General features: G+C 63.2%; 97 protein-coding genes, 4 tRNA genes, 1 other RNA gene and 2 pseudogenes (1 of these 104 running past the window's edge). 24 read left to right on the top strand and 80 right to left on the bottom strand.

What is annotated here, in order from left to right:
- The 14 genes from A7D17_RS05045 to uvrB all read right to left on the bottom strand — a co-directional run.
- On the bottom strand, positions 1-549 hold the 5' portion of the coding sequence (locus A7D17_RS05045; protein WP_153041898.1) for a hypothetical protein. The gene continues 276 nt to the left of window position 1, outside the view; the window shows 549 of its 825 coding nt (coding positions 1-549); the start codon lies at positions 547-549; its stop codon lies off the left edge, out of view.
- Between the two features lie 53 nt (positions 550-602).
- Positions 603-3,044 (bottom strand): VirB4 family type IV secretion/conjugal transfer ATPase, encoded by a 2,442-nt coding sequence (locus tag A7D17_RS05040; RefSeq protein ID WP_064508093.1) that lies wholly within the window; start codon positions 3,042-3,044, stop codon positions 603-605.
- 80 nt (positions 3,045-3,124) lie between these two features.
- On the bottom strand, positions 3,125-3,433 hold the full coding sequence (locus A7D17_RS05035) for a VirB3 family type IV secretion system protein (RefSeq protein ID WP_064508092.1): 309 nt from the start codon (positions 3,431-3,433) through the stop codon (positions 3,125-3,127).
- Positions 3,426-3,815, bottom strand: a complete 390-nt coding sequence (locus A7D17_RS05030; RefSeq protein ID WP_064508091.1) for a TrbC/VirB2 family protein — start codon at positions 3,813-3,815, stop codon at positions 3,426-3,428. Before A7D17_RS05030 ends, A7D17_RS05035 begins: the two co-directional genes overlap by 8 nt.
- Positions 3,816-3,885: 70 nt before the next feature.
- Entirely contained in the window at positions 3,886-4,812 is a 927-nt protein-coding gene (locus A7D17_RS22530; RefSeq protein ID WP_082861749.1) for a lytic transglycosylase domain-containing protein, read from the bottom strand.
- Between the two features lie 41 nt (positions 4,813-4,853).
- The gene (gene virB11, locus A7D17_RS05020; protein WP_064508089.1) at positions 4,854-5,885 is read right to left on the bottom strand and encodes a P-type DNA transfer ATPase VirB11; all 1,032 of its coding nucleotides are present in this window, start codon (positions 5,883-5,885) and stop codon (positions 4,854-4,856) included.
- Positions 5,886-5,897: 12 nt separating this feature from the next.
- Positions 5,898-7,160 carry a TrbI/VirB10 family protein gene (locus tag A7D17_RS05015; RefSeq protein ID WP_064508088.1) on the bottom strand — a complete coding sequence of 421 codons (1,263 nt, stop codon included), beginning with the start codon at positions 7,158-7,160 and terminating at the stop codon, positions 5,898-5,900.
- Positions 7,157-7,930, bottom strand: a complete 774-nt coding sequence (locus A7D17_RS05010; protein WP_064508087.1) for a TrbG/VirB9 family P-type conjugative transfer protein — start codon at positions 7,928-7,930, stop codon at positions 7,157-7,159. Before A7D17_RS05010 ends, A7D17_RS05015 begins: the two co-directional genes overlap by 4 nt.
- A complete protein-coding gene (locus A7D17_RS05005; RefSeq protein WP_064508086.1) occupies positions 7,927-8,850 on the bottom strand; it encodes a VirB8 family type IV secretion system protein in 924 nt (307 codons plus the stop codon). Before A7D17_RS05005 ends, A7D17_RS05010 begins: the two co-directional genes overlap by 4 nt.
- A gap of 67 nt (positions 8,851-8,917) precedes the next feature.
- Positions 8,918-9,313 (bottom strand): hypothetical protein, encoded by a 396-nt coding sequence (locus A7D17_RS05000; protein WP_064508085.1) that lies wholly within the window; start codon positions 9,311-9,313, stop codon positions 8,918-8,920.
- A 372-nt stretch (positions 9,314-9,685) separates the two neighbouring features.
- Positions 9,686-11,353, bottom strand: coding sequence for a type IV secretory system conjugative DNA transfer family protein (locus A7D17_RS04995; protein WP_064508084.1), 1,668 nt, complete (start codon positions 11,351-11,353; stop codon positions 9,686-9,688).
- A 36-nt stretch (positions 11,354-11,389) separates the two neighbouring features.
- Positions 11,390-11,632, bottom strand: coding sequence for a hypothetical protein (locus tag A7D17_RS04990; RefSeq protein WP_064508083.1), 243 nt, complete (start codon positions 11,630-11,632; stop codon positions 11,390-11,392).
- 598 nt (positions 11,633-12,230) lie between these two features.
- Positions 12,231-12,305, bottom strand: a tRNA-Val gene (locus tag A7D17_RS04985).
- A gap of 96 nt (positions 12,306-12,401) precedes the next feature.
- Complete coding sequence (gene uvrB, locus A7D17_RS04980; RefSeq protein ID WP_064508082.1) at positions 12,402-14,423, bottom strand: excinuclease ABC subunit UvrB; 2,022 nt, start codon at positions 14,421-14,423, stop codon at positions 12,402-12,404.
- Between the two features lie 141 nt (positions 14,424-14,564).
- Here uvrB and A7D17_RS04975 point away from each other — a divergent pair, with 141 nt between their 5' ends.
- Positions 14,565-15,107 carry a GspH/FimT family pseudopilin gene (locus tag A7D17_RS04975; protein ID WP_064508081.1) on the top strand — a complete coding sequence of 181 codons (543 nt, stop codon included), beginning with the start codon at positions 14,565-14,567 and terminating at the stop codon, positions 15,105-15,107.
- Between the two features lie 53 nt (positions 15,108-15,160).
- On the opposite strand, the gene A7D17_RS04970 is transcribed toward A7D17_RS04975, so the two are convergent.
- The 12 genes from A7D17_RS04970 to grxD form a co-directional block, all read right to left on the bottom strand.
- A tRNA-Asn gene (locus tag A7D17_RS04970) sits at positions 15,161-15,237 on the bottom strand.
- A 54-nt stretch (positions 15,238-15,291) separates the two neighbouring features.
- Positions 15,292-15,741, bottom strand: coding sequence for a type IV pilin protein (locus A7D17_RS04965; RefSeq protein WP_064508080.1), 450 nt, complete (start codon positions 15,739-15,741; stop codon positions 15,292-15,294).
- A gap of 12 nt (positions 15,742-15,753) precedes the next feature.
- A complete protein-coding gene (locus A7D17_RS04960) occupies positions 15,754-19,677 on the bottom strand; it encodes a pilus assembly protein (protein WP_193395312.1) in 3,924 nt (1,307 codons plus the stop codon).
- Positions 19,678-19,687: 10 nt separating this feature from the next.
- Positions 19,688-20,197: a pilus assembly PilX family protein gene (locus A7D17_RS04955; protein ID WP_064508078.1), complete on the bottom strand. Its 510-nt coding sequence runs from the start codon at positions 20,195-20,197 to the stop codon at positions 19,688-19,690.
- A 3-nt stretch (positions 20,198-20,200) separates the two neighbouring features.
- On the bottom strand, positions 20,201-21,367 hold the full coding sequence (locus A7D17_RS22525; protein WP_082861747.1) for a PilW family protein: 1,167 nt from the start codon (positions 21,365-21,367) through the stop codon (positions 20,201-20,203).
- Positions 21,364-21,840, bottom strand: a complete 477-nt coding sequence (gene pilV, locus A7D17_RS04950) for a type IV pilus modification protein PilV (protein ID WP_064508108.1) — start codon at positions 21,838-21,840, stop codon at positions 21,364-21,366. Before pilV ends, A7D17_RS22525 begins: the two co-directional genes overlap by 4 nt.
- A complete protein-coding gene (locus A7D17_RS04945) occupies positions 21,840-22,355 on the bottom strand; it encodes a GspH/FimT family pseudopilin (RefSeq protein ID WP_064508077.1) in 516 nt (171 codons plus the stop codon). The genes pilV and A7D17_RS04945 overlap by 1 nt, the downstream gene beginning before the upstream one ends.
- 176 nt (positions 22,356-22,531) lie before the next feature.
- Complete coding sequence (ppnN, locus tag A7D17_RS04940) at positions 22,532-23,917, bottom strand: nucleotide 5'-monophosphate nucleosidase PpnN (RefSeq protein ID WP_064508076.1); 1,386 nt, start codon at positions 23,915-23,917, stop codon at positions 22,532-22,534.
- A 106-nt stretch (positions 23,918-24,023) separates the two neighbouring features.
- Complete coding sequence (locus tag A7D17_RS04935) at positions 24,024-27,269, bottom strand: TonB-dependent receptor (protein WP_064508075.1); 3,246 nt, start codon at positions 27,267-27,269, stop codon at positions 24,024-24,026.
- A gap of 646 nt (positions 27,270-27,915) precedes the next feature.
- Entirely contained in the window at positions 27,916-28,515 is a 600-nt protein-coding gene (locus tag A7D17_RS04930; protein WP_064508074.1) for a YhgN family NAAT transporter, read from the bottom strand.
- Entirely contained in the window at positions 28,512-29,252 is a 741-nt protein-coding gene (locus A7D17_RS04925) for an SDR family NAD(P)-dependent oxidoreductase (protein WP_064508073.1), read from the bottom strand. Before A7D17_RS04925 ends, A7D17_RS04930 begins: the two co-directional genes overlap by 4 nt.
- The gene (gene grxD, locus A7D17_RS04920) at positions 29,249-29,569 is read right to left on the bottom strand and encodes a Grx4 family monothiol glutaredoxin (RefSeq protein ID WP_064508072.1); all 321 of its coding nucleotides are present in this window, start codon (positions 29,567-29,569) and stop codon (positions 29,249-29,251) included. The genes A7D17_RS04925 and grxD overlap by 4 nt, the downstream gene beginning before the upstream one ends.
- Positions 29,570-29,689: 120 nt before the next feature.
- On the opposite strand from grxD, the gene A7D17_RS04915 reads away from it, so the two are divergent.
- A complete protein-coding gene (locus tag A7D17_RS04915) occupies positions 29,690-30,268 on the top strand; it encodes a superoxide dismutase (protein WP_064508071.1) in 579 nt (192 codons plus the stop codon).
- Positions 30,269-30,415: 147 nt separating this feature from the next.
- On the opposite strand, the gene A7D17_RS04910 is transcribed toward A7D17_RS04915, so the two are convergent.
- Both A7D17_RS04910 and purE read right to left on the bottom strand, forming a co-directional pair.
- Positions 30,416-31,561 (bottom strand): 5-(carboxyamino)imidazole ribonucleotide synthase, encoded by a 1,146-nt coding sequence (locus tag A7D17_RS04910; protein ID WP_064508070.1) that lies wholly within the window; start codon positions 31,559-31,561, stop codon positions 30,416-30,418.
- Entirely contained in the window at positions 31,558-32,061 is a 504-nt protein-coding gene (gene purE / locus A7D17_RS04905; RefSeq protein ID WP_064508069.1) for a 5-(carboxyamino)imidazole ribonucleotide mutase, read from the bottom strand. The genes A7D17_RS04910 and purE overlap by 4 nt, the downstream gene beginning before the upstream one ends.
- Before the next feature lie 58 nt (positions 32,062-32,119).
- On the opposite strand from purE, the gene A7D17_RS04900 reads away from it, so the two are divergent.
- The 3 genes from A7D17_RS04900 to A7D17_RS04890 all read left to right on the top strand — a co-directional run bounded on the left by A7D17_RS04900 (position 32,120) and on the right by A7D17_RS04890 (position 34,383).
- On the top strand, positions 32,120-32,389 hold the full coding sequence (locus tag A7D17_RS04900; protein WP_029221568.1) for a Trm112 family protein: 270 nt from the start codon (positions 32,120-32,122) through the stop codon (positions 32,387-32,389).
- An 8-nt stretch (positions 32,390-32,397) separates the two neighbouring features.
- Positions 32,398-33,267: a carboxylating nicotinate-nucleotide diphosphorylase gene (gene nadC, locus A7D17_RS04895; protein WP_425479567.1), complete on the top strand. Its 870-nt coding sequence runs from the start codon at positions 32,398-32,400 to the stop codon at positions 33,265-33,267.
- A 63-nt stretch (positions 33,268-33,330) separates the two neighbouring features.
- Positions 33,331-34,383 carry a DUF2272 domain-containing protein gene (locus A7D17_RS04890; RefSeq protein WP_064508067.1) on the top strand — a complete coding sequence of 351 codons (1,053 nt, stop codon included), beginning with the start codon at positions 33,331-33,333 and terminating at the stop codon, positions 34,381-34,383.
- A gap of 413 nt (positions 34,384-34,796) precedes the next feature.
- On the opposite strand, the gene pnp is transcribed toward A7D17_RS04890, so the two are convergent.
- The 25 genes from pnp to tpiA form a co-directional block, all read right to left on the bottom strand.
- On the bottom strand, positions 34,797-36,911 hold the full coding sequence (gene pnp, locus A7D17_RS04885; RefSeq protein ID WP_064508066.1) for a polyribonucleotide nucleotidyltransferase: 2,115 nt from the start codon (positions 36,909-36,911) through the stop codon (positions 34,797-34,799).
- Between the two features lie 167 nt (positions 36,912-37,078).
- Positions 37,079-37,339 carry a 30S ribosomal protein S15 gene (rpsO, locus tag A7D17_RS04880; protein WP_005991399.1) on the bottom strand — a complete coding sequence of 87 codons (261 nt, stop codon included), beginning with the start codon at positions 37,337-37,339 and terminating at the stop codon, positions 37,079-37,081.
- 156 nt (positions 37,340-37,495) lie between these two features.
- Positions 37,496-38,422, bottom strand: coding sequence for a tRNA pseudouridine(55) synthase TruB (gene truB / locus A7D17_RS04875; RefSeq protein WP_064508065.1), 927 nt, complete (start codon positions 38,420-38,422; stop codon positions 37,496-37,498).
- A gap of 80 nt (positions 38,423-38,502) precedes the next feature.
- The gene (rbfA, locus tag A7D17_RS04870) at positions 38,503-38,895 is read right to left on the bottom strand and encodes a 30S ribosome-binding factor RbfA (RefSeq protein WP_005991395.1); all 393 of its coding nucleotides are present in this window, start codon (positions 38,893-38,895) and stop codon (positions 38,503-38,505) included.
- A gap of 144 nt (positions 38,896-39,039) precedes the next feature.
- Entirely contained in the window at positions 39,040-41,748 is a 2,709-nt protein-coding gene (gene infB / locus A7D17_RS04865) for a translation initiation factor IF-2 (protein ID WP_064508064.1), read from the bottom strand.
- A gap of 95 nt (positions 41,749-41,843) precedes the next feature.
- A complete protein-coding gene (gene nusA, locus A7D17_RS04860) occupies positions 41,844-43,355 on the bottom strand; it encodes a transcription termination factor NusA (RefSeq protein ID WP_064508063.1) in 1,512 nt (503 codons plus the stop codon).
- A gap of 4 nt (positions 43,356-43,359) precedes the next feature.
- Complete coding sequence (rimP, locus tag A7D17_RS04855) at positions 43,360-43,950, bottom strand: ribosome maturation factor RimP (protein ID WP_064508062.1); 591 nt, start codon at positions 43,948-43,950, stop codon at positions 43,360-43,362.
- 197 nt (positions 43,951-44,147) lie between these two features.
- Positions 44,148-44,224, bottom strand: a tRNA-Met gene (locus A7D17_RS04850).
- Between the two features lie 341 nt (positions 44,225-44,565).
- Entirely contained in the window at positions 44,566-46,026 is a 1,461-nt protein-coding gene (nuoN, locus tag A7D17_RS04845; RefSeq protein ID WP_064508107.1) for an NADH-quinone oxidoreductase subunit NuoN, read from the bottom strand.
- Positions 46,027-46,062: 36 nt separating this feature from the next.
- Complete coding sequence (locus A7D17_RS04840) at positions 46,063-47,565, bottom strand: NADH-quinone oxidoreductase subunit M (protein ID WP_064508061.1); 1,503 nt, start codon at positions 47,563-47,565, stop codon at positions 46,063-46,065.
- A gap of 20 nt (positions 47,566-47,585) precedes the next feature.
- Positions 47,586-49,760, bottom strand: a complete 2,175-nt coding sequence (nuoL, locus tag A7D17_RS04835) for an NADH-quinone oxidoreductase subunit L (RefSeq protein WP_064508060.1) — start codon at positions 49,758-49,760, stop codon at positions 47,586-47,588.
- Positions 49,761-49,767: 7 nt separating this feature from the next.
- Positions 49,768-50,073: an NADH-quinone oxidoreductase subunit NuoK gene (nuoK, locus tag A7D17_RS04830; RefSeq protein WP_005914274.1), complete on the bottom strand. Its 306-nt coding sequence runs from the start codon at positions 50,071-50,073 to the stop codon at positions 49,768-49,770.
- Complete coding sequence (locus A7D17_RS04825; protein ID WP_193395313.1) at positions 50,070-50,732, bottom strand: NADH-quinone oxidoreductase subunit J; 663 nt, start codon at positions 50,730-50,732, stop codon at positions 50,070-50,072. Before A7D17_RS04825 ends, nuoK begins: the two co-directional genes overlap by 4 nt.
- A 4-nt stretch (positions 50,733-50,736) precedes the next feature.
- Positions 50,737-51,225, bottom strand: a complete 489-nt coding sequence (gene nuoI / locus A7D17_RS04820; RefSeq protein ID WP_039407442.1) for an NADH-quinone oxidoreductase subunit NuoI — start codon at positions 51,223-51,225, stop codon at positions 50,737-50,739.
- Between the two features lie 3 nt (positions 51,226-51,228).
- Entirely contained in the window at positions 51,229-52,320 is a 1,092-nt protein-coding gene (gene nuoH, locus A7D17_RS04815; protein WP_064508059.1) for an NADH-quinone oxidoreductase subunit NuoH, read from the bottom strand.
- A complete protein-coding gene (nuoG, locus tag A7D17_RS04810) occupies positions 52,317-54,551 on the bottom strand; it encodes an NADH-quinone oxidoreductase subunit NuoG (RefSeq protein WP_064508058.1) in 2,235 nt (744 codons plus the stop codon). Before nuoG ends, nuoH begins: the two co-directional genes overlap by 4 nt.
- Positions 54,548-55,882 carry an NADH-quinone oxidoreductase subunit NuoF gene (gene nuoF / locus A7D17_RS04805; protein WP_039563617.1) on the bottom strand — a complete coding sequence of 445 codons (1,335 nt, stop codon included), beginning with the start codon at positions 55,880-55,882 and terminating at the stop codon, positions 54,548-54,550. The genes nuoG and nuoF overlap by 4 nt, the downstream gene beginning before the upstream one ends.
- 3 nt (positions 55,883-55,885) lie before the next feature.
- Positions 55,886-56,413, bottom strand: coding sequence for an NADH-quinone oxidoreductase subunit NuoE (nuoE, locus tag A7D17_RS04800; protein WP_005991372.1), 528 nt, complete (start codon positions 56,411-56,413; stop codon positions 55,886-55,888).
- Positions 56,410-57,717 (bottom strand): NADH-quinone oxidoreductase subunit D, encoded by a 1,308-nt coding sequence (locus A7D17_RS04795; RefSeq protein WP_064508057.1) that lies wholly within the window; start codon positions 57,715-57,717, stop codon positions 56,410-56,412. Before A7D17_RS04795 ends, nuoE begins: the two co-directional genes overlap by 4 nt.
- Positions 57,714-58,466 carry an NADH-quinone oxidoreductase subunit C gene (locus A7D17_RS04790; protein WP_064508056.1) on the bottom strand — a complete coding sequence of 251 codons (753 nt, stop codon included), beginning with the start codon at positions 58,464-58,466 and terminating at the stop codon, positions 57,714-57,716. Before A7D17_RS04790 ends, A7D17_RS04795 begins: the two co-directional genes overlap by 4 nt.
- Positions 58,467-58,502: 36 nt before the next feature.
- On the bottom strand, positions 58,503-59,057 hold the full coding sequence (locus tag A7D17_RS04785; RefSeq protein WP_010371165.1) for a NuoB/complex I 20 kDa subunit family protein: 555 nt from the start codon (positions 59,055-59,057) through the stop codon (positions 58,503-58,505).
- Entirely contained in the window at positions 59,048-59,404 is a 357-nt protein-coding gene (locus A7D17_RS04780) for an NADH-quinone oxidoreductase subunit A (RefSeq protein ID WP_011037659.1), read from the bottom strand. The genes A7D17_RS04785 and A7D17_RS04780 overlap by 10 nt, the downstream gene beginning before the upstream one ends.
- A 105-nt stretch (positions 59,405-59,509) precedes the next feature.
- Positions 59,510-59,594, bottom strand: a tRNA-Leu gene (locus A7D17_RS04775).
- Between the two features lie 49 nt (positions 59,595-59,643).
- Positions 59,644-60,120: a preprotein translocase subunit SecG gene (secG, locus tag A7D17_RS04770; protein ID WP_064508055.1), complete on the bottom strand. Its 477-nt coding sequence runs from the start codon at positions 60,118-60,120 to the stop codon at positions 59,644-59,646.
- Positions 60,121-60,153: 33 nt separating this feature from the next.
- Positions 60,154-60,909, bottom strand: coding sequence for a triose-phosphate isomerase (gene tpiA / locus A7D17_RS04765; protein WP_064508054.1), 756 nt, complete (start codon positions 60,907-60,909; stop codon positions 60,154-60,156).
- Positions 60,910-61,021: 112 nt separating this feature from the next.
- On the opposite strand from tpiA, the gene A7D17_RS04760 reads away from it, so the two are divergent.
- Positions 61,022-61,822, top strand: coding sequence for an SDR family NAD(P)-dependent oxidoreductase (locus tag A7D17_RS04760; protein WP_064508053.1), 801 nt, complete (start codon positions 61,022-61,024; stop codon positions 61,820-61,822).
- Positions 61,823-61,901: 79 nt separating this feature from the next.
- Here A7D17_RS04760 and A7D17_RS04755 read toward each other — a convergent pair whose 3' ends face one another.
- From A7D17_RS04755 to trpB, 10 genes are all read right to left on the bottom strand, one after another.
- Positions 61,902-62,330: a group I truncated hemoglobin gene (locus tag A7D17_RS04755; protein WP_064508052.1), complete on the bottom strand. Its 429-nt coding sequence runs from the start codon at positions 62,328-62,330 to the stop codon at positions 61,902-61,904.
- A complete protein-coding gene (locus A7D17_RS04750) occupies positions 62,330-63,202 on the bottom strand; it encodes a DUF3034 family protein (protein ID WP_064508051.1) in 873 nt (290 codons plus the stop codon). Before A7D17_RS04750 ends, A7D17_RS04755 begins: the two co-directional genes overlap by 1 nt.
- On the bottom strand, positions 63,202-65,565 hold the full coding sequence (locus A7D17_RS04745) for a putative bifunctional diguanylate cyclase/phosphodiesterase (RefSeq protein WP_064508050.1): 2,364 nt from the start codon (positions 65,563-65,565) through the stop codon (positions 63,202-63,204). The genes A7D17_RS04750 and A7D17_RS04745 overlap by 1 nt, the downstream gene beginning before the upstream one ends.
- The gene (locus A7D17_RS04740) at positions 65,562-66,245 is read right to left on the bottom strand and encodes a methylamine utilization protein (protein ID WP_064508049.1); all 684 of its coding nucleotides are present in this window, start codon (positions 66,243-66,245) and stop codon (positions 65,562-65,564) included. Before A7D17_RS04740 ends, A7D17_RS04745 begins: the two co-directional genes overlap by 4 nt.
- A 242-nt stretch (positions 66,246-66,487) precedes the next feature.
- On the bottom strand, positions 66,488-67,426 hold the full coding sequence (locus A7D17_RS04735; protein ID WP_064508048.1) for an isopenicillin N synthase family dioxygenase: 939 nt from the start codon (positions 67,424-67,426) through the stop codon (positions 66,488-66,490).
- Between the two features lie 119 nt (positions 67,427-67,545).
- Entirely contained in the window at positions 67,546-68,895 is a 1,350-nt protein-coding gene (glmM, locus tag A7D17_RS04725) for a phosphoglucosamine mutase (RefSeq protein ID WP_064508047.1), read from the bottom strand.
- An 82-nt stretch (positions 68,896-68,977) separates the two neighbouring features.
- Complete coding sequence (accD, locus tag A7D17_RS04720; RefSeq protein ID WP_064508046.1) at positions 68,978-69,862, bottom strand: acetyl-CoA carboxylase, carboxyltransferase subunit beta; 885 nt, start codon at positions 69,860-69,862, stop codon at positions 68,978-68,980.
- 406 nt (positions 69,863-70,268) lie between these two features.
- On the bottom strand, positions 70,269-71,087 hold the full coding sequence (trpA, locus tag A7D17_RS04715) for a tryptophan synthase subunit alpha (RefSeq protein WP_064508045.1): 819 nt from the start codon (positions 71,085-71,087) through the stop codon (positions 70,269-70,271).
- Entirely contained in the window at positions 71,084-71,602 is a 519-nt protein-coding gene (locus tag A7D17_RS04710) for a hypothetical protein (protein WP_064508044.1), read from the bottom strand. Before A7D17_RS04710 ends, trpA begins: the two co-directional genes overlap by 4 nt.
- On the bottom strand, positions 71,599-72,816 hold the full coding sequence (trpB, locus tag A7D17_RS04705) for a tryptophan synthase subunit beta (protein ID WP_064508043.1): 1,218 nt from the start codon (positions 72,814-72,816) through the stop codon (positions 71,599-71,601). Before trpB ends, A7D17_RS04710 begins: the two co-directional genes overlap by 4 nt.
- 107 nt (positions 72,817-72,923) lie before the next feature.
- On the opposite strand from trpB, the gene A7D17_RS04700 reads away from it, so the two are divergent.
- Positions 72,924-73,835, top strand: a complete 912-nt coding sequence (locus tag A7D17_RS04700; protein ID WP_064508042.1) for a LysR family transcriptional regulator — start codon at positions 72,924-72,926, stop codon at positions 73,833-73,835.
- A 133-nt stretch (positions 73,836-73,968) separates the two neighbouring features.
- On the opposite strand, the gene A7D17_RS04695 is transcribed toward A7D17_RS04700, so the two are convergent.
- The 8 genes from A7D17_RS04695 to prmB all read right to left on the bottom strand — a co-directional run bounded on the left by A7D17_RS04695 (position 73,969) and on the right by prmB (position 82,984).
- Positions 73,969-74,637 carry a phosphoribosylanthranilate isomerase gene (locus tag A7D17_RS04695; RefSeq protein ID WP_064508041.1) on the bottom strand — a complete coding sequence of 223 codons (669 nt, stop codon included), beginning with the start codon at positions 74,635-74,637 and terminating at the stop codon, positions 73,969-73,971.
- Positions 74,634-75,407, bottom strand: a complete 774-nt coding sequence (truA, locus tag A7D17_RS04690; RefSeq protein ID WP_064508040.1) for a tRNA pseudouridine(38-40) synthase TruA — start codon at positions 75,405-75,407, stop codon at positions 74,634-74,636. The genes A7D17_RS04695 and truA overlap by 4 nt, the downstream gene beginning before the upstream one ends.
- A 197-nt stretch (positions 75,408-75,604) precedes the next feature.
- A complete protein-coding gene (locus A7D17_RS04685; protein WP_064508039.1) occupies positions 75,605-75,988 on the bottom strand; it encodes a VOC family protein in 384 nt (127 codons plus the stop codon).
- Positions 75,985-77,961, bottom strand: a complete 1,977-nt coding sequence (locus tag A7D17_RS04680; RefSeq protein ID WP_484606953.1) for a motility hub landmark protein FimV — start codon at positions 77,959-77,961, stop codon at positions 75,985-75,987. Before A7D17_RS04680 ends, A7D17_RS04685 begins: the two co-directional genes overlap by 4 nt.
- Before the next feature lie 820 nt (positions 77,962-78,781).
- Complete coding sequence (locus A7D17_RS04675; RefSeq protein WP_064508037.1) at positions 78,782-79,807, bottom strand: aspartate-semialdehyde dehydrogenase; 1,026 nt, start codon at positions 79,805-79,807, stop codon at positions 78,782-78,784.
- Between the two features lie 85 nt (positions 79,808-79,892).
- Positions 79,893-80,951, bottom strand: coding sequence for a 2-hydroxyacid dehydrogenase (locus A7D17_RS04670; protein WP_064508036.1), 1,059 nt, complete (start codon positions 80,949-80,951; stop codon positions 79,893-79,895).
- Entirely contained in the window at positions 80,944-82,047 is a 1,104-nt protein-coding gene (aroC, locus tag A7D17_RS04665) for a chorismate synthase (protein WP_064508035.1), read from the bottom strand. Before aroC ends, A7D17_RS04670 begins: the two co-directional genes overlap by 8 nt.
- 10 nt (positions 82,048-82,057) lie before the next feature.
- Positions 82,058-82,984: a 50S ribosomal protein L3 N(5)-glutamine methyltransferase gene (gene prmB / locus A7D17_RS04660; RefSeq protein ID WP_064508034.1), complete on the bottom strand. Its 927-nt coding sequence runs from the start codon at positions 82,982-82,984 to the stop codon at positions 82,058-82,060.
- Positions 82,985-83,064: 80 nt separating this feature from the next.
- Here prmB and A7D17_RS04655 point away from each other — a divergent pair, with 80 nt between their 5' ends.
- The 3 genes and pseudogenes from A7D17_RS04655 to A7D17_RS23935 all read left to right on the top strand — a co-directional run.
- Positions 83,065-83,715, top strand: coding sequence for an SCO family protein (locus A7D17_RS04655; RefSeq protein ID WP_064508033.1), 651 nt, complete (start codon positions 83,065-83,067; stop codon positions 83,713-83,715).
- Positions 83,712-84,560 carry an archaetidylserine decarboxylase gene (gene asd / locus A7D17_RS04650; RefSeq protein WP_064508032.1) on the top strand — a complete coding sequence of 283 codons (849 nt, stop codon included), beginning with the start codon at positions 83,712-83,714 and terminating at the stop codon, positions 84,558-84,560. Before A7D17_RS04655 ends, asd begins: the two co-directional genes overlap by 4 nt.
- Positions 84,561-84,609: 49 nt before the next feature.
- Positions 84,610-84,708, top strand: a pseudogene (locus A7D17_RS23935) (archaetidylserine decarboxylase); the annotation flags it as partial.
- A gap of 375 nt (positions 84,709-85,083) precedes the next feature.
- On the opposite strand, the gene A7D17_RS04645 reads toward A7D17_RS23935, so the two are convergent.
- Positions 85,084-86,667, bottom strand: coding sequence for a transglycosylase SLT domain-containing protein (locus A7D17_RS04645; protein ID WP_064508031.1), 1,584 nt, complete (start codon positions 86,665-86,667; stop codon positions 85,084-85,086).
- Positions 86,668-86,949: 282 nt separating this feature from the next.
- Between A7D17_RS04645 and A7D17_RS04640 the strand changes: the two genes are divergently transcribed.
- Positions 86,950-88,455 (top strand): helicase HerA-like domain-containing protein, encoded by a 1,506-nt coding sequence (locus A7D17_RS04640; RefSeq protein WP_064508030.1) that lies wholly within the window; start codon positions 86,950-86,952, stop codon positions 88,453-88,455.
- Positions 88,456-88,481: 26 nt separating this feature from the next.
- Positions 88,482-89,003, top strand: coding sequence for a hypothetical protein (locus tag A7D17_RS04635; protein WP_064508029.1), 522 nt, complete (start codon positions 88,482-88,484; stop codon positions 89,001-89,003).
- Between the two features lie 200 nt (positions 89,004-89,203).
- Here A7D17_RS04635 and nudK read toward each other — a convergent pair whose 3' ends face one another.
- Complete coding sequence (gene nudK / locus A7D17_RS04630) at positions 89,204-89,803, bottom strand: GDP-mannose pyrophosphatase NudK (RefSeq protein ID WP_064508028.1); 600 nt, start codon at positions 89,801-89,803, stop codon at positions 89,204-89,206.
- A 433-nt stretch (positions 89,804-90,236) separates the two neighbouring features.
- Here nudK and A7D17_RS24420 point away from each other — a divergent pair, with 433 nt between their 5' ends.
- Complete coding sequence (locus A7D17_RS24420) at positions 90,237-91,511, top strand: tetratricopeptide repeat protein (protein WP_064508027.1); 1,275 nt, start codon at positions 90,237-90,239, stop codon at positions 91,509-91,511.
- A gap of 370 nt (positions 91,512-91,881) precedes the next feature.
- Positions 91,882-92,003: non-coding RNA, sX9 sRNA (locus A7D17_RS04620), on the top strand.
- A 34-nt stretch (positions 92,004-92,037) separates the two neighbouring features.
- Here A7D17_RS04620 and A7D17_RS04615 read toward each other — a convergent pair.
- Positions 92,038-93,504: a rhomboid family intramembrane serine protease gene (locus A7D17_RS04615; protein ID WP_064508026.1), complete on the bottom strand. Its 1,467-nt coding sequence runs from the start codon at positions 93,502-93,504 to the stop codon at positions 92,038-92,040.
- Between the two features lie 111 nt (positions 93,505-93,615).
- On the opposite strand from A7D17_RS04615, the gene greB reads away from it, so the two are divergent.
- A complete protein-coding gene (gene greB, locus A7D17_RS04610) occupies positions 93,616-94,122 on the top strand; it encodes a transcription elongation factor GreB (RefSeq protein WP_064508025.1) in 507 nt (168 codons plus the stop codon).
- A gap of 732 nt (positions 94,123-94,854) precedes the next feature.
- On the opposite strand, the gene rimO is transcribed toward greB, so the two are convergent.
- The gene (rimO, locus tag A7D17_RS04605) at positions 94,855-96,228 is read right to left on the bottom strand and encodes a 30S ribosomal protein S12 methylthiotransferase RimO (protein WP_064508024.1); all 1,374 of its coding nucleotides are present in this window, start codon (positions 96,226-96,228) and stop codon (positions 94,855-94,857) included.
- A gap of 183 nt (positions 96,229-96,411) precedes the next feature.
- On the opposite strand from rimO, the gene A7D17_RS04600 reads away from it, so the two are divergent.
- The 4 genes from A7D17_RS04600 (at position 96,412) to A7D17_RS04585 (ending at position 98,281) form a co-directional block, all read left to right on the top strand.
- Entirely contained in the window at positions 96,412-97,074 is a 663-nt protein-coding gene (locus A7D17_RS04600; RefSeq protein ID WP_064508023.1) for a dienelactone hydrolase family protein, read from the top strand.
- Positions 97,071-97,508 carry an HIT domain-containing protein gene (locus A7D17_RS04595; RefSeq protein ID WP_064508022.1) on the top strand — a complete coding sequence of 146 codons (438 nt, stop codon included), beginning with the start codon at positions 97,071-97,073 and terminating at the stop codon, positions 97,506-97,508. Before A7D17_RS04600 ends, A7D17_RS04595 begins: the two co-directional genes overlap by 4 nt.
- 28 nt (positions 97,509-97,536) lie before the next feature.
- Complete coding sequence (locus A7D17_RS24575; RefSeq protein WP_003486900.1) at positions 97,537-97,704, top strand: LiaI-LiaF-like domain-containing protein; 168 nt, start codon at positions 97,537-97,539, stop codon at positions 97,702-97,704.
- A 391-nt stretch (positions 97,705-98,095) separates the two neighbouring features.
- The gene (locus A7D17_RS04585) at positions 98,096-98,281 is read left to right on the top strand and encodes a LiaI-LiaF-like domain-containing protein (RefSeq protein ID WP_029819764.1); all 186 of its coding nucleotides are present in this window, start codon (positions 98,096-98,098) and stop codon (positions 98,279-98,281) included.
- Positions 98,282-98,303: 22 nt separating this feature from the next.
- On the opposite strand, the gene dcd is transcribed toward A7D17_RS04585, so the two are convergent.
- Together dcd and apbC are read right to left on the bottom strand one after the other, a co-directional pair.
- Positions 98,304-98,873 (bottom strand): dCTP deaminase, encoded by a 570-nt coding sequence (gene dcd, locus A7D17_RS04580; RefSeq protein WP_010366727.1) that lies wholly within the window; start codon positions 98,871-98,873, stop codon positions 98,304-98,306.
- Between the two features lie 96 nt (positions 98,874-98,969).
- Positions 98,970-99,821 carry an iron-sulfur cluster carrier protein ApbC gene (gene apbC, locus A7D17_RS04575; RefSeq protein WP_064508021.1) on the bottom strand — a complete coding sequence of 284 codons (852 nt, stop codon included), beginning with the start codon at positions 99,819-99,821 and terminating at the stop codon, positions 98,970-98,972.
- 324 nt (positions 99,822-100,145) lie between these two features.
- Here apbC and A7D17_RS04570 point away from each other — a divergent pair, with 324 nt between their 5' ends.
- The 5 genes from A7D17_RS04570 to A7D17_RS04550 all read left to right on the top strand — a co-directional run bounded on the left by A7D17_RS04570 (position 100,146) and on the right by A7D17_RS04550 (position 113,509).
- The gene (locus A7D17_RS04570; RefSeq protein WP_064508020.1) at positions 100,146-103,136 is read left to right on the top strand and encodes a TonB-dependent receptor plug domain-containing protein; all 2,991 of its coding nucleotides are present in this window, start codon (positions 100,146-100,148) and stop codon (positions 103,134-103,136) included.
- A 363-nt stretch (positions 103,137-103,499) separates the two neighbouring features.
- Positions 103,500-106,550: a TonB-dependent receptor gene (locus A7D17_RS04565; protein WP_064508019.1), complete on the top strand. Its 3,051-nt coding sequence runs from the start codon at positions 103,500-103,502 to the stop codon at positions 106,548-106,550.
- Between the two features lie 254 nt (positions 106,551-106,804).
- Positions 106,805-108,907: a M13 family metallopeptidase gene (locus A7D17_RS04560; protein WP_064508018.1), complete on the top strand. Its 2,103-nt coding sequence runs from the start codon at positions 106,805-106,807 to the stop codon at positions 108,905-108,907.
- 305 nt (positions 108,908-109,212) lie between these two features.
- Positions 109,213-111,312: a M13 family metallopeptidase gene (locus A7D17_RS04555; protein ID WP_064508017.1), complete on the top strand. Its 2,100-nt coding sequence runs from the start codon at positions 109,213-109,215 to the stop codon at positions 111,310-111,312.
- 184 nt (positions 111,313-111,496) lie between these two features.
- Positions 111,497-113,509, top strand: coding sequence for a M13 family metallopeptidase (locus A7D17_RS04550; RefSeq protein ID WP_064508016.1), 2,013 nt, complete (start codon positions 111,497-111,499; stop codon positions 113,507-113,509).
- A 425-nt stretch (positions 113,510-113,934) separates the two neighbouring features.
- Here A7D17_RS04550 and A7D17_RS04545 read toward each other — a convergent pair whose 3' ends face one another.
- From A7D17_RS04545 to A7D17_RS23585, 3 genes and pseudogenes are all read right to left on the bottom strand, one after another.
- A complete protein-coding gene (locus tag A7D17_RS04545; RefSeq protein ID WP_064508104.1) occupies positions 113,935-114,624 on the bottom strand; it encodes a rhomboid family intramembrane serine protease in 690 nt (229 codons plus the stop codon).
- A gap of 40 nt (positions 114,625-114,664) precedes the next feature.
- Positions 114,665-115,072, bottom strand: coding sequence for an MGMT family protein (locus A7D17_RS04540; protein WP_064508105.1), 408 nt, complete (start codon positions 115,070-115,072; stop codon positions 114,665-114,667).
- A gap of 125 nt (positions 115,073-115,197) precedes the next feature.
- A pseudogene (locus A7D17_RS23585) lies at positions 115,198-115,343 on the bottom strand (IS110 family transposase); the annotation flags it as partial.

The raw sequence follows: 115,343 nt of genomic DNA, 5'->3' as shown, positions 1-115,343 counted from the left end.
GTCCTGAAAGGCCGGCATCGTGCTATAAAGGAAATCCATTGATTCATTGTACTGCTTGTTTTTTAACATCTGGATATAAGCACAAGTTTTTTTCTGCTGCTTATCGATATCCTCGCTATTCATAGCCTCCTGGACTGTGTTCTTGATAATCTCTTTCAGTCCGGAAACACTAAATACGCTAGGGGCATCGCCACCACACCGCTCTTTCACCATGTATTCTTCATCAACCTTTTCCAGCTTTACGCCGTCGGGCAGCAACGAACGAAAGGCTCGCAAATTAATAAAGGCCATCGCCGCATCGTACTGTCGCTTCCACCGCTGTGCCTGGTCGATGAAGTATTGCGCCTCTTTCGCATATTGCGAATTATCTTTGGCAAACTGCCACGCGGACTGAACCCGCTGCGTGAAATTTTCAACCAGGTTCGCAGGATCGATGAATGTAACAGCCTGGCCATTCAAGCATACCGTGCAGCCAGCGACCAATACCAGCGTTCGTAGCTTGGACCGGACAGAATGGGTTTTTTTAGCGCGTTCAGTCTGTACATTCATTTTTATTCTCCAGCTTCCCTTTCAATCGATCGAAGTACGCAACTTCCCTGAACTCAGGCGGCAATGACCTGCTGTTTTTTACTGCGCGAGCCTTTACGCTTCTCATAAAACGTGTCGAGCCATTCTTCAGGTGAAAGTTCACTGATATGGACGCCACGCTTGAGCGCTGCGTCCTGAATCACCCGATGCATGATCTCGATATTATCGGTCGATGCGGAAATCACCGACAGTGCATCATCCATGCCGCGCAGATTGAGCTGACATACACTCGACGCGTGCCCCTGTTTTACCAGGAAGCAGCGTGACCGTTCGTCCAAGGCCGTAACGACCTGGAATTCTGCATCAGTCAGCTTCAGGCCTTCGATGTAGTCTTCCCTGCTCGCGTTCGGATTGGGCAGCAGGATCAGCGTGGCAGTCTGCTCGATCAGGGCCGCGGCGATGTCGCTCTTCAAAGCGTCTTCAGGGCTTTGCGTGGCGAAGATACCCATACCGTTTTGCTTACGAATGGTCTTCTGCTTGTTCTTGGCAAATTCCTTCAGGCCACCCTCGCCGTCCAGAATCTTCCAGAACTCATCCATTACGTAAATGAGAGGGCGCCCATCGATCAGCGATTCAAGCTTATGCAGCAGATAATTGATGACCGGCACGCGAACTTCAGGGTTATCGATCACGTCGGTGTAATCGAAGCCGATGATGTTCGCGCGACTCAGGTCGATCGTGTCAACCGGATTGTCGAACACCCAACCAAGCGAATTGCCCGACGTCCAGCGCCGCATACGCGCGTACAAACCGTCGTCCCCCATGTTGGGGAGGCTCTTCTGAAAATTGCTCATGCTGCGCAGGTGCATCGGGGTATCGAGCATGTTCTCGACCGCCCGATAGATATCCTCTTCCTCGCGCGAGGTGTACTCACGCTTGCCAGCCAGCACCTTGATCAGGTCCGCAAGGAACTGGACATTCTCTTCCGAGCGCTCGCACTGGAACGGATTGAAGCCGGTAGGTTGACCGTTTTCGAGCACAAGATAGTTTCCACCACAGGCACGCACGAAGATTTCCGCACCTCGGTCCTTGTCGAAGAAGAAGATCGTCGGCGACGGCTCGTATTTCTGCACCTGACTCAACAGGAAGTTGATCAGCGCAGTCTTACCGGTACCGGACTTGCCGATCACCATCGTATTGGCGATTGCCTTTTCCCCCAACGAGTTCTCCGAAGGATGGGTCGCGTGGAAATTGAAATAGTAGGGCTGGCCGTTGGTGGTCTGCAGCGTCGTGACGCAGTCCCCCCAGGGATTATTATGTTGCTTGCCGGTAGCAAAGTTATGCAGCGGCGACAAGCCAAGGAAGTTCAGCGAACTGATATTGGCCAGCCGCGTCCTGTAGCGCCAGTTTCCGGGCAGCTGAGAATAGAAGGACGATGCGATTGCAATATCTTCCTTGGCAGAAACGAAACTTGCGTTCGACAACTCCGCGCGTGTTGCCGCAATATTCTGAGAAAGACGCTCCTGGCTATCGGCATAGATGGCTACCAGGAAGTGGTATTCACCCAACACAAAATTGCCCGACGACAGCTGATCCATCGCCTGGTCCAGTTCCACGATCTGACTGACGGCCTTGTCGCCAGAGGAAATCATCATGCCCTTGGTGCGATCCAGTACCTTCAAGGCATCCTGCCGCCCCATCGGGCTGAAGGAATGGGTGATCACATACTCGAAATCAAGGTATTTGAGGCCATTGAGGATGCCTGGGAAGGTCGCCTCAGCGTATTCCTTGATATTCAGGATTGCCCCGAAGTGGTTGCCTCCGTTCGGTGTCGTCACCAGGAAATCGCCCGTCTTCGGCGAAAACGTGTGCCGGCTGACCGGCAGATAGTCCTTGATCGGCGCAGAAAGCACCGGAACCGGCTCGTCGATGCGGTTGATGAGATAACCAAAGAACTCGAGCGCCTCGGAAAAGACGACCCCATTCTTTGCCTCGTACATGCCAAGACGATACGGAGAATAGTCGCGAATCACGGCTTCAACATTGCCCGCCATTTCCATCAGCTTGGCAATCGCCTGATTTTGCTCAGCCTGCAACTTCTCGACGTTGGTTGATTTTTCCACGAAACGCTTGCCCGCCACCACGGGGCGGTAAATCATGGTCAGGTACAGCTCGTTCTGCATGATCCGCTGCGCCGAGAGCATTTCAAAATACTCGTCAGACAGATCCTGGTTGAAGCGTTGCCGAAACGAGCTCTTGCTCTTGAGGCGACGTTTGCGGCGCACATCGTGAACCCAGAATGCAACGTTCACGAAATCAGGGGCACGCAGGGTCTGCAGCAGACGGTTGAAGGTGTTGTGCTTGTGTTCCAGATCCCAGTCTTCACGGCCGACGAAAGGCAACCCTTCCAAATGCCATGTAATCAGGAAATCGCCGCCCGTGGTCTTGATGACCGCAGGTGCAACATGGGATGACAGCGTAATGAAGTCACCAATTGGCGCATCTGGACTGAACATGCTTTATTCCATTGAAAACACGTAACCAAGGATCTTCCATGCAGCGAACCGGCAGACCAGCTGCCGGTTCGTTGCCTGCTTCAATCTTTCGGCGCGGGTGTTCGACGATAGTTGTTAGGCGAAAACACCCAGTTCCCTGCGTGATTGCCAACATTCCTGACCTTCAACTGAAACTGGACCTTCAGCCCAAGCATCCGGAAAATCATCTCATCACGGCGCGCCATCTGCCGCAGGACAAAGATCTCAAGAGGAATTGCCGCCATGACCCACATCCTGGTGTACAGGGACAGCAGGAATGTCCCGCCCACGATGATGAAGAACGGCAAGTACGGGACACCCATGAACATTGCCGGGCGGGTGCAACCTCTGAAGACGACGTTCTTATGCATTCATGTACTGGCTGAGCTGCGTCACCATTGCGGTGCACTTCTCGCCGTCCTCGCCGATCAGCATCGTCGCAATCTGCCCGGCAGCACCGATGAAAACGCCGCCGATCAGGATGGGAGCAACATCGCCAATACGCTTGTGGGCAAATGCGATCTGGTAACCCGAGAAGATCACGGCGATGGTCACAACTGCAATCGACGCCATGCTGAGCAAGCCATTGATGTCTTCGAAAAAGCCACAGACTCTCTTGTCCGTGCCGCCGTACGTGGTACCACCTGTCGCCAGTGCAGCACCCGAAGCAAACAGGGCAACCGACGCGACGGCATAAGCAATGGTCTTGAGCGTACGACGTGCATTTGCGATGTCTTGGTTATTCAACTTCACTGTCAATCTCCTTGATGATGGTCTAGCGACAACTACTGGCTGGCACTGCCGGCCGTTGGGGTTGCAATCGTCAAAAAACGAATGCGGTATCTACATTTGATGCGGTAGGCAACGCTGGAGGGTTTGCCTGCCCGGTCGGGCGCGCGACGGTCGACTTTTCTCCCCAGGGACGCAGCATCACCGGGCCCGATGGACCGGTCGCACTACCTGCTGACTCGCGCTGCATTTCGGCCATTGGTTCAGCGGCAGCATCGCCCTGGCTTGGACCGCCACGCTTGGTCAGCGCACCGGTAACAACATTCGCAAGCGCCGCATCGGCTGTCCTGACCAACGCTCCCCGGGCGTATTCGGAGACGCTCGCAGGCGCGATCACAAGTGCCGAATCGCCGTTACGCTGGGGTACGAATTGTGCCCTTTGTGCCATTCCCTGCACCCTCTCGCCTGTGTCCTGATCTACGATTCTACGCTCTATTTGCACGTTCTGAAGGGCCGGCGCCTGACGGGGTGCCGGCGACCGCCCCGTGCTCACAACGGGGATGGGTACTGCGGCTTCCGCGCCCCGTTGGCCTTGAATGGACGCGTAGATTTTTTGCACATAGCCATGTCGATAACCGGTGACGAAGTTCCCCGAGTAGTAACAGCTGAACGATTTACCCCAGTCATTGCCGGACCGTGAATAGCATTCCGCCAGAATTTTCGAGCCTGCCTGGAGGTTGGAGCACTGGTGAAATGCTTTCTCGTAGGACCCGAGACCGTACTTGGCCAAGTTATAGCGATTGACCTGGGCCAGGCCCACGGAAAAGTTGTAGCCCTTGTCCTCCAGCATCTTGACCGTTGCCAGTGCCTCCCCCATTGTCTTCGGCTGACGCACGAGCCTCCCACCCACAACGCCAATCGCGTAGGGGTTGCTGGAAGACTCAACGTTCACCACGTGTTGCATGACCGACATGGGGACTGCCATGTCCGCACACGCAGCCATTTCAATTCCAGGAAGCATGATTCACCTCATCAGCTCAAAGTTACAGCCATCACCTGACATCAACTGAAGGCGCGCTCAGGATTGAAGTCGATACCCGTGATGTAACGCCGGCCAGCATGTGCCTTGATGTGCACCACCACGTCAATCGTCATCATCAGCAAGCGCTTGATGATCGCAAACTCCAGACCTGAGCCTTCGTTGGAAGCCTTGACCATCAGCGCCAACTGGTCCCACGTCTGTTCCGGGCTGCCGGCATGGCAACTCGTGATCGAACCAGGGTGACCAGATGCGCAATTTCGGATGAAATAAAACGCCTCATCGCCCCGCAACTCGGCCAGAATGATTCGGTCTGGCTTCATGCGCAGACACGCCTCCATGCAGCTCTTGGCCGACACGTTGCTTGCACTTTGCCCACCCTTCGAATAGAGGAGATGGACGGTGTTTTGCTGCGTCAGGAACAGTTCCCTGGCGTCTTCGATCGTGACGAGGCGCTCGTTCTCGGGAATATGATGCACCAGCGACTTCATGAACGTGGTCTTGCCACTACCGGTTGCACCCGAGACGACAATGTTCTTCTTGTAAAGGACGGCGCGCCTGAAGAATTCAGCGTAATTGCGGGTGTGTCGCAGCTCCAGCAGCTCGCGATCCTGCTCAGTCAGGCTATGACCGGTCTCAAGGATCTGATCAAAGAAGCCATCCTCCTGATACTGGGCGAGCGTCTTCATGTGCTTGGACGGAAGGCGGATGGTGATCGACACCTTGCCCGCATCGCATGCCGGTGGAATCACAAATTGAGCGCGCTGACCTGTGGGAAACGTCAGTGAAACCACGGGGTCAGCATCGGTGATTCGCTGCCCCGTGTTGCTTTCATTGACCACGGCAGTGCAGAACTGCCGTGCGCGTTCGAAGGTCAGGCTCGGCACCTCAACCCGCTGCCAGCCAGACGCCGTTTCAAGATAGAGCTCTCCAGGACGGTTGATACAGATTTCCGTCACGTCCTTGGAGGTCATGTACTCATGAATTCCCAGCACTTCGTACTGGTAGCGTAGGAACTCACTCGATACGTCGGCAATCTTGGACTCGGCGTCCATCACATCTATCCGTCAGCGGCGCCGCGCAAGCACGGCAGTAAAATCAACATCCTTTGCAACGTACACGTTCACCACGACACCCTGATTAATGGTAACCGTCGGCGGCCGACGCATGTTTTCATTGAGCGCCTCACCTGCCAGGCGCTCCATGGTTCGTGCAGTGGAACTTTCGTAGGGCTGCTGAATCGCCAAACCATTGCCCGTAATCGTCGTCGTCTCGGGGCCGTTCTCAGCAGCCGCGTACTTGAAGATATCAGCAAGCATACTGATCATCAGCGCGGACGTGATGCGACTGCCCCAGTGCGCACTGTACTGCCCGGGATGTCCTGCACCGCCCAACTGGTCGACACCGGGGCTGGACATCGCAACATCGATTCCATTCGGCGTGGTGATGCGATCCCAGATGACAGACACGCGCTTACCAGTCGGACCGCCACCATAGCTGCCGTAAATCTTGGAACCCTTCGGCAGCAGAAGACTGCGTCCGTTGATGGAATAGACGGGCTCGGTCAATAGGCAGGACGTAAATCCCGGTACATCCGTGATGATCCGCGTCTCAAGCACGCAGCGCAGGTACGTACCCCTGACCAGCAGGGCGTCTGGGTGATTGATGAAACTAGCGCTGGAAACATCATCGACATCCGGACCCCGCCTGGACTGGCTGCTTTCAGGCTGCGGTTCGCCGCCCGACGCGCGTGACATCAACTGGCGGTACATTTCATCGGAAGGTTGCGGTGGCTGATCAGCCCCGCCGTCACTACCAGTATTCTGACCACCCGAACCCATCCCGGTGGACGCCATCCGGCGTTCAAGCAGCGTAGGCCCACGGTCACGCTCTGGCGCCTCCGGCATCGGCTGATAATTGACCTGCTGGGGAGCAGAACTGGGGAGCGCAGGCAGCACATCGATCGCATCCGGCTCGCGGGTCTGCTGCACCGGCTCCGGGTCGCTCTGCAGACTAGGAATCGTCGGAGTGGCGGTACGCGCCACCTGCGTCTCCTTCTTGGGAGGCTGCTCGTCGTCGCGAGACTTCCGAAGCACCAGAAACCCCATCAAGATAAGCAAAGCCACGATGCCCGCCAAGAACACCAACGCCTTCCTGTTCAGGCGCTGGTCTTCAGCGCTTCGTAACGTCGGCGCGGCGGCATCCAGATTAGGCGCATCGCCCTGCGCACGATTGTAGTAGGGATTAGAACCCAGTGCTTCCTCGTGAGTACCGGAGGCCGGATCGACCTGCTCACGACCTTGGTCATTGTTAGAAGTATTTGGACTCATTTCTTCGCATTCCTTCGCAGCCCGACCACGTTATCACCGTGACGGATGACCAGATAAGGGTAGGTCCCATGCACGACCAACGTATTCCCTTCGACGGTAGTGTTCACCACGAAGTCTTCACCATGCTCCTGCTCACGGCCGAACACTGCGGGGAAGCTACCAGTCTGGAACTCAGGAGACGGATTCAACTTCAAGTAGGTGAAGCGACCATCATCGTATGCACTAACTGGTATCAACCAGGCTTTTTTCTTGTTTCGCGTTGAGTAGGAGTAGTCGAAATAATACTGACGATCCTTTGCGAGCTCGCTACTCAGCAGCGGCTTGACCTCTTCTTCCACCGCCTTCTGCGCGACTGCGAACTGCGTATCGCCAGGATAGGTGAATGCAATTTTATACTGCACGCCTTCTCGACGCGCCTGCTCGAGCTGGCGCCAGTCGGTCGCAACAACTTTCAACTCGAAGATATAGGAATTCATCTCCGTGCGAATCATCAGATTCGTATCCACGTCGACATTCTTCGGCTTCAAATAGAAGACATTACCCCGGCGAGTCAATTCCCAGCCACTGCTGAATCCAGTGCTGTAGTCAAGAATCTTTTCGTTCGGACTTAATTCAATCTGCGTCGTGATACCCAAACCGGTCCGGACCTGATAGATCTGATCTGGTTTATAGTCGTAATAATCGACCGCCTGCGCCTGCACGGCGACCGGCGACGCGGCAAATGCAACAAGGAGGGCCACTGCAAGCCCATATTTACGTCCACTACTCATCGGTTGCTTGCTCCCTCAGCAGTTCCAATGGAAATCGGCTCGGCCATCTCTGGCTGCACTGTTTGAGTTGCACCAGATCCGATCGCTGGCATTTGCTCTGCCGCGTCGGCCGGAAGCTCAGCAGGGTCCATTGGCGCTGCCTGGTCTGCCGGCGCTCCAAGTGCTTGGGCGTCATCTGTCGGCACAGGCACACCCTTCGAATAATCGGTATCGGCCCGATAATCAGACACCTGGAAGCCCAACGGATTCAGCACCCTGTCCTGCTCGGAGAACGCCACATCATTGCGATAGGTGAAACGCATGGTGATGATTCGGCTGTCCAGGTACTTGCTTGTGCCTGTCCGTTTGTCGAAAAGATTCCTTTGGATACGCACCGATGCACCGCTAAATCCGCCGTCCGGCCGCGCATCCAAGGGTGTCAAGCTAAGAATCTTGACCCTGATTGCCTTCTCTCGGCCGTACATGACGAAAGGATTAGCAGGGTTCGCCCTCGCATAGAGTTGGCGATACGATGCAGCGACGGGATCGGAGGACATCAAGAAGACGAGATCCCAATCCCTCAAACCCATCAACTGTGAATCATAAGACTCACGTGCCAATACATACTGAGCGACGTTACTTCGATTGACGGCTTCATTAGTGGTGATTTTTTCACCCTGAAAAGTGCCAGTCAGTCGCGCAACAGTGGCAGTGCCGGTGTAAGCATCTGCCATCACCAGGAAAGGAATCTTCTCTTTCAGCGGGAGGATGTAAAAGTACCCGCCTGCCAGCACGATTGACAATGCAACCGAGCAACCAGCGACCATCCAGGCACGTCGCTCACTCTTGCGAGCCATGTCGGCCACAGTGATCTCATAACTGACGGCCTTGGCGACGGATTGCTCCACCTTGGCCCCCGCAGTTTCCTTCTTACGGAACATGGGTTATCCGTTGATTACCAAATGCTATCGTCAGGCCAGCCCCTAACAGAGAGGCGACGGAATAAATTTATTGATTCAATGCAGGTCCGGACACAGAGGAGGCGGCCGGCTGTACGACAATCTTGTTGCCCGCAACCGACACGGAAACTCCTTGCGCTGCATACACCGTGCTCAGACTAGACGCAGCCTCGCTCACGTTTGTACTGGCGATCTCGGACACTGCGCCGTATAGGGTGTAGTCCGAAAGGATCTTGTAATCCAGCTCCATGCTTGAGTCCTTGGCCCACCGCTCAAGCATTGCCTTCAATGTTCCATCCATCGGCGTTGCTTGATAGACGTAGGACTTATAGAGCGGGATCTCCATAGTTGTCTTGGCAAACCGATTGACCGGCTTCCATCGTCCACCGAAATCAGGAGCAGCCTTGGTCGCGCAGGCGCTGAGCAAGATGACTGCACCCGACATCACACATATTTTTAGGAATTGCGCTTGCCTCACGCTACATCTCCATGGCGGGAGTGAAGGCTTTCGCCAAAAGGATTCACATCTGCCATTGGCTCGACATGAACCCAGAACTGCCTTCCGCAGCCCAACGCTTGTGGCCCGACACAAACAGTCGAAGCCCCCAAAAGACGGTGGCGGCGGAAGATGCTGGTTTCATTGAAAATCATCGAAAACGTTCCATGTTGTACCCCGAAGGCGCCGTTCCCGACGCCGTCCCGACTGCACATCACGTGCGCCTTGCAAATCTGCACTGACTGCGAAGCCACGTCAAGCATTAGTTAAAATTTCGGCAAAATATGCTCAGTACAGCACAAAATTGGGGCCTGCGTCACATCAAAACTGAATAGGCTGCACAACTGCCTTAGGTAGCAGACGCGATGTGAAATATTTGTCCTCATAGTATTTGATTTTTTCGCATTTCACGGGATGCGGAATGCCTTCATACAGAAAGACTTCCTTCTCGTTCCCCATCGCCTTGAGCTCCTGGGGAAGCATCAGTGCACGCCGCTCTTCGGACACGCTGTGGGTAGTCTCCCTGCCGCGGGTGATGTTCTTCTTCTTGATGGTGGTGTAGCCCAACATCTCCGAGTAGTCGTTCGCGTCCTGCTGTTCGCGCGGTGCGTACAGGATCTGCAGGGCGTGGTTGGTGATGATGGTGCGCGACAGGTCCTTGCCATAGGTCGCGTCCAGCTGCGCCATGCTCTGGATGATGGGCAACAGACGGATGTTGTAGCCGGCCATGTAGGCTACTGCCGTCGCAATGATATCGACTTTGCCGATCGAGGTGAATTCGTCCATGAGCAGCAAGCACTGGTACTTGAGCTCGGGGTTGGACTTGGGCAGCTCGCGGGTGTTGAGGTTGATGATCTGGCTGAAAAGCAGGTTGATGATCAGGCGGCTCTCGGCGAGCTTGTTCGGTTGGATGCCGATGTAGACCGTCATCTTCTTCTTGCGCAGATCCGTCAACATGAAGTCGTCAGCACTGGTGGCCGCATCCAGCACGGGGTTGATCCACGCGTTGAGCGGCTCCTTCAGGGTGCCCATGATTGACGCGAAGGTCTCATCCGCCTGTGACAGCATGTTGGAAAAAGCCGACTTGGCATTGCCGCTCAAGAACCTGCGCTCGGACAGCGACTTCAGGTACTTCTTGAGATCGGTACCGTCACCCGACGACAGGCGGTAAATTCCTCCAAGCGTGGGCGCCCCTGCTCCGCCCGGGAAACCGAGCGACAGCTCCTCATCCCAGTTCTCGAACAGATACAGGGCAAAGGCCAAGAACGCATTGCGCGCCTGGCTGACCCAGAATTTTTGATCGTCCGACCCATCCGGATACAGCATGGCCGCGATACTCATCAGGTCCGAAACCCGGAATGCGGGATCGTTCGACACGTAAGTCAGGGGATTCCAGCGATGGGTACGCCGATCTTCCGCAAACGGATTGAAGAGAAAGACCTCGTGGCCCTGGCTGGCGCGCCAGCCGCTGGTCAGATCGAAGTTTTCCTGTTTGATGTCCAGGACAACGATCGACTCCTGGTACTCAAGCAGGTTGGGGATGACGACGCCGACGCCCTTGCCTGAGCGCGTCGGCGCGGCGAGGATCACAAATTGCTGTCCGCTCAGACGCACCAACTTGCCGTTGAACTTACCGACGACGATGCCGTTACCGCTTGGCTTGAATAGGCCGTGTTTGGAGAGATCGGCAGCCCCGGCAAAGCGCGCGTCGCCGTGCAGCGCGGGCGCCCTGGGCTTAAGCGCGAGAGCAATACCGATGATCCAGACGAGCGCCGAAACGCCGAAGCCGATGGCACCGGCCATCTTGATCTTGGTCGCATAGGGAGCAACTTGCGGCAAGCCCAGCGCGCTGAAGTAGCGGTAATAGGTGTCCCAGCTATACAGGCCTGTATCGAGCCGCAGCAGCAGCAGGGTCACATAGCCGGACAACAGATATCCGGCGAGCACTGCCACCGCAGTGGCAATCGCAATAATTTTGGCTTTGGACATGTGCCCTTCTCCTTAGGCTTGCATCTGGACGGCGATCTATCGACGGACGACGGGTCTGTGGTCAATCAGGTCCGTCTTGCGCCCTCCGCTCTCGCTTTCGACGAGCGAATCGATCCACACCTTGGCTTGATCCAAGGAAAGATCCGGCGTGATTCGCGTCCCCGCATCGGTCACGACCGCATACGCGACCACCGCGTCGGGAGCATAAACCTCGTCGCGCGTGATCGCCACGATGCGATACCCCCCTCTGGTCAGCACAGTGTGCTGATACTCGTCCATCGCCAGCCTTCCTTTCCGTCAGCGCGGAGGCGATGCTAAAGCAAGACGTGTGACGGAGAAAGCGGTTTCGGCGGCCCGATGACTTCACACGTCGAGCGACCCTACTTCGAGCGCTCAGTTGGAACTTTTGTGGCCCTTCGCCGATGCGGCGGCAGACGAACATGCGCTGGCGAACGGCTCCGCTGTTGCCAGCATTGCATGCCCTTATCACATACTCCGAGCCATTGCGCGGTATCGCACGCCAACAGACTTCGGCCAGGCATCAGGCGATGGCGTCACGCAAATTAGGTTGCGCCACCACTGGCCAATCCGCGCCAGGGGACACTCCACATGCCAGCGCCACCGGCTCGCGCTACGCAGGACATCTGCATGTAATGCCCCCCCCTGGCTCATTGCGCAGCCGGCACGACCGGCGGCGGCACGACTCTCTGTCAACTGCATTTCGGTAAGGCAAAGCGAGCGGAATTACTTGCCGGTGACCTGACTACGCGCGCGCCGAGGCTGCCAAGTCTTCTGAGGAAATCACTTTAACGTCAGTGGGCAGGCGTCGCTGCTGATCCTGTAACCACTCAAGTCGCCGTACCATCTGGACTTGGAGTGGTGGGCGGTACAGGGTTCGAACCTGTGACCCCTACCATGTCAAGGTAGTGCTCTACCGCTGAGCTAACCGCCCGAATCCTGCGTCAGCATTGCGCTGTGCAGGGCGCGCATTCTAGCGCAGGGTTTTACCGACCACAAGCCCTCCCAGCGCTTTGTGCGCCACTTCGCCCTACCCCAGGCTGGCGGCCTTCAACTTCTGGATCTGGTCGCGAATCTGCGCCGCTGCCTCGAACTCCAGATCCTTGGCATGCTGGTACATCTTCTGCTCCAGGCTCTTGAGCTTGCCGGCAATCTCCGCAGGCTTCATCGCGCGATAGTCGGGGGTCTCTTCGGCAATCTGGCGCGATTTCGAGCGCCCTTTGCCGGCCTTCTTCTCGGCCGCATCCTCGCGCGCGCCCTCCATGATGTCGGAGATCGGGCGTGCCACGGACTTGGGCGTGATGCCGTGCTCAAGGTTGTACTCGACTTGCTTCTCGCGACGGCGATCTGTCTCGTCGATCGCGGCCTGCATCGAACGGGTGATCTTGTCGGCATACAGGATCGCCTTGCCGCGCAGATTGCGTGCGGCGCGGCCGATGGTCTGGATCAGCGAGCCGGTCGAGCGCAGGAAGCCCTCCTTGTCCGCATCCAGGATCGCCACCAGCGACACCTCCGGCATGTCCAGACCTTCGCGGAGCAGGTTGATGCCAACCAGCACGTCGAACTTGCCCAGGCGCAGGTCGCGGATGATTTCCACACGCTCGACCGTGTCGATATCCGAGTGCAGGTAGCGCACGCGGATGCCGTGCTCGCCCAGGTATTCGGTGAGATTTTCGGCCATGCGTTTGGTCAGTGTGGTGACCAGCACACGATCACCGAGCTTGATGCGCTCGTGCACCTCGGACATCAGGTCATCGACCTGGGTACCGACCGGGCGGATCTCGACCACCGGATCGATCAGGCCGGTCGGCCGCACTACCAGCTCGGTGATCTCGCCGGCAGACTCGCGCAATTCATAAGGCCCCGGCGTTGCGGAGACATAGATGCTACGCGGCGAACGCGCCTCCCACTCCTCGAAGCGCAGCGGCCGGTTGTCCAGCGCCGACGGAAGCCGGAAGCCAAATTCCACCAGCGTCTCCTTGCGCGAGCGGTCGCCTTTGTACATCGCGCCGATCTGCGGAATGGTGACGTGGGACTCGTCGATGACCAGCAACGCGTCCGGCGGCAGGTAGTCGAACAGGGTCGGCGGCGGCTCGCCCGGCGCCTTGCCGGTGAGGTGCCGCGAGTAGTTCTCGATGCCGTTGCAGAAGCCTACTTCAGCCATCATCTCGAGATCGAACTGGGTGCGCTGCGCCAGGCGCTGCGCTTCCACCAGCTTGTTCTGGGAGTACAGCTGCTCCAGGCGCTCCTTCAACTCCTCCTTGATGGTATCGACGGCGCTGAGCGTGCGCTCGCGCGTGGTGGCGTAGTGCGTCTTTGGGTACACGGTATAGCGCTGCAGCTTGCGCAGGGTTTCGCCGGTCAACGGATCGAACAGGGTCAGCTGCTCGACGTCGCCATCGAACAACTCGATCCGCAAGGCCTCGGTATCCGACTCGGCCGGAAACACGTCCACCACCTCCCCGCGCACGCGGAACGCGCCGCGGCTGAGCTCGAATTCGTTGCGGGTGTACTGCAGGTCGGTGAGATGCCGGATCAACTGACGCTGGTCGATATGCTCGCCGATCGACAGGATCAGGCGCAGCGACAGGTAATCTTCGGGCGCGCCCAGGCCGTAGATGGCTGACACCGTCGCAACCACCAGCGAGTCGCGACGCGATAGCAGCGTCTTCGTCGCCGACAGGCGCATCTGCTCGATGTGCTCGTTGATCGAACTGTCCTTCTCGATGAAGGTATCAGACGACGGCACGTAGGCCTCAGGCTGGTAATAATCGTAATAGCTGACGAAGTACTCGACCGCATTGTTCGGAAAGAACGACTTGAATTCGCCGTACAACTGCGCCGCCAGCGTCTTGTTCGGCGCCATCACCAAGGTGGGTTTTTGCACCTGCTGCACGACATTGGCGATGGTGTAGGTCTTGCCCGAGCCGGTCACCCCCAACAAGGTCTGCTTGGCCAGGCCAGCCTCGAAGTTGGCCACCAGCTTGTCAATGGCCGCCGGCTGGTCGCCGGCTGGGGAATACGGGGATACGAGCTCAAAACGATCGGTCATGGAGCGGATCTCGGGGGAAGGCTGCACGAAAAAACGGAGGTCACCTTTGGTAAAAATCTGACATCCCGCCACGTAGGGACAGACGTTACCTGAGATGTGATCACCTTAGAGACTGCTTGCTCCAATGCAGGAGCAGGACGAATGCAAGCAGCGACTCGTTCGTGCCAAAAAGGGTACACCGCGCTTCAGTCACTGATCGTGATGGCGATCATCGGGATCCTGACGACCATCGGCCTGCCCAGCTTCAGGGCGCTGATCGAATGGCAGCGCGCACAGGCGCGGGTCCACCTGCTCACCGCGCATCTGGCGACCGCCAGGAGTCTGGCGGTCACGCAGCGGCTGCCTGTCAGCATCTGCCCATCGGCCGATGGGGCGAGTTGCCGATCGGACAAGAACTGGAGCCAAGGATGGATCCTTTTCCAGGATCCCCTACGCAATGGGCACCCCGCAGGCGCAGACTCCATCTTGCGAGTCGAGCGCTATGCAGCAAGCGACAACATCAGCATCACCGGAACGATTGGCAGACCTGTGGTGCGCTTCCTTCCAAACGGCCGCAACAGCGGCTCCAACATCACGATCAGCCTGTGTGCCGGCGCGCATCGTCTTGCGGACGTAATCGTCAACAACTCAGGACGAACGCGATCCGTCCGCTACAAGCAGCCAACCAATTGCCCGATGCACTGAGCCTCCGCCAGAAAACGAAGAGGCCGCGACTAGTCGCGGCCTCTTCAACATCTTGGCGCCCGAAGTTGGACTCGAACCAACGACCCCCTGATTAACAGTCAAGTGCTCTAACCGGCTGAGCTATTCGGGCGGGGAGGCGTATTCTAGATGCAAGCTTTCGATAGTGCAACACCCCAAGCTTAAGCTACCAACAGCCTTGGGTAGTGGTCGCACTCGGCGTCTTCACGCCCGCTTGGTTCAACGTCATCGTGCCGCACGCATCCCTGGCCTGGCCGCCCTGCGGCGTGGCAGTTATCGTGAAAGTGGACTGGTTACCAACGAACCTGATGGTGTAATGGGCAGTACCACCCTCACGCGGCGACTGGATGGTCGTCGAGCCGTTGCCGAAAAGAAAACTCGCATAGGTGTTGTTCGTCGTGTGCGAGCGCTCGGCCAGTTGCGCGTATTCAACCAGATCCGCCTTGGCCTGCGCGCGGCGCGATTTGCGGATATGTTCAGCGTAGGAAGGATAAGCCACTGCCGCCAGAATCCCGACGATAGCGACGACCACCATCAACTCGATCAAGGTGAATCCATTGCCCTCGGCACGCCGAGATAACCGATGAAGGAAGGAACGAGACAGGCTTAGCGACATTGGATATCTCCGTCACTGGATCTGGCGCCAGGATTGGCGGCCACATGGATAAGGAACGTACATGGGTGCGGCACCCGCCACGTTGACGACCATCCAGCAACCGGCACCTGCCGGGACCGCTGGCGCGGCCGAGCCATCTTTTGGATTGACTTTGGGTTCAAGACGGGGCACGACCGATACACCCACATCCTTGACAGGGGCGTTTCCGCCAGTGTTTAGCGAAATACCGGCAGAACCAGTGGCAAGGGTAGAACCACTGACCCCCCCCATTCGAACGCCCGACAATGCACCTACACCGGTACGCGGGTTCAAACCAAACAACCAGTTCACACCATCGGTGCTGCAGCCGCTACTTGCAGCAAGTGGCGCATAGGTGGGCATGAAGAGAATTCCCGAAACGAGTTCCGGATAACCCACGAACCGCTCACCGGCAGGCAAATCCACATACCAACCAAGCGTTGTTGTCGGCGCAGCACCTACCTGTAAGCTGCGCGTCGTGCCGCTCGCAGCAGTCGCGACCGAATAGGGTGTGAGGTTCGCCCTCGTCAGCGCCGTAGTGATCACGCCATCAACCTGATCTGTAAAACCGTACAGGCTTTGGATGTGTTGGGTAGAACTTGACAGGCTGTCGTCGTTGAACGAAAAGCTACCTGTGCCAAACAGCACGAGAACCCCCCCATTTTCACCGGAAGCGGCCTGCAGTCCACCAGTAATGGGCTGACGGTAGGTCCGCCCACCTTCGGTGTACGTACCCGTGGTGAATACAGGCACGGTCACCGAGGCTGCGGTCGAGTTAAGATCGAACTTCCAGACAGCGCCACGAAGATCGGCCGCATAAACCGTGTCGGCATAGCCATCCCGTGTCCGAGCCGGCATACCCGTGGCCTGATCGATCGTTAGATTGTCCACGCGGTCCAGGACAATGATATTGCCCAGCCCGTTCCGACCACTGATCGCGTTCCCCGGCTCCGTTGCCTCAATCATACGGACGACCGGGGTTGAAGACGTCCCGATATCAACCACGAACAATACCGCCTTGCCGCCAGCGCTGTCATAGCCGTTACCGAAGATCGCCTTCCAACTCACCGAGCCATTGGCAGCGCGTACCGGAACAATGACGGGCTTGCCGAGCACGTGTCCGATATTGGAACGCACGGTTGCATCACCACTGAGATCGTTAATCTCCCACAAGCGGCTCCCAACACCGAAGGCGCCCGGGCTGCTCACATCCAGCGCAAACGCGCCACGGCCGCCGGCACCAGTCGTACCAACCAATGTCGTCTTCCAGCTGTTGTTGTAGTAGGTATCTCCCACCGCAAGCGGACCATCGACAAAATAGCGATGATCGAACGGTTGAGCAGATCCTTTGTTGGATTGATAAGGCAGCAGCAGATTACCCATGTGGCCATAGGAGGTCGCCGGAATATATCCAAAGCGCTCACGTCCGCCACCACCGGTGACGGTACCACTCCCATTCATACCCCCGTCGAAGGCATGCAGCATGCCGTCATTTGCGCCCGCGTATACCATGTAGCCTTGATTGGTACGCTTGGCATTCAAGTAATTGGTATAGCTTGTTCCCAGTGTTCCACCCAAAGCACGGTATCCGTAGTCATCGACAGGCGCGCTGATCAACGGCGCGGAGTTGATGATGTCGCCGAGTACCGTGCTGCGATCGCGCAATTTGCCCTTCTGCTGGATCTCACCGCTTCGATCACCCAGTAAATAACTGGCCGCGGTTGCAGCGGTCGCCCCAAGATCGGTCAGGTCCTGCGTTGAGCAAAGCGCTTGACCGGGATACAGTGTTTGAGAGAGCCCACAAAGACCGCTGAGACTGACGGTCGTGTCGTCGAACTTACGCACAGTACTGCCATCGTTAAAGAAGACATTGCGAGCAGCAGGCGCCGGCATCTGTTCAGAAGCTTCCCAGAATGGCGTAAAGCGTGCCTCTCGCGTCACTGGATCAACCGAGGCCTGACTAGCTTTCAGCTTACTGGACCAATCGGTTCCATTGTTCTTGATCTCGTATTCTGGCGAAACCGTCAATGAACCAGCCCCAATGCGCGCGCCCGTCAATGCCAAGGTTCCGGAAGGCGAATTGGCGGCGCTAGCAGCCGAAAGCACACGTCGCATAGCACCAGTTACTTCCGCAGGACTCTTGGCATTGATGAACTGGCCACGGCTGTTAACGGTCGCATGCCAAAGCTCGTCAATGACACGACCATCATCATCGGAACTCGGATTACCATTGGAATTCCAGTCAGGAGCATTTGCGTAGGGATCGGTAGTGGCTGCCTGATTGACCTCATATATATTGCCCTGAGCCCCCAGCGTGATCGCATAGAAATTCATATGCAGATCCTTCTGGCAGTCCAGTCGCTTCCAATCAGCGGACGTTTTAGAGAGCGTTGCGCACTTATCGTCCACGGGCACCAGGCCTGCGGGAAAACTTGGACCAGTCACCAGTGGAGTAGAAGTACCCGAGTAATAGGTCGCAGCGATATCGGCAATCGTATTGCTGTAAGCATCAGCGAATGGCGCATTAGGAAAATCCACCGTACCAGCAGAGTCGGCGTTACCATACCCACTGACGGTATTACTAGTATTTGTATAGCCATCGGTGAATAGCATGCCGCCATTCTTCTGACATGCACGCAACACAGGTGCACCATCCCCGGTTCGTGAAAATTGCTTCCCAAGATAATCGACGGCACTACGATTTGGCGTACCACCGCTGGGCTCGAGACGATAAATCTGCTCGAACAATGAAGTTCGTGAAGCATCGTCGTCGATGTTGAACATGGTTACCGGGGACAGATTGTTGATGGTAAAGTAACCAACCCGCATTTTATCAACGGCAGCCAATGCTCGTGATTCAGACCCGATAATGGAAAGAATCCGATTTCGATGATACTGGAACCAGTTCGCAAAATTTTTCTTCGCGTCATCATACGCAGTTGTGGCCGGGTCGTAATTTGCCTGCAATATCTGATAACGGCGCAAATTGCAGCCAGGACCACAAGCATTCGCGATGATCGGGCGATTCACATCGCTAGCCAGGTATCCAGGAGGCGCAGGCGCCGCTGCTGGCAGATAGAACGTTGCAGGGATATAGGAAATCTGTACAGAGCAATCGGCAACCACTGAAACGCTAGAATTAAGCGTTATCCAAAACCCATTTGTCCCAGCGAGCCCATTATTGTTACTGGTATTACACACCCTGGTATTTGCTGATGTGCGATACCGTGTCTGAGCAGGAATCGTCATTCCAGCCATAAACCTAAACGGGCTGTCGTCTGCACTCTCTCTGCGAGTGCCAAGACTCACAATAGTGTTGTACTTACTCATCTTTATGTCGCTATCACTCCCTCCGTAAACTTGGGGATCGCGCGAATCTGCTCTTGCTCTATCAAAATCAGCGGCCGGCCACAAACCCTTGTTGGTAGAATTGCCTACGGCTAGGCTCCACGGATCGTAAGTGATACTTGGATCATAATAACCTGAATTATATGCTGACGACCTCGCAAAACCGAATTGATCAAGCGGCGGGATAGCCACGCCAGGGTCATATGAAGAGTTATAATCAGGAAATGGAAAGAGATAAAGATAGCAGTCGTTGTAATTAAACGTATTCCTGCCAACTTGATACTGACAACTCCCACCCACTTCAGAGAATACACCAGCAGAGCTAAAGAAACTCGTACCATTCCAGCGTAACCGCCCATCTCCACCCTTGAAGATGCGCTCAAACGTCATCGAGTTTGAGTCATCGACCGCCATGATGAAAGCCGGTGGAATGGATGTCGCGTTATTCAGCGGAGACTGCGCCAAGGCACCTTGCCCTTGCGCAGCAATTAGACTGTAGACGAAGTAGCCGCCAGCTGCGGCAAGCACGATCGCGGAGACGACAGCGGTTCGAAAAATGCGACGGGACATGTCGGCAGCCTCAGAGCTTGAAAATTGTGTCGATCGATGCGGATGACGAGGCATCCGTCGCGGCATCGTTGGCGAACGTGGTGATTTGATAGACCGGTGTTACGGGGTCCAGTGGCTCCCCCATCGCAAGCGATCCCCCACCAATGATGCAGGAGTCAATTCGACGCACATTGACCGCCTGGTTGACGGTTGTCGCCTTGCTGCGACCCCAAGCGACCGGATCGAAGGCAACATCACAGTTTTGCTGAATATCGGTATCGACCAATGGTGCGCCAGCTGGCGCATCCGTGCGATTGGCGATTGCCTCGATGGCACGCTCGCTTCGTCGCGTCACACCTTCCGCATTCTGGAAAGCGATGTTGGTTGCCAGATAATTGGATGCCATCTTTTCCTGCATTCCCGCCACCTGCATTCCCGCGATGCCGATCAATGCCAACAAGATCAACATGATCAGGGCGACATACAGCACTGCACCACGCTGGCGGAACGATATAGGACGCAAACGAATGGTTGCATTCATGAGTTAGTTTCCGAACAGTCGATTACGCAATGCGATCGTAGACTCGTAAGTCATTCTGTACCGCCCGTCGGCCTGTGCCGCCGGCGCAAACGACACTCCTAGTGCACTAGGATTACGCAAGGCGCTTGCGGGTCTTTCCGCCGTTGAAGGTGATGGACTGCGTGCCAGTATGCCAACCTGAACCTGTCCGACCCGCCTCCATTGAGCAGCTGCCGCAGCATCAGCTCCGACAGAGACATCGCTCGCTATTGCCTGAGTATTGATATTTCCCAGAGGCGGCGCAGTAGTAGACATGTTTTGAGTTTGATCAAGACCAAACAGCAACTGCAGATTCTCGATACCTTCGACTAGCTCCTCCGGCGAAGCATAATCGTCTACACCATTGGAGCGCGCACGCATCAGAGCAGGTTCGCCTGATGTTGCAGATGTTCCAACGTAGTAAACCAGCGACTCGGCCCGATAAATCAATGCCTGACCACTAGGCCTGGTGGAATAACTGGATAGATTCGTACCACTGGCGGTGACTTTGCCACTGGCATAGACACCCTTGAATACAGTTGCATGGCTGCAATCTGCGATGCCGAACAGGTTTGGCGCTGTCTGCCCACCTTCGGTCAAACGTGCGCCTGCGTTGGCGTCAAAGCCAACGACGCTGTTACTACCAGAGGTCAATGCTGTGATCGGCACGCTTTCTGGCGCCAGATAGCGCAAGACGAGGATATCGCTTCCACCACGAGGATTGAGTTTGGAGATCGCTGTCGGCAGGTTCGCCGGCACGGCCCAGCTGGCCCCGAGCGTCAATGTGCCTGGCGGCTTTGTGTTGGGAGCCTCATAGCCTTGGATGCTTACAGTGAAGTCCAGTGGATGGCCCGACCCGGTTGCAGCGCCGGTGGTGACAACCGGATCGCCTTCGCCTCGGACGAAGTGTGCCTGATCATTGACGCAACCGAAATGCCCTGCCATTCGAATATCGCGTTGCAGGAATTCCAGGGCAAACCGCCCATTCTCCTGGGCCCGAGCATTACCTTCGGCGAGCATGGATGCAGTACGGGATGCCGAGAAGACCTGGATCACTCCCAGCATCAACACTAGGCCGATCACCATGGCGATCATCATTTCAATCAGGCTGATGCCGGCGGTGGCGTGCCTTGATGAGAAGCGGCCGGTCATAATTGAGATACCAAGGTGAAGGTGGTGAGTGCATTAGGATTGCTTGCATCCCAACGCTGGTCGCCCCAACTGATGCCTACAGTCACTTGGCCATTGGCATTGAGCACGGTGGCACTAGCACCCTCGCCCAATGCCTGCACAACTTGGCATTTCCAGCGTGTGATATTGCTGGAAATGGCGAGGTCGGCTCCAAGCGGACGGCTGCAACCTGCGACTGTCACCGTGTTGGCAGAAAAGGTCGCGTCGGTGTACCAAGCCGACTGAAAACGATTGCTGCGCATCTGGTCGAGCAAGTCGTAAGCGAGATTGGTTGCCTGGGTACGGTAGTTGGCGCTCTGCACAAACCGGACGTTGGCCGTCTGCAACAGTGCAAACCCCAGCAAACCAAATGCAAGAACGACAATGGCAATCAACACCTCAAGAAGGCTGAAGCCATGGGACCGCGAGCGTAAAGCAAGCTTTCGGCGATACATCATTGGCAGGCACCTTTCTGAGAAGTGATCTGGCCGGCACCGTTAACTGTCAACGTGCGGCGCAATGCTTGCCCATCACACATGGTTGGCTGCAATGTAATTTGCTGGTTGATGGCAGCGAGCCTGCGGCCGCGCCCATCGAAAGCTATGGCAGCACCAGAGGGACCGGAACTCGCCAGTGACCTGTCTATCGAGACGAAACGCAAGACCGTGTCGCCGTTCTTGAAGGCTCCATCACCGTCGGTGTCCGCCCACGCGAGCATCCCCGCCCCCCAGTTGTTATCGCAGGCTGCTCCGGACGCGCTTCCACACACCCCGCCGCCCCGGCGATTCCTGATTGCCTCGCTGCGAGCAAGCGATAACAACCCGATGGTTTCGTTGGTGCTGCTCGCTACGCGATTGGAACGAATGACCCCGCGAAAACTCGGAAACGCAATCGTGAGCAAGATTGCCAGCACGACAATTGCGATCATCAATTCAACAAGTGTAAAGCCGGCAGATCGGCGAAAAGACATTGGAACGCTCCCCAGCGTGACCCCCGCAAGATGCGTCGGACGCCCCCCCAACAGCAAGCGTTGGGGGGACGAACGGTCATTTTGGGCGTGTCGACGTAGCGACGAGAATCGGTTATGCCCTGATTCCAGGGCTGAGCAGGCCATTTCCTTCCAACCAGGAGCTGGCCTACCAGCGCCTAAGTCACCACCCAATAACAAGGCCGGTAATCCCCCGAGATCTTCATCCGGCGCTGCTCGACGAAGCCGCGCAGCAGTTCGTCCAGGGCCTGCATGATGTCCGGGTCACCATGGATCTCGAACGGACCGAACTCCTCGATGCGGCGCATGCCGTCTTCCTTGACGTTGCCGGCGACGATGCCGGAGAAGGCGCGGCGCAGGTCGGCGGCCAGTGCAGGTGCCGGGCGGCCGTGGTGCAGGTCCAGGGCGGCCATGGCTTCGTGGCTGGGCACGAACGGCTGCTGGTACTCGAGCGGGATATGCACCGACCAGTTGAAGTAGTAGGAATCCTTCTGGTCCTTGCGGTGCGCGCGCACCTCGTGGATGCCCTCGGCCATGCGGCGTGCCACGGCGACCGGGTCGCCGACGATGATCTCGTAACGGGAGGCGGCCGCCTCGCCTAGAGTGAGGCGGATGAAGCGGTCGATCTGCTCGAAGTACGGTGCGGCGATGGTCGGGCCGGTCAGGATCAACGGGAACGGCAGGCTGGCATTTTCCTCGCGCAGCAGGATGCCGAGCAGGTACAGGATCTCCTCGGCCGTGCCGACGCCGCCCGGGAACACCAGGATGCCGTGACCGATGCGGACAAACGCCTCCAGGCGCTTTTCGATGTCCGGCATGATCACCAGATGGTTGACGATCGGGTTAGGCGACTCAGCCGCGATGATGCCGGGCTCGGTCACGCCGATGTAGCGCGTGTGGTGCTTGCGCTGCTTGGCATGCGCAATGGTGGCGCCCTTCATCGGGCCCTTCATCGCGCCCGGGCCGCAGCCCGTGCAGATGTCCAGGCCACGCAGGCCGAGCTCATAGCCCACCTGCTTGGTGTACAGATATTCGTCGCGCGAGATGGAATGCCCACCCCAGCACACGACCAGGTTCGGGTCCGACGGCTGCAGGATGCGCGCATTGCGCAGCTGCCCGAACACCGCGTTGGTGATGCCTTCACTGGTATCCAGATCGCCGCGCTGCGCTTCCAGTTCGATGGCCATGTAGGCCAGGTCGCGCACCACAGCGAACAGTAGCTCGGCCACGCCACGAATGATCTCGCCATCCACGAACGCCATCGCCGGAGCATTGATCAGATCGATGCGGATGCCGCGGTCCTGCTGGTTCACCTGGATGTCGAAATCCGGATACAGGTCGCGCGCAGCACGCGGGTCGTCCGAGGCGCTGCCGCTGGTCAGTACCGCCAGCGCGCAGCGACGCAACAACTCGTGCATACCGCCACTGGAGGCGTCACGTAGCCGGGCCACTTCCGCCTTGGACAGCACGTCCAGGCCACCACGCGGATAGATCCGCGCATCCACTACCGGCAGCGCCCGTGCTGCCGTACTGCTGAGTTCCATAGCTTGCTCCTGTCGTCTGTCGAAGACTTTAGCGTACTCACCCGCACAAAAGAAAACGGCCGGGAGACCCCGGCCGTTTTTTACTACTTCGACACGCTAGCCCGTTTTAGAACTGGTAGCGGAAGCCCAGCTGCAGCGCCCAGCGGGAGATGCCGCGATCGTCATAGACCGTGGATTGGTCCGGCGTATTGAAGCGGTACACGTACTTGCCAGTAGCTGCATCGACACCGCCGTATTCCACTACGCCACGCATGCCCGGGAAGCCGTACTCTTCGACACGACCCCATTTCTTGTTGAGCAGGTTGCCCACGTTCATGACGTCAAGCCAGAGGGAGGCCTTGTTGTCCTTGAAGAAGCCCGGAATTTCCTGCTCGATGTGCAGATCGAACTGGTTGATCCAGGAGTTACGTGCGCCATTGCGTTCGGCGACCTGACCACGACGGGCAGCCAGATACTCGTTGCCTTCGATGTAGTTCCAGAACGCCTGCTCTTCCCGAGCGGTACCGAACAGCACATCGCCACGGCCGGCCGGGATATACAACAGGTCGTTCAAGCGGCCATCGCCATTGGCGTCGTTGTCGAAGGTATAGCTATACGGACGACCATTGCGGCCCTGGTAGATCAGGCCCAACTTGGTCTCGTAATCGCCGAAGAACGCATGCTTCCAGTTCAACGTACCGAGGATGCTGTTTTTGACTTCATACGCAGCGGTCGAGGCGACGTTTTCATTGGCCTGGAAGACTGCGGTGTTGCCCAGCTGCGAGCCCGAAGTTGAACTGGTCAGGCCACTGACTTCATCTGCATCGGTATAGGTGTAGTACAGACCCCACGACCAGTCACCGCCATTGAAGGGCTTGTTCAGGCCGACGGTGAAGCTCTCGCTGCCTCCCTTGTCGGTCGAACGCGCGATGATCGCATCGTTGAAGCGCCCATCGCGCGAGCCGCGCGCATCGACCACCGAAGCGGTGCCACGCACACAAGCCGCCGGAGCGCTGGCACCGGTCGGGTTACGGCCGTCATCCAGCCAGCAAGCCGGATTCAAGCCTGCAGTATTCCAGTACAGATTACGGCCGTCCTGGCCCACGCGGCTGGTGGTGCCCAGATTGAGCTGCTGGTAATAAATCGCCTCATTGACTTGAGTGACCACCGCTTCGGCAGACGCCACAATGCCGTACCACGGCAGTTCGGTATCGAATGCCAAGTTGGCCTTCCACACCGATGGCTGACCCAGCTTGCTGTCGACGAAATCGACAGACTGCGTGGCGCCATTCACCGAGCCATTACCGGTCGGCTGGTTGTTGATGTCAGGCGTAAAGCGGATTCCATTGGAGTTCACCAGCGTCTGGCTGGAGAAGTTGTAATCGGTGTACGCAAGGCCGGTATTGGAGTACGGATTGGACAGCCACACCGTTGCCGCAGCGCCCTGGAACAAGCCCACGCCGCCACGCAATTGAGTGGGGCGATCGCTGTCGAAGGTGTAATTGAAACCGAAGCGCGGCTCGAATAGGCCGTTTCCGTCGATGGTCTGGTCGTTACGGAAGCCGAACAGCGTCGAGGCGGTTGCGTTGTAGGCCGGGCTGTTCTTGACCATCGGCTCGTCATAACGCACACCGAACGTCAGCGTCAGGTTGTTGTTGACGGCCCAGGTATCCTGCAAAAACACGCCAACGTTGCGCATGCCCCAATCTGCGGCGATGTCGTCAATGTTGCCGCTATTGGAGCGCGAGTAACGGTAGTTCAGCGGGCGGTTGGCCGCATAATCGGCAATCGAGTTGAAGGTGTAAGAACCGAAGACACGTTGACCGAACAGATTGAACAGGTCGTTGTCTTCGTAATCGAAGCCAAACTTGACGGTGTGGTCATTCAAGAACAGCGTGCCGGCGAAGAAGGCGTTCCACGTTTCAGTACGCAGTTCGTTGGCCTGGGTGCTCTGCTCGGTCCCTAGATTGACGGTGTTGTTACCGATGCGTACTGCAATCGCCGGCAACTGGGATGCGGCAGTGCGCACGGCCGAATAATCGCGGTAGGACACCTTGGCTTCAGTCGAGAAGGTATCAGTCCAATCGCTGAAGAGCTGGGCCGTATAGGTCTTGAGGCTGAAGTCGCGGACGTAGTGGTACGAATTCAGCGACAGCGCCTGATTGCCGAAGCCGTTGAGGTTGGCAGTGCTCTGCTCGCTCTCGCCGTAACGCAACGAGGCACGGTGCTTGTCGGAGATGTTCCAGTCAAGCTTGATGCCCTTCTCCTCGGAATCGGAGTCCAGCGCAGGCAGCGCAAGCGTTCCCGGATCGAAACCGTAGACATTACGTGAGATGTCGATGATCCGATCAATGTCCGACTGCGGGATCTGGACGATATTGCTCTCGCCAGAACCAATCGGACCGTAGCCGGACGCACCGGTGAACACGCCCTTGCCCTTGTACTTTTCGTAGTTGGCGAAGAAGAACAGCTTGTCCTTGACGATCGGGCCGCCCAGGGTCAGGCCGTAGGTGGTCTCGTTGTCGAACAGCTGCGGGCGGATGTCGTTCTGGTTCTTGCCCGACCAATCGTTCTCGCGGTAGGTGCCGTAGACCGACCCGTGGAATTCGTTGGTACCGGACTTGGTGACCGCGTTGATCACGCCACCGGTCGCACCGGTGATGGTGACGTCGTAGTTAGCGACGTCCACGGAAATTTCGTCGATGACATCCATCGAGAATGGCTGACGCGGCGTCGGCAACCCATTGGATTCCAGACCGAACGCATCGTTGGTGCTGATGCCGTCCACGCGGATCAGGTTGAAGCGCGGGTTCTGGCCACCGACCGAGATCTCGTTGCGCGCCTTGTCGGTCTGCGCCACGCGCGGATCCAGACGTACGTAGTCCTGCAGGTTACGGTTGATCGAGGGTAGCGATTCGATCTGCTCGCGGGTCACGTTGGTGCCGGTGCCCATCTTGTTGGCGCTGAACAGTGCCGAGCCGTAATCGCCACCAATGGCCTGCACCGCGCCCAGCGTGGTCACATCGCCGCCCAGCGAAGCATCGACGCTGTTGACCTGATTGAGGTTCAGGTACACGCCCTCTTCGGTCTTGGTGCCTTCGCCGGACTTGGTGATGGTGATGGTATACGGCCCACCCACACGCAGGCCGCGCGCGTTGTAGCGTCCGCTGGCATCGGTGGTGGCACGGCTGACGGTGCCCGATTCGACGTGGGTGATCGTGACTTCGGCATTCGGCACCGGCTGACCGCCGCTGCTGGTGACCAGGCCAGCGACGCCGGCGGAGGTGCTCTGCGCAAATACGGGAGCGGCGGCGAGCGCGGCGACAAGGCCAAGCGTGAGCTTGGACATGCGGAGACAACGGGGGTGGGTCATTTCGGTGGCCTCGATACAGGTTGGGCAGTGACAAAAAGCGCAGTCAGCCCAACCGTTCCCGGGGTTGGGCTGCCGATGATCTGGGGTCCCTCGCCGCGCGGCTGGTTGCTGCCGCAACGGTTAACAACAGATTAACACGCTAAAGCTTGATTGTGACGGCGGCGTGACAAAGTTCGCGCAGTGCAACATGAACTGCACATGCGGCTTCGCAGACGCCAGATTGCGCAAGGTCGCAACGAGAACGCGATGCAGGTCTCGACTTCCACCGATTTACCGGGCAGACGTGGGAGAGGGTCTTTCGTGTGTCCCGGTGCGCGCAGACCTAGTAGCCGGGAAGTGGTGCCAAGTGTGACAAGTCGCCTAGACCTGGCTTGGCAACCTTCTGCGTGCATGGAGCTCGCAGTGCTCGACAATGGTCTGGGGGACGCCTTGTCGATGCGTGCACCCCTTATTGCCCCGCCCTGCCACGGCTGGTTGGGTCAGGCAGGCCGCTATTGCTCTTTCCAGATAGGCTCGCCATCTGGACGCTCGCGGCGAACAAGGCAAGGCGATCGACTGCATCCAGATGCGCCGCTGCTCCCGCAGCACATCCGCATCCCCGGAGCGCCCGCATCCAGACGTGCGACGCCCCTACTCCATCAGCACCCTAAATCGACACCGGCAACTTGAAATACGTCCCCAGGCCATCCAGGAACATCTGCACCGAGATCGCCACCAGCAACATGCCCATCAGGCGTTCGATGGCGGTCAGTGCGCGGTGACCCAGCAGCTTGTACAGCAGCGGTGCGGAGGCCAGGATCGACGAGGCGCCGATCCAGGCGATCATCAGCGCCAGGCTCCAGTCCCAGAGCCGGGTGGGCTCGTTGCTGCCCATCAGCATCACCGCTGCCATGCCCGAGGGGCCGGCCACCAGCGGGATGGCCAGCGGCACGATGAAGGGCTCGCCGTCTGGGATCTCGCCCATCAGGCCTTCCGGGCGCGGGAAGATCATGCGGATGCCGATCAGGAACAGCACGATGCCGCCGGCGATCGCCACCGACTCCTGGCGCAGGTGCATCAGCTCCAACGCGTACTTGCCGCCCCACAGGAAGGCCATCAGCACGCACAGGGCGATCAGCAGTTCGCGCGCCAGCACGAAGCGTTGCCGCTTGGGCGGCAGCGGCTTGAGCACGCTGAGGAACACCGGGATATTGCCCAGCGGGTCGAGAATCAAGAACAGCAGCAGGGCTGCCGACAGAATGGTCATACCGAAGGGCTCCAGATCGCACCGCGGTGCGGAGCACCTGCCATGGACAACAGGGTGACGCAGGCAGCGGCATAGCGCGCGGGGTCCGCTGCGTCGGCGTCTTCCTGATGGGTGAAGGCACGCGCGCGCAGCGCGGTGCGCATCGGGCCGGGCTGCAGGGCGTGGAGACGCACCGGGCCAGCGGCGGTTTCGTGATGCAGGCTGGCCAGCAGACCACGCTGCGCATGCTGGGCAGCGCCATAGGCACCCCAGTAGGCCTGGCCGACGCGCGCCGGGTCGTCGACGACGAAGACCACCGCCGCGTCGTCCTGCTGGCGCAGCAGCGGCAGGCAAGCCTGCGTCAGCCAGGCACGCGCGATGAGGTTGACATGGATGGTGCGTGCAAAGGCATCGGGCGCTGCCAGCTCGGCCGGCGTCAGCCCGGCGAAGTCGGCCGCGCAGTGCAGCACGCCGGACACGCCGCCCAGCTCGGACTGCAGGCGCTGCGCGAGCGCGGCATAGTCGTCCGGAGTGGCGCCGGCCAGGTCCAGCGGATACAGCAATGGTTCGGCGCCCAGCGCCGCAACGGTGTCGTACACACGTTCGAGCGGACGCAACTTGCGCCCCAACAGCACCACGGTGGCACCGGCCTGCGCGCACGCCCGCGCCGCGGCGCTGCCCAAGCCACCGGCCGCGCCCGTGATCAGCACCACACGCCCGGTCAGGCCGGCCGAAGGGGCGGACTGCGCTGCACTCACGGCTGGTAGGCCTCGCTGACGATGCGCCTGAGTTCGCCGGCCTCGAACAGCTCCAGCGTGATGTCGCAGCCACCGATCAGCTCGCCATGGATGAACAGCTGCGGGAATGTGGGCCAGTTCGAATACCGCGGCAGGTTGGCGCGTATTTCCGGTTCTTCCAGCACGTTGACGGTGCGCAGCTGGTCGGCGCCGGCGGCCACCAGGGCCTGCACTGCGCGACTGGAAAAACCGCACATCGGGTAGTGCGGGGTGCCTTTCATGAACAGCACGATCGGGTGCTGCTCGACTTCGGCCTGGATCCGTTCCATCACCGGCATTGAACTCTCCTGACTGGGAGCGGCAGGCCCGACCGCCGGGTCGGATAGACTTCCGCAAAGGCGCGCATTGTAAGCCTTCACGCGACCTGCCGCCGGACTCCCTTCGCTGCCCTGCACACCATGCCGATCGAACACCTTGCCCTGCCCTACTCCCGCGCGGCCCTGGAGCCGCATCTATCGGCCGCGACACTGCAAGCCCACCATGATGTGTGCCACCGCAGCGAAGTCGAGCAACTCAACGCCTGCATCGAAGGCAGTGAGTTCGCAGAGCTGACCCTGGACGAGATCATCGGGCAGGCGCAGGGCAGCGTGTTCCATCTTGCAGCGCAAGTGTGGAACCACAATTTCTATTGGCAATGCCTACGCCCTCGCGGCGGCGGCGAACCGCTGGGCAGGCTGGCCGACAGCATCGGCAAGTCGTTCGGCGATTTCGCGCATTTCAAGCAGGAATTCAATCGGGTGGCCTTGCGCACCTTCGGCTCGGGCTGGGTCTGGCTGGTGCAACGCCCGGACGGCACCCTGGCCATCGTTGCCACGCCCAACGCCTCCACCCCGCTCACCGGACCGGACACGCCGCTGTTGGCCTGCGACATCTGGGAGCACGCGTATTACCTGGATTACCAGCAGGACCGCGCGCACTATCTGGACGCGTTCTGGAAACTGATCAACTGGGATTTCGTAGCCAGCCGATTGGGTTGACCTGAGCTGGCCATCGAAGCGGTTGCCGAATCAACGGCCGCTTGTGGCGCAGCCGACACGCTGCAACAGCGCACGCACGTCCTTGCGGGGCCTGCCGGCGCCGCTGGACGAGGGCATTGCAGCGCAAGCAGCCAGTCACGCGTTGACTCAGCCCTCCTGCAGACGCCCGACAACCGGCGCGACCTGCGCCTCGCGCTGCAATGCCTTGCCTGCCTGCACCAGCGCAGTCACCAGCGCCTGCGGCGTATCGGCACGCATGGTGGCATGCCCTACCTTGCGCCCTTCGCGTGCCTGCTTGCCGTAATCGTGCCAGTGCCCACCCGGCACAGCCAGGAATGCGCCCGCATCGGGCATGCTGCCCAGCCAGTTCAACATGCAGGCATGCCCCCGCATCGCGGTGCTGCCCAATGGCAGGCCAAGGACCGCACGCACATGATTTTCGAACTGGGAGGTCTCGGCGCCCTCGATGGTCCAGTGGCCGGAGTTGTGCACGCGCGGGGCGATCTCGTTGGCAAGCAGTTCGCCATCGCGCACGAACAGCTCCAGCGCGAATACGCCCACGTAGTCCAGCGCTTGCGCGATTGCGCGCGCATGCGTTTCGGCCAGCGCCCGCGTGGCGGCATCCACGCTGGCCGGCGCCAGACTCGCCGACAGCACGCCATCCACATGCCAGTTCTCGGTCAGCGGCCAGGCGCGGAATTCGCCATCGCGACCACGCACCGCCACCACGCTGACTTCGCGCTGAAACGGCACGAAGGCCTCCAGGATCAACCCGACCCGCTCGGCCTGCGCACCCAGCGCGTCCCAGGCGGCATCGGCATCGGCAAGCGTCCTGATGCGGAACTGGCCCTTGCCGTCGTAGCCGAAGCGGCGGGTCTTGAGCACGCAGGGCGCGCCGATGCGCGCCAGCGCGGCATCCAGGCCGCCGCGGTCATCGATTGCGGCAAATTCGGGCACCGGAATGCCGAGCTCGCGAAACAGGGTCTTTTCACTGAGCCGGTCCTGCGCCACCGCCAGCGCCTGTGGACGTGGGAACACCGGCCGCTGCGCGGCCAGGTGCTGCGCGCTGGCCGACGGCACGTTCTCGAAATCGAAGGTGATCACGTCCAGCGGTGCGGCGAATGCGGCAAGCGCGGCGGCATCGTCGAAGGCCCCCACCTGCAGCGGCGCCAGTTGCCCCGCGCAGGCGTCGTCGGCCTGGTCGAACACTGCAAAGCGCAAGCCTAGTGGAGCACCCGCCAGGACCAGCATGCGCGCCAGCTGGCCGCCACCCAGAATGCCGACCGTGCTCATTGGCGCGGGTCGTCGCTGGCCATGACGTCGTCGGTCTGTTTGGCGCGGAACTGCGCCAGCGCCCGACCGATCTGCGCCTGCTCGGGCGCCAGCATGGCCGCCGCAAACAAGGCCGCGTTCGCAGCGCCAGCGTTGCCGATCGCAAACGTTGCCACGGGAATGCCGGCCGGCATCTGCACGATCGACAGCAGCGAATCCATGCCGTTGAGCGCCTTGGACTGCACCGGCACGCCCAGCACCGGTACCGCAGTCTTTGCGGCCAGCATGCCCGGCAGGTGCGCGGCGCCGCCGGCGCCGGCAATGATCGCGCGCAGGCCGCGCTCGCCCGCTTGCTCGGCATAGGTGAACAACACATCCGGGGTGCGGTGCGCCGAGACCACCTTGACTTCGTACGGCACGCCCAGTGCATCAAGCTTCTGAGCCGCGTGTTGCATGGTGTCCCAATCCGAACGGGAGCCCATCACGATGCCGACCAGCGGCGCGGAGTGGTTGGAGGTCATGGCCCTGCCCTGCGGTAAAGACGTATTCTAGCTAATCTCCACGCAAGACAAGACTTCGATGGATCGCAAACTGCTCGACCTGCTGTGCTCGCCCGACACCCGTCAGCCGCTTTCGCTGCTGGATGGCAAGGGTCTGGAAGCACTCAACACCGCCATTGCCGGCGGAACCCTGCAGCGCGCCGACGGCAGCGTACAGGCGCAGCCACTGCGCGAGGCGTTGATCACCCGCGACCGCAAGCAGATCTTCCGCGTCGACGACGGCATCCCGGTGTTGCTGGCCGAAGAGGCCATCGCCACCGCGCAGATCGCCGACTTCCCCGAAAAGTGAGTTCTTCCGTGCGTACCCTGCCTGCGGCGCCGCCAGCGGCGTTGGTCGATGCCGATGTGGAGCGCGCGCTGGCCGAAGACATCGGCACTGGCGATGTGACTGCCGCGCTGCTGCCCGATCAAGCTGACAGCGCCTATCTGTTGTGCAAGCAGGATGCGGTGATCGCCGGCCGACCCTGGTTCGATGCCACCCATCGTGCGCTCGACCCACAGGTCCGCATCGACTGGCACGTACACGAAGGTCAGCACGTCAGTGCCGGCACGGTGCTGGCCATCCTGCAAGGCCGCAGCCGCAGTTTGGTCAGTGCCGAACGCACGTCGCTGAACTTTCTGCAGACGCTCTGCGCCACCGCCACCGCCACCGCGGCCTATGTGGCCGCAGTGGCAGGCACCGGCGCCCGCATCCTGGACACGCGCAAGACGCTGCCGGGCCTGCGCATGGCGCAGAAATACGCGGTGCGTTGCGGCGGCGGCGATAACCACCGCATCGGTCTGTTCGATACGGTGATGCTGAAGGAAAACCACCTCCGCGCCGCCGGCTCGCTGAGCGCGGCGGTGCATGCAGCACGCGCGCAGCAACCGCAGCTGCCGCTAGTGGTGGAGGTGGAAACGCTTGTGCAGCTGCGCGAGGCCTTGCAGGTGGGCTGCACGCGCATCCTCATCGACGACTTCGACCCGGCCATGCGTCGCGAGGCGGTGCGCATCGTTGCTGCGCTGCCGGTGGATCAGCGTATCCCGCTGGAAGTCTCCGGCAGCGTCGACCTGGCCGGCATCCGCGCAATTGCACAGGACGGCGTGGACTGCATTTCCATCGGCGGGTTGACCAAGCATGTGCAGGCGGTGGACCTGTCGCTCAAACTCGGCCCGCCACCGCACTGATTTCACGTCTGCGCGCAGGCCGCTCTGGCAGCCTGCTGCGATTGCTTTCGTGCAGGATGTTCGATGACCGTAAGACCCTGGCCGTGGATGTGCCTGTTGCTTGCAGGATGGGGAGGCGGCGCTGCGGCTGCAGAAGTGTGCGATGTGCCACCGCGTTTCGGCACCAGCCCCGCAGCGATCGCCATCGTGCGCTCGGCCTGCAATGAGCATCGTCTGTGGCAACACCCGTTCATCGATGCCAAAGGGCGCCTTGCCAGCCTGGGCGTGACCGAAGCCGAGTCCGGCTATCTCGCCGACCACGGTGTCGTTGCCTGGCAACGCGTGGCAGGCTATTGGCGCGATAGCGGCACGCTTGCTTCGATGGGCGGACGTCCCGGCGCGTCGAGTTGCGCTGCACTGGATGGCACCCGCTACACCGCCAGCGACTGCCGCGCGTTCCTGATCGACAATCCATGGTCGGCCGCCTTCGTTTCATGGGTGATGACACAAGCCAGACTGAGCGGATTCCACCGTTCCGCGCGCCATCTGGACTACATCCGCAGCGCATACAACGACGGTGCCACCGGCCCGTACCAGTTCGCCGACCCTGCCGTCGAAAAGCCCGCACCCGGCGATCTGCTCTGCCTGCTGCGCGGGCGCAGCGTAGCGCTTGGCTACGCAGGATTGAAGGCCGCATTGGGCGGTAGCGCACCGATGCCATGGCAATCGCATTGCGATGTGGTGGTGGCTGCCAACGTCGGCGGCGATCGCACGCTGTATCTGATCGGCGGCAATGTGTTCAACACGGTGATGATGCGCAAGATGCCGCTGGACCGCGCCGGCCGGGTGGTATTGCCGACGCCGCAATCCGACAACGCGCAGGACCAGAACGAAGACAGCCTTGGCGTCGCCAGCGAATGCACGCCGGCACATGAAGAGCTGTGCGACTTCAATCGTCGCGACTGGGCTGCGCTGCTGAAGCTGCGTCCCGATGCGGCGATGCTGGCGCCACCGCCGACCGAACCACTGCCTGCGCCCACCGCACCGCCTGCCGAGCAGACGATGCCACCAGGTTTTCCACGCGTGGTGCCGCCGCGCCCGGAAACGCAGCCGGCGCCGACGCAGCAGCCTGGGTGAGGAAAAAGTCGCCCCCTCTATCCCTGCGGGCGAGGGGGTTGAGGTGAGGTACGGGGCGAAGCCCTGGCGCCGTTTCAACTGCACGAGGCTGCGCCCGCACCCTCATCCGCCCCTTCGGGGCACCTTCTCCCGGTGGGAGAAGGAACAGAAGCGTGATGCCACGCTCTCGCTCCTCTCCCGCCGGGGCGAGAAGGCACCGTTTGCGCGCCACTGGCGCGCGGAGCGTGGGGTGAGAGGATGCGGACGCGTAGCCCTGGCGCCGTTTCAATTGCACGAAGCTGCGCCCGCACCCGCATCCGTCCCTTCGGGCACCTTCTCCCGAGGGGAGAAGAAACAAGGCATGGGCTATTCCGAACCGACCACAAAAAAGCGGGCCGAAGCCCGCTTTTTCGTGACACGTCAACCGGTGGCGATTACTCGGCCGAAGCCGGCACGCCCTCGCCTTCTTCCACTGCCTTGATCGACAGCCGGATACGGCCCTGCTTGTCCACTTCCAGCACCTTGACGCGGACCAGATCGCCTTCCTTCAGCTTGTCGCCGACCTTCTCCACGCGCTCGCTGGAAATCTGCGAGACGTGCACCAGGCCGTCCTTGCCCGGCAGGATGGTGACGAACGCGCCGAAGTCCATGATCTTGGCGACCTTGCCTTCGTAGATGCGGCCCGGCTCCACGTCCGAGGTGATCTGCTCGATGCGCGACTTGGCAGCTTGCGCAGCGATCGCGTTGACCGAAGCGATGATGATCGTGCCGTCGTCCTGGATGTCGATCTGCGTACCGGTTTCCTTGGTGATCGCCTGGATGGTCGAGCCGCCCTTGCCGATCACTTCGCGGATCTTGTCCGGGTGGATCTTGATGGTCAGCAAGCGCGGCGCATAGTCGCTCAGCTCCTGACGCGGGGCGGTCAGTGCATGCGCCATCTCGCCGAGAATGTGCAGACGACCGGCCTTGGCCTGCTGCAACGCCTGCTTCATGATCTCTTCGGTGATGCCTTCGATCTTGATGTCCATCTGCAGCGCGGACACGCCTTCGGCAGTACCGGCCACCTTGAAGTCCATGTCGCCGAGGTGATCTTCGTCACCCAGGATGTCGGAGAGGACGACGAAGTCGTTACCTTCCTTCACCAGACCCATCGCGATACCTGCGACCGGCGCCTTGATCGGCACACCGGCGTCCATCAGTGCCAGCGAGCTGCCGCAGACCGATGCCATCGACGAAGAACCGTTGGACTCGGTGATTTCCGAGACCACGCGAATGGTGTACGGGAATTCTTCCAGGCTCGGCATCACGGCCAGCACGCCGCGCTTGGCCAGACGGCCGTGGCCGATTTCGCGACGCTTCGGCGCACCGAAACGACCACACTCGCCCACCGAATACGGAGGGAAGTTGTAATGGAACAGGAAGTTCTCTTTGTACTCGCCCGACACCGCGTCGATGACCTGACCGTCGCGTGCGGTACCCAGCGTGGTGATCACGATCGCCTGGGTCTCGCCGCGGGTGAACAGCGACGAGCCATGGGTACGCGGCAGCACGCCGGCCTTGGCGCTGATCGGACGCACGGTATCCAGTGCACGGCCGTCGATACGCACCTTGGTGCTCAGCACCGAACCACGCATGGTCTGGTATTCCAGCTCGCCGAATTCCTTCGACAGATCGCCGGCAACCCAGCCTTCGACGGTGGCGCGCGGCGCCAGCGCACCCAGCACGTCCTTCTTGATCGCCGAAATCGCATCGCGGCGCCGCAGCTTGTCGCGCACCTGGAAGGCCGACGCGAGCTGATCGCCCACCGCTTCCTTCAGCGCGGCGATCATGCCGTCGTTCTTGGCCGGAGCCACCCAATCGGACGGCTTGGTGCCGGCTTCGACGGTCAGCTCGTTGATGATGTTGATGACCTTCTGCATCTCGCGATGGCCGAACGTCACAGCGCCCAGCATCACTTCTTCCGACAGCAGTTCGGCTTCGGATTCGACCATCAGCACCGCATTGGCGGTACCGGCCACAACCAGCTCCAGCTGCGAATCCTTCAGCTCGGTCACGGTCGGGTTGAGGATGTATTCGCCGTTCTTGTAACCGACCTTCGCCGCAGCGATCGGGCCGTTGAACGGGGTGCCGGCCAGCGACAGTGCGGCCGATGCGCCGATCAGCGCGGCGATGTCGCCGTCGATGTCCGGGTTCATCGACATCACGGTGGCGATGATCTGCACTTCGTTCTTGTAGTCCTCCGGGAACAGCGGACGGATCGGACGATCGATCAGGCGCGAGATCAACGTTTCCTTCTCGGTCGCACGTCCTTCGCGCTTGAAGAAGCCGCCCGGGATGCGGCCGCCGGCGTAGAACTTCTCCTGATAATCGACCGTCAGGGGAAAGAAGTCCTGCCCTTCGCGCGCGCTCTTGGCGGCGACGGCGGTGACCAGCAGTACGGTGTCGTCGAACTTGACGATGACGGCGCCGCCTGCCTGGCGAGCGATTTCGCCCGTCTCAAGAGTGACGGTGTGCTTGCCGTACTGGAAGGTTTTGGTGATTTTTGCCACGGAGGTTTTTCCTTAGGTGTAACTGTCTTCGTTGGACCGTCGTCGACCCATGCCGAGAACGGGCGGCCGGGAGGCTCCGGCCCATGAACTTGATGATGCGATGACGCGTTTGCGAAGGACCAAAACAAAACCGCGGCGCATCGCTGCGCCGCGGTGGTAGGACTCGATCAGCGGCGCAGGCCGAGCTTCTCGATCAGCGACTTGTAGCGGTCGTTGTCCTTCTTCTTCAGGTAGTCGAGCAGGCTGCGGCGACGGTTGACCATCTGCAGCAGACCACGACGGCTGTGGTGATCCTTCTTGTGGGTCTTGAAGTGACCGGTCAGCAGCTCGATACGTGCGGTCAGCAGAGCGACCTGCACTTCCGGCGAACCGGTGTCCTGGGCGCTGCGCTTGTTGTCTTCAATAACTTTCTGGGTGTCGACAGACATGATGTTTACTCGATAGATGCGTGGTCGACAGGAACGTGCATGACGCACCGTCGGACTCGCCGTTTGCTAGGGATGAGCGCGCTTGGCGCTGAGGTGCCCCGATCGGGGCCGCGAAATTGTACCGTCGCAGGACGCCGGGGACAAGTTGACTAAACCTTAACAACCTGGAGTTTCGTTCAGTCCATTGAACAAGCGCTGCGGTGAGAGCCGACCATCAGCGTCAACAAGGCCAAGGCCTGACGGGCTTCCATCCGGACCAAAAATGGCGACCTGGCCGACCGGAAACGCCGCGTCGCGCAAGCGTTGTCCCATCCGGAAGCGGGTCGCATGGGCCTGGTCGAGGGTGATCTGCGCAAAATTGGCCAGCCCGGCCTGGATCGGCAGCAGCAGATCCTCCGCCCGCGTGCCCGATTCCAATGCCGCGCTCAACGCCTCAAGAGTCATCATCTGGGGCGACCGGAACGGCTCGACCCAGAGCCGGCGCAGCGAGGCGATATGCGCGCCGCAGCCGAGCACTTCGCCCAGATCGCGGGCCAGGCTGCGGATGTAGGTGCCGGAGCCACAGGTCACGCGCAACTGCAGGCGCGGCGCCTGGTAGCCGATCAATTCGATCGCATGCACCTCGACGTCGCGCACCGGCGCCTCGATCACCTCGCCCCGGCGTGCCTTGGCATACAGCGGCTCACCGCCCTGCTTGAGCGCGGAATAGATCGGAGCCTGCTGCTGGATGCGCCCGATGAACGGGGCCAGAGCCGCGCGCAATGTATCCTCCCTCAGCGCCGGCACGGCACGCGCGCGCAGCGGCTCGCCATCGGCATCGTCGGTATCGGTGGTGACGCCCAATACCACCTCGGCGTCGTACGCCTTGGCCGAACCCAGCAGCAAGCCGGCGATCTTGGTCGCCTCGCCCAGGCATAACGGCAGCAAGCCGGTGGCCAGCGGGTCCAGGCTGCCGGTGTGGCCGCCCTTTTCGGCACGCAACAGACGGCGTGCAGCCTGCAATGCAGTATTGGAACTGAGCCCGGCCGGCTTATCCAGCAACAGGATGCCGTGCAGCGGGCGATAGACGATGCGGGGTTTCAAAAGATGGGTGCTCGAATCGGACGCGGTGCGCGTCCGCAAGAATTCAGGGGCGCAGCAATCTCGCCCAGCCAACGCAGCGCTTAGCGCTGCTCGGCGTCTTCATCGCTGGACGTGGCCTGCGGACCGACATCGTCCAGGTCACGCAGCAGGTTATCGATGCGTTCGCCACGGTCGACCGAGTCGTCGTAGTGGAAGTGCAGCTCGGGCACGTGACGCAGTTTCATCGCGCGTGCCAGTTGCGTGCGCAGCTGCCCGGCGATTTCCTTGAGCCCCTTGACCGCTTCGGCCGAGCGCTCCTGCTGCAGCGCGGTAACGAACACCTTGGCGTGCGCCAGGTCACGGCTGATCTCGACATCGGAAACGCTGACCGACGGCAGGCCGTGGTCGCGCACGGCCGCGTGCACGATCGTGCCGAGGTCGCGACGCACTTGCGCCGAAACGCGGTCGGTGCGATGGAATGATTTGGTTGGCATGGTCGTGGACCTGGTTGATTCGGAGGGCCAGATGGCACCGAAGCCAAAAACGAACGCGGGCGGCCATGCCGCCCTCGCCTTGCAGAACTTGCGTGACGCGATGCGCCAGCGCGGTAAATCGGGGCCCGCAGGCCCCGATCTCCATTACAGCGTACGGGCAACCTCGATACGCTCGAAGCACTCGATCTGATCGCCGGCCTTGACGTCGTTGTAGGCCTTCACGCCGATACCGCATTCGGTACCGTTGCGCACTTCGTCCACGTTTTCCTTGAAGCGGCGCAGAGATTCCAGTTCGCCCTCGAACACCACGACACTGTCGCGGAGCACGCGGATCGGCTTGCTGCGCTTGACCACGCCTTCGATGATCATGCAGCCTGCAACCGCGCCGAACTTCGAGCTGCGGAACACGTCGCGCACCTGCGCGATACCGATGATCTCTTCGCGGATTTCCACGCCGAGCAGACCGGACGCCACCTGCTTCACCTGGTCGATCACGTCATAGATGATCGAGAAGTAACGCAGATCGATACCGTTGGACTCGACGATCTTGCGTGCTGATGCATCCGCACGCACGTTGAAGCCGATCACTGTGGCCTTGGAGGCGGCTGCCGAATTCGCATCGGACTCGGTGATGCCACCCACGCCGGAGTGGATCACGTTGATGCGGATATCGTCGTTGGACAAGGCCACCAGCGACTGCTTGAGCGCTTCCACCGAACCCTGCACATCGGCCTTGATCACCAGGTTCAACACCTGCTGACCTTCGCCCTTGCCCATCTGGGCCAGGATGTCTTCCATGCGGTTGGTGGCCGAGGCGACCAGACGCGACTCGCGGCGCTTGGTTTCGCGCTGCTGTGCCACGTCCTTGGCCAGACGTTCGTCGTCGACGACCACGAAGTCGTCGCCGGCTTCCGGCACGCCGGACAGGCCGAGCACCTGCACCGGGATCGACGGGCCCGCCGAGGCCGGCTGATGGCCGGTTTCGTCGAACAGCGCACGCACGCGGCCGTATTGAATGCCGCACACCAGGTAGTCGCCACGCTTCAGCGCGCCCTGCTGCACCAGCACCGTCGCGACCGGGCCTCGGCCCTTGTCCAGCGACGATTCGATCACGGTACCGCTGGCGCGGCCGTCGGCCACTGCCTTGAGTTCCAGCACTTCGGCCTGCAGCGAGATCGCGTCCAGCAGCGTGTCCACGCCGGTACCGACCTTGGCCGACACTTCGATGAACTGGGTATCGCCACCGAACTCTTCGGCCACCACGTTTTCGGCCAGCAACTCGTTTTTGACCCGCAGCGGATCCGCGCCAGCCTTGTCGATCTTGTTGACCGCCACGATCAACGGAACGCCCGCCGCCTTGGCATGCGCCACCGCTTCCTTGGTCTGCGGCATCACGCCGTCGTCGGCCGCAACGACCAGCACCACGATGTCGGTGATCTTGGCGCCGCGCGCACGCATCGAGGTAAACGCGGCATGGCCGGGCGTATCCAGGAAGCTGATGACGCCACGGCCTGTTTCGACGTGGTACGCACCGATGTGCTGGGTGATGCCACCGGCTTCGCCCGAGGCGATCTTGGTGCGGCGGATGTAATCCAGCAGCGAGGTCTTGCCGTGATCGACGTGACCCATGATGGTGACCACCGGCGGACGCGAGGTGGTCTCGCCCTGCGCGTCTTCGGCATGCGCCAACAGCGCATCTTCGAAGTCGGCGTTGTCCGCACGCACGGCCTTGTGGCCGAGTTCTTCGGTCACCAGCGCAGCGGTGTCGTGATCGATGCTCTGGGTGATGGTCGCCATGACGCCCATCTTGAACAGCGCCTTGACCACGTCGCCGCCCTTGAGCGCGAGCTTCTGCGCCAGGTCGGCCACGGTGATGGTCTCGCCGATCGCCACTTCACGCACCACCGGTGCGGTCGGACGCTCGAACCCGTGCGGGCCGCTATTGCCCTGGTTGCCACCACGGCCACCGTCATTGCCGCGACGCGACGACGACGAACCCGGACGGCCAGTCGGCTTGCCACGCACGTTGGAACGACGCGCACGATCGGCCGCAGACAGATGCAACTGACCTGCAAAGCGCTTGGTCGCATCGTCGTCTTCGACGCCAGCCACCATGACGTGCGACCCGCGCGTCTTGTGCTTGGCGGCGTTGTTGCGGTCGTCCGGACGGGCCGGCGTTGCCGGACGCGAGGCAGGCGAGGCGCCAGCCGGACGGGCCGGACGCGGGGCCGAAGACGGCGAGGACGGTGCACGCGCAGCAGGCGCCGATGGCGTCGGCGCAGCAGCCACCGGGGCCGGCGCACTGGCAGCCGCAGCGGCTTCCTCGGCAGCCTTGCGCTCGGCTTCTGCACGGTCCTTGGCGGCCTGCTCTTCGTCGCGCTTGCGCTGAATCGCTTCGTCGCGCACACGATCGCTTTCGGCCAGCGCCTGCTGCTCATCGAGATTGCGCTGACGCGAGGCGGCCAGCTTGGCCAGGATGTCGGCGCGCTCTTCGTCAGGCGTCATCGGCGCGGCGCGGCCGCTGCCTTCGTTCTCGGACTTCACGTAGGTACGCTTCTGCCGCACTTCCACGTTGACCGTGGTCTTGGTGCGGCCGGCGTTGACCGTGACTTCCTGCAGCTTGCGCCGGTTGAGCGTGATCTTCTTGGCTGCTTCGCTCGCCGCTTCGGCAGGCGTGTCGGCCTTGCCATGCGTGCGACGCAGGAAGCCAAGCAGTTTCATCTTCTCGGTGCTGGTCACGACCTGGTCGGGACCGCTGAACTTCATTCCGGCCTCGGCCAGTTGAACCAGCAGTTTATCGACCGGCGTATTGACCAGTTCGGCAAGCTTGCGGATGGTGGTTTGCTGCGACATTCGGATCCTATGATCTGGTTGGCGCCCCCTCGCCCAGAGCAAGGGAAACGCTGATTCTAAGCCCTGATGGGGTCAGGGCGCGGTTCATTGCCGGCTCATTCGCCGCGCTCCAAACGGGCGATCTCCTCGGCGCGGGCCGCCAGGATCAGCGCCGCGGCGCGCTCCTGGGTCATGCCCTCGATGCCGAAGTCGACGATCTCGTCCGCTGCCAGGTCGGACAAGTCCTCGCTGGTGCGCACGCCGTGCTCGGCCAGAGCAAAGGCCGTCTCCTCGTCCATCCCCTCCAGCGCCAGCAGGTCCTCGGTGGGCTGAGTTCCTTCCAGGCCTTCTTCCTCGGCCAGCGCGGCGTTGAGCAACGCATCGCGGGCACGGGCACGCAGTTCTTCGACGATGTCTTCGTCGAAGCCTTCCACCGCCAGCAGTTCGCCAACCGGGACGTAGGCGATTTCTTCGACCGTGTTGAAGCCTTCGGACACCAGGATCGCGGAAATTTCCTCGTCCACTTCCAGCCGGTCCATGAACAGCTGACGCGCCGATGCCTGTTCAGCCTCGGACTTGGCAGCCACCTGGTCAGCGGTCATCACGTTGAGCTGCCAGCCGGTCAGGCGGCTGGCCAGACGCACGTTCTGGCCGCCCTTGCCGATCGCCTGGGCCAGGCGGTCTTCGGCCACGGCCAGGTCCATCGAATGCTTTTCTTCATCGACGATGATCGACTGCACTTCGGCAGGCGCCATCGCATTGATCACGAAGTTGGCCGGATTTTCGTTCCACAACACGATGTCCACGCGCTCGCCATTGAGCTCGTTGGATACCGCCTGCACGCGCGAACCACGCATGCCGATGCAGGCGCCGATCGGATCGGTGCGGGTGTCGTGCGCGATCACGGCGATCTTGGCGCGGTCGCCCGGATCGCGTGCGCAGGCCTTGATCTCGACCAGGCCCTGGCCCACTTCCGGCACTTCCAGCTTGAACAGCTCGATCATGAATTCGGGCGCGGCGCGGCTGATGAACAGCTGCGGGCCACGCGGCTCCGAACGCACTTCGGCCAGGTAGCCGCGCACGCGGTCGCCGGGGCGCAGCACGTCGCGCGGAATGCCCTTGTCCTTCGGAATGAAGGCTTCTGCATTGCCGCCCAGATCGACAAAGATGTTGCCGCGCTCGGCGCGCTTGACCACACCGGTGATCAGCTCACCAACACGATCCTTCCACGCATCGACCACCTGCTGGCGCTCGGCCTCGCGCACCCGCTGCACGATCACCTGCTTGGCAGCCTGGGCGGCGATACGGCCGAAATCCGGGTTTTCGATCTGTTCTTCGATGTAGTCGCCCACATCCACGCCGTCGGCTTCGTCGACGGCATCCATCAGGCGCACCTGGCGGTCCGGCGACTCCATCACCACGTCGTCGGCCACCACTTCCCAGCGGCGGAAGGTCTCGTAGTTACCGTCCTTGTGATCGATGGTCACGCGGGTCAGCACGTCCTGGTCGGGATAGCGCTTCTTCGCTGCGGAGGCCAAGGCGGCCTCGATCGCATCGAAGATCACTTCGCGCGGCACGCCCTTTTCGTTGGCCACCGCATCCACTACCAGCAAAAGTTCCTTGCTCATTTCGTCACTCCGCGCGCGGCTTGCCAGCCGCCGACTCGTTGGATGGTTTCTTCTTGTCGTGCCCGGGTTTTTTCGGGCCGGGCTTATTCGGTTTTTGCGGTGCCAGACCCAGCGCAACCCAATCCGGCACGATGCGCGCCTTGTCGATGTTGTCGAAGCCGATCTGCACGTCCTTGCCATCGATGGCGAACACCACCGCGTCCGCGGCGGGCTCGATTCGCACGATCTGGCCCTGGAAGCGGCGCCGACCATCCTGCGCCAGCTTCAACACGATCTTGGCCGACTCGCCGGCATGGCGGGCGAACTGCTCGAGAGTGAACAAGGGACGATCGACACCCGGCGAGGACACTTCCAGGGTGTAGTTGCCGCTGATGGGGTCTTCGACGTCGAGCTGGGCCGAGACTTCGCGGCTCACGCGCTCGCAGTCGTCGACGTTGATCACGCGCTCGGGCTGCTCGGCCAGCGGCACATCGATGTAGAGACGCAACGTCGCGCCACCTGGAGCGGGAAGATATTCCACGCCCAGCAGTTCCAAGCCCAGGGACTCAACCGTTGGACTCAGCAGATTCGCGATTTCGGTCGCTTTTTCGCTCACAGACTGCCCTGATCAGATGATTGCCAGTAGAACCCCGGCAACCGGCAGCAAACTTTCCGGTTCCGGAAAAAACAAGGGGCCCGATGGGCCCCTTGCGTGAAAAAAGCCCGACCTCTCAGGGTCGGCGTAAAGACGGGAACATGCGTCCTTACGATCCAAGAAGTTGAATCACTGCGTTAAAGCAACAATTCGAAACTTGGTAGCGGGGGCAGGATTTGAACCTGCGACCTTCGGGTTATGAGCCCGACGAGCTGCCAGACTGCTCCACCCCGCAGCAGAAGCGGAATTATGAAGAACTTGAGCGGCAATTGCAAGCCCTAGTTTTTCATCTGTTGGACACCGTGGTGGCTGTTCAACGTCGCGGCGAATGATAACCGCAATGCAACAAAAACGAAACACCAATCACGACATTAATTCAGTGGGCCATGCATCGGCCGGGCGCCATGTCCCCGCAGTACGCGCAGGCGCGCCGCGTACAGCGCGTACCAAAACCCTAGCGAGCGATCGTCAGGTCGGTGCTGACGGCGCCGAGTAACCGGAGTGTAGGCGTGGTACGAGAGGATTCCGAGCACCGGCCGCGACAGCCCGGCGGTCGCGCAATTTTGTCAGCTGCCCTTAAGCGAGGCCCGCAAACGCGCGCTGGCACCACACCATGATCGGATTCCACGCAACGCCCAGTGCAAGCAAGGCCAGCGCATTGACGCCCAGCACGGTGCCCAGCACGCGGTCGTTATTGGCAGGCAGCGGCTCGCCGACCGGCTCGTCGAAGTACATGACCTTGATGACACGCAGGTAGTAGTACGCACCGATCACTGCACAGATCACGCCGACCAGGGCCAGCCACAACATGTCGCCCCGCACCGCGGCGCCGAGCACGGCCAGCTTGGTCCAGAATCCGAGGAACGGCGGAATGCCTGCCAGCGACGCCATGATGCACAGCACCAGGCCGGCCATCCACGGGTTACGCGCGTTGAGGCCCTTGAAATCGTCGATGTTCTCGGCCTCGAAGCCATTGCGCGACAACGCGATGATGGCGCCGAACGAAGCGGTCGACATGATGGTGTAGCTCACTGCATAGAACATCGCGGCCGAATAGCCCTCTTCCCCGCCACCGGCCACACCCATCAGCAGGAAGCCGATGTGGGAAACCGTCGAGTAGGCCAGCATGCGCTTGAGGTTGCTCTGCGCAATGGCCATCAGGTTGCCGATCACCAGCGACACTGCCGACAGACCGCCGATCAGCAGATGCCACTCCGGCGCCAACGGCCCCATGCCCACCTCAAGCAAGCGGTACGCCATACCGAATGCAGCCAGCTTGGGAGCCGAGCTGATGAACAGCGCGATCGGCGCAGGCGCACCCTGGTAGACGTCGGGCAGCCACATATGGAACGGCGCGGCGCCCAGCTTGAAGGCCACGCCGGCAATCATGAAGATGGTGCCGGTCAGCAGCAGCGTGCGCTCGCCCGAGCCTTCGATGGCATCGTGGATGCCGGCCAGGCTCAAGGTGCCGGTAGCGCCGTAGACCAGCGACATGCCGTACAGCAGCAGGCCCGACGCCAGCGAACCCAGCACGAAATACTTCATCGCCGCTTCGGTCGCCAACCCGTTGTCGCGATTGGACGCAACCAGCGCATACGAACACAGCGCCAGCAACTCCAGACCCAGATACACCATCAGCAGGCTGCCGGCCGAGGCCAGCAACATCATGCCGGCGGTAGCAAACAGCACCAGTACCGGGATCTCGCCCTGATAGAGATTGCGCTCGCGCAGGTAGGTCCAGCCATACACCAGGCTCAACCCGCTGACGAGCACGATGACGGTCTTCATCACGTCGGCGGCGGTATCGCGCACGAACATGCCGCTGAAGATCTCGCCCTGCCCGCCTGTTCCGGTCGCCAGCAACGCCAGCACCACGGCCAGGACGGCGACGGAGAACAGGTGGGTCCAGACCTTGTTCCGCTGGCTCACGAACAGGTCGAGCATCAGCAGGGCAAAGGCGCCGCCGATCAGCACCAGCTCCGGTACGAGCGGAGCCAGGTCAGCGGTGGTCAACGGCGCGAGCGTTGGCGTGGTCATCATCAAATCCTGAAAATCAAAACGGACGGCAAGCCGTTACAGCTTGGTCGCAGCAATCTGGGTCGCCAGCTTGGCGATCGACGGTTCCATCAGATCGGTCAGCGGCTTCGGATACAGGCCCAGGGCCAGTACGCCAGCGGCGAACACCCCCAGCACGAAGGCCTCGCGACCGTTGATGTCCTTCAGCTCGGCCACATGCGCATTGGCCACTTCGCCGAAGAACACGCGCTTGTACAGCCACAGCGTATAGGCAGCAGTGATCACCAGCGTGGTGGCGGCGGCAAAGGCAACCAACGGGTGCTTCTGGAAGCTGGCCAGGATCACCATGAACTCGCCCACGAAACCGCTGGTACCCGGCAAGCCGGCATTGGCCATGAAGAACAGCATGGCGAAGGTGGCGAACCACGGCATCACGTTGACCACACCGCCGTAATCGGCGATGCGACGGGTGTGCATGCGGTCATACAGCACACCGATGCAGGAGAACATCGCGCCGGACACGAAACCGTGCGAAATCATCTGCACCATCGCGCCCTGCAAGCCGAGGCGTGCTGCGTCGGTACTGCCGTACTCGCGCACCAGGGTGAAGGCGATGAAGGTGCCCAAGGTGACAAAGCCCATGTGCGCGATGGACGAATAGGCCACCAGCTTCTTCATGTCGTCCTGGACCAACGCCACCAGGCCAACGTAGATCACCGCGATCAGCGAGAGCGTAATGACCAGCCAGGCGAACTCATGGCTGGCATCCGGCACGATCGGCAGGTTGAAGCGCAGGAAGCCGTAGCCACCGATCTTCAGCGCGATCGCGGCCAGGATCACCGAACCGGCAGTCGGCGCTTCCACGTGCGCGTCCGGCAGCCAGGTGTGCACCGGGAACATCGGCACCTTGACCGCGAAGGCGATCAGGAATGCGAAGAAGATCCAGGCCTGTTCCTTGGCGGTCAGCTGCAGCGCGTACAGGTCGGCCAGCTGGAAGCTGCCGCCCTTCAGGTACAGGTAGACCAGACCCACCAGCATCAGCACCGAGCCGAGGAAGGTGTAAAGGAAGAACTTCATCGCCGCGTAAATACGCCGCGGGCCGCCCCAGACGCCGATGATCAGGAACATCGGGATCAGCATGGCTTCGAAGAACACGTAGAACAGCATCGCGTCGGTGGCGGCGAAGATACCGACAGTGACGCCTTCCAGAATCAGGAACGCAGCCACGTACTGATTGACGCGCTTGTCGATCGAGCGCCAGGCGCCGATCAACGCCAGCACCGTCACCAGCGTGGTCAGCACGATCAGGGCGACCGCGATGCCATCCACGCCCAGGTTGTAGCCGATGTTGTAGGCCGGAATCCAGGCATGCAGTTCGATGAACTGCATCGCGTCATTGGCCGTGTCGTAGCCCAGCAGCGGCAGACTCAGCACAAAGGTCGCCACCGCCACCGCCAGGGATGCCCAGCGGGCAGTCTCGGCGTTGCGCAACGCAAGGATCAGGGCGCCACCGATAATCGGCAGCCAGATCAAGATAGACAGTAAAGGCCAGTTCGACACGTTTTCTTATTCCGTACAGGTCAACGCCAGAAATGCATCAGTACCGCCAACAAGGCGATCAAACCGATGATCATTGCGAAGGCGTAGTGATAGAGGAAACCGGATTGCGTGCGACGCAGCAGATTTGCAGCCAGGTCGATCAGTCGGGCAGAACCATTGACGACCGCACCGTCGACCACATGGGTATCGACTGCACGTGACGCCTTGCCAAGGACAACACCGCCACCGGCGAAGCCATTGATCCAGAGCTTGTCGAAGCCGTACTTGTTTTCCAGCAGCCAAACGATCGGCGCGAACGCCTTGCGCGACTTGGTTGCCAGCTCCGGCTTCCACAGATAGAACAGCGCGGCGAGCAGCAGACCGGCGACGGTCAGGAAGAACGGTGCCGCCATCATGCCGTGCAACGCAAATGCGACCGGGCCGTGGAACTCTTCGGCCAGGGCACCGACGGTATCGCGCGCCGGGTCGTAGAAATCGACGATGCCGGTGAAGAACGAGACCGCCTGACCCTGCAGCGCATGCGCGGCGTGGTGGCCCTGCCAGTCAGTACCGAACAGCATCGGGCCGATGGTGAAGAAGCCGATCGCCACCGACGGAATTGCAAGCAGGATCAACGGCAGGGTGACCACCCACTTGGACTCGTGCGGTTCGTGGGCACCATGGTGCCCATGAACGTGCTCGTCGTGGCCGTGCGTATCGTGTGCATGTACGTCATGCGCATGACTGTCGTGCGCGTGAACCTGCTCTTCGGCATCAGTGTGCGCACTGTCGTGGTGTCCATGGGCATCGTGCGCATGGGCATCGCGGAAGCGTTCCTTGCCGTGGAAGGTCAGGAACAACAGACGGAAGCTGTAGAAGCTGGTGACCAGCACGCCGCCCAGCACTGCCCAATAGCCGTAGGTCGCGATCCAGCTGTGCGACTCATGCGCATGGTGCGCAGCGGCCTCGATGATGGTGTCCTTCGAGTAGAAACCCGAGAAGAACGGCGTACCAACCAGGGCCAGGGTACCGATCACGCTGGTCCAGTAAGTCACCTTCATGTACTTGCGCAGGCCGCCCATCTTGCGCATGTCCTGCTCGTGGTGCATGCCGATGATGACCGAGCCGGCTGCCAGGAACAGCAGCGCCTTGAAGAAGGCATGCGTCATCAAATGGAACACGGCGGCCGAATAGGCCGACACGCCCAGCGCCACAGTCATGTAGCCCAGCTGCGACAGCGTGGAATACGCAACCACGCGCTTGATGTCGTTCTGCACGATGCCGATCAGGCCGGTGAAGAAGGCCGTGGTCGCACCGATGAACAGGATGAAGTTCAGCGCGGTTTCCGACAGCTCGAACAGCGGCGACATGCGCGCGACCATGAAGATGCCGGCGGTCACCATCGTCGCGGCATGGATCAGCGCCGAAATCGGCGTCGGTCCTTCCATCGAGTCCGGCAGCCACACGTGCAACGGCACCTGCGCCGACTTGCCCATCGCACCGATGAACAGGCAGATGCAGATCAGCGTCATCACGCTCCATTCGTGGCCTGCGAACAACTGCACCTTGGCGCCAGCCATGGTGGTCGCGTTGGCGAACACGGTGGAGTAATCCAGCGAACCGAACCACAGCAGCACGCCGGCGATGCCGAGAATGAAGCCGAAGTCGCCGACACGATTGACCAGGAACGCCTTCATGTTGGCGAACACAGCGGTCGGGCGCTTGAACCAAAACCCGATCAGCAGGTACGACACCAGACCCACCGCTTCCCAGCCGAAGAACAGCTGCAGGAAGTTGTTGCTCATCACCAGCGTCAGCATGGAGAAGGTGAACAACGAGATGTAGCTGAAGAAGCGCTGGTAACCCGGGTCTTCTTCCATGTAGCCGATGGTGTAGATGTGCACCAGCAGCGACACGAAGGTCACCACCACCATCATCATCGCGGTCAGGCGATCGACCATGAAACCGACGTGCGCGGAGTAATTACCGACGTCGAAGAAGGTGTACAGGTTCTGGTTGAACGGGCTGGCGCCCTGCTCCACCAACTGATACAGGGTCAGGCACGACAACACACAGCTGACCGCCACGCCGAGGATGGTGACGTACTGCGCGCCCTTGCGCCCCACCTGACGACCGAACAGGCCGGCGATGATGCTGCCGACCAGCGGTGCAAGCACCACTGCGATCAGCAGACTCTTGGAGAGAGTGATTTCCATCTACGGGTCAGCCCTTCAACGTGTCGACTTCGGCCACATTGATCGTGCGGCGCGTACGGAACAGAGTCACCAGGATCGCAAGACCGATGGCGGCCTCCGCGGCGGCAACGGTCAGGATGAAGAACACGAACAACTGACCAGCGGTGTCGCCGAGCTCGCGCGAGAACGCGATGAAGTTGACGTTGACCGACAGCAGCATCAACTCGATCGACATCAGCAATACGATGACGTTCTTGCGGTTGAGGAAGATGCCGGCCAGGGAGATGCAGAACAGCACCGCGCCCAGTCCAAGCAGGTGGCCCAAGGTAATCAAGACTTCGCCTCCTGTCCGCTGGCCGCGTCGACCTGCGGCGCAACCTGTACCGGCTTTTCAACCGCCATTTTGACCATCCGCAGACGATCACCCGCCTTGACCCGCGACTGCTCGCCGGCGTTCTGCAGCTTGATGCCGGTGCGCTTGCGCAGGGTCAGCATGACTGCGGCGACCACGGCCACGGTCAGAATCACCGCGGCAAATTCGAACGGCAGCAGGAACTCGGTGTACAGGCTCTTGGCCAGCCAGGTCAGGTTCGAGCTGTCGGCGGCCTGGGCTGCCGCATTGTCGACCGGGAACGGCGTGGCAGTGCGCGACTTGACCCCGATCAAGGTGACCATCTGCGCCAGCATCGCCACCGCAACGATGACGCCCAGCGGCATGTACTTGACCCAGCCCTCGCGCAGCCGGCTGGTGTCGATGTCCAGCATCATCACCACGAATAGGAACAGCACCATCACCGCGCCGACGTAGACCAGCACCAGAGTGACGCCGAGGAACTCGGCACCGACCAGCAGCCAGATGCAGGCCATCGAGAAGAAGGTGAGGATCAGGCACAACACGGCATATACCGGGTTACGCACGCTGATCACCGCACCGGCGGACACCACCGCGATGGCGGAGAAGGCGTAAAACGCAAGAGAGACCCAGTCCATCATGACCTCAACGGAAGGCGGCATCGGCAGCGCGACGCTCGGCGATCTCGGCCTCTAGCCGGTCTCCGATCGCCAGCAGCTGCGGCTTGTTGACAATGTTCTCGCCACGCTTCTCGAAGTGGTACTCGAGGATGTGCGTCTCGACGATCGAGTCCACCGGGCAGCTTTCTTCGCAAAAGCCGCAGAAGATGCACTTGAACAAGTCGATGTCGTAGCGCGTGGTGCGGCGCGATCCATCCTCGCGCTTGGCCGAGTCGATGGTGATCGCCAATGCCGGGCAGACCGCTTCGCACAGCTTGCAGGCGATGCAGCGCTCTTCGCCATTGGGATAGCGACGCAGCGCATGCAGGCCACGGAAACGCGGCGACTGCGGAAACTTCTCCATCGGATACAGCACGGTGTACTTGGGCTTGAACGTGTATTTCAACGTCAGCCACAAGCCTCCGAGCAGTTCGAGCAGGAGCAAGCTCTTGAAGTAATGGGTGATCTTGTTCATCAATTACACGCCCTTCTGGATCACGCCGTAAAACACCATCAATGCCGTCACTGCGATCCACACGATCGTGAGCGGAATGAACACCTTCCAGCCCAGACGCATGATCTGGTCGTAGCGGTAGCGCGGGAAGCTGGCACGGAACCAGATGTAGGCGCTGGCGAAGAAGAACACCTTCATCAACAGCCACGGCCAACCGCCCTTCCACAGCCAGTCGATCCACGGCGAGATATCCGCGTTGACCCAGCCCTGGATCGGGCTCAGCCAGCCACCGAGGAAGAAGATCGAGATCAGGAAGCTGACCAGGATCATGTTGGCGTATTCGGCCAGGAAGAACAGCGCGAATGCACCGCCCGAGTATTCCACCATGTGGCCGGCGACGATTTCCGATTCGCCTTCCACCACGTCGAACGGCGCGCGGTTGGTTTCGGCAACGCCGGAGACCCAGTACACGATGAACAACGGGAACAGCGGAATCAGGAACCAGTCGAAGAAGCCGGAGTTACCCGCTTGCGCAAACACGATCTGGCTGAGGTTGACGCTGCCGGAAGCGATCATCACGCCGACCAACGCAAAGCCCATCGCGATTTCGTAGCTGACCACCTGTGCGGCCGAGCGCATCGCACCCAGGAACGCATACTTGGAGTTGGACGCCCAGCCGGCGAGGATGATGCCGTACACGCCCAGCGAGGTCATCGCCAGCAGATACAGCAGACCGACGTTGGCGTTGGACAGCACCAGCTGCGCATCGAAAGGCACCACCGACCACGCCGCGAACGCCGGAGCCAACGTCAACAGCGGCGCGATGATGAACATCGCCTTGTGCGAACTGCTCGGCTGCAGGATCTCCTTGAACAGGAGCTTGAACACGTCGGCGAAGGCCTGAAAGATGCCCATGCCCACGTACATGGGCCCGTGACGCACGTGCATCCAGCCGATCAGCTTGCGCTCCCAGACCACGTAGAAGGCCACCGAGATAATCACCGGCACGGCGATCAACAGGATCTTCAACACGGTCCATAGCACGATGCCGCCATCGCCCAGTCCGAGGAACCACTGGTGCAGGGGATCGACCACGTTCAACAGCAATTCGTTCATGCAGCCACCACCGTTACGCGACCGGCGCCAAGCGGCGCGGTCGCGCCATGGCCGGATTCGATCCACACCGTGCCCGGTGCAACGCGCTTGTCCAGCACCACCGGCAACGTCGCCTTACCGGCGTCGGTGCCGACCTTGACCACCTGGCCTGCGCCAACCTGCAGCTGTGCAGCCTGCTCCGGATGCATCGCCACGCACGGCGCGACGTTGAGCGGATGCGACTGCAACGCAGCGGCGCGACGCACTACCGCATCGGTGCGGTAGATCGCAGCGGTTGCCGCAACCTCCAGCCCGTCGTTGGTCGCCTGCGGCTGGGCCGAAGCCATCGGGCGCACATTGCGGTTCTGCATGCCTGCACGCAGGCCGACCAGATCGATGAACTCGAAACCAGCCAGACCCAGCTCGCCACCCAGCGCACGCAGCACACGCCAACCTTCGCGCGCTTCGACCGGCAGGCGGCCTGCGGCACGCGCCGTCTGCACGCGACCATCGAGATTAGTCAGCGAGGCGTCGATTTCCGGCAGTGCGCCGATCGGCAGGATCACATCGGCCACATCGCGCGTCGAAGCGCAGGCGAACTGGCTGAATGCAACCACCTTGGCACCGGCAAGCGCGCTGCGCGCAGCGGCGGCGTCGGCAAAATCCAGACCCGGCTCGATGCCGTACAACACATAGGCCTGACGCGGCTGCGCCAGCATGCCGGCCACATCGCGTGCGGTCGGCAGCACGCCTTGCGACACCAGGCCCACCGCGTTGGCACCCTGCGGGATACGGCACAGCGAGGCGCCGGTCGCAGTAGCGAAATCACGTGCAGCTGCACGCAGCGCCGCCGCCTGCGGATGATTTTCGGCCAACGCGCCGACCACGATCACCGCACGTGTCGCATCCTTGACGGCATCACGCAAGGTGGCGTCATCGAGCGCAGCAGCCAGCTGCGACGGTGCGACCACGGTTCGGCTGGCCTGCGTGAAAGCGAAATCGAAATCGACCGGATTGACCGAATGGATCTGCGTGCGGTTCTGGATGTGCGCCTTGCGCAGACGCGCATGCAGCAACGGCAGCTCGTGCCGCACGTTGGTGCCGAACAGCACCACCACATCGGCCTGTTCGATCTCGGCCAGCGGCGTTGCAAATGGCTCGGCCACCGCAGCGTCGGAGAAATCGCGATTGAGCAGACGGTGGTCCAGATTGCCGCTACCCAGACCTTCGGCCAGACGTGCCAGCAGCGCACCCTCCTCGTTGGACGTGGACGGATGCACCAGGACGCCAAGCTGATCGCCAGCGTTGTCGCGCAGGATCTGGGTCGCAGCGGCCAGACCTTCGGTCCAGCTCACTTCGGTCCACTCGCCGTTGATCTTCTTCAGCGGCTTGACCGCACGGTCTTCGGAGTAAAGACCCTGATGCGAGTAACGGTCGCGATCGGACAGCCAGCACTCGTTGACCGCCTCGTTCTCGCGCGGCACGGTGCGCAGCACTTCGCCGCGACGCACATGCAGGAACAGGTTCGAGCCCATCGCATCGTGGTAACCCAACGACTCGCGCGCCATCAATTCCCACGGACGTGCGCGGAACTGGAACACCTTGTTGGTCAACGCGCCCACCGGACACACGTCGATGACGTTGCCGGAAATCTCGGTAGTCAGCGGCTTGCCGTCGTAGGTGCCGATCTGCAGGTTTTCACCGCGATACATGCCACCCAACTCGTAAGTACCGGCGATGTCTGCAGTGAAGCGCACGCAACGGGTGCACTGGATGCAGCGGGTCATTTCGGTGGCGACCAGCGGACCGATGTCCTCGTCCGGCACCACGCGCTTGCGCTCGTTGAAGCGGCTGACCGAACGGCCATAACCCAGCGACACGTCCTGCAGCTCGCATTCGCCACCCTGATCGCAGATCGGGCAATCCAGCGGGTGATTGATCAGCAAAAATTCCATCACGCTGCGCTGGTACTTCAGCGCCTTTTCGCTACGCGTGGTGACCTTCATGCCATCCATCACCGGTGTTGCACAGGCCGGCGACGGCTTGGGCGACTTTTCGACGTCCACCAGGCACATGCGGCAGTTGGCGGCGATCGGCAGCTTCTCGTGATAGCAGAAACGCGGGATCGGGATGCCGGCCTTGTCGGCGGCCTGGATGATCATCGAGCCCTTCGGCACCACCAGGCTCTGCCCGTCGATTTCGACGGTGACATGATCCGGCGGCACGTTCGGGTTCACTGGTTGGGCGCTCATGCGGCCACTCCGACTTGCGTGTCGACGATCGAACGACCGTTGACGATGTAGTACTCGAATTCGTCCCAGAACTGGCGCAGGAAGCCTTGAATCGGCCACGCCGCCGCTTCACCGAACGCGCAGATGGTGTGCCCTTCGATCTGGCCGGCCACGGTCCGCAACTGGTGCAGGTCTTCCATGGTCGCCTTGCCGGCGACGATGCGCTCCAGCACGCGGTGCATCCAGCCGGTACCTTCGCGGCACGGGGTGCACTGGCCGCAGGATTCCTTGTGGAAGAACTGCGAGATGCGGCAGGCAAAACGCACGCAGCACACGCTGTCGTCCAGCACCACGATGGCGCCCGATCCCAGACCGGTACCCAGCGCACGCAAGGTGTCGTAGTCCATCTGCAGACCGGCCACCTGGTCGGCCTTGAGCACCGGCATCGACACGCCGCCAGGCACCACGCCCTTGAGCTTGCGGCCCGGACGCAGGCCACCGGCCATCTCCAGCAGTTCGTCGAAGGTGGTGCCGAGCGGCACTTCGAAGTTGCCGCCCTTCTGCACGCAGCCGGACACCGAGAAGATCTTCGGGCCGCCGTTCTTGGTCTTGCTCAGCCCGAGAAACCACTCCGGGCCGTTGCGAATGATCGCCGGCACCGACGCATAGGTCTCGGTGTTGTTGATGGTGGTCGGCTTGCCGTACAGGCCGAAGTTGGCCGGGAACGGCGGCTTGTAGCGCGGCTGGCCCTTCTTGCCTTCCAGCGATTCCATCAACGCGGTTTCTTCGCCGCAGATGTAGGCGCCGGCACCCAGCGCACCGTAGATATCGATATCCACGCCGCTGCCGAGGATGTTCTTGCCCAGCCAGCCGTTGGCATAGGCATCGGCCAGCGCCAGTTCGAAGTTCTCGAACGGTTCGTGGTGGAACTCGCCGCGCAGGTAGTTGTAGCCCACGGTCGAGCCGGTGGCGTAGCAGGCAATCGCCATGCCCTCCACCACCGAATGCGGGTTGTAACGCAGGATGTCGCGGTCCTTGCAGGTTCCCGGCTCGGATTCGTCCGAATTGCACAGGATGTACTTCTGCATGTTGCCCTTGGGCATGAACGACCACTTCAGACCGGTCGGGAAGCCTGCGCCACCGCGGCCGCGCAGGTTCGATGCCTTGACCATCTCGATGACGTCGGCCGGCGCGATCTTCTCTTCGAGGATCTTGCGCAACGCGGCGTAGCCACCGGTCTTGAGATAGCTCTCGTAGGACCACGGCGTGTCGTAATGCAGGGTCGTATAGACCACCTGATGCGGCAACGGCGCCGGACCGACCGGACCTGTAGGTGCGTGATGATGTGCCATGTCTTATTCCAGCCCGTCCAGCAGCGCGTCGACCTTCTCTTTCGTCAGGTGCTCGTGATAGTGGCCATTGATGACCATCATCGGCGCCGCCGAGCAGGCCGCCAGGCACTCTTCTTCGCGCTTAAGGTAGACGCGGCCATCGGCCGTCGACTGCCCCAGCTTGCAACCCAGTTTCTTTTCCGCGTGCGCCAGCAGATCTTCGGCGCCGTTGAGCCAGCAGCTGATATTGGTGCAGAACGCCACGTTGTGGCGGCCGACCTTTTCGGTCTCGAACATCGAGTAGAAGCTGGCGACCTCATAGGCCCACACCGGCGGCAGCTCCAGATACTTGGCCACGCCGACGATCAGCTCATCGGTCAGCCAGCCCTGGTTCTGCTCCTGCGCCGCATGCAGGCCCTGCAGCACCGCCGAACGCTTGCGATCGGGCGGAAACTTGGCCAGCCAATGATCGATGTGCGCGCGCGTCTTGTCGCTCAGCACCACCTGCGGATCGACGTCGCGCGCCGCTTCGAAATTACCCGTCGCCTTCATCGGTCAACCTCACCGAAAACCAAATCGTAAGTACCGATCATCGCCACGACGTCGGCCAGCAAATAGCCACGCACCACCGCGTCCATCGACGACAGATGCGCGAAGCCCGGCGCGCGCAGATGCACGCGGAACGGCTTGTTGGCGCCATCGGACATCAGGTAGCAACCGAACTCGCCCTTGGGCGCTTCGACCGCGCTATAGGTTTCGCCGGCCGGCACGCAGTAGCCTTCACTGAACAGCTTGAAGTGATGGATCAGCGCTTCCATGTCGTCCTTCATGCCTTCGCGGCTGGGCGGAGCGACCTTGAAATTGGGCACCATGACCGGGCCGGGGTTGGCCTTGAGCCACTTCACGCACTGCTTGATGATGCGGTTGGATTCGCGCATCTCTGCCACGCGCACCAGATAGCGGTCGTAGCAGTCGCCGTTGGTGCCGACCGGGATATCGAACTCCACTGCATCGTACTTGGCGTAGGGCTGCTTCTTGCGCAGATCCCACTCGATGCCCGAACCACGCAGCATCGGCCCGGTCATGCCCCAGGCACGCGCCAGATCCGGGCTGATGATGCCCACATCCACGGTGCGCTGCTTCCAGATGCGGTTATCGGTCAGCAGGGTTTCGTATTCGTCCACACGCGACGGGAAGGTATTGGTGAACTCCTCCAGGAAGTCCAGCATGCTGCCTTCGCGACCGGCGTTGCGCTTCTTCAGCGCCCCGCCCTTGTGCCAGCGCGATTCCTTGTATTGCGGCATGCGATCGGGCAGATCGCGGTAGACGCCACCCGGGCGGTAGTAGGCCGCGTGCATGCGCGCGCCGCTGACCGCCTCGTACACGTCCATCAATTCTTCGCGCTCACGGAATGCGTACAGCATCACCGCCATCGCGCCCAGATCGAGTGCGTTGGAACCGACCCACATCAGGTGGTTCTTGATGCGGGTGATCTCGTCGAACATGGTGCGGATGTACTGCGCACGCTCGGGCGCCTCGATTCCCATCAGGGATTCGATCGCGCGCACATAGGCGTGCTCGTTGCACATCATCGACACGTAGTCCAGACGGTCCATGTACGGCACCGACTGATTGAACGGCTTGGACTCGGCCAGCTTCTCGGTGCCACGGTGCAGCAGGCCGATATGCGGATCGGCACGCACCACGGTTTCGCCGTCCATTTCCAGGATCAGGCGCAACACGCCGTGCGCCGCAGGATGCTGCGGGCCGAAGTTCATCGTGTAATTGCGGATTTCCTGCTTGCTTTCGACAGGATTGCTCGCGAAGGCATCGGTTGCCTGGCGGAACTCACTCACTTGGCAGTCTCCGACTTGCCCACTTCACCGGCGGCAGTCTCATAACGGGCGTCGTCGCGAATCACACGCGGCACGCCGACGCGCGGCTCGACCGATGTCACCGGCTCGTACACCACACGCTTGCGCTCTTCGTCGTAGCGCACTTCGACGTTGCCGATCAGCGGGAAATCCTTGCGGAACGGATGGCCGACGAATCCATAGTCGGTCAGGATACGGCGCAGGTCCGGGTGGCCATCGAACACGATGCCGAACAGGTCGAACGCTTCGCGTTCGAACCAGTTCACGCCCGGCCAGATGTCGGTCACCGACGCCACCACCGGCACCTGTTCGTCCGGTGCGTAGCAACGCACGCGCAGACGCTGGTTGTGCTGGTAGGACATCAGCTGCGCGACCACCGCAAAGCGCTGCTTGGGCATGTGCTGCGGATGGGCGCCCTCGGAGCTTTCCTGGCTGGGGAATTCGCCCCAGGCAAAGCGACCCAGTGCCTTGCCCTCGACGCCGCGACTGAAGCCCTGTGAGGACACATCGGCGGTGTCCCATTCGGCGCTGCCATAACCCAGGTAGTCGACGCCGCACAGGTCGCTGAGCTGTTCGAAACCGAACTCGTCGCGCAGCGCAAGACAGGTAGCGTGCCAATCGGCGGCGGCGACTTCCAGCGTCACTTCGCCGCGCGGCAGGGCCACGGCGATCTGCGCACCAGCGAAACGTGCCGCAAGTCGGTCAGTGAAGGAAGATGCTTGCTCTGCCATGGGGGCTTGGCTGCTCTCGGTAGGAGAAGACGGGTGTCAGCGTGCGATTGTCTGGGTTCGCCAGATCTTCTTCTGCAGCTGCAGGATGCCGTAGACCAGCGCCTCGGCGGTCGGCGGGCAGCCCGGGACATAGATGTCCACCGGCACGATGCGATCGCAACCGCGCACCACCGAATACGAATAGTGATAGTAGCCGCCGCCGTTGGCGCAGCTGCCCATCGAGATGACCCACTTCGGATCCGGCATCTGGTCGTAGACCTTGCGCAGCGCCGGGGCCATCTTGTTGACCAGCGTGCCGGCCACGATCATCACGTCGGACTGGCGCGGCGATGGGCGGAACACCACGCCGTAACGGTCCAGATCCAGGCGCGAGGCGCCTGCGTGCATCATCTCGACGGCGCAGCAGGCCAGACCAAAGGTCATCGGCCACATCGAGCCGGTGCGCGCCCAGTTGAGCAGCGCGTCGACGCTGGTGGTCACATAGCCCTTTTCCAGCAGCGGGTTTTCGCCTTCCGGGCGCAGGATGTCTTCCACCCGGCCTTCCGGCATCGGGTTGGTCATCAGACGATCCAGGGTCTGAATCACTCCCATTCCAGCGCTCCCTTCTTCCACACGTAGATAAAGCCGAGGAACAACATGCCGACGAACAGGCCCATGGTGACCAGCGAACGTGCGCCGATCTCCATGAACACCTGCGTCCACGGCACGATGAAGATGATTTCCAGGTCGAACACGATGAACTGGATCGCGATGAGGTAGTAGCGCACATCGAACTTCATGCGCGCGTCTTCGAATGCCTCGAAGCCACACTCGTACGGCGAGAGCTTGCGCGCGTCCGGGCTGCGCGGAGCGAGGAACCGGCCAATCAGCATCAACACGATGCCGATGCCAGTGGCGACAACCAGAAACAGCAGACTCGGCAAATATTCGGCCAGCACAGCGATTCTCTCTTGCCTCTGCCCGCACGCGCCGCGTGCCGGCATGGGGTATAGGCAGGCCCCGCGCGCGGCAAACCGCAATGCGCAGGAACTGCAGCCAAACAATGGTGCCCAAGAGGGGACTCGAACCCCTACGACCTAAGTCGCTACCACCTCAAGGTAGTGCGTCTACCAATTCCGCCACCTGGGCATACGTTGCGCCGCTGGGCATCCCAGTGCGCAGCGTATTGTAACCGGCTTCAGCGTTTTTGTGCTGGTTCTGAAGCGTTTTCTTCGCTTGCCGCAGGCGCCGGCTGCGTGGCCGCGGGCTGCGCCGGCGTTACGGCCGGTGCCGCGGCAGGCGCGGGCTGCGACGGAGCGGTCGGCACTGCACCGCTGGCGGGCGCCTGCGGCAGCGGCTGGGCCAGCTCACCAGCAGCGGCGGCCGGTGCTGGGGTTGCCGCCTGCGACATCACACCCAGGTTCTGGTCGGTGGGACGGGCGCCATGGGTGGCGTACCAGGCCATGAACAGGCTGATGCTGAAGAACACCACGGCCAGCCACTTGGTCGACTTGGACAGGAAGTTCGACGCACCCTGCGACCCGAACACAGTGCCCGACGCACCCGCGCCGAAACCGGACCCGGCCGCAGCACCGGCACCGCGCTGCATCAGGATCAGCGCAATCATCGCCAGCGCAACCAGCACGTAGACCACATTGAGGATCAACATCAGCATTTCGAAATCCGTCCCCGGACAAAACTTAATGGGTTAACGAGCGGCCGCCGCACGCGCGATGGCCAGGAAATCTTCGGCCACCAAGGAGGCGCCTCCGACAAGCCCGCCATCGACATCGGGCTGTGCGAACAGCTCGCTGGCATTGTCGGGCTTGACACTGCCCCCGTACAGGATGGGCAGGGAATCGGCGATTCTAGCATCCGTCTTCGCGACTTCGCCACGCAGGAAGGCGTGCACAGCCTGGGCCTGGGCGGGACTGGCGGTCCGCCCGGTGCCGATCGCCCAGATCGGCTCGTACGCCAGCACGGCCCGTTCGAAGCCTTGGCTACCGACCAGGGCAATCACCGGCTCGAGCTGGGCACGTAGGATTGCCTCAGTCTGACCGGCTTCACGCTGTTCCAGCGATTCACCCACACACAGCACCGGGATCAATCCGGCATGGATGGCGGCGGCAAACTTGCGCGCTACCAGCTCGCTACTCTCCTGGTGGTACTGGCGGCGCTCGGAATGGCCGACCAGGCCGTACTCGGCACCGACATCCACCAGCATCGTGGCCGAGACCTCGCCGGTGTAGGCGCCCTTCTCGTTACTGCTGACGTCCTGGGCTCCAAACAACAGATGGTTGGCCTCGAAATCCTCGATCAGGTCACCGAGGTAAGGCAGTGGCGGCAGGATGACGACATCGACACCCTCCAGGGGCATGTGCGCGGCGACCTTGGCCACCAGGTCGGTGGCGAAGGAGCGGCTGCCATGCAGCTTCCAGTTTCCAGCAACGATTTTACGACGCATCAGGCGCAGGTTCCTGAGTTGAAGACGGGCGACAGAATAGCCCATGCCCTGTCGGCAACCGGCACACTTGTGTCCTGCAACTGTCCTATGCCTCCCTCAACAGGAACCCGCCATGTCCGATTCGCCTGTCTTCGCCCTGATCACCGGCGCCTCCAGCGGCATCGGCCGCGAGATCGCACGGGCGTATGCCAGGCGGGGCATCCCGTTGATCCTGACCGCACGACGGGTGGACCGGCTGCAGGCGTTGGCCGCCGAACTAGGTACGCAGGTGCGGGTGGAAGTCCTGCCGGCCGACCTGGCCGACCCGGACGCGGCGCAGATGCTGGTTGCGCAGATCCAGCGCGCGGGCTGGACGGTGGGCACCCTGGTCAACAATGCCGGCTACGGCGTACCGGGCCGGTATCTGCAAAACGACTGGGCCACGCATGCGCGCTTTCTGCAGGTGATGATCGGCACGGTGTGCGAACTCACCTGGCGGTTGCTGCCGATGATTCGCGCCAGCGGCCAGGGACGCATTCTCAACGTGGCCTCGTTCGCCGCGCTCACGCCCAGTGCCGATGGGCAGACGCTCTATGCGGCCAGCAAGAGCTTCCTGCTGCGCTTCAGCGAATCGCTGGCGCTGGAAAATGCCGACTGCCGGGTCAAGGTCTGCGCGCTGTGCCCGGGCTTTGCGTGGTCGGAGTTCCACGACGTCACCGGTACCCGCGAGGCGATGTCCACCCTGCCCCACTGGGCCTGGCTACAGGCCGATGCGGTGGCCGAGTACGGCATTGCCGCACTGGAGCGCGGGCAGGTGCTGGCGGTCCCGGGCTGGCGCTATCGCCTGGTCAATGCTGCCCAGCGCGTGTTGCCGCACGCGCTGGCCTTGCGCCTGATGGCGCGCGGCTCGCATCGGGTACGGCCGTTGGACTGAGCCGGCCATGGCTCGCGGTCCAGCGCTGCCGTGCAGGCACCAAGGCCGCGATGCATCCGCCTGCGGCGAAAGGCACAGCTCAGTGATTGACGATCTCCCCGTGCATGGCGGCCAGCCGCGCCAACAGGCGGTTCTGGGTGCGGCGCGGGATCTTTTGCTGGTCCATCGCCCAGTTCAGATCTTCCACCAGGGCGTTGAAGTCACCTTCGCGGATGGCCAGATGCTGGTGCGCCTGCTGCATCGACTTGGCGGTATCCGGACACGGACCGTCGGCGACGTGACAGAACTTTTGCACCAGACGCGCGTTGAGCATGACGATGTTGACGCGGGCAAACTTGTCGACGATGCGCTGATCGTCGGCGATGCGCGACAACATGGTCTCCACCAGGGCCTCGATGCCGGCCTGCCCGCCAAGCTCGTCGTACAACGTCGGTTGCGTGCGCGTGGTGGCGCAGGCGCCGAGCAGGCACAGCATGCACATCAGGCAACCACGCAGCCATCGATTCATCAGAACGCCACCTGCAGGGAGAGATAGGGGCCGCGCTGATCGGTCAACGTGGCAATCTCGCCCAGATCGGCCCAGGCTGCGGTGAGCGAGACATGCTTGTTGGGAAACCAGGCCACGAAACCGTCCGCCCAGGCCTGTTCGCGCGCAAAGCCCAGGTTGTCCGGCTTGTCGCGATACTCCACCCCGACCGCCCACGACGGCGAGAGCACGATGGCGGTACTGGCTTCGGCAACCAGGCGGTAACTGTCGCGACGATCGCCGCCAAAGCCGAGCAGACCGGTCTGGTTGGCGCGCGTCGCACGCAGCGTGCCGTTGAGCAGTAACTGGTAGCCGCCAGCGCCTTGCAGCAGCAAGCGGCTGGCACTGACGTAGACGTCGGTACCGTGATCGTCGCGGGCACCAATCGCCAGTGGCAGGGTGCCATCGCGCAGACGCTTGTACTGCACGCCCACGCTGACCTGCGGGCCGCGGCCGTAAACCAGGTCGCCGGACACGCGCAGCTTGGCGCCGAACACATCCTGGCCCAGCGCATTCCACGGCAGCCCAAGACGGTCCTGCAAGGTACCCAGGTCCAGGCGCTGACGCGCGAGCGACAGCTCCAGGCGGTTGCCGACGGTCAGTGCAGCGCCCTGTACATCGAGCCGGTAATCGCCGCTGTCGACATGGGTGGCGAACAGCACGGTGCCGAGCTCATCGCGGGTGCCGTAGCCGGACAATGTCGCCCACGGCACGATGCCGCCACCGCTGCTACCTTCGATCATCGATACGCCGCCGGTGGCCAGCAGGCGCCCCTCTCCGGCGATGGCCAGTGCCGGGATCAGCGCGATACCGACCGCCGCAACGATGACCGAGCCACGGATGCTGAATTTCATCAGTGCGCTCCTGCTTGCGCTGGCGAAGACTTGCCGAGTTGACGCATGCACCACGCCACCAGCGGCGCCTGTTCCAGCGGCGGCGCGTACAGATAGCCCTGCACCATGTCGCAGCCATAGCCGCGCAGCAGCTCCAGTGCGGTCGCGTTCTCGACGCCTTCGGCGATCACGCTCAGACCGAGGTTGTGTCCAAGATCGATGGTACTGCGCACGATGAAGGCGTCGTCGGTGCCTTCGGCCAGTTGCATGACGAAGCTCTTGTCGATCTTCAATTCGTTGACCGGCATGCGCTTGAGTTGGGCCAGCGAGGAATAGCCGGTGCCGAAGTCGTCGATGGACAGGCGCACGCCGACGCTGCGCAACTGGTGCAGCATGTGCAGCGCAGATTCGACATCGCGCATCAACGCGCTTTCGGTCAACTCCAGGGTCACCGTCTTCGCTGGCACCGCATGCTGCTCCAGGCGCGCGCGCACGTAATCTGGCAGGCCGGGATCGGAGAGATCCAGCGCAGACAGATTGATCGCCATGCCCAACTCCAGCCCCTGCGTGCGCCAGTGCGCCTGACAGCGCAGCGCCTCGTCCAGCACGAAGCGGGTCAGCGGGTGGATCACCCCGGAATGCTCGGCCAGCGGAATGAATTCGTCCGGACCGATCGGGCCCAGCGTGGGGTGATGCCAACGCACCAGCACCTCGACCTGTTCCACCTGATCGCTGCGCAGGCAGATCTTGGGCTGGAAGCGCAGGGTCAACTCATTGCCGCCGATGGCCTGACGCAGATCGCCGGTGAGTCGCAGCCGCCGCAGATGCTGCTCGTCCTGCCCCATGCGGTAGACGCTGGCGCCAACGGTGGTGGCGTCACCCAGCTGACGCCGCGCAATGTCGGCGCGGCGCAACAAGGTGTCCGGATCGGCGCCATGCTCGGGAATCAAGGCGATGCCGATGCTGGCTTCGAGCTGGATGCGCGCCTGCGGCAACACCAGCGGACGACGCAGCTGCAGCAGCAGGCGCTGCGCGTCCTGCTGCACGGTCGAGGCATCGGCCTGCGCCACCACCACCATGAATTCGTCGCTGCCGAGCCGGCCCACCAGATTGGGCGCCTGCACCACATCGGCCAGGCGCTGCCCGACTTCGACCAGCACCTGGTCGGCGAAATCGTGGCCGAGGCTGTCGTTGAGTTCCTTGAACCGCTCCAGATCCAGGATCAGCACCGCCGCCGTACCGCCTGAGGCCACCGTCTGTTCCACCACGTCCTTGAGTCGCTCCAGCAGCCAGAGGCGGTTGGGCAGACCGGTCAATGCATCGTGCCGGGCCTGATGCAGGATGCGCTGCTCGCGGCTTGCAATCTGTTGCTGCATGCGCCCGAAGCTATCGGCGAGTTCGGCCAGCTCACGGCCCGGCGGGACCTCGACCGCGGTCTGGTAATCGCCTTGCTGGATGCGTCGCGCCGCCTGCACCAGTTGCGCCACCGGCTTGCTGACGCCACGCGCCAGAAAGAGCGCCACAGCCAGGGCTGCAGCCGTCGCCAGGCCGGCAAGCAGCAGGATGCGCAATTTGAGGATGCGGTACGGCGCCACGGCGCGATCCAGCGATGCCTGCAGCGCCACCCGCACATGACTGTCGCCCTGGATCGATTGCAACTTGACCAGGTAGCGCGACTGGCCCAGCGTCAACGGAATCGCCGCCACCTGCGTGCGCTCGGCCGCCGGCAACTGCTGCGCAAATTCGCTGCGTGCAGCCGGCTCCAGGGTGGATGCCAGGACGCGGATTGGTGACCCGTCGGTGTAGAACGTGGCATCCAGTCCGGTCGTGCTGCGGAAGTCCTGCGCCAGGCCTTCGCCGGATTCGTTGCCGATTGCGATCCAGCCCACGCGGCTGGGCGCCAGCACCTGCACCACCGCCAGCCGCACGATGTGCTGATCCAGCGCGACCACGCCGACGGCGCGCCCGTCGCGCTGCGCCTGCTGCAACAAGGCCTGCACGGCGCGCAGTTGTTCGGCCTGCGGCACGTCGGCCAGCCCGGTCAGGAATTGCCCGTCCGGCGCGAGCAGCAAGGCGGTCTGCGCAGACATGCGCGCCGCATGGTTGCGCAGCGCCGATTGCATGGTGGGGACATCGCCACTGGCCACCGCGGCGCGAAATCCGAAGTCGTCTGCCAGCACCGACGCCGACTGCAGCAGTTGTTCGTCGCGGCGCAGGTTGATGCGCTGCCAGACGCGCTCGCCGATCTGCAGTTCTTCGCCAAGTTGCGCCTTGACGCTGCGCTCGGTTGCCAATTGCACCGCGATGAAGGTCAGTGCCTGCGTGGCAAGCACGACCAGCACCAGCAACGCCGCAATGCGCGTATGCAGCCGCATCGCTTTCATGGATGCGGCTTCTTGGGCTCGGCGCGGCGGAACTTGTCCTGCAGCGCGCGCACCCGATCGTCCACCGGCGCCACCGCCGGGGCTGCGCCCGTGGTCTGCAGGGTGACGCGGCGCTGCACCGCATCGCGTGCGACCTGCAGCGGCTCGGTGGCCGCTGCGCCCTTGATGCGCGGATGCCAGACGCGCAGCGTGTACGCACCTGCGGGTGCATCGAGTTGCACGCGGCCATCGCTACCGGTCTTGCCGAAATATGGGGTATCCAGCACCACGATGTAGCCCAGCATCCAGTCGTGGATATTGCAGCCCACCGTCACCAGACCGGCTTGATCGAACCGTACCGGCGCCGCAGTGGTGCCCTGGAACAGCGGCAATTCGAAGCGCTTGGCGGGAGAGAACGAATAGACCTGATGGCGGATCTGATCGTTGTTCGGAAACCGCACCGCGGTCCCGACGCGTATCGCCAGCACCGCAGGAACGAACTGCGAATTGACCTGATCCATCTCAACGGTCTTGCCGGCCGTGGCAGCAGCGGGACGCGGCACCTCCAGGCTAACCACCGCATCGACCAGAACACCATTGGCATCGGTGACGGTCACGTTCACCGGCGTTGCCGCCACAGGCGCCATCGCGCCACAGAGGGCAAGCGCCACTACCGCACTTGTTTGTTTGATCCACCGCATCCGCATGCGCCAATACCTCGTGCAATCGGCAGCGGGCGCCAGGCGAGTCCGACGTCGCGCTAGCGATCAGACTGATTTATCGGCGTGAGTGAACGCAAGCTTTAACCAGACACGAGCAGAATTTTATGAACGAAAGTGTGGCCCGTGTCATGGCTATGTTGCGGGCGCGGCAATGTATCGCAGCGCCCTCTACTGCTGGCAGCAGTGGCACCGCAAACGCCATGGCGCCGCTGCTGCGGTGATTACTTCAGCTTGATCTCGCGCAGGCGCTCTTCCAGGAATCCATGCGCGGTGATCGGCTCGGGATAGCGGCTGGGGTTGTCGACGCTGATGCACGAGGGCAGCACGTCGATCAGGAAATCCGGATTGGGGTGCAGGAAGAACGGCACCGAATAGCGCGGCTTGCGCGCGGCTTCGCCCGGGGGATTGACCACGCGGTGGATGGTGGACGGGTAGACGTGATTGGTGAGCCGCTGCAGCATGTCGCCGATATTGACCACGATGGTGTCGGCGTCTGCGGTGAACGGCACCCACTCGCCATCGTTGGAGCGCACTTCCAGCCCGGCGGCACTGGCACCGACCAGCAAGGTGATGAAGTTGATGTCACCGTGCGCACCGGCCCGCACGTTGGGAATGTCGTCACTGGTGATCGGCGGGTAATGGATCGGGCGCAGGATCGAATTGCCGTTGTTGGTCTTGTCGACGAAATAGTCCTGCGGCAGGCCGATATGCAGCGCCAACGCCGAAAGCACGCGCGAGCCGAGCTGATCGAGCTGCTGGTACAGCTGGTAGCCACGCTCGCGGAAGCCAGGCACTTCGTCCGGCCACAGGTTCGGCGCCATCACCTCGCGGTACGGCGAATCGTCAGGAATCTCGCGGCCGATATGCCAGAACTCCTTGAGATCGAAATGCTTGGAATCCTTGGCGGTTTCCACGCCGAAGGCGGTGTAGCCACGCGCACCGCCGCTACCGGGCAGGTGATAGCGGCGCTTCACCTCTTCGGGCAAGGCGAAGAACGCCTTGAACACCTCGTAGGCGGCATCGATATCGGCCTGAGCAATGCCGTGATTGCGGATGCCGGCAAAACCCCACTGCCGATAGGCCGCACCAAGCTCGGCGACAAAGGCGTCGCGGTCGCTGTCGAAACGGGTGATGTCCAGGGTCGGGATGCGGGCGCTCATACGGGTATCTGCAGTGGAAGTCGGGAAAGGAAACGCCTGCCGCTCAGGACAACAGGCGATACAACAGGTAGAACGTCGCGGCCTTGGCGAAGACCACGCACACGCCAATGATCAGCGACTCACGCCGCGTCACGCACCGCTCCGGAGAGACGGTCGAGCGTGGCCTGCATCAGGCCGGCATCGTCGGCTTCCACGGTCACGCGCACCACCGGTTCGGTGCCGGAGGGCCGCAGGAAGGCGCGTCCGCGCCCCTGCACCGCCGCCTGCGCCTGCTGCAACGCCTGCTGCACACCGGGCGCCTCCACGATCGCCTTGGCAGCGCCGCCATCCAGACGCACGTTCACGGTCTTCTGCGGCACCTTGGCCAGATCGCGCAGCGCTTCGCGCAGGCTATGCCCGTCGCGGCCCAGCGCTTCGAGCACCTGCAGCGCGCTGACGATGCCATCGCCGGTGCTGGCACGGTCCAGGCACAGCAGGTGGCCGGAGGTTTCCCCGCCCAGCGTGCCGCCGCCTTCGACCAATGCCTGGTGCACGTAACGGTCGCCGACCTTGGCGCGCTGGAACGGGATCTGCAGCGCGGCCAGCGCCGGTTCCAGTCCGTAATTGGTCATCAAGGTACCGACCACCGTGCCGGTGAGCCGGCCACTGGCCTGCCACGACCGTGCCAGCACGTACAGCAGGTCGTCGCCGTCGACCGGGTTGCCCTGGTCATCGGCCATCAGCACGCGGTCGCCGTCGCCGTCGAAGGCGATGCCCAGATGCGCCCCGCTCTCGCGCACCTTGGCGGCGAGATTGTCGATATGCGTCGAGCCGACGCCGTCGTTGATATTGAGCCCATCCGGTGCGGCGCCGATCACCACCACCTCGGCACCCAGCTCGCGGAACAGCATCGGTGCAATGTGATAGGTGGCGCCATGCGCGCAGTCCAGCACCATCTTCAGCCCCTGCAGGGTGAAGCCGCGCGCCACGCTGGCCTTGCAGAACTCGATGTAGCGGCCGATCGCGTCACGGGTGCGGATCGCCTTGCCCAGACGCTCGGATTCCACGGTGTGGAACGGCTCGTCCAGGGCGGCTTCGATCGCCGCTTCGGTGGCGTCGTCGAGCTTCTCGCCCTCGGCGGAAAAGAACTTGATGCCGTTGTCGTAATGCGGGTTGTGCGAGGCACTGATCACCACCCCGGCATCGGCGCGCAGGGTGCTGGTCAAGAACGCGATCGCTGGCGTCGGCATCGGGCCGATCATCTGCACATCGGCGCCCGCTGCGACCAGGCCGGCTTCCAGCGCCGCTTCGAACATATAGCCGGAAATGCGGGTGTCCTTGCCGATCAACACCAGCGGACGCTTGCTGCGGCCCTGGGTGAGCACACGGCCGAGCGCATTGCCCAGGCGCAGCACGAAATCGGCCGAGATCACGCCCTGCCCGACCCGCCCGCGGATGCCGTCGGTACCGAAATATTTGCGACTACTCATGCGACGCGCTGTTCCTGCTGAATGTGGACGCACGCGCCAATGCGCGTGCGACAAAGGGGGCGCGACCGGGTCGCGCCTGAGCCTACGCGGCCGCGTCCTGCGGGCGCGCCTGCCGCATCATCATGGCGGTGAGCTCGGCGATGCGGTCGCGCATCTGGCGACGGTCGCAGATCTGGTCGATGGCGCCGTGGTCGAGCAGGAATTCCGAGCGCTGAAAACCTTCCGGCAACGTCTCGCGCACGGTCTGCTCGATCACGCGCGGGCCGGCAAAGCCGATCAGCGCATGCGGCTCGGCGATGTTGATGTCGCCCAGCATGGCAAACGATGCCGACACGCCACCGGTGGTGGGATGAGTCAGCACCGAGATGTACGGCAGGCCGGCTTCGCGCAGGCGCCCGAGCGCTGCGGAGGTCTTGGCCATCTGCATCAGCGAGAACAGGCCTTCCTGCATGCGTGCGCCGCCACTGGCGGAAAAGCACACGAACGGGCATCCCACTTCCAGCGCCACTTCGGCCGCGCGCGCAAAGCGCTCGCCGACCACCGACCCCATCGAGCCACCCATGAAGGCGAAATCGAAGGCGGCGGCGACCAGCGGGTTGCCCTTGAGCGTGCCGCGCATGGCGATCAGCGCGTCGTATTCGCCGCTGGCCTTCTGGCTGGCCTTGATGCGCTCGCCGTAGCGCTTCTGGTCCTTGAACTTGAGCACGTCGACCGGGCCCAGCTGGGCGGCGATCTCGGTGGTCGCGGTCTCCGGGTCGAACAGCGAGTTCAGCCGCGCGCGGGCGCGAATGGCCATGTGGTGGTCACACTTCGGACACACCTCCAGGTTCTCCTCAAGCTCCGGGCCGTACAGCGCGCTGCCGCAGTTGCTGCACTTTTCCCAGAGGCCCTCGGGAACGCTGCGCTTCTTGGCCGGGGTGTTCTCGGTGCGGATGCCGGAGGGCATCAATTTGCTGAGCCAACTCATGCGTGTATGACAATCCATGCAGGGCGGCGATGCGGGCCGCAGAGGGGCGACAGTCTAACGCGCTGCGCGAAGGCCCAGGTAGCGCGGCGGGTGAATGTGGGCGTGGGGCGGCAGCGCGGAGGGTGGCCAGGTGCGCTGCTTATTGGGTGCGCGGGGGGCTTTGCCTGCGTCCGCTGCCCTCACCCCAACCCTCTCCCGCGCGCGCCGGGTTTCATGGTCGCCCCCCCCCTCCTGCGGCTACCCCTCCTCCTGCGCGCGGGAAAAGGGCTCAAGCGCAACAGTTGGCCTACCTGCCTTCCCCCGCCTGCGGGGGAAGGTGCCCGAAGGGCGGATGGGGGCATCGCTCGCGCCGGGCGATCCACACAGCCCATAGCAGCCGGAAACGGGCCTTGGCCTTGCCCTTGCCCTAGTCCTTATCCAGCGCCTGTCGAAGCGGGGCCAGAAAGGCTTCGGCGCGTTCGCGGGCGCTGCGGACGTCGCCCGCTTCGGTCAGGGCCGCCACCAAGGCGCTGCCGACCACCACGCCATCGGCATCGACGGCCATCGCGGCCGCGCTGGCAGCATCCTTGATGCCGAAGCCGGCCACCACCGGTGCGCCGGCGCGCTGGCGTAGCTGGCGCAGGCGATCGCTGGCGGCGTGGGTATCGAGCCGATCCGAGGCACCGGTGACACCTGCGAAACTGACGTAGTACAGATAGCCCTGCGCGGTGCTGCACAGCATGTCCAGGCGCTGCTCGCTGGTGGTCGGCGAGGCCAGCGCGATCAGTGCCAGCCCGACTTCGCTGAAGATGTCGCGGGTTTCGTCCGCCTCTTCCGGCGGCAGGTCCACCAGCAGCAGGCCATCCACGCCCGCGGCCACGGCGGCCTCAGCAAAACGCCGGGTGCCGTGGATTTCGATCGGATTGAGGTAACCCATCAGCACCACCGGGGTGACGGCGTCCTCGCGGCGGAACTCGTGCACCGCTTCCAGCACGTAGGCCAGGCCGGCGCCACGCCCCAGCGCACGCTCGGAACTGCGCTGAATGGTGGGACCGTCGGCCATGGGGTCGGAGAACGGCACGCCCAGCTCGATGACGTCGGCACCGGCGCGCACCAGCGCGTGCATCACCGGCACGGTGGCTTCCAGCGATGGGTCGCCGGCGGTGATGAAGGGAATCAATGCCTTGCGGCCGGTCTGACGCAAGGCGTCAAAACGCGTAGCGATCCGGTCTGGCGCGCGGCTCATGCGCAGCCCTCCACCAATTGCACGGCGTCCCAGCTTCCCCAATACATCGATGTCACAGTGCCTTCTCCGGTTTCGTAGCGAACGGCGAACTCGCCTTGCGGGTCGCGCCAGGTCAGATAATGATCGTTGCCGCGGTCGCCGCCGTATTTATGCGGTTGGACGCTGTAGCCCGCCGGCAGACGCGCGCGCGTGGAGGCCTCGCTGTCGCCGACATGGACACCGAAAGGACCGACCGGGCCCGCGTCGGCGACGTCGAAACGCACGATGCGATCGTCTTCGACCATCATCGCTACGCCGTTGGGCAACAGCCCACCTTCCACATGGCCGCACGGCCCAAGAGGCCCCGCGTTGAGTAGTGCCCAGTGCGCACGCGGTTCCAGCTCACTGAAGCGCTGACCGACGCGCACCCCGCCACTGCGCGCCAGTTCGGACGCAGGTGGCGCGGCCAGGGCCAGCGCAGAGATGCACAGCAGTCCCATTGCGCCGCCCAGCTTGCGCGCCTGGGTTGCGATCACAGCACCAGGCCTTCGCGCGCGGCGATGGTATGCACGTCCTTGTCGCCACGGCCGGACAGGTTGCACAACACCAGCGCGTCCCTGGGCAGCTCGCGTGCCAGCTTGATCGACTGTGCCACCGCATGGCTGGATTCCAGCGCGGCAAGAATGCCTTCGGTATGCGCCAGCAGATGGAACGCCGCCATCGCCTCGTCGTCGGTGATGCCCTGATACACCGCGCGGCCGCTATCGGACAGGAAAGAATGCTCCGGCCCCACGCCCGGGTAATCCAGGCCGGCGGAGATCGAATGGGTTTCGGTGATCTGGCCATCGTCGTCGCAGATCACGTAGGTGCGGTTGCCGTGCAGCACGCCGGGGCGGCCTGCGGCGATGGACGCGGCATGCCGGCCGGTGGCGATGCCGTCGCCTGCGGCTTCGGCACCGTAGATCTTGACGCCGGGGTCGTTGAGGAAGGCATGGAACAGCCCGATCGCATTGCTGCCGCCACCGACGCAGGCGCTGATCGCATCCGGCAGCCGGCCGTAATCCTGCAGCATCTGCTCGCGCGCCTCACGGCCCACGATCGCGTTGAAGTCGCGCACCATGCGCGGATACGGGTCCGGGCCGGCCACCGTGCCGATGATGTAGAAGGTGTCGCGCACATTGGTCACCCAGTCGCGCATCGCCTCGTTGAGCGCGTCCTTGAGCGTGGCCGAGCCGGAGCTCACCGGAATCACCGTCGCGCCCAGCAGCTTCATGCGGTAGACGTTGATCTTCTGCCGCTCGATGTCGGTGGCGCCCATATAGACCACGCACTCCAGGCCCAGCCGCGCCGCCACCGTGGCGCTGGCCACGCCGTGCTGGCCGGCACCGGTCTCGGCAATGATGCGGGTCTTGCCCATGCGGCTGGCCAGCAGCGCCTGGCCGATGGTGTTGTTGATCTTATGCGCGCCGGTGTGGTTCAGGTCTTCGCGCTTGAGCAGGATCTGCGCGCCGCCCACTTCGCGGCTGAGCCGCTCGGCGTGATAGATCGGGCTGGGCCGGCCGACGTAGTGCTTGAGGTCCTTGTCGTACTCGGCAATGAAGCTCGGATCCTGGCGCGCCTGGTCGTAGGCGGCAGCCAGTTCCTGCAGCGGGCCGATCAGGGTTTCGGCGACGAAGCGGCCGCCGAACTTGCCAAAGTGGCCGGCAGCATCCGGGTAGGCATAAAAGTCACTGATGGGCTGGGCCGACATGGGAATCCTCTGCAGCAATGCGGTCATACGAGAAGCGGCAACTCTACCGCAGGCCGGCAGCGCGATAAATCGATAAGATTGCCGCAACCTGTGATCTGGACTCACATATGACGGTATCGCTCCCGCCGCTGGCCGCCTTGCGCGCCTTCGAGGCCGCCGCCCGCCTGCAGAGCGTCAGCCGGGCCGCACAGGAGTTGCACGTGACCCATGGCGCCATCAGCCGCCATGTGCGTTCGCTGGAACAGGCGCTGGGCACGGCCTTGTTCACCCGCCAGGGCCGCGGCCTGGCCCTTACCGCCGCCGGGACACGGCTGCGCGACGCCACCGGCGAAGGATTTGCCCTGATCGGCGATGCCTGGGCGGCGCTGCGTCACCCGGCCAGCGAGGCGCCACTGGTGCTGGGGTGCTCGGGCAGCCTGCTGGCACGCTGGGTCATTCCCCGCCTGGGCCGGCTGCAACGCGACCTGCCCGACCTGCGCCTGCACCTGTCGGCCAACGAGCAACCACCCGGCCCGGACCTGGACGGCCTGGACGCGGCCCTGCTGCTGGAGTCGCCACCATGGCCGGGCGAGTGGCAGGTGCACGAGCTCGGCGTGGAATGGATTGGCCCGGTATTGAGCCCGCAGCTGGCAGCGACCTGGAAGCTGGACCACCACAGCCCCAAGGCCCTGCGCGATCACCCGGTGCTGCACACTCGCTCGCGCCCGCAGGCCTGGCCGGAATGGGCACAGGCGCACGAGATCGCGCCCGACACCTTGCGCCTGGGCACCGAATTCGAACACCTGGTCTATCTACTGGAGGCGGCCGCCGCCGGCCTGGGTGTGGCGATCGCCCCGCACCCCCTGGTAGCCGCTGACCTGGCGGCCGCACGCCTGCTGGCGCCGTGGGGATTCACCCCGACCAACGGACGCTGGGTGCTCTGTGCCGCAAGACGCAACCCGGACCCGCGCATCGCACGGCTGGCCAACTGGCTACGCACAGCACTGGAAGAGGATCAGGACGCGTTGTTGAGCACCTGAGCCCATCCTGCGGCCATCCTGGATACTGGACGCCAGCTCGGCGCCGCTGGACACATCAGAGTCTCAAGACTTGATCGCCCACTAAAAAAATGCGCCAGCGGCGCCCACCGCCTTTCGATTCCCGATTCCCGATTCACCCCAACTCGTGGCAGTCGGCGCGGCGCACTTCTTCAACGAACTTGCGCATCTTGTGGCCGTCCTTGATGCCGGGGGCCAGTTCGACACCACTGGACACATCCACGCCCCACGGCAAGGTAGCGACGATGGCATCGAAGACGTTGTCGGCGTTGATGCCGCCGGCCAGCAGGAACGGACGATGCAAGCCGGTGGGCAGGCGCGACCAGTCGAAGGTCTTGCCGGTGCCGCCGCCGGCCCCCGGCGCATGGCTGTCGAACAGGAAACCGGCGGTGTTCGGATAGGCCAGCTGCAAGGTACGCGCGTTGGCGTCTTCGCCGTTGACCCCGGCGCTCCCCATCGGCACCGCCTTGAGATACGGCAGGTTGAAGCTGCGGCAGAACGCGTCGTCTTCCTCGCCGTGGAATTGCAACAAGGTCGGGCGCACGGTGCGCACCACTTCGCGTACTTCTTCCTTGGAATTGTTGCGGAACAAGGCGACCACATCGACCATCGGCGCGGTGGCCTGGCGCATCGCGCGCGCCTCCGCCGGCGCCACGCGCCGCGGGCTGCCGTGCGCAAAGATGAAACCTACCGCGTCCACACCCAGCTCCCCGGCCAGTCGGATATCACCGGCGCGGGTCATGCCGCAGAACTTGATACGGGTGCGGTACAGCGATCGATTCATTGGGTCACCTCGGCAGGCAGATGCCACTCTGCAGGATACAGAGGCCCGATAAACACCAGGCCTTGTGGCGGCGCTGTCGGGCCGGCAACCGTGCGGTCGCGTCCGGCCAGCAACGTCGCGATCCAGTCGGCCGGTTGCTCACCGGACCCGACCAACATCAGCGATCCAACAATATTCCGCACCATGTGATGAAGGAATGCATTGGCCTGGACCTCCACTTCCACCACCTCGCCATCGCGCCGCACGCTGATCGCCTGCAGGTTGCGACGTGCGTGCAGCGCCTGGCATTGCACGCTGCGGAACGCGCTGAAGTCGTTCTCGCCCAGCAGCGCCTGTGCGGCGACATGCATGGCGTCGGCGTCGAGCGGGCGACGCTCCCAACTCAGGGTCTGCCGATACAGGGCCGGACGGATCTGGCGATTCAGCAGGCGGTACCGGTAGCGCCGCGCGCGCGCAGAAAAGCGCGCATGAAAATCGTCGGCGGCCGGTACGCACCAGCGCACCGCGACCGATGCAGGAAGCCGCGCGGTGGTGCCCAGCATCCAGCCACGCGGCTCGCGCCGTGCATCGCTGTCGAAATGCACCACCTGGCATTGCCCATGTACGCCGGCATCGGTGCGGCCGGCACACACCACCTGGATTGGCGCATCGGCCACCGACGACAAGGCCGCCTGCAGGCTGGCCTGCACGCTGGGCCCACCGTGCTCGCCCAGCTGCTGCCAGCCCTGGAATTCGCTGCCGTCATACTCCACGCCCAGCGCGTAACGCATCGGTACCTGCCTGTGTGTTCAATCAGTCAACCTGCCGCACGTGCGGCAAACGCAAGCTGACCGGGGTCAGTTCGCAGCAACTCGGTTCGCAGCAACATCGCTGGAACGCCAGATGGCGGGCACCAACGTCCAGCCCACACTGCGGTCAGCGCGCACGCCTGGCCACTCCACCTGGCGCGGCTCCGCAGTGGCCAGCCCTACGCGACGGACCGCTCCGACCACACCGCCAGCGTGGAACCGCCCGGCTCGCGGAAATGAAACCGGCTGCCCCCAGGGAAACCGAATACCGGCTTGACGATCTCGCCGCCGGACGCGCGCACGCGCGCAAGCATCGGTGCCAGATCGTCGGCATACAGCACCACCAGTGGGCCGCTCTCGCCTGGGGTCGGGACCGTAGTGCGGTAGAAGCCCCCGTCCATGCGGCCGTCGTTGAAGGCCAGATAATCCGGGCCGTAGGCCTGGAACTGCCAGCCGAATACGGCCTCGAAAAAGGCACGACTGGCATCCGGATCGGTTGAGCCGAACTCCACGTAGTCGATACGGCGCTCGCGCACCGCCATGCTGTCCATGGCCGGGCTCATGCCAGGCGCTCCAGCAGTTGGGCCGCCTCGGCCCGGGTGGCGTCGTCGCCGCTGGCGGCGACCTCCAGCAGCAGGCCGCGCGCGGTGTCCTTGTCGCCCAGGTCCATGTAGGCCACCGCCAGTTCCAGACGATCGCGTCCGGCCGAGGCGAATTGCCGGTCGCTGACCGGGTTCGGCGCGGCCACCGGGGCCACCGGCGCCGGCTCGACATCCAGCTGACTGTGCGGCGCGTGGTACTGCACCGCCTGCTCCGGATCCACGCGGCTCTCATCGGCGCTCGGCGCCGCGGAGGCGAACGCTGACGCAGGCTCGGCGAAGATCGGATGCGCAGCGTCGCGCTGCGTGTCGGACGGCCCGGCTGCCGACTCGGGCTCGGCCGGCGCTGGCGGGGCTGCACGTAGCGCGCGCCACTCATCGCTATTGACCGCCACGGGCGCAGCCACCGGTTCGGCCCACTGCGGCTCGCGGCGCAGCACCTCCGACAATGGCGGCTGCGGCTCGTGGGCACGCTCGTCCTCGCGCAGGTCGGCCTGTTCGAACTCGGTCTCGTGCAGCACCTCGCGCTCGCTGGGCTCGGTGACCGGCGCATCCTCCTGTGCGGCGCCTGCAGCCACCGCTGGGGCCGGCGGCATGAAGTCGAACTGGCGCCGGGGCAACGGCGGCAGCGGCGAGGGTTTGCGGCGCCGTGCGGCCAGCCACGCGACCACTGCCGCCACGATCAGCACCACGCCACCGATCAACCACAGCGGGAAACCGCCGCCTTGCGGCGCGGCCTGCGGCGCCTCGGCCAGACGCTTCTGCGCCGCGGCCAGGTCGGTGTCCTTCATTGCAATCAAGGCTTGCTGCTGCTGCTTGAGCTTTTCCAGGTCGGCCACGCGCGAGCGCAGATCCTGCAATTCCGCATCGCGGGTGGCGATGTCTTCCTTGGCCTGTTGCAACTGTTGATTGGCCGCCATCTCGCCCTCGCCTTCGGCACTGGTGCCGGACGTCGCGCCGGCAGTATTGGTCTGACTCGCCACTGCCGGGGCGATTTCGAGCCGCGCGCCATTGCCGGCGGCAGCGGATGCGGCAGGTGTCGCCGGGGCCGGCGTCGCTGCAGCCGCAGCACCGGCTTCGGCCGGCTGTGGAATGGCCGAGCGTGCCTGCCGCCACTGCGCGGCCTGCTCGCGCACCATCACGGCCGCTTCTGCGGCACCGACCTGCGCCAACGCATCTTCCTGCGGCGTACGCAGGACTGCGCCCTGCTTGAGGCGGTTGATGTTGCCGTTGATGAAGGCGTCGGGATTGGTGCGCAACAGCGCCAGCATGGCCTGATCCAGCGAGTGCCCGCTGGTGCGCGCCACGGATGCGGCGATTTCGGACAGGGTCTGGCCCGCGCGTACCGCTGGCAGCGTATCGCCAGCGGCCTGTGTGGCCGCAGCCGCACCGGCCGCCGGGCGCGCAGAGGGCGCGGCGGTGCCTTCATCCGTGCCGCTGCGCTCGCCTGCCGCCACGGGTGCGGCAGCAGGTTCGCGGGCGATGGTATTGCTGGCGCCGGCCTGCGGCGCGTCGATGGCCGGTTCGGCGATGGCTGCAGCGGTATTGGGCGCGTCCACCAGCGCCGCGTATTCGCGCACCAGGCGGCCCTGGCTCCACTCCACTTCGATCAGGAAGTTGATCGCCGGGCGGTCCACCGGCTGGCTGCTGGTCACGCGGATCACCGCGCGCCCGCGCGCATCCTGCGCAAACTGGAACTGCAGGTTGCTGACCAGTCCCTGCGGCCGCTCCAGGCCGACGCGCGCGAAGGTGGTGGCCGAGGCCAGCGCCACGCGCGCGTTGTCGAGCTCGCCCGGCTCATTCGAGATGACCGGAATTTCTGCCACCAGCGGTTGCCCGGGCTTGGACAGCACCCGGATATCGCCCAGCCCCAACGCCATGGCTGCGCCGCTGCATGCCATCAGCAGCAACGCACCTATCCCTTGTATCGGACGCATCGCGCCCCTGCCCCTATGTTTCATGGGCATCAATATAGCCGCTGGATGAGCGAAAAAGTCGCCCGACGGCAGCACGCGCATCCAACGGCAATGCCGCAATGCGACATCCGTGCAACGGCGCAGCCGTCTGCGAGCGTTGCAACGCACCAGGCACGCGAACAACCCCATTCGATCGCTTGCCATGCAGTGCCTGCGCAAGCGGCGCCATGGCGCGCCCGGACATGCGTGCGCAGCGACCGCCAATCCCGGGTGCCAACAGCGAATGCGCCTGGCCTATCACCCTGGATGGACGCCGGGTGGGCTCAAGCCTGCGTGCCGGCGCGTTGATCTCGGGAGTTTTCCGTACATGCGAGTGCGCATGCGTCCAGCAACTGCATCGAGAAGGCTATCTCGCAACTCGCGTCCAGTGCATGGCCTTAGTCAGGTGCGACACATCCCAACCCTGGGAACCCACAGACAAAGGCCAATGCCGCAGCGTCGCGCGACCAGGCGTTGCGACACATGCCCCACGATCCGGGCGTCGTCGTCTGGCGCTTGCTTGAACGCACCATGTAGGAAAGGTCCGGCAAGCGAGGTCTGCTAACCGAAACTACGTGTCGTTACACGCGCAGCAAGACACCCCTGCGATGAAGCTCCATCAGCAACGCCAAGCCTGCGAGTCGCGCTCCGCGAGCGCACGATCGCTGCCACCTTTGTGACAATCAGGCATGCCCTGGCATGGCAAGCCAAGCAATCTGGCACTGTCGCGCAAGCGCTTAACAGCGCGATGGGAGCATGCCAGCGCCGCCCCATCGCGCACCATGCGCTACTGCGAAATGCCTCAGCCTTCCTGCGCCACCAGTTCGGCCAGCTGCACGGCGTTGAGCGCGGCGCCCTTGCGGATATTGTCGGAGACGATCCACAGATTGAGACCACGCGGGTGCGAGAAGTCTTCGCGGATGCGACCGACGAACACCGCGTCCTTGCCGGAGGCATGCGTGACCGGGGTCGGGTAGCCGCCGGGCTTGCGCTCGTCCACCACTTCCACGCCTGGCGAGGCGTCCAGTAGCGCACGCGCCGCTTCCACGGTGATCTTGTCGCGGGTCTCGATGGCCACCGCTTCGGAATGGCCGTAAAACACCGGCACGCGCACCGCGGTGGGATTTACCTGGATGCTGTCGTCGCCGAGGATCTTGCGGGTTTCCCAGACCAGCTTCATCTCCTCCTTGGTGTAGCCGTTGTCCTGAAAGTCGTCGATGTGCGGGATCAGGTTGAAGGCGATCTGCACCGGGAAGCGCTGCGGGTCGATGTCCTGGAAGCTCAGCAGCTCGCTGGTCTGCTTGCCCAGTTCTTCCATCGCCGAACGCCCACCGCCGGAGACCGACTGGTAGGTCGCCACGTTGATGCGTTCGATGCCGTACTTGCGGTGGATCGGGCCAAGCGCCACCAGCATCTGCATGGTCGAGCAATTGGGGTTGGCGACGATGCCGCGTGGGCGCTGCTTCAGCGCTTCCGGGTTGACTTCGGACACCACCAGCGGCACGTCGTCGTCGTAGCGGAACGCGGAGGAATTATCGATCACCACCGCGCCGGCAGCGGCGAACTTGGGGCCATATTCCTTGGACACGCTGCCGCCTGCGGAGAACAGCGCGATGTCCACGCCGGTCGGGTCGAACTCGGCCAGGTCCAGCACGTCGACCTTGCCGCCGTTGAACTCGACCTGCCCGCCGGCCGAACGCGCCGAGGCCAGCGCATACAGGTTGGCGACCGGGAACTGGCGCTCGGCCAGGATGCTCAGCATGGTCTCGCCGACAGCGCCGGTGGCGCCCACGACCGCGACGTTGAAACGACGGTTTTCGTTGCTCATGAGAATGTCTTTATCGAAAGGGGAAAAGAAAGGGAGCACTGCGCGCTGAGTTCGGGGAACCTCCAACGCTGGCCGCGGAGGTTCCCTATCGTTTGGTCGACACGGTTTTGCTCGCGCCCACGATCGCGCCGCCACGTTTGGCAGCGGCAATCGCATCGGCATTGAGCGCGCTCGGCGGATGCCCGGCCTGAGGCCCCTTGCCCAGGGCGGCGATCAGGTTGTCCACCGCCAGCTGCACCATGGCGCGGCGGGTGGCCAGGCTGGCGCTGCCGATATGCGGGGTGAGTACCACGTTGCGCAACGCCAGCAGTTCCGGGCGCACACGCGGCTCGCCTTCGTAAACATCCAGGCCGGCACCGGCCAGGCGGCCGTTGGCCAATGCATCGGCCAGCGCCAGCTCATCGACGATCCCGCCGCGCGCGATGTTCACCAGCGTCGCGGTGGCGCGCATCTTGCCCAGCGCCACGGCATCGATGATGTGGTGCGAGTCCCTGGTGTACGGCAACACCAGCACCAGGTGGTCGGACTGCGCCAGCAACGTCTCGAAATCGACGTACTGCGCACCCAGCGCCTGCTCGGTGACGGCCGGCAACTGGCTGCGGTTGTGATACAGCACGCGCATGCCGAAGCCGTGTGCGCCGCGCCGCGCGATGCCCTGCCCGATCCGGCCCATGCCCAGGATGCCGAGCGTGCCGCCGTGGATATCGGCGCCGAGCATGGTCTTGAACGACCACTGCCCCCACTGCCCATCGCGCAACCAGCGCTCGGACTCGGTGATGCGGCGCGCGGTGGCCATCAGCAGTGCAAAGCCGAGATCGGCAGTGGTTTCGGTGAGCACGTCCGGGGTGTTGCTGGCCAGAATGCCGGCGGCACTCAAGGCGTCGATGTCGAGATTGTTGTAGCCCACGCCGACGTTTGCGATGGCGCGCAGCTGCGGCGCCGCAGCGATTTCTGCCGCACCGACCCGCTCGTTGAGCGTGATCAGCGCGCCGTCCAGCGATGCCAGCTGCGCGGCCAGCTCGGCCGGCGACCAGGCGGTGACGCGTTCGGTAGTGGTCAGCTCGAAATGTTCGCCCAGTTGCGCGACCACATCGTCGAACAACGGCTGGCTGACCCACACCCTGGCGCGACGCGAATCAGACATCGACCTGACCGGGTATCCGCGGCGCCACGTTACCAACATCGCCGCATTGCGCACGGTGACGCAGCGCCTGGTCCATCAGCACCAGCGCCATCATCGCCTCGGCGATCGGCGTGGCGCGGATGCCCACGCAGGGGTCATGCCGGCCGGTGGTGATCACATCGACCACCGCACCGTCGGCATCCACCGTGGCGCCGGGCAGGCGCAGGCTGGAGGTCGGCTTGAGCACCATCGAGGCGGTGACCGCCTGGCCGGTGGAAATGCCGCCGAGAATGCCGCCGGCGTGGTTGCTGAGAAAGCCTTCCGGGGTGATCAGGTCGCGGTGCTCGGTGCCCTTTTGTGCGGCACTGGCGAAGCCGTCACCGATCTCCACGCCCTTGACTGCATTGATGCTCATCAACGCAGCAGCCAGTTCGGCATCGAGCTTGCCGTAGATCGGCTCGCCCCAGCCTGCGGGCACACCGCCGGCCACCACGTCCACGCGCGCGCCGACCGAATCGCCGGACTTGCGCAGCGCATCCATGTAGGTTTCCAGCTCCGGCACCTGTTCGGCATGCGGCCAGAAGAACGGGTTGTCTTCCACCGCATCCCAGTCGAAACCGGTCGGGCGGATCTCACCCAGCTGCGACAGGAAACCGCGCACCAGCACGCCATAACGCTGCTTGAGCCACTTCTTGGCGATGACGCCGGCGGCGACGCGCATGGTGGTTTCGCGTGCCGACGAGCGACCGCCGCCGCGTGGATCGCGAATGCCGTATTTCTGCCAGTAGCTGTAGTCCGCATGGCCGGGGCGGAACTGCTGGGCGATGTTGGTGTAGTCCTTGCTGCGCTGGTCGGTATTGCGGATCAGCAGCCCGATCGGCGTGCCAGTGGTGCGGCCTTCATACACGCCGGAGAGGATCTCGATGGCGTCGGCTTCGCGGCGGGCGGAGGTATGCCGGCTCTTGCCGGTAGCGCGCCGCTGCAGATCGTGGCTGAACTCTTCCGGTGCCAGCTCCAGGCCCGGAGGGCAGCCGTCGACGACGCAGCCGATCGCCGGCCCATGCGATTCGCCGAAGGTGGTGACGGTGAACAGCTTGCCGAACGAATTGGCACTCATGCGCGCAGTCTCATCGCTGCGCGGCCAGCTCGCTGATGCGCGCGTGGTGTGCGATCAGCTCGCGGCATTCCACCGCAAAGATGCCCATCTGCCCGACCTTGAACTCGACCCAAGCCAGGTCCACTTCCGGCAGCAGCTTGATCAGGTGCTGCTCGGATTCGCCTACTTCGCAGATCAGCAGACCGTCTTCGCTCAGGTGCTGCGGTGCATCGCGCAGGATCTTCAGCACCAGATCCAGGCCGTCGTCGCCGGCACGCAGCCCCAGTTCCGGCTCGTAGGAGTATTCCTGCGGCAGCGCGTCGGTCTCCGCGTTGGTGACGTACGGCGGATTGGTGACGATCAGGTCATACTGGCGGCCGGCCAGGCCGGTGAACAGGTCCGACTTGAGCAAGCTGACATTATCGGCATGCAGGCGCGCCTTGTTCTCGGCGGCCAGCGCCAATGCGTCATCGCTGATGTCCACGCCATCCACATCCCAGTGCGGGTTGTAGTGGCCCATGGCGATGGCGATACAGCCCGAGCCGGTGCACAGGTCCAGCGCGCGGGTCACTTCGCGGCCGCCCAGCCATGGCTCGAAGCCGGCTTCGATCAGCTCGGCGATCGGCGAGCGCGGCACCAGGGCACGCGCATCGCTCTTGAAGCTCAGGCCGGCGAACCAGGCCTCGCCGGTGAGATAGGCCGCCGGCACGCGCTCGGTGATGCGGCGTTCGAACAGGCCCAGCACGCGTTCTTTTTCCTCACGCAGCAGCCGTGCCTGGCCATACGCCGGGCCCAGGTCGTGCGGCAGGTGCAGGCTGTGCAGCACCAGCTGGGTGGCTTCGTCCAGCGCGTTGTCGTAGCTGTGGCCGAAGGTCAGACCGGCTGCGTTGAAACGGCTGGTGCCGTAGCGGATCAGGTCGATGATGGTGTGCAGTTCGTCGGCCGCGGCGGCAGTCATGGCAACAACTAAAAAGGAATCGGGCCCCGATTATAGAGGTCGGATCGGTATCATGAGCGTCCGTTGCACTGGAAACCGCCATGTTCAATCGCAATACCGGCATCGTGCTGCTGGTGGCGCTGGCCGCCGGTCTTGGGTTGTTGCTGGGTCAGAAGTTCTTCGGCGGAGCGCCCCGCTCGCCCTGGCCGCCCACCCAGACCATCACGTTTTACCCGCAGCCGCGGCCCTTGCCGCAGTTCAGCCTGCGCCAGTCCGATGGCACCCAGCTGGTGTCTGGCGAACTGCAGGGGCATTGGACACTGGTGTTTCTGGGCTTCACCTTCTGTCCGGACGTCTGCCCGACCACGCTGACCGATCTGGCGGTGGCGCAGAAGCAGTGGGAAAGCATTCCCGATGGGCTGCGCCCGCGCGTATTGTTCGTGTCGGTGGACCCGCAGCGCGACCCGCCCGCGCGGTTGGGCGAGTACGCCCACGCCTTCCACAAGGACACGCTGGCGGCCACCGCAGACGTGCCGGCGCTGGAGCGCTTTGCCACTGCGCTGGGCTTGGTGTTCCAGAAGGTGCCGGGCAAGAACTTCGATCAGAACCCCAACGACTACAGCATGGATCACTCGGCCGGCATCGCCGTGCTCGACCCGCAAGGCCGCCTGATCGGCCTGATCCGTCCACCGCTCGACCCCAAGGCGATTGCCGCCGACCTCCAACAGCTGACCAAGGTAACCGCTCCGTGAGTTTCGTCACCTCCCTGACCTACGTGCTGCCGCATCGCTTGCTGTCCTCCATGGCGCGCGCGCTGGCGTATTCGGACACGCCGTCGACCAAGCAATGGTTGATCGACACGGTGACGCGCAAGTTCGGCGTGGACCTGAGCGAAGCGCAGGAACCCGACCCGCGCGCGTATCCCACCTTCAACGCCTTCTTTACCCGCGCCCTCAAGCCCGGCGCGCGCGTACCCGACCCCGACCCGGCCGCATTGCTGATGCCGGCCGATGGCCGCATCAGCCAGCTCGGCCCGATCGAGAACGGCCGCATTTTCCAGGCCAAGGGCCAGTCGTTCAGCGCAGCCGAACTGCTCGGCGACGAGGCAGCTGCAGCGCCGTTCAACAACGGCCTGTTCGCCACCGTGTACCTCTCGCCGAAGGACTACCACCGCGTGCACATGCCGTGGACCGGCACCTTGCGCGAAACCGTGCACGTGCCCGGCCGGCTCTTCAGCGTGGGCCCGGATGCGGTGCGCAATGTGCCGCGCCTGTTCGCGCGCAACGAGCGGCTGGTGTGCCACTTCGATACCGAATTCGGCCCGATGGCATCGGTGATGGTGGGTGCGTTGCTGGTGTCGGGCGTGGAGACGGTGTGGAGCGGCGTGGAAATTCCGCGCTACGGCGATCGCATCACGCGCAAGGATTATCGCGGCAAGGGCATCGTGCTGGAGAAGTTTGCGGAGATGGCCAGATTCAACTATGGCTCGACCGTGATCGTGCTGCTGCCGCCGGGTGTGGCCCAGCTCGATGGCGGACTTGCGGCAGAGACATCAGTGCGACTGGGTCAAGCGCTCGCACGGCGGCAAGTGCGCTGACGCGCAGCGGCCCGTCCAGCATCCAGGCGCAGCATTTGAATGAGGCGCGGCGCGCGTCAACTACGGCTCGACCGTGATCGTGCTGCTGCCACCGGGCGTGGCCACGCTGGATGGCGGACTTGCTGCAGAGACATCGGTGCGCTTGTGACAAGTGCTCGCACGTCGCGGGTGAGTTGACGACAGCGGCGCACTGACCGTCCTGGACGTCAGTACGCAGGACGACAATCCCGGCCTGGTGGTCCGTCCTCGTAGGTTGGACCTCCTCGCAACGCCTCGCGTACCAGGTCGCTACCCAGTACGGCACTCGGCGAACGCGGCGAACGACGCCATAGGCGCGGGCCTGACCGCGGCAAGGCATTCCAGACTACGTTGTGCGGCGCACCGGCGTGTTTGCACGCCAGCCTACGACGGAGGGCGTACTCGCTTCCGCCGGAGCTACCCCAACGGCCTCGTCGCGGCCAGGTCCGCTCCAACGGGAGCGCGACCCGGTGCAACTCGCCGATGCGGTAACGGCCGCGCCGGCTCAGCGATCGCAACCGGCCAGCTTGATGCTCTGCCCCGGCTTGAGCGCATACGACGGTGCCTTCAGGCCGTTGGCCTTGGCCAGCTCTTTGATCTCGCACTGGTACTTCTGCGCGACGCGGCCGAGCGTATCGCCCTTGGCGATGGTATAGCTGCGTGCCTGCTTTGCCTTGGGCTTGGCGACCGCCGGCTGGCCGGTGGCCACGGTGGTCGGCACGCCGGCCATCGGGCTGACGTCGCCCACCGCCACGCTGGGCGTGTATTCGGTGGCGCTGCTGCTACGGACAATCGCGCTATTGAGATCGGCAGTGATCAGGGTGCGTGCCAGATCCGCGCGCGGGCCGTTGACGCAGTAACGCGTGTACAGGCTGGCGATGCGGTTGGTGGCATTGATCACGGTGCCGGCAGGCATCCAGCCATCGGGCTCGTAACGCGGGTTGAGATTGCGCAGCGCGCGCATGTAGCCATCGCGCGTGCCCATGCTGCCCAGGCAGATGGTGAGCTCGTAGATGGAGGTCGACTTGGCCAGCTTGATGGTGGCCGGTTGCGCGTCGAACTTGGCGAAGTCCACGCCGTACTGGCGCGGGTGCAGGAAGATCCACGCCGCGGCGATCACCATCGGCACGTAGTCCTTGGTTTCGGCCGGGAACTGGTTGTAGACATCCTGCTCCCAGAAACCGCGGCCACCGGACTGCGCGAACACGCGCGCCGCGCGCCCTTCGCCGCCGTTATAGGCGGCCAGTGCCAGCTCGATGCTACGGTTGAGCCCGGCCATGCGCTCATTGAGATAGGCGGCGCTGGCTTCGGCCGCGCTGCGCGCATCGAAACGGGTGTCGAAGCCGGTGCCATCCGGGCCCAGCCCGAAACGCCGGCCGGTGGCGGGCATGAACTGCATCAGCCCGGCGGCGCCGGCACGCGAGCTGGCGTGCACCTTGCCGTTGGATTCCTTGGCCATGATGCCGAACAGCAGCGCCTCGGGCAGGCCACGCTTCTGCCATTCCGGCCACATCACCCCACGCAGGTTGCTGTAGTTCTCGTAGCTGGTCATCAGCGCCGGCCGCATGTCGGTCAGCCAGCGACGGATGCCGGCCTGCACGGCCGGGTTGTACTGCACCATCTTGTCGAACTCGTGGCGCTGGTCGTTGAGCAACGAGGCGGCACGTGCGGCCTCGGGCACGCCGTTGGCTGCCGGGCCGAGATGGTCGGGGTCGGCCTGCAGCAAGGTGTCGTCGTCTTCCGGGTCCTCTGCGGCCTGCGCCTCGGCATCGGCGCGCGCCTTCAGCAGCCGCTTGTAGGTCGCCAGCTGGTTGGAGACCAGGCAACCGCGCTGCTTGATGCAGGCGTCGATGACATCCTCCATGTCCTCAAGCGCAGCGTCGCCTTCGGCGGTGCCCTTGGGGTCGGAGTTGTTCACCAGCACCAGCGCATCGCGGTAGCGCTTCTCGGCGGCGGCCATGCGTGCGTCCAGCGCGGCGACCTTTTCGGTATCGCGCTTGGACAGGGCCTGGGCGGAAGGAGCAAGAGACAACAGCGCCAGCACGGCCAGAGCAGGCCATGGGCGCAAACCAGAATGAGCGAGCGGCATCGTCGGCAGTACAGCGGAAAGGCAGGCAGGGTAGCCGCCGGGACAACACCGGGGCAAGGCGCGGCAGCCGCCAGGGTCAGTGGCCCGTTAGCTTGGCGAGCATCCCGGCCGCGATCATCGCCTGCAGATCGGGGTATTTCGACGCGCGGCGGGCAGTGCGATGGACCCGCTGCCCGGGCCTGTTCCTTCGTCCGCAAGCTCGCGCGAATCATTCGTGGCGCGCCCGGTAGGCCTGCCACCGTTGCCCGCTAGAATCCGGTCTTTCTCCACCGGATCAGTGCAATGGCCTCGTTCCTGCTCGGCAAAGGCGTCACCGACGACATCCCGGTCATCCTGAAAGGCCGCTTCGGCAATCGGCATGGCCTGGTGGCCGGCGCCACCGGCACCGGCAAGACGGTGACCCTGATGACCCTGGCCGAGGGCTTCTCGCGGCTGGGCGTGCCGGTCTTCCTGGCAGACGTGAAAGGCGACGTGGCGGGCCTGGCGGTGGCCGGCGACGGCGCGCCCGGCGTGCTGCAGCGCGCCACGGATGTGGGCATAGCCGACTACTCGCCGGCCGCCAGCCCGGTGGTGTTCTGGGACCTGTATGGGCAGCTGGGCCACCCGGTGCGCACCACCGTGAGCGAGATGGGCCCTACCCTGCTCGCGCGCATCCTGGAACTCAACGACACCCAGTCCGGCGTGCTGGACATCGTGTTCAAGCTTGCCGACGACCGCGGCCTGTTGCTGCTGGACCTGGACGACCTGCGGGCACTGCTGGCGCTGGTGGTGAAAGAACGCAAGGAGTTGTCCACCAGTTACGGGCTGGTGTCGGCACAGTCGGTGGCCGCGATCCAGCGCGCACTGCTGCGGCTGTCGCAGGATGGAGGCGAGCAATTCTTCGGCGAACCGGCGCTGGAGCTTGCCGAGCTGATGCGCGTGGCACCGGACGGCCGCGGCGTGATCGGCATCCTGGCGGCCAACCAGCTGGTGCTCAAGCCCAAGCTGTATTCCACGTTCCTGCTGTGGCTGTTGTCCGAGCTGTTCGAGGGCTTGCCGGAAGTGGGCGACCTGGAACAACCCAAGTTGGTATTCGTGTTCGACGAGGCGCATTTGCTGTTCGAGGACGCGCCGGCGGCGCTGGTGCAGCGCATCGAGCAGGTGGTGCGGCTGATCCGCTCCAAGGGCGTGGGCATCTATTTCTGCTCGCAGTTTCCCGACGACATTCCCGACACCATCCTTGGCCAGCTCGGCAATCGCGTGCAGCACGCACTGCGCGCCTACACACCGCGCGACCAGAAGGCGGTCAAGACTGCGGCGCAGACCTTCGTGGCCAATCCCAAGCTCGATGTGGCCTCGGCCATTTCCAGCCTCGGCACCGGCGAAGCACTGGTTTCGCCGTTGCAGGGCAAGGGCGTGCCGGCGCCGGTGCAGCAGACCCTGATCGCCCCGCCGCGCTGCCGCATGGGTGCCATCAGCGCGCCCGAACGCGAGCAGGTGCGTGCGGCCAGCCCGGTCGGCACACGCTACGACACGGCCATCAATCGCGAATCGGCCGCCGAACTGCTGGCACGCCGCGTCGAACAGGTGGCCGAGCACACTGCCGCCCCGCCAGCGCGTACCCGCGAGCAAGAAGACACGCAGGACAGCGGTTTCGGAAAAGCGGTCAAGGACGCCGTGTTCGGCACCGGCCGCCGTCAGGGCATGCTGGAAACGATGGCCAAGCAGACCTCGCGCACCATCGGCAGCAAGATCGGCCAGCAGATCGTGCGCGGTATTTTTGGGAGTATCTTTGGTGGGAGGCGTTGAACCCAGACATTAAATGAGGAAGCACCGTGAGCAAGGATGCCAAGAAGACCCTGCTGACCTGCACGATTGCCCTCGTGCTTGTCGTCGTCAGCACGGCCTCAGCCGAACAGAGAGGTCGAAGTGATCTTTGGCCTCTAAAGCGGCAGCAGGTACTGACGGGCACCTACACGGGGCAACTCACCTCCTACACGCAAGACTGCCAAACTGTCCGCGCCGAGCTTTTTCTTTCGATGCCGACTCCCAGCAGGAACATGCAGCGCTACACGTTAAAAACCACCTGCATCGCTGGCAACCAACTGAACCGCCCACCCCGCACGATTACCGGTGCCTGGGACATGGACGAGGCCAGCGGTAGCTGTCTGGTGCTCAACTTCATGGACGTCGACGATCCGATGGTCGGACCGAACATCTACGGGTTTGCTGTCGAAGAGGATCCTCTCCCCTCGGACCACAAGCATCCCATTTACGTCCTCGCTCAAGACGGCCATAACTGCCACAGCGGTAGATCCCCGGAATATGACGACAAGATGCTTAGAAGGGTGCGCTGACAACGGCACGCCTTTTTGCGCGAGGGACAGTGGCGAGTAAAGGCCAGTATTGTTTTGGGTTGACGATCTAAGACAGCTCTACTTCTACGGACCATGCGCACTGCTGCGCAAGACCCGCAATTTCGCGGTCATCGCAAGACTGCGACGCGACACCTGCGCCGTCTAGCAACGCCAATACTTTGGGGAAGCTAATTTTCAAGTTAATTCAGCACGCCATGCAACTTGGCGTACTGCAACAACATGATGGTCTTGGCATCGGCAATTTCGCCGGACGCAATCTTCGCCAACGCTGCGTCAAGCGGCAGTTCCAGCACCTCGATCTCTTCGCCATCTTCTTCGACCCCGCCACCGTCGCTCACCTTGTCGCCGTCGAAATACTCGCCGACGAAGAAGTACAGGCGTTCGGTGACCGAGCCGGGGCTCATGAAGGCCTCGAACACCTTGCGCACGTTGTCGATGCGGTAGCCGGTCTCTTCTTCGGTTTCCTTGCGGATGCAGGTCAGCGCATCGTCCTGGTCGAGCAGGCCGGCGCAGGCTTCGATCAACATGCCATCCGGGCTGCCATTGAGCAGCGTCGGCAGGCGGAATTGCCGGGTCAGCATCACCGTCTGCCTGGCGCGGCTGTAGAGCAGGATGGTGGCGCCATTGCCGCGGTCATACGCCTCGCGCGACACCGTCTGCCAGCGGCCGTCCTTGCGCTGGAAATCGAAGGTGACCTTGCGTAGCACATACCAGTTGTCCGACAGCACCTCGATGCTGCGAATACGAACCTGCGGGGTGTCGGCGACGGATGGATTCAAGCGAGATTCCTTGCAATAAAGGGACGGGCCACACCTTGGCGGTTGCACGCAAGCGCATGCCGCCTGCAGCAACGTCGCCACATGGCGGGCGGCGGGCAGGTAGCGGACCACAGGTTCTGTGCAGAAGTCCATGCACGGCCGATGGGCACGATGGCCACGGCCTGCCGGTGGCAATGATCACGATGATCGCAATCGTCGCGCGCACTGCGTGTGCCAGCACCATCGGCACGGCTTCGCGCAGCCGGCCGGCAGGCCCGCCTCCGCCAGTTGCCTGCGTCACGTCGTCCACCGCTGCGCGCAGGGCAGCCGCCGGGCCACAGGCGGCGCCCCGACCCCACTCGACCGGGCCTCGACGCGCCAGAGGCAATGCCGCAATTGCGCACGGTCGCGCATCGCCCCACAATCCCTTCACATCACACGCTTGGGGAGCGTCATGGAAGATCGTTTTCGCGCGCGCAAGGTTGCCGCGCAGGCTGCGCCCGCACCGTTCTGGACCCGCATTCCGTCCATTGCCACCTACCCGCTGCGTGGCTCGGCGCTCTACGCGTTGATCGCGCTGACGCTGTGCAGCGCACTGCTCGTGCTACCGGGCATCCTGACCCTCGTGGTCATGGGCGTGCTGGGCATGGCAACCTACACCTACGCCTTCGACATCCTGCGCCATACCGCCGATGGTCAGCCTGACGCCCCCAGGCTCGGCTACGACAGCTTTGACAGCGCGGTACTGCGCCTAATCCTGCTGGCCATCGCACTGGGCATCGTGATCGGCGTGGCCGCCGCGATCGCCGGCCCGTTCGGACTGACCCTTGCCTATCTGGGCACCATGCTGCTGTTGCCCGGCATGCTGATCTCGCTCGCCATCGACGGCAGCCTGCGCCGTGCGCTCAACCCGGCCGTCTCGATCGACATGGCGCTGCGCATCGGCTGGCCGTATCTGGCTGCCTACGGTCTGCTGTACGTGATCCAGGGCAGCGGCACGGCCGCGGTGTTCTTCGCACTGAAATTCCTGCCCCCGCTCGTGCGCGAGGCGACAGTGATGATGACCTCGATCTGGGCCCTGTTCGCCAGCTTCCACCTGCTGGGATATCTGGTGTACCAGTACCACGAAGAGCTCGGCTACGTGCCCAGCGGCGGGGCTGCGCACGAACGCATCGACCCGGACCAGCGCCTGCTCGACGAGGCAGACCAGTATCTGCGCGACGGCCATTCCGACGAAGCCTTCCAGGCCTTGCGCGGCGCGGTGCGCTCACGCGCGGTGAGCCTGGCAGTGCACGAGCTGTATCAACGCCTGCTGCGCCAGCACCATCGAAACGACGAGCTGCGCGAGCACACCCGGCAATACATCAACCGTTTGCTGCAGGAAAAACAGGAACGCCGCGCGCTGGCGCTGCAACGCGAGGCGCTGGATCTGGATGCGACGTTTACGCCGTTGACGCCGGAGCAGGCCACCCTGCTCGCCGAGCGCGCCAAGATGGCCGGCCAGTTCCAACTGGCCACCGATGGCCTGCTGGCCGCCATCGCCGCCTGGCCGCGCGACCGCATGCTGCCGGCCTGGTCGCTGGACGCAGGCCTGATGCTGGCCGAGCGCTTTGGTCGCGATGAGCAGGCACGTGCAGTGCTGCAGCAGGCACTGGAACAGTGCGATGACGATGCCCAACGCGCCAAGCTGGAAGCGGCCTTACGTGCGCTGGCAATCCAGCCGGCTTGATCGCTTAGTCCGGTTCGCAACCAGCCAGCAGGGTGCGCGCAGCACTGTGACCGCGGGACGCTGCAACGGGGCATAGTCCAGGAAGACGACCACAAGCGGCTCGCGGGGCGGGTGCAGCCGGCGCGGGATGTCCCACTCGTACACGCCAACTCTGTGCGACATCCACGCCTGACGACCACGCGCAGTGTTTGTGTGCCGCTCCACCTGTGCCGATGGCTTTGCGCATCTGCAGCGATCTTCGGGATGCGATTGTCCTGGTCGCCGCTGACGTGCCTTGAGCGACAGGCCCTGCAGGAACACTGCCGTCTAGCGCGGCGAACAAGACGACTGCGCAGCCGCCAGGCGCGCGCGACCGGTGCACCGAATCGGCATGTAGCACTCGTACACTCCGGTTACCCTGCGCCGTCCACGCCCACGCGTCTCCGCGTCCCAAGTTCGGCGCCCAGCGTGCAACCGGTCCATCTGACGACTGCTCACTACGTTCTGTCAGCCGCGCCCAGGCACTCGCTCCTGTCGCGCCATCCACTCAGCCGTTTTCCAGCAAAAACCGCGCCTTGCTCGCCTGCCCCTGTTCGGGAAATTGCTCCAGTACCAGCCGTAACAACCGTGCGCGTTGTTCGCCGGCCTGCAATTCGCCGTGGCGCAGCGCCAGCACGAACCAGCGCTGGGCAAGCTCGGCGCGCGGCGCGGTGCTGTCGCACTCCTTCAACAGGCGCTCGGCATCGGCCAGCAAGCCGTTGCGCAGACAGGCATCCACCAGCGCCAGGCGCGCCGGCAACTCCAGCGCGGCGCGGTCCTTGCCGAGCTCCGCGGCCACGCCCAGTTGCAGGCGTGTCTGCTCGGCAGTGTGCGTAGGCAGGCACATCAGCATGTGCGCGTGTCGCACGGCTTCGTGCTGGCGGCCGGCATTGCGTGCCACGCGATAGCGGGCCAGCGCGATCTCCAGGTTGTGCGGGCTCTCACTGGCCAGCTCGGCCAGCAGGCGTTCGGCCTCCTGGTTTTCCATGCGGCCCAGATGGCGTTGCGCGCGTTCCCAACGGTCGTCGCGCTGTGCGGCATCCTGCTCGTCCATGAAAGCCGGCCGGGTCTGCCGCACCGCCACCAGCAATGCGCCGAGCAGCGCACCGCTGATCAATCCGCCGGCATGCGCTTCGAACGCGACCCCCTCGCTGCCGCTCCCCAGCAGGCTGTAGAGCTCCCAGCCCAGCCACAGTGGCAGCAACAGGATCGCCGGCCCGCGCACGTAGTTGAACACCACGAAGAACCAGTAGAAGAACCGCACCCGACGGCGACCCCAGACCACGCAGAACGCGCCCATCAGGGCGGCGATCGCGCCGGAGGCCCCCAGGCCACCACCGGGCTCGCCCCAGCGCCACCACAGGCTGGCCGCACTGGCGCCGAAGCCACCCAGCAGATACAGCAGCAGGAACCAGCCGCTGCCGATCGCCCCCTCCAGCAAGGTGCCCAGCGCCAGCAGGAACACCATGTTGCCGAACAGGTGATCGGCGTTGGCATGCAGGAAGGTGGCCGAGAGCATCCGCTGCGGCGACCACTCCGAACTGCGTTGCAGATGGCGCAGGGTGAACACCCGCGCCAGGCGCGCGTCGTAGGGCGCACGCAGACCGCGCCACTCGCGCCGCTGCTCGTCGTCCTTGAACAGCGTCCCTTCGCGCAGCGCCTGCCCGAAAGCGACATCGTGCAGGGTGAGGTGCGCCAGGTAGGCGACACGCTGCGGTGCCGGCACCGCTTCCAGCCTGGCCTGGCGCGCAGTGCGCAGCCTGGTATCGGCGGTGCGCTCCAGATAGCGCGCATGCGCCTGCGCTTCCAGCGTGCCCAGCCCGGAGTCGACGTAATACCGCACGGCGTTTTCGACCAGGTCGTCGTCCTTGCGCTGATAGCCGACATAGACGACGACATTGATCAGTACCAGCAGCAGCGTCACCCAAGGGATGTTGTGGCGCGACCAGGGTTTGTGCAGCGGCATGATCAACATGACGACGTCCGTGTCTTGAGAATGGCGCAAAGCTTCGCCCGTGCGGCGACAGATGCGCAAGTGGAGCATGCGCGCTAGCATCGCGCCCCTTCCTTCCACCCAAGCCTGCCCATGAGCCGCTGGCGCCCGCCCGCTGAAAAAAGCACTGCGCTGATCACGCCCGAAGGGCACTCCCGGCTGAAGGCCGAGCTGGAAGAGCTGTGGCGCGTGCGTCGGCCGGAGGTGGTGCGCGCCCTCGCGGCGGCCGCCGCCGAGGGCGACCGCTCGGAAAATGCCGAATACACCTACCGCAAGAAGCAGCTCGGCGAAATCGACCGCCGGGTGCGCTACCTGAGCAAGCGCCTGGAAGCGTTGCGGGTGGTGGACACCGCACCCACCGACCCGCAGGCGGTGTTCTTCGGTGCGCAGGTGGAGCTGGAAGACGCCGACAGCGGCGAATTGCTGCGCTATCGCATTGTCGGCCCGGACGAAACCGACGCCGCACGCGGCTGGATCAGCATCGATTCGCCGCTGGCCCGCGCGCTACTCAAAAAACGCGTGGACGACGAGTTCGAGGCGCAGTTGCCGGCGGGCAGGCACACGTTTGTGGTGGTGGCAGTGGAGTACGCGGCGCTCTAGCCTTACCAGCAACCCGCATGCGTGGCCGCCGGGCGGTTGCGGCCCGCCCGCAGACGCCCCATTGCCGCGCGCCCACGCCCGTTGCAGTGTTGCCGTTCACATCCATCTGGCGACAACTCACGACCGTAGGCCACCGGCTTCAGATGGCCTCGGCAATGAGCGAGACCAGCGTGCTGCCACCCGGTCTTGGTGGATGCGGATGTCCGCGCCGGTCAGCGGTGCAACTAACGATCACGGTGACCGGCACGCAGTTGCCGCCACTTGGGCACAGATGCTCTGGCATACAGGTTCCGCGCGCGCCAGCGCTCTTGCCCGGCCTGTTCGCCGCAGTGGCGTGCATGGCCTTGTGCGAGTGAGAGCGCAGCGCATCGATCGGGGGCCACGCCGACCCCACTTGGCAAGCCTCCTCGCGCGCAGACACGCTGCGACCGGTTGGCGTGTCAGGTGGGACTGGCACGCCAATGGTTGGGCCCACACGGGAGCCTCAACAGGACGACCGCCGTTAGGCAAGCCTTGTCGCGCGCAGGCACGCCGCTAACGGCCGGCATGCCAGGTGGGGCTGATTCGCCGATGGTTCGGCACATACGGGAGCCTCGACAGGACGACCGCCGCTGGCAAGCCTCGTCGCGCAGGCACGCTGGTGCCGGCTGACATGCCAGGTGGGGCCGGGCGCCGAGGGTTCGGCACGCACGAGCCTCAATGGCCCGGCCCGCCGCTGGCAGGCCGCGGCGGCTACACCATCTGCAGGTTCAATGCCCGCCCTGGCTGCACCGCACGATCCGACGGCAGCGCATCGCCAAACAGATCGTGCTCGTCGCTGTCGGTGATCTCCACATCGACCAGGTCGCCGACCTTCAGGCCGAGCTCGCCGCCGTTCTGGATATGCACCAGGCCATCGATCTCCGGCGCATCGGCACGTGAACGCGCCACGGCAATGTCGTCTTCGATCAGGTCGACCAGGCATTGCTGCACGCTGCCGATCTTGGCCTCCAGCCGCGCAGCGGAAATCTCCGCCTGCCTGGCCATGAAACGCGCCAGACGCTCCTGCTTCACCTCTTCCGGCACCGGGTCGGGCAGCGCGTTGGCGCTGGCGCCGTCCACCGGCGAATACGCGAACGCACCGACGCGATCGAGCTGGGCCTGATCCAGGAAGTCGAGCAAGGATTCGAACTCGGCATCGGTCTCGCCGGGGAAGCCGACGATGAAGGTCGAACGCACCGTGATCTCCGGGCACATCGCCTTCCAGCGCTGCACGCGCTCCAGGGTTTTTTCCACCGCGCCGGGCCGCTTCATCAGCTTGAGGATGCGCGGGCTGGCGTGCTGGAACGGAATGTCCAGGTACGGCAGCAGCTTGCCTTCGGCCATCAGCGGAATCACATCGTCCACGTGCGGATACGGATACACGTAATGCAGGCGCGTCCACACGCCCAGCTCCGACAAGCCTTCGCACAACGCCTTCATGCGGGTTTGGTACATGCGGTCGCGCCAGGGACGCTCGGCGTATTTCAGGTCCACGCCGTAGGCCGAGGTGTCCTGCGACACCACCAGCAGTTCCTTGACCCCGCCACGCACCAGCCGCTCGGCCTCGCGCAGCACCTCGTCCACCGGGCGCGAAGCCAGGTCGCCGCGCATCGAGGGAATGATGCAGAAGCTGCAACGGTGGTTGCAGCCCTCTGAAATCTTCAAGTAAGCGTAATGCCGCGGGGTCAGCTTGATGCCGTAGTCGGGCACCAGATCCACGAACGGGTCGTGGCGCGGCGGTAGCGCGGCATGCACCGCTTCCATCACGCTCTGGTAGTCCTGCGGGCCGGACACCGCCAGCACCTGCGGGTAGGCCTCGCGGATCTGCTCCGGGCGCTTGCCCAGGCAGCCGGTGACGATCACCTTGCCATTGGCATTCATCGCCTCGCCGATCGCGTCCAGCGACTCGGTCACCGCCGAATCGATGAAGCCGCAGGTGTTGACCACCACCACGTCGGCCGCGTCGTAGCTGGGCACGATGTCGTAGCCCTCCACGCGTAGCTGGGTGAGGATGCGTTCGGAATCGACGAGCGCCTTCGGGCAGCCAAGGCTGACGAAGCCGACTTTGGGGTTCAGCTGGGACATGGAAGCAGGAGCCTGGGAAACGGAGCGGCCTGGGGCCTGGGCAAGGCCAATTATAGCGGCGTGCGGGCAGCGCTCTGAACCGCCGGGCCCCGCCAGCCCGGCCGGCTTTGCGAAACCCTCACTTTTCACCATGGCGGTCCGGTCGATAATGCGCGCCTCCCTCGCTGCACATCAGGAAATCCCATGGGTCACTGGACCACGCTCGACACCCCCGATGGCCAGGTTGCCGCCTGGCACGCCACCCCCGCCTCCAGCCCGCGCGGCGGCCTGGTGGTCATCCAGGAGATCTTCGGCGTCAACGAACATATCCGCACAGTGGCCGACGACTATGCCGCGCGCGGCTACGAGGTGCTGGCACCGGCCTTTTTCGATCTGGAAGAAAAGGACGTGCAGCTGCCCTACGACCAGGAAAGTCTGCAACGCGGCCTGGCATTGGCCAATGCGGTCGGCCTGGAGCGGGCGGTGGAGGTGGTGAAGTCCGCCGCCACCCTGCTGACCCGCGCCGGCAAGGTGGGCACCGTGGGCTACTGCTGGGGCGGTTCGGTGGCGCTGCTGTCGGCCATCCGCCTGGAGCTGCCCTCAGTGAGCTATTACGGCGGCCGCAACACCCAGCTGCTGGACGAAACACCCAAGGCGCCGGTGATGTTCCACTTCGGTGAGCGCGATTCCAGCATTCCACCGGAGGCAATTCAGGCGCACCGCGAAAAATTGCCGCAAATGGAGACCTTTGTGTATCCCACCGGCCACGCCTTCAACCGCAGCATCGACCCGAACCACTACGACGCCGACAGCGCCGAGCGCGCGCTTGAACGCACCCTGGGCTTCTTCGAGGCGCACCTGGGATGAGCGCACCGGCCTCCCGCGCGCCGGCAGCAGGCGACTTCCAGCTGGATCCGCGGCTGGCGGCCGATAGCGTGTTCGTCGCTGACGGGCCGCTATCCCAGGTGCGGCTGATGGACGACGCCCGCTTTCCGTGGCTGGTCCTGGTGCCGCGGGTGGCCGATGTCAGTGAGTGGATCGATCTGGATGGCAGCCAGCAGCGCCTGTTGCTGGCCGAAATCAACCAGCTCTCGCAGCTGCTGCGCGTGGAGCCTGCCGTGACCAAGCTCAATATCGGAGCGCTGGGCAATATCGTGCAGCAGCTGCATGTGCACCTGGTCGGCCGTCATCCAGGCGATGCGGCCTGGCCGGGGCCGGTGTGGGGCAGCGGCAGTGCGCAGCGCTTCGACCCCGACGCCCTGCAACAGCGTGTCGCTGCATGGGCGCAGCGGCTACGATAGGCGCCCGTTCGCCAACCTGCCTTCTCGCATGAAATCCAATGTCGTCGCCGCACTGATCCTGATCCTTGTCGGCTTGCTGTTCCTGGCCAACAACCTGGGTTGGACCAATCTCAGTCTTGGTCGCCTGATCGCTACCTGGTGGCCGGCCGCGCTGGTGGCCTGCGGCATCGGCATGCTGTTTGGGCGAGGGAAGTAGGTGGGGCTGGGAGTGGGGAATCGGGATTGGGAATTCGTAACAGCGGTGCCTCGGCACTGACGACCCGCGTAGCTGTTCAGCAATGCCCCCTTCTCCCTACGGGAGAAGGGGCCCCGAAGGGGCGGATGAGGGTACGCGCGAAGCCTGTGCATTCGACGAAGCGTTCTGATCCAGCACGGTTTTCTGATCCAACACCATTTTGCGATGTTGCAGCGACCATGACCATCGCGTCCGCCGTCGTTACCGCGTGCGCCTTGATGACAACTCATGAACAATGCACAGCCGCCAGCGGCGCGACATGACGACTGTCACCCGCAACTGTTGACTTCCGGCACCTGATTGGCGGGCGCCGCGGGCGCAGCATGGCCTCACACCCACCGAGGATGTCGCCATGAACTACCGCCTGATTCCCGCCCTGTTCCTGATCGTCCTGGGCGCGTTGTTTCTGCTGGACAACCTGGGGTTAGCGCATATGGATGTAGGCAACCTGATCGCGACCTGGTGGCCGGTGTTCCTGATCGCCGCCGGTGTGCGCCAATTGCTGCGCTACCGCGAGAAGGCGGCCGCGACCTGCTGAAGGCCATGGCCGCGCCAACCCATCAGGTGCGCGGCAAGGTCACGCCGGTCTGGCCCTGGTACTTGCCGCCGCGATCCTTGTATGAGGTTTCGCAGACTTCGTCGGACTGGAAGAACAACATCTGCGCCACGCCTTCGTTGGCGTAGATGCGCGCCGGCAGCGGCGTGGTGTTGCTGAATTCCAGGGTGACGTGCCCTTCCCACTCCGGCTCCAGCGGGGTCACGTTGACGATGATGCCGCAGCGCGCGTAGGTGCTCTTGCCCAGGCACACCACCAGCGTGTCGCGCGGAATGCGGAAATATTCCACCGTGCGCGCCAGTGCGAAGCTGTTGGGCGGGATGATGCAGACATCCGATTCGATGTCCACAAAGCTGCCCGGATCGAAATGCTTCGGATCGACAATCGTCGAGTTGATGTTGGTGAAGATCTTGAACTCGCGCGAGCAGCGCACGTCGTAGCCATAGCTGGACGTGCCGAAGCTGACGATGCGCTGCCCGGCGGCATCGTGCTTGATCTGGCCGGGTTCGAACGGCTCGATCATCGCGTGCTGTTCGGCCATGCGCTTGATCCAGCGGTCGCTCTTGATGCTCATGCGGTGTTCCTTGAAGACGGAAGGCGGCGAGCCGGGCGGCCCGCGCGAAAGACGGCGAATTCTAGCAGCGGCCGGCACCGGAGGCCGGCCGGGGCATTACAGCAGCGAGGCGGAAATCGGGATGCTGGCGCGCGGACGCTTGCCCAACTCTTCCGACAAGCGCATGGCTGCGGCCAGGTAGGCCTGCGCTGCCACCGACTCCGGCGCCGCCACCACGATCGGCCGGCCCGCATCGCCCTGTTCGCGGATACCGATCTCCAGCGGCAGCGATCCCAGCAACGGCACGCCGTACTGCGCCGCCATGCGCTCGCCGCCGCCTTCGCCGAACAGATGCTCGCGATGCCCGCAGTTGCTGCAGGTATGCACCGCCATGTTCTCGACGATGCCCAGCACCGGCACCTCCACCTTTTCGAACATCTTCAAGGCCTTGCGCGCATCCAGCGTGGCAATGTCCTGCGGGGTGGTGACGATCACCGCCCCAGCCACCGGAATCTTCTGCGACAGCGTCAGCTGGATGTCGCCGGTGCCCGGTGGCAGATCGATCAGCAAGTAATCCAGGTCGTCCCACAACGTGTCGTTGAACAACTGGGTCAGCGCCGAAGTCGCCATTGGCCCGCGCCAGATCATTGGCGTGTCCTGGTCGACCAGCAGGCCGATCGACATCGCCTCGATCCCGAACGCGCGCAAGGGTTCGATCGACTTGTTGTCCGGGCTGTCCGGGCGCCCACTCAGGCCCAGCATCGCCGGCACGCTGGGACCATAGATGTCGGCATCCAGCACGCCCACGCGGGCACCTTGCCGCTGCAGGGCCAGCGCCAGGTTCACCGCAGTGGTCGACTTGCCCACCCCGCCCTTGCCGGACCCGACCGCGATCACGTTGCGAATGCGTGCATGTGGCGCCAGTGCGCCCTGCACCGCGTGCGCCGGAATCCTGCGTTCTGCGCTCATGCCTGGCCGTCCTGCGCGCCGCCGGTGCCTGGGCACGCTGCGTTTTTGATCGTCGTTGCCATTGCTTATCCAGTGTTTTCGTAGGCGGTTGCGAAGGATGACGCCCGTGGTGCACCCGCGAAGCCTCTCAGTTTACCGGCTCACGTCCACACCCCGACCTTCGCGGCACCGACGATGCAGGCCAAAACCACGCGTTGCCAGACTTTGGCATATTTCACAAATGTGGACACATGATGAAGGACTTGTTACGTTCGAGATTCAGTTCAGCCGCCGCTCAGTGAGCGCGACTGGTTCGCCTAGTCTCTGCAAGGAATTCGCAAGGTCATGTCGAGTCGTCACCCGCAACGCACCCGTCGTCATCGTTTGAGCGCCGCCCTGTTGGCAGCGCTGATTGCCCCAGCCGGCCAGGTTGCCGCGCAATCGGAAAATGGCATCGCGCCCGGCACTACCGATCTGGACAAGGTCACCGTTACTGGCTCGCGCATTGCGCGTACCGGGTTCGTGACCCCTTCGCCGGTTACCGCGATCAGCGCCGAGGAAATCCGCGCCACCGGCGCCACCACCATCAGCGACCTGATGGCGCGCATGCCGGCGCTGGCACCGAGCTACACCCTGGGTAACTCCACCCGCTTCATCGGCACCGCCGGCCTGGGCCTGCTCGACCTGCGCGGCATGGGCGTGGACCGTACCCTGGTGCTGGTCAACGGCCGCCGCCACGTGGGCTCCAGCCCCGGCTCCACCTCCGTGGACGTCAACACGATTCCGGTGGAATGGGTCGAACGTGTAGAAGTGATCACCGGCGGTGCATCGGCGGTTTACGGCGCCGACGCAGTGGCCGGCGTGGTCAACTTCATCCTCAAGAAATCCTTCACCGGCTTCGAAACCCGCGCGCAGACCGGCCTGGCCGACGAAGGCAATTACAACCGCTCGTTTGCCAGCTTTTCCGCCGGCACCGATTTTGCCGAGGGTCGCGGCAACGTCGCGATCTCGGCCGAGTACAGCAAGCAGGATCGCTTCGGTCGCGGCAACCGCGCCATCGGCCGCGAGTATCTGGTCAGTGTGCAAAACCCCAGCTTCGACCCCAGCCGCCCGCCGAGCGAAAGCAACCCGCAAACCGTACTCAGTGGCCCGGGCGGCAACCACAGCACCTCTTACGGCGGCACCTTCAACCTGGGCACGTTCGATTTCCGCAACCCGGCCAGCTACGGCAACCGCTATCTGTTCAATGAGGATGGGACGTTCCGCCGCAACCGCTACAACGGCACGGTGGTCAGCAATACCTCGTGCGTGGATTGCGATTTCGTCGATCTCAACGCCGTGGCCGATCTGCAGCCGGGCTTCGATCGCAAGAGCGTCAACACCATGGTCAACTTCGAGCTCAGCGAACACCATCGCCTGTTCTTCGAAGGCAAGTACAGCGAGACCGATTCGGAATTCTTCGGCCAGCCGGCGTTCGACAGCTCGCTGCGCGTGCGCCGGCAGAACCCTTACGTCAGTCCCGAGCTCGGCGCCTTGATGGATTCGCGCGGCGCCACCCAGATCCTGATGAACCGCTTCAACGTCGATGCCGGCCGTCGCGGCGAAAATATCGAGCGTAAGACCTACCGCGCCGTCCTCGGCGCGGAAGGCAACTTCACCGACAACTGGACCTATGACGTGTCTGCCAACTATGGCAAGACCACCGTCGACCGCCTCAACCTCAACAACCGCATCAACGAACGCTGGCAGGCCGGCATCGACGCCGCACGCGATGCCAGCGGCAACATCGTCTGCCGCACCACGCTGGATCCGACTGCGGTCAACCCCAACACCGGCCGCGTCTACTCGGCACTGGCCCGCGAAGGCTGCGTGCCCTTCAGCATCTTCGGCAATGGCGCGGTCACGCCGGAAGCGGCCGCCTGGTTCAACACCACCGCGCGCTCGCAGGCCAAGATCCAGCAGACCGTGTTCAGCGCTTCGGTGGCCAACAGCAACCTGCTGTCGCTGCCGGCCGGCGACATTGGTTTTGCCGGTGGCGTGGAATACCGCAAGGAACAAAGCGAGGAAATCACCGACCCGTTGGCTGCGTCCGGCGTGACCTTCCTCAACGCCATCCCCAACAGCGGTGGCGAGTACACCGTCAAGGAAATCTTCGTCGAAAGCACTATTCCGCTACTTGCCGGCCTGCCCGGCGTAGACCGGTTGGCGCTGGATGTGGCCGGGCGCTATTCGGACTACGACAGCATCGGCTCGACCAAGACCTGGAACATCGGCCTGGACTGGACCATCCTCCCGTCGCTGCGCTTGCGCGGCACGCTGGCGCAGGCGGTGCGTGCGCCCAGCATCGGTGAGCTATACGATTCGCAGAGCGAGAACTTCGCCACCATCAACGACCCCTGCAACTACCTGCCGACCAACAGCAATCGCCCCGGCACGGCCGGCGATGTGGCGCTGCGCCAGGCCAACTGCAGCGCGTTGGGCATTCCGGTAGGGTGGATTGACACCTACACTGCTACCCGCCCGGGCGTGAGCGGCGGCAATCCGGAATTGAAGCCGGAGCGGGCGCGCAGCCTGTCCTACGGGCTGGTGTGGCAGCCGGAATTCTTCGAAGGATTCGGCATGTCGATCGACTATTGGCGCATCGACCTGCGCGATGCCATCGGCACGGTGACCGCCGAAACCAACGCCACCCGTTGCGTGGACAACCCGGGCGGCGTCAACAACAGCTTCTGCGGCTTCGTGCAGCGCGCCCCGCTGGGTGGATTCACCGACCCGCAGGGCCGTATCTATCCCGAGCACAGCATCATCGGCTGGCAGGCGCTCAACGAAAACCTGGCCCGCTCGCGTCGTGTGGGCGTGGATCTGGAAATGGACTACCGCTTCCAGATCGGAGAGGGCAACACCGTGCTGCGCCTGGTCGGCACCCGTTTGATCCAGTCGCGCGAATGGGTATTCCAGGACTTCCCGGCCGAGTACGACGAGTACGTGACCTACGTGACCGATCCGCGCTGGCGTGCGCAGTTCCAGACCAAGTACAACTGGAACGAATGGCGCGCGTCGTGGGACATGAACTATGTGGACGGCAACCTGCGCGTGACCCCGGAGAGCTACAACAGCAACCCGGGATCGGCCAGCCCGATCAAGAACGGCTCGTACACCTACCACAACTTCCAGTTCGGCTATCAGTTCCCCGGCTCGAAGATCGATGTGTACCTCGGCATCGACAACGCCTTCGACAAGGATCCGCCGCGCAACTACTTCGGCTCAGACTTCACTTCGGCGTTGTACGACAACGTCGGTCGGTTCTTCTACATGGGAACCACGGTCAGGTTCTGATCCGAGTTGGATCGCATCAAAGAAGCCCCGCTTGTCGGGGCTTCTTTGATTGTGTGATGCATCAGCCAATGAAACCTCGCATCTCGCAGGAGCTGACGCCCCCCAGCAGATAAATCCTGTTTTCCGGTCATCTGTACCAGATGTAACCAATATCGCGAAGGTTATTGTCGAGATCGCTCGCCGCACCGCTGCATCACAGGAAGATTGTGCTGAATTCCACATTTTTAGTGCGGATTTGACTTAATTCGTTAATGAATAGCCGTCTTTGGTTGCACTGGAGAGCATAGGTTCATTACGTTCTGGTTAAGGCCATCTGACTCCCCGGTGACCGCCCCTTAACCGAATTCCAGTGAAAGGTCAGGAATGAGCAAGCAATTTCGTCGCAACGTTCTCAAACGCACCGCCCTTGCCGCCGTTCTCGGCGCCTGCCTCAGCAATGGCGCGGTCTATGCACAGAGCACCACCGGCAGCATCTACGGTAGCGCTCCCTCTGAAGCCGGCAGCACCATCGTTGTGCAAAGCGACACCGGTCTGAGCCGCACCATCACTGTCGATGCGAATGGCCGTTACAACCTTGGCTCGCTGCCAGTGGGCGCGTATACCGTCACCCTGAAGCGCGGCGACCAGGTCATCGATACCCGCAAGAATGTGCAGCTGCGCGTGGGTTCCGGCACCGAAGTCTCGTTCGCTGGCGCCAGCGCCGCGGGCAGCAATGCGGATGCCACCACGCTTGGTGCGATCACGGTCACCGCTGCCAACGCGCCCAAGATCGATGTTAGCTCCACCAGCGCACGATCGGTCATTACCTCCCAACAGCTTGCGGTCCTCCCGCTTGGACGCAGCGCCGAAGCAATCGCACTACTGGCACCCGGCGCCGTTGCCGGCAGCGGCGCATTCGATAACGGCTCACGTTCGGTGGTTTCGTTCGGCGGCGCCGGCGTCACCGAAAACGCCTACTACATCAATGGATTCAACGTCAGCAATCCGCTCAGCAATCTCGGCGGCGTCAGCCTTCCCTATGGTGCGATCGACCAGCAAGAGACTTACACCGGTGGTTACAGCGCTCGCTACGGCCGCTCCACCGGCGGTGTGATCAACCAGGTCGGCAAGCGCGGCACCAACGAATGGCATTTCGGTGCACAGGCCGTTTGGGAACCCAAGTCGCTGGCGAGCTCGCCCGAGAACGTGCGTTTCCCCAACAACACGCTTCCAGACGGATTTGAGTACACCAACGCCGACCAGCCCGGCACGTTGTATCGCAGCCGCAAGGACGATGGTGCCACCCGTACCGTCTACAGCGCCTACGCAGGCGGCCCATTGATCGAGGACAAGCTGTTCGTCTTCGTTGCGGGCGAATCGGACAAGACAGATGGCGTGTCCACTAACTCGAGCGCAGCCAGCGTCTTGGGACGTAACAACTACTCTTACAGCGCGCCCAAGTTCTACGGCAAGATCGACTGGAACATCAACGACAGCAACATCCTCGAATACACGCGCATCGAGAGCACCGATCGCCGCGCCGGTTACTACACCGATTTCGATTACGACACCTTGTCCGGCGGCGGCCGCAGCGGCACGTTTGCCGACACCTACAAGATCAAGGACCGCTACGACATCTTCAAGTACACCGGGTACCTGACGGATGACCTGACCTTGAATGCTACCTGGGGCCGTAGCCGGCAGGACAATCTGCAAGCCAACCCATACGTTTCGGCACTGCCTTATCTGCAGAACGTGACCAACCAGAATCCGGCGCTGACCGGCGGCACGCCCATCACCAACGACCAGGCCAGCAACCGCACCAAGGCCGATCGTCCGCAGAACAAGACGCGCAGCCTGCGGCTTGAACTCGAATACCGGCTCGGCAGCCATGACCTGACCGCCGGTGTGGACAACATGTACTTCAACGCCTCCGACGAAGGTGTACGGACTACCGGCCCGGGATACCAGTGGCTGTTTGCCCGCCAATCCAATCCCAACGTCGATATCCGCCCGAGTCTGGGTGTCGGGCCCTCCGGGGGCGACGGTTACTACGCGCAACGGCGCATCTTCACTACCACCACCAGCATGGCCGTGGAACAGAAGGCGTACTACCTGGAAGATCGCTGGCAGGTGAGTGACAACTGGCTGGTGCTGCTAGGCATCCGCAACGACAAGTTCACCAACTTCAATAGCGCAGGCGCACCGTATGTCGACAGTGGTGACCAGTGGGCTCCGCGCCTGGGCGTGAGCTGGGACGTGTTCGGTGATTCGTCGTTGAAACTGTATGCAAACGCCGGACGTTACTATCTGGCGCTGCCCAACAGCGTGGCCGTCCGTGGCGCATCGGCGTCCACCTACACAGACGAATATTTCGCCTATAGCGGCCTGGATGCCAATGGCGAGCCGACTGGCCTGAGGGCTTTGGGCCCCGGCCCGGTCTCCTCGAATGGAGAGTATGGACTGACGCCTGATCCTAACTCCTTCGCACCCAGCGATCTGAAGTCGCAGTATCAGGACGAATTCTTGGTCGGCTTTGAAAAGACGCTTGGCGAGAAGTGGAATTCCGGCGCGAAAGTGACCTATCGCAAACTGCAGACCGCCATCGACGACGTCTGCGATACCGGCAAGATGGCAGACAAGCTGGAGGCGAGCGGCATTGATTCTTCATCGGTGGCAATTCCGGGGTGCGTGATGTTTAATCCGGGCGAAACCAATACCTATAACCTCGCTAATACCGATGGTTCTGGTCGGACCCAGGTGCGCATGTCCCAGGACGACTGGGGCTTCACCAGCGGTGCCAAGCGCAACTATGTGTCGGTGGACCTGTTCCTGGAACATCCTTTCGATGAGAAGTGGTTTGCTCGCGTGGACTACACTTGGTCGCACTTGTACGGCAACACTGAAGGCCAGGTGAAATCGGATCTTGGCCAGGCGGACGTTTCCAAAACCCAGGACTGGGATTCGGCAGAGTTGATGTACTACGCAGGCGGCAGCCTGGCCAATGATCGCCGTCACCAGCTCAAGGCGTTTGGCGCGTATCAGTTCACGCCCGAGTGGATGGCATCGGCGACCCTTCGGGTTCTGTCGGGAACGCCCAAGTCCTGCCTGGGCTATTTCGGCCAGGGCGAACAGGATCCTATCGGCTATGAGTCCGGGTACCACTACTGCGCCGGTACGCCTTCCCGTCCGGGTGATGCAGGCCGGACTCCCTGGCTGACCAATCTGGATCTGGGCGTGACCTATCGCCCGGCGTTTGCCGACCACAAGCTTGCCATTGGCTTACAGGTCTTCAACATCATCAACGACCGTGACGAGACCCGTACCGAAGCTGTCTACGGAGACGATCGCTTCACCGTGTCCAACACCTACGGCATGGGCACGTATTTCAATCCGCCGCGCTTTGTCCGCTTGTCGGCGTCGTACGACTTCTAAGCATTGAGCAAGGCTTCTGCAGCCACTGTGCTGCATGTTCTCCACGGCCCCGCAAGGGGCCGTTTTTTTTAACCAGACCGCAGCGGACCGTGCCAAGGCCAGCGGACGTCGGTGGCCTCATCCCGCATCCATGACCTTCGACACCCATGCGCCGAATCGTACAGAACGGTAGAGTGCCGTCACGGCTCTGTGGTGACGGAGCCCCCCAATCGACTGTTGCTCCTGGAGCCTTTGTGATTCGAACACCTCATCTATTGACGCTGACCCTGGCCGTGGCGGCCGCGCTGAGCGGTTGCAAGAAATCCGACGACGCCGCACCTGCGGCCCCGGCTGGCGATACCGCAGCGGCCGCGCCTGCCGCACCCAAGACCCTGACCCTGGACCAGAGCAAGCTGCCGGCCGTGAACCGCTTCACCGCGGCCGATCTGGACGCCAACGGCAACGCCTGCACCGACCTAAACGCCTACGCCAACGCCAAGTTCCTGGCGGCCAACCCGGTGCCGGGCGATCGCACCAGCTGGGGCGCGTTCGAGATGCTCGACGAGCGCTCCAACGCGATCCAGCAGCAGCTGGCCGAACAGGCCGCCGCCGATACCGGCGCCACCGGCGTGGAAAAGATCGTCGGCGACCTGTGGTCCACCGGCATGGACGAAGCCAAGATCAATGCCCAGGGCATCGAGCCGCTGAAGCCGGAACTGGCCGCCATTGACGCCATCAGCGACCAGGCCAAGTTGGTGGACTACCTGCGCAGCAGCGCCGCCAAGGGTAATAACGATCTCTTCAGCTTCGGCGCCGAGGCGGACTTCAACAAGTCCAGCCAGAACATCGCTTACGCGATGCAGGGCGGGCTGGGCCTGCCGGACCCGGAGTACTACACCAGTGCCGGCAACAAGGCCAAGCTGGAGGCCTACCAGGCGCATATCGCCAAGGTGCTGGAGCTGTCCGGCGTGGCCGCGGCCGATGCCGCCGCGCAGGCCAAGCAAGTGGTCGCGTTCGAGACCCGCCTGGCCAAGGTCTCCAAGACCAGCACCGAAATGTCGCGCGACGCCAAGCTGGCCTACAACCCGGTCACCCCGGCCGAGGCCGACAAGCTGACCCCGAACTGGTCGTGGACCGAGTTCTTCAAGTCGCAGGGTGTGGCCACGCCGGAGATGTTCTCGCTGGCAATCCCGGCCTTCCACCAGGAAGTGAGCAAGATGATCGCCGATACCGACCCGGCGATCTGGCGCGCTTACCTGCGCTTCCACACCGTCGATGGCGCCTCGCCGTTCCTGAGCCAGCCGTTCGTGGATGAGAACTTCGCGTTCTACAACAAGACCATGCGCGGCCAGAAGGAAATCAAGCCGCGCTGGAAGCGCGTGCTGGCCACCATCAATGGCCAGGCTGGCGAGACGCTGGGCCAGATGTACGTCAAGGTCGCCTTTCCTGCCGATTCCAAGGCCAAGATGGAAACACTGGTGAGCAACCTGCGCACCGCATTGAAGGCGCGCATCGAAAAGCTGGACTGGATGAGCCCGGAGACCAAGGCCAAGGCGATTGCCAAATGGGAAAGCTTCACGCCCAAGATCGGCTTCCCGGACAAGTGGCGCGAGTGGAACGGCCTTGCCACCAGCCGCGACAGCTACCTGGGCAACGTGCTGGCCGCGCAGGAGTTCAACTACAAGTGGAACCTGTCCAAGATCGGCAAGCCGGTGGACAAGACCGAATGGGGCATGAGCCCGCAGACGGTCAACGCGTACTACAACCCGTTGCAGAACGAGATCGTGTTCCCGGCCGCGATCCTGCAGCCGCCGTTCTTCGACCCGAATGCGCCGGAGGAAATGAACTACGGCGGCATCGGTGCGGTGATCGGCCATGAAATGACCCACGGTTACGACGATCAGGGCAGCCGCTTCGGTGCCGACGGCAACTTCATCCCCGATCCGGGTTGGTGGACGCAGAAGGACCTGGACGCGTTCAAGGCGCGCACCGGCAAGCTGGTGGCGCAGTTCGACGGCTACCGCACGCCGGCGGGCGACAAGGTCAAGGGCGACCTGACCCTGGGCGAGAACATCGCCGACCTGGGCGGCCTCAACACCGCTTACGACGCGATGAAGACCGCCACCGCGGGCAAGGACGACCCCAAGACCGACGGCATCACCCGCGACCAGCGCTTCTTCCTCAACTGGGCCACGGTGTGGCGCCGCAACTTCACCCCGGAAGAACTGGTGGTGCGCCTGAAGACCGACCCGCATGCCCCGGCCAACTTCCGCGCCATCGGTGCGCCGTCGAACATGCCGGCCTTTGCCGCCGCGTTCTCGTGCAAGCCGGGCGATGCGATGGTGCGCCAGGGCGATCAGCAGGTCGTGATCTGGTAATTGCACATTGCGGTAAATCAGGCGGGCGGCGATCGCAAGATCGTCGCCCGTTTTTTTTGGGATTCTTCGGATCGTTCTTCTGCTCGGCAGGCGAATCACGCTGGCGAGCCACATTCGTTTCGAGTCACAGCAGTTCAACCAACGCCGCAGGCATCCGAACGCCGCCCCCGCCGCACACTGCACACCACTGGGACTGCATGCATAACGGTAGCGGCACACAAGCCTCAACAAAGCTCAACGCGTGCGCAGGCAAGCTCGCGCCCGCTTATGCTCAGCGTCCTTGCCCCTCACTGCGGCTGACGTTCATGCCATTGCTCAAGACTTCCACGCTCGCCTTTGCCCTGGTTGTGGCCCTGACAGGCTGCAAGCGCAACGCCGAGGACACCGGCACGCAGGCAAACGCCTCACCCCGGACACCTGCGGCTGCCCCTGCGACGCCGGCAACGCCTGCGTTCGACATCAGCGAACTCGGCCCAGCAGCCAGCGCCTGCCAGAACCTCGACGAATTCGTCAACGGCAAATGGGCGAACGCCAATCCGATTCCGCCCGATCGCACCAGTTGGGGCGTGGACGAGATCCTGACCGAAAAAAGCATGACCATTCAGCGCAACATTGTCGAAACGGCCGCACAGCCAGGCAAAGCTGCAAATCCGCTGGAGCAAAAAATCGGAACGCTCTATGCCACCGGCATGGACGAAGCTGCCATCGAAGCGGCAGGCGCCCAGCCGATCCAGCCACAACTGGACGCCATTGCCGCATTGAAGTCGGGCAAGGATGTCGCCGGTTACATCATCAGCCGCCATGGCGAAGGCGATGGACAGGTGTTCGGATTCGGGGCCGGCGCAGACTTCCACAATGCCGACATGCAGATTGCGTTTACCCAGGAAAGCGGCCTGGGCCTTCCAACCAAGGACTACTACACCGACGCCGAGCACGCATCCATCCGCGCCGCCTATCTGGCCTACATCGCCAGGTCGTTCGAACTCACCGGCAGTTCTGCCGACGTGGCCAAGACGCAGGCAAACGATGTGCTGGCACTCGAAACACGTCTGGCTGCCGCGTCGATGAAGCCGGTGGAGGCGCGTGAGCCGAAAAACCAGTATCGCCTGGTCAGTCTCGCCGAGGCGGACAAGCTCACGCCGCACTTTCCGTGGAAAGACTTCTTCGCCACCCAGGGCGTGGACGTCGGCAAGGGCTTCTCGTTGGCGCAGCCGCGCTTTTTCGCTGCGTTCGATCATGAACTGGCCACTGCGCCGATCGCGCAGTGGCAGGCTTACCTGCGCTTCCATGCGATTGATGAGGCAGCCGCGCAACTCAGCAAGGCATTCGTCGACAATCGCTTTGCTTTCTACGGCAAGACCCTCTCCGGGCAGCCAGAGCAACTGCCACGCTGGAAGCGCGTCCTGCGCGCGGTCAATGGCGCAATGGGCGAAGGCGTGGGTCAACTCTACGTCGCCAAGGTGTTTACGCCCGAGGCCAAGCAGCGCGCCAGCGAACTGGTGGACAACGTTCGCGCCGCGCTCAAGACGCGCATCGAAAACGTCGACTGGATGAGCGCGGAAACCAAGGCCAAGGCCATCGCCAAGTGGAACACCTTCCTGCCCAAGATCGGCTATCCGGATGCCTGGCGCGACTGGTCCGGATTGGAGATCGTCCCCGGCGCGTATTACCGCAATCTGCAGGCCGCGGCCAAGTTCAACTATCGCTACGACATCGCGCAGATCGGCAAACCGACTGACCGCAAACGCTGGCAGATGACCCCGCAGACGGTCAACGCGTATTACGACCCCAGCACCAATTCCATCAATTTCCCCGCGGCGATCCTGCAACCGCCGTACTTTGACGCCAGCGCCGACGATGCGTTGAACTACGGCGGCATCGGCGCGGTGATCGGTCACGAAGCGACACATGGGTTCGACGACCAGGGCAGCCAGTTCGATGGTGCAGGCAACAACGTCAACTGGTGGACGGCCGAGGATCGACGCAAGTTCGAGCAGCGCAGCGCGCAGCTGGTCGACCAGTTCGATGCCTACACCCCACTACCCAAACACCCGACGCTGCACGTCAACGGCAAGCTCACCCTGGGCGAAAATATCGCCGACCTGGGTGGCACCAACGTGGCCTACGACGCGCTGCAGACCGCCCTGCATCAGCATCCCGAGCGGGCAAAGGCGATCGACGGCTACAGCCCCGATCAACGGTTCTTTCTGGCGTTTGCGCGCAGCTGGCGTCAACGCGTACGCGAACAGCAGCAGATGGTCTACCTGGCCTCGGACCCGCACGCGCCCAGCAAGCTGCGCGCCATTGCGCCGCCTTCGAACATGCCGCAGTTCGCCAGCGCATTCGCCTGCAAGCCGGGCGATGCGATGGTGCGGCCAGAGAAGGACCGGGTCGTGATCTGGTAAGTCCGCGCAGCCAGCGGCTGCAAGCGCTTCCAGCACAGTGGCAGGACGCACAGGCCCGCGCACGCGGGCCTGTCGCATTCATGCAGACGGCCGGTACCGATGACGAACGGCGGCGTCTGCCCGCCTGCGCGAGGCGCGGCCTTGCTAAACTCCGCCGACTTTACTCTGGCCACCCTTCTTCTCGATGCCCACCATTCGCCCGCTTGCCCTCGCTCTTGGCTTCAGCCTGATCACGCTGCTGTCCGCTCCCGACGCCGACGCCGCTCGCAAGAAGAAGGCAGCCCCCAAGGCGCCGGCCGTGTCTGCGGCCTGCACCGATTTCTACGACTACGCCAACGCCGGCTGGCTCAAGGCCAACCCGGTGCCGCAGGCCGGTGCCGTCACCGCCCTGGGCCAGCTGTCCGAGCGTGCCCTGCAGCAGCAACGCGAGCTGCTGGACGCATCGATGAAGGCGCCGCAAGGCAACGTGCAGAAGCTGCTCGGCGATTTCTGGGCCAGCGGCCTGGATGAGGCGGCGGTGGAAAAGGACGGCTCCAACCCGATCGCCCCCTTGCTGTCGCGCATCGACGCGATCAAGAAGGCCAAGGACGTGCCCGCTTCGATCGCCGCGCTGCATCAGGTCGGCATCCCGGTCGGTTTCAACTTCGGCCCGGACGTGGACCTGAAGGCGCTGGACCGCCATATCGGCTACTTCATGCAGGGCGGCATGGGCCTGCCCGACCCGGCGTTCTACACCCGCACCGATGCCGACACGCAGGCGCTGATGGGCCGCTACCGCGCCTACGTCAAGCAGATCCTGGCGCTGACCGGCACCGCCGCCGACAAGCTCGACGCCGATGCCGCTTCGGTGCTGCAGATCGAAACCGCATTGGCGCGTAGCGCGCAGTCGGTGCAGGGGATCAACAACCCGTTCAACAACTACGCCCCGATCGCCACCAAGGAACTGACCAAGCAGTACAAGAACCTGCGCCTGGCCGATTTCCTGGAAGCGCAGGGCGTCAAGGACGACCTCGTGTCGATGGCCGACCCGGCCATGTTCAAGCAGCTCGACAGCATGATCGTCAGCATCAAGCCGGAACAGTGGAAGGCCTACCTGCGCTGGCGCGTGGGCGATGCCATGGCGCCCTACCTGTCCAAGAGCTTCCACGATGCCGAATACCAGTTCCGCGGCCGTCTGCTGCGTGGCGACGCCGTGCCGCCGCAGCGCTGGCAGCAGGTGCTGGACGCGATCAATGTGGCCGCCGGCCCGATGCTCGGCCGCGAATACGTGGCGCGTTACCTGAGCAGCGATACCCGCCGCCAGGCCGAGGCCATCGCCGACCAGGTCCGCGATGCGCAGCTGGCCGCGCTGGAGCGCACCGGCTGGGGCAACGGTGAGGTGATCGCCGAGGCCAAGGCCAAGCTGGCCGCGACCAAGATCGAAGTCGGCGCACCGCGCCGCGACCTGGACTACACCGTGCAGCCGATGGGCCGCGGCAGCTTCGGCGGCAACATGCTGATCGCCTCGACCTGGCGTCACCGCGAAGAGATGAAGCGCATCGGCAAGGGCAATGCGGACCGTCGCTGGGACGTGCTGCCGCAGCAGCCGGCGGTGGCCTACGACATCGCGCAGAACCGCCTGATCGTCACCGCCGCCGTCTTGCAGGCACCGGTGCTGAGCACCGGCAGCACCCCGGCGGCCCAGTACGGCGCCTACGGCGCGCTGGTCGCGCACGAACTCACCCGTGCGATCGATGCCAAGGGCGCGCTGGTCGACGCCAAGGGCGAGCTGCGCAGCTGGTGGACGCCGGCCGAAAAGAGCAGCTGGACCCAGCTGACCGGCAAGGTCGCCAACCAGTTCGCCGCCTATCCGTACCCGGGCGTGCCCAACGTCAAGGTCAACGGCGCGCAGACCGCCGAAGAAAACCTAGCCGACCTGGCCGGCGTCGAACTGGCCTGGCAGGCCTTCAGCAAGGCGCAGCCGGCGGCCAACGAGGCCGACAAGCAGGCGTTCTTCACTGCATGGGCCGGCCTGTGGGCACAGCAGCTGTCGCCGAACGAAGCGGTGCAGCGCGCCAGCGCCGACATCCGCGCACCGGGCCAGTGGCGCACCAATGGCCCGCTGTCCAACCTGCCGGAATTCGGTGCGGCCTTCAGCTGCAAGGCCGGCCAGCCGATGCAGCGCGTGGACGCGGACCAGATCAAGATCTGGCGCTGATCCACCCAGCTGGCGGCAATGAAAAAGAGCGCGGAATCCGCGCTCTTTTTTTGTGCCTTGCCTGCGAAATTCCGTAGGAGCGGCCCCGTCCGCGACGGGCAATATCGACAGAGTCACATGACGGCTTGGGCCGCTCCTGCGGGGCATGCGGATCACCCGCTAACCACACACGTTCAACGTCACGCGCAATCCAACCAACCACCGTGTAGAAGCGGCCCAGGCCGCGATGGGCATTACCAGCAAGGCCTTTTCGCGGCCTGGGCAGCTCCTACCGGGTTATGCAGAGAATGCATTTACCCGCCCTTCCGATGTCCCGCCCAATCCAGCACAACCGATTCCATGAGCGCCGCGGGCCGCGCTAAGGCATTACCGATAGGCCTCTTCGTGACCGGAGCCGCTCCCCCGGACGCAACACATCCGGCACCTCAACGCACCACGCGCAGCGGCGGCTTGCGCCCTTTGCGGCCGCCCTTGCCACCACCGAACGGCGGCTGGCCACGCCAATAGCGGATCATCAACCAGCCAAACAGCATGCCGCCCAGATGCGCAAAATGCGCCACGCCCGGTTGCCAACCGGTTGCGCCCAGGAACAATTCGATCGCACCGAACACAATGACGAACGTGCGGGCCTTCATCGGGATCGGCGGGAACAGCAGCATCACGCGCTGATTGGGGAATAGCATGCCGTAGGCCAGCAGCAGACCGAACACACCACCGGATGCTCCGACCACCGGCGCACCGCTCTGGGTCAACCAGGCCATCAGCAATTGGCACACACCGGCGCCGGCCACGCTCACCAGGTAATAGGTCAGAAAGCGCTTCTGGCCCCAGGTCTGCTCCAGCGGCGCACCGAACATGAAGAGCGCCAGCATGTTGAAGAACAGATGATTGAAGCCACCATGCAGAAAGGCGTAGGTCAGCAACTGCCATGGCATGAAACTGGCGCCCGGCGAGAACGCATCGAAGCCGTTGGACAGCGGCCACAGCATCAGCCATGACAGGACGCTATCGGATGGCAGCACGCCGGCGCCCAGGTCGCCCACCGCCCATTGCAGCAGGAACAAGCCGATGTTGGCGATCAATAATGCTTTGGTGACGGGCGGCAATTGAGGCATGGCGGCATCCTTCGGAATGCTGCCCATGATAACGGCAGGCTTATGAAGGTCCCCACACGGCCGCATCCAACCGCTGCGCGGCCGTGGCACGCCGCACGCGCCCCTGCACCACTGGCACGCCTTCGGCACGCAGGCGCTGGCATTGCTTATCGTAGCCGGGCGAGTCAGGCGCAAAGGCGATCCGGCCATCGCTACGCAGCACCCGATGCCATGGCAGCTGCGGGTCATCGTTGCCGCTGAGCACGCGCGCCACCAGCCGCGCACGGCCCGGCAGGCCGGCGCGCTGAGCAACTTCCCCGTAACCGGCGACCTCGCCCGCCGGAATCGCGTGGATCACCTGAAGAATTCGCAGCCGCGCCTGCTCGCCGGACAACGCCTCTCCCTCGGAGGCGACTCGCCTGGCAGGCCTGGCAGATGGAGGCGGCATTGAACGGCGAGATGTCGACATCGCGCAAGCATGCCAGCTGATGGACATCAGTGTGCGCATCGAATCCTTCCAAGCAAAGGCAAGTGACAGGCCTCGCAAGGGAGAAACTACAAGCCCCTCTCCCCCCAGGAGAGCAACTGTCTTGATCAACTGGTGGCGGCAGCCGCCAGTTGATCCCGCATCTTGGCGTTGAGGATGACCAGCAACTTGCGCATGGCCGCCACCAGAGCCACCTTGCCAGCCTTGCCCTTGGCACGTAGGCGTTGATAAAACTCGCGCAGCGACGGGTTGA

Origin of the sequence: Xanthomonas floridensis (assembly GCF_001642575.1) — a bacterium.
GTDB lineage: Bacteria > Pseudomonadota > Gammaproteobacteria > Xanthomonadales > Xanthomonadaceae > Xanthomonas > Xanthomonas floridensis.
This window is presented reverse-complemented; position numbering and strand designations above follow the sequence as displayed.

Bases quoted from the DNA above. Each gene is read 5' to 3' on its own strand.
- A7D17_RS05040 (WP_064508093.1), bottom strand. From the start codon at position 3,044: ATGTTCAGTCCAGATGCGCCAATTGGTGACTTCATTACGCTGTCATCC.
- A7D17_RS05035 (WP_064508092.1), bottom strand. From the start codon at position 3,433: ATGCATAAGAACGTCGTCTTCAGAGGTTGCACCCGCCCGGCAATGTTC.
- A7D17_RS22530 (WP_082861749.1), bottom strand. From the start codon at position 4,812: ATGCTTCCTGGAATTGAAATGGCTGCGTGTGCGGACATGGCAGTCCCC.
- virB11 (WP_064508089.1), bottom strand. From the start codon at position 5,885: ATGGACGCCGAGTCCAAGATTGCCGACGTATCGAGTGAGTTCCTACGC.
- A7D17_RS05015 (WP_064508088.1), bottom strand. From the start codon at position 7,160: ATGAGTCCAAATACTTCTAACAATGACCAAGGTCGTGAGCAGGTCGAT.
- A7D17_RS05010 (WP_064508087.1), bottom strand. From the start codon at position 7,930: ATGAGTAGTGGACGTAAATATGGGCTTGCAGTGGCCCTCCTTGTTGCA.
- A7D17_RS05005 (WP_064508086.1), bottom strand. From the start codon at position 8,850: ATGTTCCGTAAGAAGGAAACTGCGGGGGCCAAGGTGGAGCAATCCGTC.
- A7D17_RS05000 (WP_064508085.1), bottom strand. From the start codon at position 9,313: ATGTCGGGTGCAGTCATCTTGCTCAGCGCCTGCGCGACCAAGGCTGCT.
- A7D17_RS04995 (WP_064508084.1), bottom strand. From the start codon at position 11,353: ATGTCCAAAGCCAAAATTATTGCGATTGCCACTGCGGTGGCAGTGCTC.
- A7D17_RS04990 (WP_064508083.1), bottom strand. From the start codon at position 11,632: ATGGACGAGTATCAGCACACTGTGCTGACCAGAGGGGGGTATCGCATC.
- uvrB (WP_064508082.1), bottom strand. From the start codon at position 14,423: ATGACCGATCGTTTTGAGCTCGTATCCCCGTATTCCCCAGCCGGCGAC.
- A7D17_RS04975 (WP_064508081.1), top strand. From the start codon at position 14,565: ATGCAAGCAGCGACTCGTTCGTGCCAAAAAGGGTACACCGCGCTTCAG.
- A7D17_RS04965 (WP_064508080.1), bottom strand. From the start codon at position 15,741: ATGTCGCTAAGCCTGTCTCGTTCCTTCCTTCATCGGTTATCTCGGCGT.
- A7D17_RS04960 (WP_193395312.1), bottom strand. From the start codon at position 19,677: ATGTCCCGTCGCATTTTTCGAACCGCTGTCGTCTCCGCGATCGTGCTT.
- A7D17_RS04955 (WP_064508078.1), bottom strand. From the start codon at position 20,197: ATGAATGCAACCATTCGTTTGCGTCCTATATCGTTCCGCCAGCGTGGT.
- A7D17_RS22525 (WP_082861747.1), bottom strand. From the start codon at position 21,367: ATGACCGGCCGCTTCTCATCAAGGCACGCCACCGCCGGCATCAGCCTG.
- pilV (WP_064508108.1), bottom strand. From the start codon at position 21,840: ATGTATCGCCGAAAGCTTGCTTTACGCTCGCGGTCCCATGGCTTCAGC.
- A7D17_RS04945 (WP_064508077.1), bottom strand. From the start codon at position 22,355: ATGTCTTTTCGCCGATCTGCCGGCTTTACACTTGTTGAATTGATGATC.
- ppnN (WP_064508076.1), bottom strand. From the start codon at position 23,917: ATGGAACTCAGCAGTACGGCAGCACGGGCGCTGCCGGTAGTGGATGCG.
- A7D17_RS04935 (WP_064508075.1), bottom strand. From the start codon at position 27,269: ATGACCCACCCCCGTTGTCTCCGCATGTCCAAGCTCACGCTTGGCCTT.
- A7D17_RS04930 (WP_064508074.1), bottom strand. From the start codon at position 28,515: ATGACCATTCTGTCGGCAGCCCTGCTGCTGTTCTTGATTCTCGACCCG.
- grxD (WP_064508072.1), bottom strand. From the start codon at position 29,569: ATGCCGGTGATGGAACGGATCCAGGCCGAAGTCGAGCAGCACCCGATC.
- A7D17_RS04915 (WP_064508071.1), top strand. From the start codon at position 29,690: ATGCCGATCGAACACCTTGCCCTGCCCTACTCCCGCGCGGCCCTGGAG.
- A7D17_RS04910 (WP_064508070.1), bottom strand. From the start codon at position 31,561: ATGAGCACGGTCGGCATTCTGGGTGGCGGCCAGCTGGCGCGCATGCTG.
- purE (WP_064508069.1), bottom strand. From the start codon at position 32,061: ATGACCTCCAACCACTCCGCGCCGCTGGTCGGCATCGTGATGGGCTCC.
- A7D17_RS04900 (WP_029221568.1), top strand. From the start codon at position 32,120: ATGGATCGCAAACTGCTCGACCTGCTGTGCTCGCCCGACACCCGTCAG.
- A7D17_RS04890 (WP_064508067.1), top strand. From the start codon at position 33,331: ATGACCGTAAGACCCTGGCCGTGGATGTGCCTGTTGCTTGCAGGATGG.
- rpsO (WP_005991399.1), bottom strand. From the start codon at position 37,339: ATGTCTGTCGACACCCAGAAAGTTATTGAAGACAACAAGCGCAGCGCC.
- rbfA (WP_005991395.1), bottom strand. From the start codon at position 38,895: ATGCCAACCAAATCATTCCATCGCACCGACCGCGTTTCGGCGCAAGTG.
- infB (WP_064508064.1), bottom strand. From the start codon at position 41,748: ATGTCGCAGCAAACCACCATCCGCAAGCTTGCCGAACTGGTCAATACG.
- nusA (WP_064508063.1), bottom strand. From the start codon at position 43,355: ATGAGCAAGGAACTTTTGCTGGTAGTGGATGCGGTGGCCAACGAAAAG.
- nuoN (WP_064508107.1), bottom strand. From the start codon at position 46,026: ATGACCACGCCAACGCTCGCGCCGTTGACCACCGCTGACCTGGCTCCG.
- nuoL (WP_064508060.1), bottom strand. From the start codon at position 49,760: ATGGAAATCACTCTCTCCAAGAGTCTGCTGATCGCAGTGGTGCTTGCA.
- A7D17_RS04825 (WP_193395313.1), bottom strand. From the start codon at position 50,732: ATGATGGACTGGGTCTCTCTTGCGTTTTACGCCTTCTCCGCCATCGCG.
- nuoI (WP_039407442.1), bottom strand. From the start codon at position 51,225: ATGAACAAGATCACCCATTACTTCAAGAGCTTGCTCCTGCTCGAACTG.
- nuoH (WP_064508059.1), bottom strand. From the start codon at position 52,320: ATGAACGAATTGCTGTTGAACGTGGTCGATCCCCTGCACCAGTGGTTC.
- nuoG (WP_064508058.1), bottom strand. From the start codon at position 54,551: ATGAGCGCCCAACCAGTGAACCCGAACGTGCCGCCGGATCATGTCACC.
- nuoF (WP_039563617.1), bottom strand. From the start codon at position 55,882: ATGGCACATCATCACGCACCTACAGGTCCGGTCGGTCCGGCGCCGTTG.
- nuoE (WP_005991372.1), bottom strand. From the start codon at position 56,413: ATGAAGGCGACGGGTAATTTCGAAGCGGCGCGCGACGTCGATCCGCAG.
- A7D17_RS04790 (WP_064508056.1), bottom strand. From the start codon at position 58,466: ATGGCAGAGCAAGCATCTTCCTTCACTGACCGACTTGCGGCACGTTTC.
- A7D17_RS04785 (WP_010371165.1), bottom strand. From the start codon at position 59,057: ATGGGAGTGATTCAGACCCTGGATCGTCTGATGACCAACCCGATGCCG.
- secG (WP_064508055.1), bottom strand. From the start codon at position 60,120: ATGCTGATGTTGATCCTCAATGTGGTCTACGTGCTGGTTGCGCTGGCG.
- tpiA (WP_064508054.1), bottom strand. From the start codon at position 60,909: ATGCGTCGTAAAATCGTTGCTGGAAACTGGAAGCTGCATGGCAGCCGC.
- A7D17_RS04760 (WP_064508053.1), top strand. From the start codon at position 61,022: ATGTCCGATTCGCCTGTCTTCGCCCTGATCACCGGCGCCTCCAGCGGC.
- A7D17_RS04755 (WP_064508052.1), bottom strand. From the start codon at position 62,330: ATGAATCGATGGCTGCGTGGTTGCCTGATGTGCATGCTGTGCCTGCTC.
- A7D17_RS04750 (WP_064508051.1), bottom strand. From the start codon at position 63,202: ATGAAATTCAGCATCCGTGGCTCGGTCATCGTTGCGGCGGTCGGTATC.
- A7D17_RS04745 (WP_064508050.1), bottom strand. From the start codon at position 65,565: ATGAAAGCGATGCGGCTGCATACGCGCATTGCGGCGTTGCTGGTGCTG.
- A7D17_RS04740 (WP_064508049.1), bottom strand. From the start codon at position 66,245: ATGCGGTGGATCAAACAAACAAGTGCGGTAGTGGCGCTTGCCCTCTGT.
- A7D17_RS04735 (WP_064508048.1), bottom strand. From the start codon at position 67,426: ATGAGCGCCCGCATCCCGACCCTGGACATCACCCGTTTCGACAGCGAC.
- glmM (WP_064508047.1), bottom strand. From the start codon at position 68,895: ATGAGTAGTCGCAAATATTTCGGTACCGACGGCATCCGCGGGCGGGTC.
- accD (WP_064508046.1), bottom strand. From the start codon at position 69,862: ATGAGTTGGCTCAGCAAATTGATGCCCTCCGGCATCCGCACCGAGAAC.
- trpA (WP_064508045.1), bottom strand. From the start codon at position 71,087: ATGAGCCGCGCGCCAGACCGGATCGCTACGCGTTTTGACGCCTTGCGT.
- trpB (WP_064508043.1), bottom strand. From the start codon at position 72,816: ATGTCGGCCCAGCCCATCAGTGACTTTTATGCCTACCCGGATGCTGCC.
- A7D17_RS04700 (WP_064508042.1), top strand. From the start codon at position 72,924: ATGACGGTATCGCTCCCGCCGCTGGCCGCCTTGCGCGCCTTCGAGGCC.
- A7D17_RS04695 (WP_064508041.1), bottom strand. From the start codon at position 74,637: ATGAATCGATCGCTGTACCGCACCCGTATCAAGTTCTGCGGCATGACC.
- truA (WP_064508040.1), bottom strand. From the start codon at position 75,407: ATGCGTTACGCGCTGGGCGTGGAGTATGACGGCAGCGAATTCCAGGGC.
- A7D17_RS04685 (WP_064508039.1), bottom strand. From the start codon at position 75,988: ATGAGCCCGGCCATGGACAGCATGGCGGTGCGCGAGCGCCGTATCGAC.
- A7D17_RS04680 (WP_484606953.1), bottom strand. From the start codon at position 77,961: ATGCGTCCGATACAAGGGATAGGTGCGTTGCTGCTGATGGCATGCAGC.
- A7D17_RS04675 (WP_064508037.1), bottom strand. From the start codon at position 79,807: ATGAGCAACGAAAACCGTCGTTTCAACGTCGCGGTCGTGGGCGCCACC.
- A7D17_RS04670 (WP_064508036.1), bottom strand. From the start codon at position 80,951: ATGTCTGATTCGCGTCGCGCCAGGGTGTGGGTCAGCCAGCCGTTGTTC.
- aroC (WP_064508035.1), bottom strand. From the start codon at position 82,047: ATGAGTGCCAATTCGTTCGGCAAGCTGTTCACCGTCACCACCTTCGGC.
- prmB (WP_064508034.1), bottom strand. From the start codon at position 82,984: ATGACTGCCGCCGCGGCCGACGAACTGCACACCATCATCGACCTGATC.
- A7D17_RS04655 (WP_064508033.1), top strand. From the start codon at position 83,065: ATGTTCAATCGCAATACCGGCATCGTGCTGCTGGTGGCGCTGGCCGCC.
- A7D17_RS04645 (WP_064508031.1), bottom strand. From the start codon at position 86,667: ATGCCGCTCGCTCATTCTGGTTTGCGCCCATGGCCTGCTCTGGCCGTG.
- A7D17_RS04640 (WP_064508030.1), top strand. From the start codon at position 86,950: ATGGCCTCGTTCCTGCTCGGCAAAGGCGTCACCGACGACATCCCGGTC.
- A7D17_RS24420 (WP_064508027.1), top strand. From the start codon at position 90,237: ATGGAAGATCGTTTTCGCGCGCGCAAGGTTGCCGCGCAGGCTGCGCCC.
- A7D17_RS04615 (WP_064508026.1), bottom strand. From the start codon at position 93,504: ATGTTGATCATGCCGCTGCACAAACCCTGGTCGCGCCACAACATCCCT.
- greB (WP_064508025.1), top strand. From the start codon at position 93,616: ATGAGCCGCTGGCGCCCGCCCGCTGAAAAAAGCACTGCGCTGATCACG.
- rimO (WP_064508024.1), bottom strand. From the start codon at position 96,228: ATGTCCCAGCTGAACCCCAAAGTCGGCTTCGTCAGCCTTGGCTGCCCG.
- A7D17_RS04600 (WP_064508023.1), top strand. From the start codon at position 96,412: ATGGGTCACTGGACCACGCTCGACACCCCCGATGGCCAGGTTGCCGCC.
- A7D17_RS04595 (WP_064508022.1), top strand. From the start codon at position 97,071: ATGAGCGCACCGGCCTCCCGCGCGCCGGCAGCAGGCGACTTCCAGCTG.
- A7D17_RS24575 (WP_003486900.1), top strand. From the start codon at position 97,537: ATGAAATCCAATGTCGTCGCCGCACTGATCCTGATCCTTGTCGGCTTG.
- A7D17_RS04585 (WP_029819764.1), top strand. From the start codon at position 98,096: ATGAACTACCGCCTGATTCCCGCCCTGTTCCTGATCGTCCTGGGCGCG.
- dcd (WP_010366727.1), bottom strand. From the start codon at position 98,873: ATGAGCATCAAGAGCGACCGCTGGATCAAGCGCATGGCCGAACAGCAC.
- apbC (WP_064508021.1), bottom strand. From the start codon at position 99,821: ATGAGCGCAGAACGCAGGATTCCGGCGCACGCGGTGCAGGGCGCACTG.
- A7D17_RS04570 (WP_064508020.1), top strand. From the start codon at position 100,146: ATGTCGAGTCGTCACCCGCAACGCACCCGTCGTCATCGTTTGAGCGCC.
- A7D17_RS04565 (WP_064508019.1), top strand. From the start codon at position 103,500: ATGAGCAAGCAATTTCGTCGCAACGTTCTCAAACGCACCGCCCTTGCC.
- A7D17_RS04555 (WP_064508017.1), top strand. From the start codon at position 109,213: ATGCCATTGCTCAAGACTTCCACGCTCGCCTTTGCCCTGGTTGTGGCC.
- A7D17_RS04550 (WP_064508016.1), top strand. From the start codon at position 111,497: ATGCCCACCATTCGCCCGCTTGCCCTCGCTCTTGGCTTCAGCCTGATC.
- A7D17_RS04545 (WP_064508104.1), bottom strand. From the start codon at position 114,624: ATGCCTCAATTGCCGCCCGTCACCAAAGCATTATTGATCGCCAACATC.
- A7D17_RS04540 (WP_064508105.1), bottom strand. From the start codon at position 115,072: ATGTCGACATCTCGCCGTTCAATGCCGCCTCCATCTGCCAGGCCTGCC.